At 39.3% G+C, this 115,343-nt stretch carries 100 protein-coding genes, 1 other RNA gene and 2 pseudogenes (2 of these 103 running past the window's edge); 58 read left to right on the top strand and 45 right to left on the bottom strand.

Annotated features, from left to right (window positions below):
- From D8991_RS05115 to D8991_RS05100, 4 genes are all read left to right on the top strand, one after another.
- A protein-coding gene (locus D8991_RS05115) for a DUF6056 family protein (RefSeq protein WP_120489089.1) crosses the window boundary here: on the top strand, positions 1 to 879 show its 3' portion. The gene continues 480 nt to the left of window position 1, outside the view; only the last 879 of its 1,359 coding nucleotides appear in the window; its start codon lies beyond the left edge, outside the window; its stop codon occupies positions 877 to 879.
- Positions 872 to 1,531 carry an acyltransferase gene (locus D8991_RS05110; protein WP_245957179.1) on the top strand — a complete coding sequence of 220 codons (660 nt, stop codon included), beginning with the start codon at positions 872 to 874 and terminating at the stop codon, positions 1,529 to 1,531. Before D8991_RS05115 ends, D8991_RS05110 begins: the two co-directional genes overlap by 8 nt.
- A 456-nt stretch (positions 1,532 to 1,987) precedes the next feature.
- Positions 1,988 to 2,557: an NfeD family protein gene (locus D8991_RS05105; protein WP_120489088.1), complete on the top strand. Its 570-nt coding sequence runs from the start codon at positions 1,988 to 1,990 to the stop codon at positions 2,555 to 2,557.
- 24 nt (positions 2,558 to 2,581) lie between these two features.
- Positions 2,582 to 4,111, top strand: a complete 1,530-nt coding sequence (locus D8991_RS05100) for a flotillin family protein (protein WP_120489087.1) — start codon at positions 2,582 to 2,584, stop codon at positions 4,109 to 4,111.
- 111 nt (positions 4,112 to 4,222) lie between these two features.
- Here D8991_RS05100 and D8991_RS05095 read toward each other — a convergent pair whose 3' ends face one another.
- From D8991_RS05095 to D8991_RS05085, 3 genes are all read right to left on the bottom strand, one after another.
- Positions 4,223 to 5,266, bottom strand: coding sequence for an SRPBCC family protein (locus tag D8991_RS05095; RefSeq protein WP_120489086.1), 1,044 nt, complete (start codon positions 5,264 to 5,266; stop codon positions 4,223 to 4,225).
- A 41-nt stretch (positions 5,267 to 5,307) separates the two neighbouring features.
- The gene (locus D8991_RS05090; protein WP_120489085.1) at positions 5,308 to 5,877 is read right to left on the bottom strand and encodes a DUF2892 domain-containing protein; all 570 of its coding nucleotides are present in this window, start codon (positions 5,875 to 5,877) and stop codon (positions 5,308 to 5,310) included.
- A gap of 302 nt (positions 5,878 to 6,179) precedes the next feature.
- Positions 6,180 to 6,692: a dihydrofolate reductase gene (locus D8991_RS05085; RefSeq protein ID WP_120489705.1), complete on the bottom strand. Its 513-nt coding sequence runs from the start codon at positions 6,690 to 6,692 to the stop codon at positions 6,180 to 6,182.
- 78 nt (positions 6,693 to 6,770) lie between these two features.
- Between D8991_RS05085 and queG the strand changes: the two genes are divergently transcribed.
- Positions 6,771 to 7,703 (top strand): tRNA epoxyqueuosine(34) reductase QueG, encoded by a 933-nt coding sequence (queG, locus tag D8991_RS05080; RefSeq protein WP_394364127.1) that lies wholly within the window; start codon positions 6,771 to 6,773, stop codon positions 7,701 to 7,703.
- Between the two features lie 30 nt (positions 7,704 to 7,733).
- On the opposite strand, the gene D8991_RS05075 is transcribed toward queG, so the two are convergent.
- The gene (locus D8991_RS05075; protein WP_120489083.1) at positions 7,734 to 8,936 is read right to left on the bottom strand and encodes a C1 family peptidase; all 1,203 of its coding nucleotides are present in this window, start codon (positions 8,934 to 8,936) and stop codon (positions 7,734 to 7,736) included.
- A 197-nt stretch (positions 8,937 to 9,133) separates the two neighbouring features.
- On the opposite strand from D8991_RS05075, the gene rplS reads away from it, so the two are divergent.
- Together rplS and guaA are read left to right on the top strand one after the other, a co-directional pair.
- Complete coding sequence (gene rplS / locus D8991_RS05070; RefSeq protein WP_120489082.1) at positions 9,134 to 9,487, top strand: 50S ribosomal protein L19; 354 nt, start codon at positions 9,134 to 9,136, stop codon at positions 9,485 to 9,487.
- 123 nt (positions 9,488 to 9,610) lie between these two features.
- Positions 9,611 to 11,140, top strand: coding sequence for a glutamine-hydrolyzing GMP synthase (gene guaA, locus D8991_RS05065; RefSeq protein WP_120489081.1), 1,530 nt, complete (start codon positions 9,611 to 9,613; stop codon positions 11,138 to 11,140).
- Between the two features lie 32 nt (positions 11,141 to 11,172).
- Here the strand turns inward: guaA and D8991_RS05060 are convergent, their stop codons facing one another.
- The 4 genes from D8991_RS05060 to D8991_RS05045 form a co-directional block, all read right to left on the bottom strand.
- Positions 11,173 to 12,309: a hypothetical protein gene (locus tag D8991_RS05060; RefSeq protein WP_120489080.1), complete on the bottom strand. Its 1,137-nt coding sequence runs from the start codon at positions 12,307 to 12,309 to the stop codon at positions 11,173 to 11,175.
- A 111-nt stretch (positions 12,310 to 12,420) separates the two neighbouring features.
- On the bottom strand, positions 12,421 to 13,386 hold the full coding sequence (locus tag D8991_RS05055) for a PhoH family protein (RefSeq protein ID WP_120489079.1): 966 nt from the start codon (positions 13,384 to 13,386) through the stop codon (positions 12,421 to 12,423).
- A 59-nt stretch (positions 13,387 to 13,445) separates the two neighbouring features.
- A complete protein-coding gene (locus D8991_RS05050) occupies positions 13,446 to 13,997 on the bottom strand; it encodes a helix-turn-helix domain-containing protein (RefSeq protein ID WP_120489078.1) in 552 nt (183 codons plus the stop codon).
- A gap of 154 nt (positions 13,998 to 14,151) precedes the next feature.
- The gene (locus D8991_RS05045; RefSeq protein ID WP_120489077.1) at positions 14,152 to 15,204 is read right to left on the bottom strand and encodes a TerC/Alx family metal homeostasis membrane protein; all 1,053 of its coding nucleotides are present in this window, start codon (positions 15,202 to 15,204) and stop codon (positions 14,152 to 14,154) included.
- A 357-nt stretch (positions 15,205 to 15,561) separates the two neighbouring features.
- Here D8991_RS05045 and D8991_RS05040 point away from each other — a divergent pair, with 357 nt between their 5' ends.
- The 12 genes from D8991_RS05040 (at position 15,562) to D8991_RS04985 (ending at position 27,824) form a co-directional block, all read left to right on the top strand.
- Positions 15,562 to 16,665 (top strand): M14 family zinc carboxypeptidase, encoded by a 1,104-nt coding sequence (locus D8991_RS05040; RefSeq protein WP_120489076.1) that lies wholly within the window; start codon positions 15,562 to 15,564, stop codon positions 16,663 to 16,665.
- 25 nt (positions 16,666 to 16,690) lie between these two features.
- A complete protein-coding gene (locus tag D8991_RS05035; protein ID WP_120489075.1) occupies positions 16,691 to 17,626 on the top strand; it encodes an ABC transporter ATP-binding protein in 936 nt (311 codons plus the stop codon).
- Between the two features lie 81 nt (positions 17,627 to 17,707).
- Positions 17,708 to 18,067: a DUF488 domain-containing protein gene (locus D8991_RS05030; protein ID WP_120489074.1), complete on the top strand. Its 360-nt coding sequence runs from the start codon at positions 17,708 to 17,710 to the stop codon at positions 18,065 to 18,067.
- Between the two features lie 318 nt (positions 18,068 to 18,385).
- Positions 18,386 to 21,346 carry a tetratricopeptide repeat protein gene (locus tag D8991_RS05025; protein ID WP_120489073.1) on the top strand — a complete coding sequence of 987 codons (2,961 nt, stop codon included), beginning with the start codon at positions 18,386 to 18,388 and terminating at the stop codon, positions 21,344 to 21,346.
- A gap of 75 nt (positions 21,347 to 21,421) precedes the next feature.
- Positions 21,422 to 21,682 (top strand): hypothetical protein, encoded by a 261-nt coding sequence (locus tag D8991_RS05020; RefSeq protein ID WP_120489072.1) that lies wholly within the window; start codon positions 21,422 to 21,424, stop codon positions 21,680 to 21,682.
- Positions 21,683 to 21,759: 77 nt separating this feature from the next.
- Positions 21,760 to 22,674 (top strand): glutaminase, encoded by a 915-nt coding sequence (locus D8991_RS05015; protein WP_120489071.1) that lies wholly within the window; start codon positions 21,760 to 21,762, stop codon positions 22,672 to 22,674.
- Positions 22,675 to 22,696: 22 nt separating this feature from the next.
- Positions 22,697 to 23,254, top strand: a complete 558-nt coding sequence (locus D8991_RS05010) for an RsmD family RNA methyltransferase (RefSeq protein ID WP_120489070.1) — start codon at positions 22,697 to 22,699, stop codon at positions 23,252 to 23,254.
- Positions 23,255 to 23,563: 309 nt separating this feature from the next.
- The gene (locus D8991_RS05005) at positions 23,564 to 23,944 is read left to right on the top strand and encodes an HU family DNA-binding protein (protein WP_374210807.1); all 381 of its coding nucleotides are present in this window, start codon (positions 23,564 to 23,566) and stop codon (positions 23,942 to 23,944) included.
- Between the two features lie 421 nt (positions 23,945 to 24,365).
- A complete protein-coding gene (locus tag D8991_RS05000; protein ID WP_120489069.1) occupies positions 24,366 to 25,241 on the top strand; it encodes a carbon-nitrogen hydrolase in 876 nt (291 codons plus the stop codon).
- 18 nt (positions 25,242 to 25,259) lie between these two features.
- Positions 25,260 to 26,318, top strand: coding sequence for an agmatine deiminase family protein (locus tag D8991_RS04995; RefSeq protein WP_120489068.1), 1,059 nt, complete (start codon positions 25,260 to 25,262; stop codon positions 26,316 to 26,318).
- A gap of 99 nt (positions 26,319 to 26,417) precedes the next feature.
- The gene (locus D8991_RS04990; protein ID WP_120489067.1) at positions 26,418 to 26,990 is read left to right on the top strand and encodes a 1-acyl-sn-glycerol-3-phosphate acyltransferase; all 573 of its coding nucleotides are present in this window, start codon (positions 26,418 to 26,420) and stop codon (positions 26,988 to 26,990) included.
- Positions 26,991 to 26,996: 6 nt separating this feature from the next.
- The gene (locus tag D8991_RS04985; RefSeq protein WP_120489066.1) at positions 26,997 to 27,824 is read left to right on the top strand and encodes an SAM hydrolase/SAM-dependent halogenase family protein; all 828 of its coding nucleotides are present in this window, start codon (positions 26,997 to 26,999) and stop codon (positions 27,822 to 27,824) included.
- 71 nt (positions 27,825 to 27,895) lie between these two features.
- Here the strand turns inward: D8991_RS04985 and D8991_RS04980 are convergent, their stop codons facing one another.
- Together D8991_RS04980 and D8991_RS04975 are read right to left on the bottom strand one after the other, a co-directional pair.
- Entirely contained in the window at positions 27,896 to 28,498 is a 603-nt protein-coding gene (locus D8991_RS04980) for a DUF417 family protein (RefSeq protein ID WP_120489065.1), read from the bottom strand.
- A gap of 85 nt (positions 28,499 to 28,583) precedes the next feature.
- Positions 28,584 to 29,408, bottom strand: coding sequence for a helix-turn-helix domain-containing protein (locus D8991_RS04975; protein WP_120489064.1), 825 nt, complete (start codon positions 29,406 to 29,408; stop codon positions 28,584 to 28,586).
- A 482-nt stretch (positions 29,409 to 29,890) separates the two neighbouring features.
- Between D8991_RS04975 and D8991_RS04970 the strand changes: the two genes are divergently transcribed.
- The 5 genes from D8991_RS04970 (at position 29,891) to D8991_RS04950 (ending at position 34,547) form a co-directional block, all read left to right on the top strand.
- Positions 29,891 to 31,015: an acyl-CoA dehydrogenase family protein gene (locus D8991_RS04970; protein ID WP_120489063.1), complete on the top strand. Its 1,125-nt coding sequence runs from the start codon at positions 29,891 to 29,893 to the stop codon at positions 31,013 to 31,015.
- 15 nt (positions 31,016 to 31,030) lie between these two features.
- The gene (locus D8991_RS04965; RefSeq protein WP_120489062.1) at positions 31,031 to 32,224 is read left to right on the top strand and encodes an alanine dehydrogenase; all 1,194 of its coding nucleotides are present in this window, start codon (positions 31,031 to 31,033) and stop codon (positions 32,222 to 32,224) included.
- Positions 32,225 to 32,235: 11 nt separating this feature from the next.
- Entirely contained in the window at positions 32,236 to 32,613 is a 378-nt protein-coding gene (locus D8991_RS04960; RefSeq protein ID WP_120489061.1) for a DUF4258 domain-containing protein, read from the top strand.
- 77 nt (positions 32,614 to 32,690) lie between these two features.
- Positions 32,691 to 33,806 (top strand): 5-(carboxyamino)imidazole ribonucleotide synthase, encoded by a 1,116-nt coding sequence (locus tag D8991_RS04955; protein ID WP_120489060.1) that lies wholly within the window; start codon positions 32,691 to 32,693, stop codon positions 33,804 to 33,806.
- Between the two features lie 27 nt (positions 33,807 to 33,833).
- A complete protein-coding gene (locus tag D8991_RS04950; protein WP_120489059.1) occupies positions 33,834 to 34,547 on the top strand; it encodes a 3-ketoacyl-ACP reductase in 714 nt (237 codons plus the stop codon).
- 58 nt (positions 34,548 to 34,605) lie between these two features.
- Here the strand turns inward: D8991_RS04950 and D8991_RS04945 are convergent, their stop codons facing one another.
- The 4 genes from D8991_RS04945 to D8991_RS04930 form a co-directional block, all read right to left on the bottom strand.
- On the bottom strand, positions 34,606 to 35,271 hold the full coding sequence (locus D8991_RS04945; protein WP_120489058.1) for a LolA-like protein: 666 nt from the start codon (positions 35,269 to 35,271) through the stop codon (positions 34,606 to 34,608).
- 29 nt (positions 35,272 to 35,300) lie between these two features.
- The gene (kdsB, locus tag D8991_RS04940; protein ID WP_120489057.1) at positions 35,301 to 36,035 is read right to left on the bottom strand and encodes a 3-deoxy-manno-octulosonate cytidylyltransferase; all 735 of its coding nucleotides are present in this window, start codon (positions 36,033 to 36,035) and stop codon (positions 35,301 to 35,303) included.
- 78 nt (positions 36,036 to 36,113) lie between these two features.
- Positions 36,114 to 37,559: a D-alanyl-D-alanine carboxypeptidase/D-alanyl-D-alanine endopeptidase gene (dacB, locus tag D8991_RS04935; protein WP_394364126.1), complete on the bottom strand. Its 1,446-nt coding sequence runs from the start codon at positions 37,557 to 37,559 to the stop codon at positions 36,114 to 36,116.
- 198 nt (positions 37,560 to 37,757) lie between these two features.
- Positions 37,758 to 38,921 carry a THUMP domain-containing class I SAM-dependent RNA methyltransferase gene (locus D8991_RS04930; RefSeq protein ID WP_120489055.1) on the bottom strand — a complete coding sequence of 388 codons (1,164 nt, stop codon included), beginning with the start codon at positions 38,919 to 38,921 and terminating at the stop codon, positions 37,758 to 37,760.
- 74 nt (positions 38,922 to 38,995) lie between these two features.
- Between D8991_RS04930 and D8991_RS04925 the strand changes: the two genes are divergently transcribed.
- The gene (locus D8991_RS04925) at positions 38,996 to 39,721 is read left to right on the top strand and encodes a class I SAM-dependent DNA methyltransferase (protein ID WP_120489054.1); all 726 of its coding nucleotides are present in this window, start codon (positions 38,996 to 38,998) and stop codon (positions 39,719 to 39,721) included.
- Positions 39,722 to 39,919: 198 nt separating this feature from the next.
- Here D8991_RS04925 and D8991_RS04920 read toward each other — a convergent pair whose 3' ends face one another.
- On the bottom strand, positions 39,920 to 40,213 hold the full coding sequence (locus tag D8991_RS04920; RefSeq protein ID WP_120489053.1) for a rhodanese-like domain-containing protein: 294 nt from the start codon (positions 40,211 to 40,213) through the stop codon (positions 39,920 to 39,922).
- Between the two features lie 153 nt (positions 40,214 to 40,366).
- Between D8991_RS04920 and queA the strand changes: the two genes are divergently transcribed.
- Positions 40,367 to 41,416, top strand: a complete 1,050-nt coding sequence (gene queA, locus D8991_RS04915; RefSeq protein WP_120489052.1) for a tRNA preQ1(34) S-adenosylmethionine ribosyltransferase-isomerase QueA — start codon at positions 40,367 to 40,369, stop codon at positions 41,414 to 41,416.
- Between the two features lie 151 nt (positions 41,417 to 41,567).
- Here queA and recG read toward each other — a convergent pair whose 3' ends face one another.
- Positions 41,568 to 43,655 carry an ATP-dependent DNA helicase RecG gene (gene recG, locus D8991_RS04910; protein ID WP_120489703.1) on the bottom strand — a complete coding sequence of 696 codons (2,088 nt, stop codon included), beginning with the start codon at positions 43,653 to 43,655 and terminating at the stop codon, positions 41,568 to 41,570.
- Between the two features lie 241 nt (positions 43,656 to 43,896).
- Here recG and D8991_RS04905 point away from each other — a divergent pair, with 241 nt between their 5' ends.
- From D8991_RS04905 to D8991_RS04895, 3 genes are read left to right on the top strand one after another with little or no spacing between them, the layout of a single operon-like run.
- Entirely contained in the window at positions 43,897 to 44,562 is a 666-nt protein-coding gene (locus tag D8991_RS04905) for an ABC transporter ATP-binding protein (protein ID WP_120489051.1), read from the top strand.
- A gap of 45 nt (positions 44,563 to 44,607) precedes the next feature.
- The gene (locus D8991_RS04900) at positions 44,608 to 45,711 is read left to right on the top strand and encodes an Mrp/NBP35 family ATP-binding protein (protein WP_120489050.1); all 1,104 of its coding nucleotides are present in this window, start codon (positions 44,608 to 44,610) and stop codon (positions 45,709 to 45,711) included.
- Between the two features lie 33 nt (positions 45,712 to 45,744).
- Positions 45,745 to 46,005, top strand: a complete 261-nt coding sequence (locus D8991_RS04895) for a NifU family protein (RefSeq protein ID WP_120489049.1) — start codon at positions 45,745 to 45,747, stop codon at positions 46,003 to 46,005.
- Between the two features lie 64 nt (positions 46,006 to 46,069).
- Here D8991_RS04895 and ffs read toward each other — a convergent pair.
- An RNA gene (ffs, locus tag D8991_RS04890) (signal recognition particle sRNA small type) lies at positions 46,070 to 46,167 on the bottom strand.
- Positions 46,168 to 46,242: 75 nt separating this feature from the next.
- Between ffs and D8991_RS04885 the strand changes: the two genes are divergently transcribed.
- The 5 genes from D8991_RS04885 (at position 46,243) to D8991_RS04865 (ending at position 51,941) form a co-directional block, all read left to right on the top strand.
- Positions 46,243 to 46,866, top strand: a complete 624-nt coding sequence (locus tag D8991_RS04885; RefSeq protein WP_120489048.1) for a DUF4199 domain-containing protein — start codon at positions 46,243 to 46,245, stop codon at positions 46,864 to 46,866.
- A 66-nt stretch (positions 46,867 to 46,932) separates the two neighbouring features.
- Positions 46,933 to 49,083: a S9 family peptidase gene (locus D8991_RS04880; protein ID WP_120489047.1), complete on the top strand. Its 2,151-nt coding sequence runs from the start codon at positions 46,933 to 46,935 to the stop codon at positions 49,081 to 49,083.
- A gap of 131 nt (positions 49,084 to 49,214) precedes the next feature.
- Positions 49,215 to 50,540 (top strand): tRNA (N(6)-L-threonylcarbamoyladenosine(37)-C(2))-methylthiotransferase MtaB, encoded by a 1,326-nt coding sequence (gene mtaB / locus D8991_RS04875; protein WP_120489702.1) that lies wholly within the window; start codon positions 49,215 to 49,217, stop codon positions 50,538 to 50,540.
- 124 nt (positions 50,541 to 50,664) lie between these two features.
- Complete coding sequence (locus tag D8991_RS04870) at positions 50,665 to 51,228, top strand: hypothetical protein (protein WP_120489046.1); 564 nt, start codon at positions 50,665 to 50,667, stop codon at positions 51,226 to 51,228.
- 35 nt (positions 51,229 to 51,263) lie between these two features.
- A complete protein-coding gene (locus D8991_RS04865; RefSeq protein WP_120489045.1) occupies positions 51,264 to 51,941 on the top strand; it encodes a TrmH family RNA methyltransferase in 678 nt (225 codons plus the stop codon).
- Positions 51,942 to 52,010: 69 nt separating this feature from the next.
- On the opposite strand, the gene porZ is transcribed toward D8991_RS04865, so the two are convergent.
- The 5 genes from porZ to D8991_RS04840 form a co-directional block, all read right to left on the bottom strand.
- On the bottom strand, positions 52,011 to 54,311 hold the full coding sequence (porZ, locus tag D8991_RS04860) for a type IX secretion system anionic LPS delivery protein PorZ (protein WP_120489044.1): 2,301 nt from the start codon (positions 54,309 to 54,311) through the stop codon (positions 52,011 to 52,013).
- Positions 54,312 to 54,397: 86 nt separating this feature from the next.
- Positions 54,398 to 55,348: a bifunctional metallophosphatase/5'-nucleotidase gene (locus D8991_RS04855; protein WP_120489043.1), complete on the bottom strand. Its 951-nt coding sequence runs from the start codon at positions 55,346 to 55,348 to the stop codon at positions 54,398 to 54,400.
- A 4-nt stretch (positions 55,349 to 55,352) separates the two neighbouring features.
- Entirely contained in the window at positions 55,353 to 56,099 is a 747-nt protein-coding gene (locus D8991_RS04850; RefSeq protein WP_120489042.1) for a 5'-nucleotidase C-terminal domain-containing protein, read from the bottom strand.
- Between the two features lie 664 nt (positions 56,100 to 56,763).
- The gene (rpe, locus tag D8991_RS04845) at positions 56,764 to 57,414 is read right to left on the bottom strand and encodes a ribulose-phosphate 3-epimerase (protein ID WP_120489041.1); all 651 of its coding nucleotides are present in this window, start codon (positions 57,412 to 57,414) and stop codon (positions 56,764 to 56,766) included.
- Positions 57,415 to 57,416: 2 nt separating this feature from the next.
- Positions 57,417 to 59,636: an NADP-dependent isocitrate dehydrogenase gene (locus D8991_RS04840; protein ID WP_120489040.1), complete on the bottom strand. Its 2,220-nt coding sequence runs from the start codon at positions 59,634 to 59,636 to the stop codon at positions 57,417 to 57,419.
- 239 nt (positions 59,637 to 59,875) lie between these two features.
- Here D8991_RS04840 and D8991_RS04835 point away from each other — a divergent pair, with 239 nt between their 5' ends.
- From D8991_RS04835 to rny, 8 genes are all read left to right on the top strand, one after another.
- Positions 59,876 to 60,973 carry a Nif3-like dinuclear metal center hexameric protein gene (locus D8991_RS04835; protein WP_120489039.1) on the top strand — a complete coding sequence of 366 codons (1,098 nt, stop codon included), beginning with the start codon at positions 59,876 to 59,878 and terminating at the stop codon, positions 60,971 to 60,973.
- Between the two features lie 3 nt (positions 60,974 to 60,976).
- The gene (locus D8991_RS04830; RefSeq protein ID WP_120489038.1) at positions 60,977 to 61,759 is read left to right on the top strand and encodes a zinc ribbon domain-containing protein; all 783 of its coding nucleotides are present in this window, start codon (positions 60,977 to 60,979) and stop codon (positions 61,757 to 61,759) included.
- Between the two features lie 123 nt (positions 61,760 to 61,882).
- Positions 61,883 to 62,455 (top strand): hypothetical protein, encoded by a 573-nt coding sequence (locus D8991_RS04825; protein WP_120489037.1) that lies wholly within the window; start codon positions 61,883 to 61,885, stop codon positions 62,453 to 62,455.
- Positions 62,456 to 62,458: 3 nt separating this feature from the next.
- Positions 62,459 to 63,178, top strand: coding sequence for a bifunctional demethylmenaquinone methyltransferase/2-methoxy-6-polyprenyl-1,4-benzoquinol methylase UbiE (ubiE, locus tag D8991_RS04820; RefSeq protein WP_120489036.1), 720 nt, complete (start codon positions 62,459 to 62,461; stop codon positions 63,176 to 63,178).
- Between the two features lie 11 nt (positions 63,179 to 63,189).
- On the top strand, positions 63,190 to 63,936 hold the full coding sequence (gene porT / locus D8991_RS04815; protein ID WP_120489035.1) for a type IX secretion/gliding motility protein PorT/SprT: 747 nt from the start codon (positions 63,190 to 63,192) through the stop codon (positions 63,934 to 63,936).
- Between the two features lie 156 nt (positions 63,937 to 64,092).
- Positions 64,093 to 64,395: a hypothetical protein gene (locus D8991_RS04810; protein ID WP_120489034.1), complete on the top strand. Its 303-nt coding sequence runs from the start codon at positions 64,093 to 64,095 to the stop codon at positions 64,393 to 64,395.
- A gap of 4 nt (positions 64,396 to 64,399) precedes the next feature.
- On the top strand, positions 64,400 to 64,681 hold the full coding sequence (locus D8991_RS04805) for a cell division protein ZapA (RefSeq protein WP_120489033.1): 282 nt from the start codon (positions 64,400 to 64,402) through the stop codon (positions 64,679 to 64,681).
- 226 nt (positions 64,682 to 64,907) lie between these two features.
- On the top strand, positions 64,908 to 66,473 hold the full coding sequence (gene rny, locus D8991_RS04800) for a ribonuclease Y (protein WP_185123857.1): 1,566 nt from the start codon (positions 64,908 to 64,910) through the stop codon (positions 66,471 to 66,473).
- 121 nt (positions 66,474 to 66,594) lie between these two features.
- Here rny and D8991_RS04795 read toward each other — a convergent pair whose 3' ends face one another.
- The gene (locus D8991_RS04795; protein ID WP_120489031.1) at positions 66,595 to 68,337 is read right to left on the bottom strand and encodes a T9SS type A sorting domain-containing protein; all 1,743 of its coding nucleotides are present in this window, start codon (positions 68,335 to 68,337) and stop codon (positions 66,595 to 66,597) included.
- 163 nt (positions 68,338 to 68,500) lie between these two features.
- Complete coding sequence (locus D8991_RS04790; protein ID WP_120489030.1) at positions 68,501 to 70,243, bottom strand: T9SS type A sorting domain-containing protein; 1,743 nt, start codon at positions 70,241 to 70,243, stop codon at positions 68,501 to 68,503.
- A 165-nt stretch (positions 70,244 to 70,408) separates the two neighbouring features.
- Here D8991_RS04790 and mtgA point away from each other — a divergent pair, with 165 nt between their 5' ends.
- The 5 genes from mtgA to D8991_RS04765 all read left to right on the top strand — a co-directional run bounded on the left by mtgA (position 70,409) and on the right by D8991_RS04765 (position 76,530).
- Positions 70,409 to 71,074 carry a monofunctional biosynthetic peptidoglycan transglycosylase gene (mtgA, locus tag D8991_RS04785; RefSeq protein WP_120489029.1) on the top strand — a complete coding sequence of 222 codons (666 nt, stop codon included), beginning with the start codon at positions 70,409 to 70,411 and terminating at the stop codon, positions 71,072 to 71,074.
- Between the two features lie 33 nt (positions 71,075 to 71,107).
- Positions 71,108 to 72,880: an aminopeptidase P family protein gene (locus D8991_RS04780; protein ID WP_120489028.1), complete on the top strand. Its 1,773-nt coding sequence runs from the start codon at positions 71,108 to 71,110 to the stop codon at positions 72,878 to 72,880.
- 172 nt (positions 72,881 to 73,052) lie between these two features.
- Positions 73,053 to 74,828: a 30S ribosomal protein S1 gene (rpsA, locus tag D8991_RS04775; RefSeq protein ID WP_120489027.1), complete on the top strand. Its 1,776-nt coding sequence runs from the start codon at positions 73,053 to 73,055 to the stop codon at positions 74,826 to 74,828.
- A 316-nt stretch (positions 74,829 to 75,144) separates the two neighbouring features.
- Positions 75,145 to 75,567 carry a PaaI family thioesterase gene (locus tag D8991_RS04770; RefSeq protein WP_120489701.1) on the top strand — a complete coding sequence of 141 codons (423 nt, stop codon included), beginning with the start codon at positions 75,145 to 75,147 and terminating at the stop codon, positions 75,565 to 75,567.
- Positions 75,568 to 75,576: 9 nt separating this feature from the next.
- Positions 75,577 to 76,530, top strand: coding sequence for a chorismate-binding protein (locus D8991_RS04765; RefSeq protein ID WP_120489026.1), 954 nt, complete (start codon positions 75,577 to 75,579; stop codon positions 76,528 to 76,530).
- A 59-nt stretch (positions 76,531 to 76,589) separates the two neighbouring features.
- Here D8991_RS04765 and dapA read toward each other — a convergent pair whose 3' ends face one another.
- Together dapA and D8991_RS09015 are read right to left on the bottom strand one after the other, a co-directional pair.
- Complete coding sequence (gene dapA / locus D8991_RS04760) at positions 76,590 to 77,462, bottom strand: 4-hydroxy-tetrahydrodipicolinate synthase (RefSeq protein ID WP_120489025.1); 873 nt, start codon at positions 77,460 to 77,462, stop codon at positions 76,590 to 76,592.
- A 166-nt stretch (positions 77,463 to 77,628) separates the two neighbouring features.
- Positions 77,629 to 78,294: pseudogene (locus D8991_RS09015) on the bottom strand (OmpA family protein); the annotation flags it as partial.
- 1,565 nt (positions 78,295 to 79,859) lie between these two features.
- On the opposite strand from D8991_RS09015, the gene D8991_RS04750 reads away from it, so the two are divergent.
- Both D8991_RS04750 and D8991_RS04745 read left to right on the top strand, forming a co-directional pair.
- Complete coding sequence (locus D8991_RS04750; RefSeq protein WP_120489024.1) at positions 79,860 to 80,840, top strand: hypothetical protein; 981 nt, start codon at positions 79,860 to 79,862, stop codon at positions 80,838 to 80,840.
- 103 nt (positions 80,841 to 80,943) lie between these two features.
- On the top strand, positions 80,944 to 83,082 hold the full coding sequence (locus D8991_RS04745) for a helix-turn-helix domain-containing protein (protein WP_120489023.1): 2,139 nt from the start codon (positions 80,944 to 80,946) through the stop codon (positions 83,080 to 83,082).
- Between the two features lie 28 nt (positions 83,083 to 83,110).
- Here the strand turns inward: D8991_RS04745 and D8991_RS04740 are convergent, their stop codons facing one another.
- The gene (locus D8991_RS04740; RefSeq protein ID WP_120489022.1) at positions 83,111 to 83,692 is read right to left on the bottom strand and encodes an acyl carrier protein phosphodiesterase; all 582 of its coding nucleotides are present in this window, start codon (positions 83,690 to 83,692) and stop codon (positions 83,111 to 83,113) included.
- 76 nt (positions 83,693 to 83,768) lie between these two features.
- The gene (gene radA, locus D8991_RS04735; protein ID WP_120489021.1) at positions 83,769 to 85,112 is read right to left on the bottom strand and encodes a DNA repair protein RadA; all 1,344 of its coding nucleotides are present in this window, start codon (positions 85,110 to 85,112) and stop codon (positions 83,769 to 83,771) included.
- Positions 85,113 to 85,196: 84 nt separating this feature from the next.
- Between radA and D8991_RS04730 the strand changes: the two genes are divergently transcribed.
- Entirely contained in the window at positions 85,197 to 87,011 is a 1,815-nt protein-coding gene (locus D8991_RS04730) for a TonB-dependent receptor plug domain-containing protein (protein ID WP_245957178.1), read from the top strand.
- 125 nt (positions 87,012 to 87,136) lie between these two features.
- Here D8991_RS04730 and purF read toward each other — a convergent pair whose 3' ends face one another.
- Both purF and purC read right to left on the bottom strand, forming a co-directional pair.
- The gene (purF, locus tag D8991_RS04725; RefSeq protein ID WP_120489020.1) at positions 87,137 to 88,609 is read right to left on the bottom strand and encodes an amidophosphoribosyltransferase; all 1,473 of its coding nucleotides are present in this window, start codon (positions 88,607 to 88,609) and stop codon (positions 87,137 to 87,139) included.
- Between the two features lie 15 nt (positions 88,610 to 88,624).
- Positions 88,625 to 89,344 carry a phosphoribosylaminoimidazolesuccinocarboxamide synthase gene (gene purC, locus D8991_RS04720; protein WP_120489019.1) on the bottom strand — a complete coding sequence of 240 codons (720 nt, stop codon included), beginning with the start codon at positions 89,342 to 89,344 and terminating at the stop codon, positions 88,625 to 88,627.
- Positions 89,345 to 89,896: 552 nt separating this feature from the next.
- On the opposite strand from purC, the gene ffh reads away from it, so the two are divergent.
- Both ffh and D8991_RS09010 read left to right on the top strand, forming a co-directional pair.
- Entirely contained in the window at positions 89,897 to 91,270 is a 1,374-nt protein-coding gene (gene ffh / locus D8991_RS04715; RefSeq protein ID WP_120489018.1) for a signal recognition particle protein, read from the top strand.
- A gap of 1,400 nt (positions 91,271 to 92,670) precedes the next feature.
- Positions 92,671 to 93,423: pseudogene (locus D8991_RS09010) on the top strand (OmpA family protein); the annotation flags it as partial.
- A gap of 242 nt (positions 93,424 to 93,665) precedes the next feature.
- Here D8991_RS09010 and D8991_RS04705 read toward each other — a convergent pair.
- The 6 genes from D8991_RS04705 to D8991_RS04680 form a co-directional block, all read right to left on the bottom strand.
- Positions 93,666 to 95,792 carry a M13 family metallopeptidase gene (locus D8991_RS04705; RefSeq protein ID WP_120489016.1) on the bottom strand — a complete coding sequence of 709 codons (2,127 nt, stop codon included), beginning with the start codon at positions 95,790 to 95,792 and terminating at the stop codon, positions 93,666 to 93,668.
- Positions 95,793 to 95,849: 57 nt separating this feature from the next.
- Positions 95,850 to 97,997: an endonuclease MutS2 gene (locus tag D8991_RS04700; RefSeq protein ID WP_120489015.1), complete on the bottom strand. Its 2,148-nt coding sequence runs from the start codon at positions 97,995 to 97,997 to the stop codon at positions 95,850 to 95,852.
- A 184-nt stretch (positions 97,998 to 98,181) separates the two neighbouring features.
- Entirely contained in the window at positions 98,182 to 98,775 is a 594-nt protein-coding gene (locus D8991_RS04695; RefSeq protein WP_120489014.1) for a hypothetical protein, read from the bottom strand.
- Positions 98,776 to 98,826: 51 nt separating this feature from the next.
- Positions 98,827 to 100,824, bottom strand: coding sequence for a S9 family peptidase (locus tag D8991_RS04690; protein WP_120489013.1), 1,998 nt, complete (start codon positions 100,822 to 100,824; stop codon positions 98,827 to 98,829).
- Positions 100,825 to 100,842: 18 nt separating this feature from the next.
- The gene (locus tag D8991_RS04685) at positions 100,843 to 101,187 is read right to left on the bottom strand and encodes a phage holin family protein (RefSeq protein ID WP_120489012.1); all 345 of its coding nucleotides are present in this window, start codon (positions 101,185 to 101,187) and stop codon (positions 100,843 to 100,845) included.
- A 5-nt stretch (positions 101,188 to 101,192) separates the two neighbouring features.
- Positions 101,193 to 101,672, bottom strand: coding sequence for an Lrp/AsnC family transcriptional regulator (locus D8991_RS04680; RefSeq protein ID WP_120489011.1), 480 nt, complete (start codon positions 101,670 to 101,672; stop codon positions 101,193 to 101,195).
- A 184-nt stretch (positions 101,673 to 101,856) separates the two neighbouring features.
- Here D8991_RS04680 and D8991_RS04675 point away from each other — a divergent pair, with 184 nt between their 5' ends.
- Together D8991_RS04675 and D8991_RS04670 are read left to right on the top strand one after the other, a co-directional pair.
- The gene (locus D8991_RS04675) at positions 101,857 to 102,309 is read left to right on the top strand and encodes a low molecular weight protein-tyrosine-phosphatase (RefSeq protein WP_120489010.1); all 453 of its coding nucleotides are present in this window, start codon (positions 101,857 to 101,859) and stop codon (positions 102,307 to 102,309) included.
- A 39-nt stretch (positions 102,310 to 102,348) separates the two neighbouring features.
- Complete coding sequence (locus D8991_RS04670; protein ID WP_120489009.1) at positions 102,349 to 102,915, top strand: YceI family protein; 567 nt, start codon at positions 102,349 to 102,351, stop codon at positions 102,913 to 102,915.
- A gap of 71 nt (positions 102,916 to 102,986) precedes the next feature.
- Here D8991_RS04670 and D8991_RS04665 read toward each other — a convergent pair whose 3' ends face one another.
- From D8991_RS04665 to D8991_RS04645, 5 genes are all read right to left on the bottom strand, one after another.
- Positions 102,987 to 103,631 carry an alpha/beta hydrolase gene (locus D8991_RS04665; protein ID WP_120489008.1) on the bottom strand — a complete coding sequence of 215 codons (645 nt, stop codon included), beginning with the start codon at positions 103,629 to 103,631 and terminating at the stop codon, positions 102,987 to 102,989.
- A gap of 67 nt (positions 103,632 to 103,698) precedes the next feature.
- Entirely contained in the window at positions 103,699 to 105,843 is a 2,145-nt protein-coding gene (locus tag D8991_RS04660) for a M3 family metallopeptidase (RefSeq protein ID WP_120489007.1), read from the bottom strand.
- Positions 105,844 to 106,032: 189 nt separating this feature from the next.
- The gene (locus tag D8991_RS04655) at positions 106,033 to 107,640 is read right to left on the bottom strand and encodes a CTP synthase (protein ID WP_120489006.1); all 1,608 of its coding nucleotides are present in this window, start codon (positions 107,638 to 107,640) and stop codon (positions 106,033 to 106,035) included.
- A gap of 120 nt (positions 107,641 to 107,760) precedes the next feature.
- Positions 107,761 to 109,206, bottom strand: coding sequence for an aminoacyl-histidine dipeptidase (locus tag D8991_RS04650; RefSeq protein ID WP_120489005.1), 1,446 nt, complete (start codon positions 109,204 to 109,206; stop codon positions 107,761 to 107,763).
- A gap of 19 nt (positions 109,207 to 109,225) precedes the next feature.
- Positions 109,226 to 109,882: a YceI family protein gene (locus D8991_RS04645; RefSeq protein WP_120489698.1), complete on the bottom strand. Its 657-nt coding sequence runs from the start codon at positions 109,880 to 109,882 to the stop codon at positions 109,226 to 109,228.
- 49 nt (positions 109,883 to 109,931) lie between these two features.
- Between D8991_RS04645 and D8991_RS04640 the strand changes: the two genes are divergently transcribed.
- Positions 109,932 to 110,435: a hypothetical protein gene (locus D8991_RS04640; protein WP_245957177.1), complete on the top strand. Its 504-nt coding sequence runs from the start codon at positions 109,932 to 109,934 to the stop codon at positions 110,433 to 110,435.
- A gap of 144 nt (positions 110,436 to 110,579) precedes the next feature.
- Here D8991_RS04640 and D8991_RS04635 read toward each other — a convergent pair whose 3' ends face one another.
- The gene (locus D8991_RS04635; RefSeq protein WP_120489004.1) at positions 110,580 to 111,317 is read right to left on the bottom strand and encodes a hypothetical protein; all 738 of its coding nucleotides are present in this window, start codon (positions 111,315 to 111,317) and stop codon (positions 110,580 to 110,582) included.
- 142 nt (positions 111,318 to 111,459) lie between these two features.
- On the opposite strand from D8991_RS04635, the gene recO reads away from it, so the two are divergent.
- The gene (recO, locus tag D8991_RS04630; protein ID WP_120489003.1) at positions 111,460 to 112,149 is read left to right on the top strand and encodes a DNA repair protein RecO; all 690 of its coding nucleotides are present in this window, start codon (positions 111,460 to 111,462) and stop codon (positions 112,147 to 112,149) included.
- A gap of 54 nt (positions 112,150 to 112,203) precedes the next feature.
- The gene (locus D8991_RS04625; protein ID WP_120489002.1) at positions 112,204 to 113,319 is read left to right on the top strand and encodes a DNA polymerase III subunit; all 1,116 of its coding nucleotides are present in this window, start codon (positions 112,204 to 112,206) and stop codon (positions 113,317 to 113,319) included.
- Positions 113,320 to 113,374: 55 nt separating this feature from the next.
- Here D8991_RS04625 and rplI read toward each other — a convergent pair whose 3' ends face one another.
- The 3 genes from rplI to rpsF all read right to left on the bottom strand — a co-directional run bounded on the left by rplI (position 113,375) and on the right by rpsF (position 114,664).
- Positions 113,375 to 113,869: a 50S ribosomal protein L9 gene (rplI, locus tag D8991_RS04620; RefSeq protein WP_120489001.1), complete on the bottom strand. Its 495-nt coding sequence runs from the start codon at positions 113,867 to 113,869 to the stop codon at positions 113,375 to 113,377.
- Positions 113,870 to 113,992: 123 nt separating this feature from the next.
- The gene (gene rpsR / locus D8991_RS04615; RefSeq protein ID WP_120489000.1) at positions 113,993 to 114,295 is read right to left on the bottom strand and encodes a 30S ribosomal protein S18; all 303 of its coding nucleotides are present in this window, start codon (positions 114,293 to 114,295) and stop codon (positions 113,993 to 113,995) included.
- Positions 114,296 to 114,322: 27 nt separating this feature from the next.
- Complete coding sequence (gene rpsF, locus D8991_RS04610) at positions 114,323 to 114,664, bottom strand: 30S ribosomal protein S6 (protein ID WP_120488999.1); 342 nt, start codon at positions 114,662 to 114,664, stop codon at positions 114,323 to 114,325.
- Positions 114,665 to 114,859: 195 nt separating this feature from the next.
- Between rpsF and D8991_RS04605 the strand changes: the two genes are divergently transcribed.
- On the top strand, positions 114,860 to 115,343 hold the 5' portion of the coding sequence (locus tag D8991_RS04605) for a YceI family protein (protein WP_120488998.1). The gene runs 209 nt beyond the window's last position; only the first 484 of its 693 coding nucleotides appear in the window; its start codon is at positions 114,860 to 114,862; its stop codon lies off the right edge, out of view.

The raw sequence follows: 115,343 nt of genomic DNA, 5'->3' as shown, positions 1-115,343 counted from the left end.
AAACATAAAAGTCTGCTGAAAAATTTCTTTTTTGGGGTATTTTGTATTTTTATAATAGGTGGTTGTAGTGAATTACTAATCGCATTTTCAGGGATTATTACTTTCTTTTTTATGCTAGCTTATTTTGTGGAGAATAAAAAGATTAGCAGGTACTATTTCTTGTTAACGAGTTGGATTGCCTGTATTGTTCTATTTATAGCTCTGAGTCCAGGTAATGCTGCAAGAGCTACGATAAAAGAGGCTGATTTATCTCTTTTAGATGTTTTTATAATGGCTTTAAGAAAGATTTTAGCTATTAATCTCAGATATCTCATTTTTGCTTTTATTCTTTTTCTCCTTCTTTTTAGGGTTACAGAACTTAAGATTAGGCTTCATAAGAATCTTAGAAATCCTTTATTTATATTTTTATTTTATAATGCTTTACTTTTTATAGGTTCATTCATTACGATTTATAAGCTAACCTACTACCCACCTCCTCGCGTAGAGAATCTGTTAATATTCTTTTCAATGATTTTTGTGTTTATACTATCCTACCTTTTTTATGAGACTTATAATCATAGAATTTCAAAGTTGCAGTATTTTATTATTGGGACAGGGGTATTAGCTGCTTATTTATTTATACCTAAAAATTCTTTCCAGATTGAGAGTAACCTCCAACTTATTTATTCTGATATTTTCTCTGGAAAAGTTAGAAGATATAAAGAGCAATTAGAAGCAAGAAAAGAACTAGTAAAAACTTGTGATGAATGTATTGTCCCTCCAATAAAAGAAGAGCCAAGAACTATTCTATTTAAAGATATTACAGATGATACAAAGCATTATATTAACATATCTGTATCTAAACATTATAAAATAAAGAGTATTAGAGCCAATGAATAATCAAAAAGATTATATTTCTTACCTAAGAGTAATAGCAACTATTGCTGTTATTGTTTTGCATACGGTGGGCTTTATATCTATGGATTATGGTAATGTAAATGATGAGACTTGGGCATTGGCTACATTTATTAATAGTAGTGTAAGGTTTTGTGTGCCTGTATTTATTATGATTTCTGGAGCATTACTCTTGGGAAAAGATGAGTCTGTTAAACTATTTATTACTAAAAGACTGAATAGAATTTTTATTCCCTTTATTTTTTGGAGTTTAATTTATACTTGTTGGTATTATAAAGATCGCTTATTAAGTTTTGATATAGAATTGCTTAAAGTATTTATCAATAATTTATTAAATGGTAGTGCATATCATCTTTGGTATTTGTATATGATTATTGGGCTGTATGCTTTTATTCCAATTTTGAGAAAATTTACTGTTACAGCATCTAAGAGGTCTTTGGAATATTTACTTGTAGTTAGTTTTATCGTTATGCTGGCAAGGCAATATGGAATTAGTCAAATAACTATTAGTTTTATAAATTTTGATGGTTATATTTTTTATTTAATATTAGGTTATTACTTGAGTAAGTTTGGTTTTACATACATACATACATACACGCAATTATCTATTTTCTGGTTGTCATATTTACTTTTTTAATGACTTATTATTTATCTCATTTAGAAAATAGATTTTATACCGGTTATACCCTTTATCAAACTTTTAATGTGGCAATAATGTCCACAAGCCTTTTCTTATTGATGAAATATTGGCAGCCAAAAATGTTAAAATTAGTAAAGTTAATAGAGCATTATTCTTTTGGGATTTATTTTATTCATGTAGTTGTCTTACATTATGTGTATAAGATACTATATTCATATGTTTATATAGAATCAGTTTCTATCAGCATTTTATTATTTATATTTTTGTGTTCATTATTTACACTTTTTATTTCCACAGTTATTATTATTTCTTTGAGTAAAATTCCTATACTAAAAAGATTAATAATGTAATTCTCTCTCCTCTAATAGAAAGAAAAATTTTATAAAGATCACCTTGCTATAAATTGCCCATATCCCCAAAAAACTCTATATTTAGGCATTTAAAAATAGGGATATGTTTCAGTTTTTAGATCATTTAGATGCGTTACATCAGGCTTTTTGGTATATCGCTTTGGGGAGTAGTTTGGTGTTTGTTGTTCAGATGGTGCTTACTTTCATTGGGAGCGATAGTTCAGACGGTATAGATACTGATTTTGATGGAGATTTCGATGGTACAGATGCGCCATTTCAGCTTTTTTCTCTTAGGAATTTGGTAAATTTCCTTTTAGGGTTTAGCTGGACAGGTATTGCCTTCTATCCAACCTTTGAGAATAAGATTCTCCTAAGCCTTCTCGCAGGAGCGGTAGGTATAGGTTTTGTGCTGTTGTTTTTCTTCATCCTAAAGCAGATTTTAAAACTCTCGGAAGACAATACTTTCAATATATCCGCTTTAAAAGGCAAAGTAGGAGAGGTTTATCTTAAAATCCCTGCCCACAATGCAGCTAAAGGAAAAGTTCTCATCTCATTAAAGGGCACTCATCACGAGCTCTATGCTATTACCCGTTCAGGAGAAGATATTTCCTCTGGTGAGTTTGTAAAAGTAGTAGAAATAGAAGATGAAATCTTAGTAGTAGAAAAAATATAAATCAATCATTAATTATTTCACAATATGCCAGTATTCATTCTAATTTTAGCACTTGTATTCGTGCTGTTTGTAACTTTTGTATCCTTGGTTTCAAGGTATAAAAGATGTCCATCGGATAAGATTTTAGTTATTTATGGGAAAACAGGTGGTAGTTCTGCCAAGTGTATCCACGGTGGGGGCGCATTCGTGTGGCCCGTTATTCAAGATTTTGCGTATTTGGATTTGAAACCCATCTCCATTGAGGCAAATCTCACCAATGCACTTTCTCGTCAGAATATCCGTGTAGATGTTCCGTGCCGCTTTACTATCGCAATTTCTACGGAGGCAGATACTATGGGCAATGCTGCTGAGAGGCTTTTGGGGCTTACTCCTGACCAAATTCAAGAGCTTTCCAAGGATATCCTTTTTGGGCAGCTTCGTTTGGTTATCGCTACGATGACGATTGAGGAAATTAATTCCGACCGAGATAAGTTCCTCGACAATATCTCGAAGAATGTAGATACAGAGCTCAAAAAAATTGGTTTAAAGCTCATTAATGTGAATGTAACCGATATTAAAGATGAGTCAGGCTATATCGAGGCACTTGGTAAAGAGGCAGCTGCTAAGGCTATCAACGAAGCTAAGATTTCCGTAGCCGAGCAGGAGAAAATAGGGGAGACAGGGAAAGCCGAAGCCGATAGAGAAAAAGATGTACAAATCGCAGAAACCAATAGGGATAGGGATGTAAAAATCGCCATCACTCAAAAGGATAGAGAGATTAGCATTGCTTCTGCGGCTAAGGACGAGTCCATCGGTAAGGCAGAGGCAGAGAAGGAATCAAGGATTGCGACTTCCCTTGCCAATTCCCTGGCTGTAAAAGGGGAGAACGAGGCAAAAATTACCATTGCCAATTCCGATGCTCAAAGGAGAGAGAAAGAAGCCGAAGCCCTTAAAATAGCCATTACCGCCGAGAAGGTACAAGCAGCAAGAGCTCTGGAAGAATCTTACCTCGCAGAGGAAAAAGCAGAAACCGCAAGAGCCGAAAGAGAGCGCTCTACACAGAATGCCAATATCGTGGTGCCTGCTGAAATCTCCAAGCAGAAAGCCATTATAGACGCTGAAGCCGAAGCCGAGAAGATCAGGCTCAAAGCCAAAGGTGAGGCGGATGCTATCTACCTCAAGATGGAAGCCGAAGCAAAAGGTCTCCTTGAAATCCTTACCAAACAGGCTGAGGGGTACGACCAAGTGGTAAAAGCTGCGGGTGGTGATACCAATTCCGCATTCCAGTTATTGCTCATCGAGAAATTGCCAGAGCTTGTTAAAACCCAAGTGGAAGCTGTTAAAAACATTAAGATTGATAAGGTTACGGTTTGGGATAGCGGAACCAATGCCGATGGAAATACTTCCACTGCGAACTTCGTCTCTGGAATGATGAAGACCGTACCTCCGCTCAATGATTTATTTAATATGGCAGGGCTTAGCCTCCCAGAATACCTGAAAGGAAAGGAGGAAAGTAAAGCAATTGAGGATTCATCAGTTAAGGCTAAGAAGCAAAACAACGAAGCCCAAGATTAAAAACAGGCTTATTTTATCATAAGAAACCTCCCTCTCGATGATGAGAAGGAGGTTCTTTATATAAGTGATGTCTCTTACGAGTTTAGCAACATTCCCAAGAAGGAAATCCACCTACCTGAAAACAGGAATTGAGAATTTTATCATCACATCTTTGTCTTCTTCGGGGTGGGAGATAAAGGTCTCCATTATATTGCCGTGTCTCAGGTTGTCCATTTTCGCTTTTTGGAGGAGTTTATCTATGCTTGGCTTTCGGTTTTCGTACTTTCCTTTGTAGAATATCGAGTAAAGCTTTTCATCCTTCATATTTCTAAAGCTGAAATTGTTATCATTCACCTCTACCTTTTGGGATACAGGGATTCCCAAGTAGTACGAAACCTCTTTCTGGTGGAAGTTGTCGGTAGAGGCTATGAGCACGGGAAATCCCACCTCGTCTTCTCGCTTTTCAAGGTCGGTGGTTACGAAATTATAGACCTTATTATAGTCTTTCACTATGGATGGGAAGAGCTCTTCCTTCTTATTTTTCGCACCAGAATTAATGCCGAGCAATACACCTTCCTTACCTTGTTCTACAATAATACTATCGTATTTTATTGTATTGATTTGTCTGTCTCTATCTACCTTATTTGCCAGTATATCTGTCAGATTCTTCAGGCTTTTATCGAGGTAGATGATGCTGGTTTTATCTTCCCAGAAGTCAGAATACTTTTCAATTAGGGTTCGTTTTGGGGTTCGTATCCTCCATACTATTTTTGTGTTCCCAGATGGTGTTTCTGTAAATCTTACTGTAATAAGGTAAGGTTTAGAGGTATTGGTATCAAAGAGTTCATACTTTAAAAGCTCATAAGGTTTCTCAGCACGGATGTACATTTCCCCGTTTCGTTTTCCTTTTTCTGTTTTAAAGTAGATAGAGCTCTCCACGCCTTCATAAGGTTGAAAATAGTCTATCCCAAGATTCTTTTCATCTGAGAAATAGCGGTTCCACCTCGTGAAATTTTGGAAGTTGCTAAACTGAGGATAAACCTTTTCTAATGGATAAGGGATTTCCTTTTGTACAACAAAAATATGAATCTCCCCAGCGGTATTATAATGTTTGAAAACTGCAAAACCACCGAAGACAAGGAGGATGACGAGCAGGAAATACTGAAACCGACGCATCTGTTAAAGGATTTAAAAAGAGCGTTAAAAAACAGGAGATTTTAGAAATACTTCCCTCTTTTTCTCATATTCGGGTTGTGGATATGCTTCTGCATAGACGGCATTTTCAGCTGGTCTTTCATCATTTTTATTTGCTCCGTCATTAGCCCTGCGCTGTCCAAGCTCTTAGCCTCCTCGAGGAGCTTTTGCCCCTCCTGTTTTCTCCCTTTGGAGATGGCAATGGCGGCTAAATTCAGCTTTGCCAAAGCCCTATCCTGCTTCATATTGAGCCCATACTCGAGAGCTTTTCTCATCAGAGGCTCTACTTTTGCAGGACTGTCCTGTGCCAGCGTAAGGGCTTGAAGATAATGATAGTAGCCGAACTGAGATCTATGGAGCTGCACCTTATAATCCGTTATTTTTATGAGCCATTCACCCGCTTTCTCCATATTTTGCTTTCTCAGCTGCCAGAATGCGAGCAAAACATATTCATTCTTAAAGTAAAACAGGATGGGGAAGCCCGAAAGCAGGAAGACCACAATGCCCCAGCCAATACTCCTCGTTCCCAGCATCAGCCATAGCCCAAGAGCCATCATCAGTACTGCAAAAATCAGTTTTATATTCTTATTCATCTTATAAAATTAAGTGGCGCAAAGATAAAAAAAATTGAGGCTTTCTACCTTTTATTTAAAGCAAATTGAGGGCATTGCTCCGTTTTCTTCCTATTACCATTTTCCATTTAAATGGGGGAGCTTCCCACCTTATATTTAAATACATCTATCAGGGATGATAGATAAGCTAGATGGACGAGAAGAATAGTCATATGGATTTATCTATAATCCAGATGGATTTTCTCTTCGGGTAGATGGATTTCCTCTCCATCCACATAGATGAGCACATTATCCAGATGGATTTTCTCTTCGGGTAGATGAGATTAATCCTTAGTTAAATGGATATCGCCCTCTTTCTTAATAAAAGTCTGAAAACTGAAGTCGTAAGCGTGTTTTTCATCTTTGTGGTGATGGGTTTCCTGAACTTTTATCCATTTCTCTGGGTTGATTTTTGGGAAAAAGGTATCGCCATCTATTTCGGCATCTACGAGGGTGATTTCCAGCTTATCGGCAAGATTGATAGTCTGCTCATATACCTTCCCTCCCCCGATGATGAAGATATTTTCATCTATCTTTTTGGCAAATTTCAGAGCCTCTTTTAGGCTTCCCACAATGAGGACGCCCTCCTGAAACCAGTCCTTCTTCCGAGACACCACAATATTGGTTCGGTTTGGCAGAGGTTTGCCAATACTCTCGTAGGTTTTCCTCCCCATAATGATGGGATGCCCGCTGGTAAGTTCCTTAAAATGTTTTAAATCCTTAGGGAGATGCCAGAGAAGCTGGTTCCCCTTCCCGATGGCATTATTCCTCCCCATAGCCACGATAATTGTTGTCATATCCATTTAAAATACAAGGCGCAAAGATAGGAAAACGAGGAGGGCTTTCATAAAAATAATGTAGTTTTGCAGGCAATAATGATGAGCAATGCCGAGAAATACACGAGACTGATAAAGGAGAAAGCCGAGAAATTTGGTTTTGATGGTTGTGGTATTTCCCAAGCAGCATTCCTCGAGGAGGAAGCTCCACGCCTTGAGAATTACCTCAAAAATAACTATAACGGCACGATGAGCTTTCTGGAAAATAATATAGACAAACGCCTCGATCCAAGGCTATTGGTAGAGGGCGCAAAATCTGTAATCTCCTTAAAATACAACTACTTCCCCCAAGAGAAAATCCCGATGGCTTATAATCTCGCCAAGTATGCTTACGGTGAGGACTATCACGATGTAGTGAAATCTGTGCTTCGGGAGATGGTTTCCGAGCTTTTGGAGGAGATTGGCGACTTTGGTTTTAGGATTTTCGTAGATTCTGCCCCCGTGATGGAGAAGGCTTGGGCAAGGAAATCAGGGCTCGGATGGATAGGGAAGAACTCTTTGCTCATCTCCAAGAAGAGAGGATCTTTTTTTGTGCTTTCGGAGATTATTTGCGACTTGGATCTCGAGCCCGACTACCCGACTACCGATCACTGTGGCTCGTGCCGAAAGTGCATCGATGCGTGCCCTACGGGAGCCATCGTGTCTGATAAGATTATCAATGGGAGTAAGTGCATTTCCTTCCTTACCATAGAGCTGAAAGATGAAATTCCCTCCGCATTTGAAGATAAACTTGAGGATTGGATGTTTGGTTGTGATATCTGCCAAGATGTATGCCCTTGGAACAGGTTTTCTCTGCCTCATAACCAGCCGAGATTTAGCCCGAATCATCATCTTCAAAATGCAGATAAGATAGAGTGGGAGGAGATTACTCAGGAACTCTTCTCGGAGATTTTTAGAAAGTCGGCAGTGAAGAGGGCTAAGCTCGCTGGACTTAAAAGAAATATAGACTTCATCAACCGAACGAAAAAATAAAAGCCCCCAGATACTGAGGGCGTTATTTCATTATTGCCAGTTGAGACTGGTGTTTGGTTTTAGCTTTTTGAGGATGTCCTTAGGAATACCATTTTTATGAACCAAGATAGCGGTGGATTTAAACTGTACATAAGGCTTGGTTACATACAGATAGCCATCGTAGTCATTCGTAGTGCCCCAAGAGTTTTTTACTACATAATACTCCTTACCCGTTTGGTCTTTTGCCAATCCTGTAATCTGCATACCGTGGTCGTCTGTAGTTGTGAGGTCATTAAGCCCCAACTGACGCATATCCTCAGTGATTTTTTTATCGGGCTTTGGACCTTTGAAAAGTTCAGCCTTGGTAGCGGCATTAATGTTATTTAAATCAATATCGGGTACATAAGCTACTCCATTTTTATAGGAGAAATAAGGCTCGGAGACATCGGTAGCCCAGCCTATGGTATAGCCATTCTTCACGGCATAGTCTATAATAGTAGTAAGCTCCTCCATAGGGATATTCCAAAGCCTGTCGTGGCTCCAATTATCAGGTACGGGCACCACAAACGGCTTGTAGTAAGGATAGTCCTTGTAAGAAGTGAGCTCTACATAATCATCTGGATTAATGCCTACTACCTCCTTAGCAAAGGACTGAGGGGTATATTTCTTTCCATTATAGGTAAAAGAGGAAGGGTATTGCCCCAAGTAGGAATCGAGAATCATATCTACATTGTCCATCCAGTTTGGAGAGAGCTTCTTGGCAGGATTTTTTACATAAGCATCGAGTACGGATTTCAATACGGCAGTCATTTCAGAGAAGTTGTTTCTGGTTTTGCCGTCTTTCAGACCTGTATAAGCCTCCTGAGGTACAGCACCGTATTTTCTGTACATATTGATAACATCGTGTAGAGCACCGCCTTCTCCCCAAGAGATTCCAGTACCATCATTGAGTACATAGAGTTTAGCTTTATCGTGGTAAGCATTTCTTGCTGTAAAGATTTCTGCTAAATCTACTGGTTTTTTTCCCATTCTAATCATCTCAGATTCTAAGAATGAATTGCCAGAATAGCTCCAACAAGTGCCAGATGAGCCTTGATCTTTTACGGAAGTTACACCATTCTCTTTGATAATCGTAAATTGAAAATCAGGATTTTCAGATTGATTGTTTTTCAAGCTATTTACCAAATTGTCTTGGGCAAATAGCATACTTCCCAATGAAAGTAATGCAACGAGTGTGAGTTTTGTTTTATTCATTATATAAGTTGTTTTATGTTTCAATACTTGTGAAAGCCCTAAAAGCTGGCTGTTTTTAAAGCCGCACAAATGTAATAAATATTAAATGAAATATTTTTTGCAGGTTTGGAAAAAGTTTTTATTTTTGCAACCTGTTAATCAACCTCTGACGAGAGCCGTGTATGTTGTTTAGCTTTAACAATTTTTTTTAACTAATAATGGATTTAGTAAAGTACGTACAGGACAAGTACATCGCAAAAAAAGATTTCCCTACATTCAAAGCGGGAGATACCATCACAGTGTATTATGAAATTAAGGAAGGTAACAAAACCAGAACTCAGTTCTTTAAAGGTGTTGTTATCCAGTTGAGAGGGACAGGTGCTACCAAGACATTTACCATCAGAAAAATGAGTGGTGATGTAGGTGTAGAAAGAGTATTCCCAATCAATATGCCTGCACTTCAAAAAATTGAGGTAGAAAGAAGAGGTAAAGTAAGAAGAGCAAGAATTTACTACTTCAGAAGCCTTAGAGGTAAGAAAGCAAGAATTAAAGATGTTGCTTTTAAAAAGTAATCCTTTAATGAAAACACAAGAGCACTCAGTATTGAGTGCTTTTTTTATAAAATAAGTGATTTTATCCTTCCATCTTAAAGCCTTACATTTGGGCAATTTTTAAAATTTAATAAAAAATATAAAATGAATAACGGAATTATTATTCTTGATTTTGGTTCTCAATACAATCAGCTAATTGCAAGGAGAGTGAGGGATTTAGGCGTGTATTCAGAAGTCTTGCCTTTTGATACTCCTCTCGATGAGATTTTAGAGCGCAAGCCTGTGGGGATTATCCTTTCTGGTGGGCCCAGCTCCGTAAATGTACCCGATGCCTGCCTTGTAGATAAAGCCCTTTTTGAAGCAGGAGTTCCAGTGCTTGGGATATGCTACGGAATGCAGCTCACTGCACATCTCCTCGGTGGAAAGGTGAAGAAAGGCGAGAAAGGCGAGTATGGAAAAGCTAATTTTGAAATACTGAAAACCAATTCCGTATTAGAAGGAATCTCCCTGACTTCTACAGTATGGATGAGCCATTTTGATGAAGTAGAAACTCCTCCAGCAGGCTTTGAGATTTCTGGAAAATCAGGTGTCATCGCTGCTATGGCGAATGAAGAGCAGAAGATTTATACCCTACAATTCCACCCTGAGGTCTCTCATACAGAAGAAGGAGAGAAGATGATAGAGAATTTTATCTTTAAGGTTTGTAAAGCAGAGAAAAACTGGCAACTTACAAACTATATAGACCGAAGCATAGAAGAAATCCGCAAAAAAGTAGGCCGTGAGAAGGTAATTTTAGGGCTTTCGGGTGGGGTAGATTCATCGGTGGCAGCGGTTCTTATCCATAAAGCAATTGGCAGCCAGCTCACCTGCATATTTGTAGATACAGGCTTGCTCAGAAAAGATGAAGGCAGAAAAGTAATGGAAAACTATGGCGAGCATTTCAATATGAATATTAAAATGATTGATGCTTCCCAAAGGTTTCTCAATAAACTCAAAGGCATCTCAGATCCAGAGCAAAAGAGAAAAATTATAGGCAATGAATTCATCGCTGTTTTTGATGAGGAATCCAATAAATTAGAGGGTGCAAAGTTCTTAGCGCAAGGTACAATCTACCCAGATGTGATAGAAAGCCAATCGGTGAAAGGCCCTTCTGCGGTCATCAAATCTCACCATAATGTAGGGGGGCTGCCAGAAGATATGAAGCTAGAACTCCTCGAGCCTCTTCGAGAGCTCTTTAAAGACGAGGTGAGAAAAGTAGGTGAGGAGCTCGGCATTCCGCATCACTTGGTGCATAGGCATCCGTTCCCAGGGCCGGGCTTAGGCATCAGAATTTTAGGTGAAGTAGATGCAGAAAAGGTGAAAATCTTGCAAGAAGCAGATGATATTTTCATCGAAGAGCTCTATAAAAGCGGTCTATACGATAGCGTTTCTCAGGCATTTGTGGTACTCCTCCCTGTGAAATCTGTCGGGGTAATGGGAGACGAGAGAACCTATGAATATACCGCTGCAGTGCGCTCGGCAAATACTATAGACTTTATGACGGCAACTTGGAGCCGACTGCCTTATGACCTCCTCGAGACGGTATCTAGTAGAATCATCAACGAAGTAAAAGGGATTAACAGAGTGGTTTATGATATTTCCAGCAAGCCACCAGCAACCATAGAATGGGAATAAGTTCTCAACAAAAAGCAGCTTTAGATATACTTCTAAGGCTGTTTTTTATTTCTTCTAATACTTAGGTTCAGGATGATGAGCGCAGTCATTATGATAAGAGAGGCGAGGAGCAGGCCTTTCGGAGCCAAAAGATAGGGAATGGGGTAGAGCCCCGCTATGCCGAGTATGATTTCATTGAGGATAATGCCAAAAATCATTAGATAAATCCCTGCTTTTACCCCTTTATTTAATTCAAAAATACGGATCTCAAGGATTTTCCAGATGAGGAAAAGACTGATTCCCATTAGTAAAACGAGATGCAGGAAGCCAATGACAAAATTGAGATTATCAAATATAAAAGCCCAAGCTGGAATCACGGAAATGCTTTGAAATAAGAATTTCAGGATGAGTGCAGTGCCAGAGACGAGGAATGCCAGCTTTTGCACCGCCGACCAATCTTCAGAGATTTTGGGCCAGTGTTTTTTTATGAGTTTTACTATTAATCCAAATCCGTAGAGCTGCGCAATAGCTACGAACCCAAGAAAAATACTTACAGAAGTAGGGATTCCTCTTAGCCATAGCACCGATAGGCCATAGCCCACGAGCGTGCCCGCTGTCAATAGATGAAAAGCAGTATCGTTTGCCTTTTCAGAGATTTGGATTCCTTTTTTTCTAAGGCTTATCAGCATAATTCCAATGCACGAGAGAAGGAAAAAACCATTGTACTGAAAGTGCATATAGAAATAAGTAGCAGCTCTGTAAAGCTCTGGTAATGATTTCTTACTCGCCATAATATACGCGAGAACGAAGATGCCGATTGCTGAGAATAAAGCAGAGAAACTCCCCATCCTGAGCCAAGGGAGCTCGGAGGAAATTCTCCCTTTAGTATCTTTCATTATGAAGGAAAAATAGGCAAAGCCTACGCATAGGGCAAGGGTAGCAAAGATAATCGAAAGCCAGAAATAGCCTCTGTACATAAACGAAAACATCATTCCGTAGGAGGCAATCTGGTTGATGACCATTAGTTTTTTATATTTTTTGATATGGATTCCAAGGCTATCCCTTAGATGCTCTGCCACGAGGAAGTAGAGCAAGGCAGTTACCCAGCCATAAAATGCAAAATGAGAATGAGAGAACCTGAAAAACTTATGCTCTACACCATTAATAGGATAGAGCAGATTATACCTCATTATCACTCCGAGTAGGGAAACTATTAGAAAATTAAAAATACAGAGCCTTATCCAAAAATATTTTTCTTTCATTCTAGCCTGAGAATATATATTTAGGGGTTTATTAAGCAGCTATTCTTCAGCTTCTCTTTGGCGTTTTTCTTCTTCGCTATAAGCATTGATAATCTTTTTCACAACGGGATGCCTTACTACATCCTCTGCTGTAAGATATACGAAACCAATCTCCTCTATACCATCTAAAATCCTAATGGCTTCTTTCAAACCTGATTTTTGTTTTAGTGGTAAATCTACTTGTGAAGGGTCTCCCGTGATGATGAATTTTGCATTCATTCCCATTCTTGTTAGGAACATTTTCATTTGTGCGTGGGTAGTGTTCTGAGCTTCATCTAAGATTACAAAAGCATCGTCTAAAGTACGCCCGCGCATAAAAGCAAGAGGGGCAACTTCTATTATTCTCTTTTCTATGAATGATTCCAGCTTTTCGTGAGGTATCATATCCCGAAGGGCATCGTAGAGCGGTTGCAGATAAGGATCGAGCTTTTCTTTAAGGTCACCAGGTAAGAAGCCGAGATTTTCACCTGCTTCTACAGCGGGACGGGTTAAAATAATCCTTTTTACCTCTTTATCTCTTAAAGCCTTAGCTGCAAGAGCAACGCTTGTATAGGTTTTCCCCGTGCCCGCAGGCCCAATAGCAAAAACCATATCTTTCTTTTCTACTTGCTGCACGAGGCGTTTCAGGTTTGTAGTCTTTGCTTTTATGCTCTTACCATTCGCCCCTTTTACTATAATATCCTGATCGAAAATCAATGCCTTTTCAGTTTCGTCTTTTAAAGCTAAGATATTTTCTATATCATTGATATTTATACTATTATTCCTTGACAGAAAAGCGACAATATCATCCATTTTTTCCTTAAAAATCGCTAAGGTTTCCTTATTTCCTAAAGCGAGAATATGAGCATCTCTCCCCGTGATTTTAAGTGTAGGGAAGAATGATTTTATTAGATTAAAATTTTGATTTCTAATACCGTAAAATGCTTTTATGTCTATATCTACGAGTTCGTAGGCAAGTTCAAACATATAATTTATCTTTTTTTGGGGCTTAAAGATAAAATAAAAAATTAAAATCGATTGATTATTTAAGGCTCAAAGCTCTCAAACTTACCATTCTCATAAAGTAAAATGATTTTTTTGATTTTACTTTCTTCCTTTTTGCTTTGCTCCATAGCCAAAGGGGATGGATTTTCCTCCTTTTTAGGAGAAATTTCTAATGGCTGAGAATCGCTTATATTTTTCTTTTCCACATCTTGTATGGGAATAGGAAATTCTTGCGAAATAGGTTTGGAAGGGCTAATGTTTTCAGATTTATCAGAAATTTCTGTGGGCATCGTAGGGATCTCTTCTTTGCCGAAATTCTCATCATCTATAATAGAAAATAAATCTGATGGCGAAATGTTTTTCTGAGAATCTTTTTCATTTATGAGCATTTCTCCCTCTCCATTAATCAGCCAGTCCCATTGTAGACTAGGGAAGCGTCCTTTTACCTTAGTTATAAAATCTAAGGAAGGCTTGTTTCTCCCAGAAGTGATATGAGAAATTGAAGAGCGAGGCACATCAATCTCATCCGCAAACTCGGAGGAGGAAAGTCTGAAATGCTCAATAATTTTAGCTATCCTATTATTGATATTCATAATTGTAAAATTTAATTATATTACAAATGTAACATAATTTACAAAATCACAAGAATACAAATGTGAAATAAACAGAGGAAGACCCTATTTAGTTATGTGAAATAATAAATTATATAACTAATATGTAGACTTTTATAGTGTATAATATTGTAAATTAATCAAGATTAGAATTTTTTACAGGGTTTAGTAGAGAAGCAATAATACTTGTACATAATATAAGGATAATGGCTATTAACGAATGTAAAGTTTTAAATCCTATATGCTCCAAATAGGTATGGAAAAGCATTTTTAGTCCTATAAAAGTAAGTAATACTGCTAAACCTAGTTTGAGATATCTCAGTTTATCAACAAAACCTGCAAGTAAAAAGAACATAGACCTAAGCCCTATTATTGCAAATATATTAGAGAAAAATACAATATAAGGGTCTTTTGTAACAGAGAAAATAGCTGGAATACTGTCTACAGCAAATATCAAGTCTGTAAATTCTACGATTATAAGTACTAAAAACAAGGGAGTGATTTTAAAAATCCCATCAATTTTAGCCCAGAATTTCTGCTCAATAAAAGTGTGGTGTATATTAAAATATTTACTTGTAAACTTTACAACAGGGTGATTATGAATATCTATTTCTTCATTCTTATCTTTATCAAAAAACATTTTAATTCCAGAATAAATTAAGAATCCTCCAAAAATATAGAGTATCCAGTCAAATTTACTAATTAAGGTTGCCCCTAAGAATATGAAGATAAAACGCATTACAATCGCTCCTAAAATCCCCCAGAAAAGCACTCTGTGATAATTCTCTTTGGCTACATTAAAGGAGGTAAATATGAGCAGCATAACAAAAATATTATCCACAGAAAGAGCATATTCTACTATATAGCCTGTAAAAAATTCCACAGCAAGATTTTGATTATATATACTGATACTTTTATCTAAATTATCTGGAATAATCTGGATAGGGTGGTGGTGCTTGTTTACGATATATTCTAATTTCTCAATGCTTGTAATATTATGAATGTAAAAGCCATAGTATCGTAAGAGAATATAAAATCCTGCTGCTAACGAAACTACAAAAACACTCATAAAAGCTGCCTGTTTTACAGATATAGATTTATTTTTTTTGCTTAGAACCCCTAAATCTAAAACCAATATAAAACCTACAAGAAGTAGGAAGCCTATTAAGAATATATTTTCGTGCGACATTTTTAAAATTTAAGCTACCAAAGATACAAAAACTAAATATTTCTCTGTGATTAACTTTTGTAAAACATAGATTAATTAGATTTTTTTGGAAAGTATGCCGTGTTTATCAAATTTATCACTATACAGTATATAGAGACTTGTATTTTATATAAAGCTAATATTATTTATAGCTTTATATAAAAATTGTAATTAACTGATTTAATTTATTGTAGTGTTTGTTATTGAATATAATTTAATTAACAAAAATATTAACAGACAAAATGTCACATATTGGCGTTTATGTTGTATTACAAATGTAAATAAGTTCTTTTTAAAGCTAAATAGATTATCTTTGAAAAGTTAATTAACATTGTTAAAATGATTTTTGAAGAAAATTATATACAATCGCCTAATTTTCCCTATCGTTATATTCGCCCAAATAAGTTGTTTCAATTTATACGGGAGAATCTCAGCAATTACGAAGAAATAGGGAGTTCACATTTAGAAAAACCTATTTATAAAGTGAGTTTTGGTACTGGAAAAATAAAAATAATTGCCTGGTCTCAGATGCACGGAAATGAGAGTAATGCTACCCTTGCTATGCTTGATTTATTGGAAACCTGGAAAAAACATCCTGTATTATTAGATGAAATCTTCCAAAAAGTACAGTTAGATTTTATTTTTATGCTCAATCCTGACGGCTCTGAGAGGTGGACAAGAAGAAATGCTATTGATATAGATGTGAATCGAGATTTTTTTAAAGAATCAAGTAAGGAGATCCGTGTTCTAAAAGAAACTGTATCAAGTTTGCATTATGATTATGCATTTAATCTCCACGAACAAAGGACAATATACAGTACGGATGGTATTCACCCTGCAACGATGTCTTTTTTATCGCCATCTGAGAATGAAGAGCGGGAGATTACCGAAACGAGGAAAAAAAGTATGGCTGTTATCAGCTATATTTCTAAGCAAATGGAGAGGATTATCCCCCACCATATCGCGAGGTATACAGATGAGTTTTACCCCACTTCCACAGGAGATAACTTTACTAAAATGGGAATCCCTACAATTTTATTTGAGGGTGGTCATTTTGAGCAAGATTATTTAAGACATCAAACCAGAAAGTATTATACCATAGCATTGTATTACGGCTTAAAAGCCATTTCAGAGCTCATAAATTCAACCAAAGACTGGGAGGATTATTTTAATTTGCCAGAAAATAAAGAAGACCATTTTGACATTATATATAGGAATGTAAAGCTCAATACGGATTATGATTGTGTACTGGATATTGCAGTACAGTACCAGGAGCAGATTTTGGAAGGAAATCAGGAGATTTCCTTTGTACCTATTGTAGTGGAAGTTGGTGATTGTAGCAGAAAGAAAGGTTGGGAAGAAATTGATTGTACTGATAAGTATTTTAAGAGTGAAAGCCTCTTCCCAAAGCTCGATTCTCCACAAAATTTTGATATAGTATAAGTTATCAGGATATTAAATTGATATTATGTTATTAGAAATAAAAAATCTTTCATTTTCCTATGAGGAAGATAAGCCCATCTTTAAAAATCTCAATCTCAGTTTTGATAAAGGGAGAATTATCGCACTGGCAGGTGAAAGTGGCTGTGGAAAATCCACACTTTTAAGTCTTATTTATGGGCTTTATGACTGGCAGGAGGGGGAGATTTTCCTTGAAGGGAAACCTCTTTGGGGACCTAAAGGAAACCTTGTTCCTGGTGAGCTGGAGATGAAATTTGTAGCGCAGGACTATGATTTAATGCCCTATGCAACCGTGGCAGATAATGTAGGTAAGTTCATTTCTAATATTGATTTAAACTACAAACGAGAGCGGGTAAATGAACTGTTAAGAGTAGTGGGTATGGAAGAGTTTACAAATGTGAAACCCAAATTTCTTAGTGGTGGGCAGCAGCAAAGAGTTGCTATTGCACGAGCGTTATCTGTTCCTCAAAAACTGATATTATTAGATGAACCATTTAGTAATCTCGATTATCCAAGAAAGGTAGAGCTTAGAGAAAATCTCTTTGAATATGCACAGAAAGAGGAAATTTCTATGCTTATCTCTACTCACGAAATTGAGGAAATAATGCCTTGGTTGGATGAAATCATTATACTGAAACAAGGCAAAATTGTACAGCACGATATTCCTGAAATTGTGTATCAACAGCCCGTAAATGAATATGTAGCTAAACTTTTTGGAGAGGTTAATATCTTTTCAGAGGAGGAGAGAAACAGGTTGGGTATTAGTAAAAATATGTATTATCCATCAGAATTGAGAGTGATAGAAAAGGGTGGTTGGGAAGCAGAGGTATTAGAGTCTCGTTTTTCTGGATCCTTTTATAGAAGTAAGTTATCACTAATTGGTAAAAAGCTCATTATTTATACCTCTCACGAGCTTGTGGGTAGTGTGAATATCTCTTTTTAATCTCCAAGAAATTCTTTATTATACGATAATTTTCAAATGTAAATAAATCTTAAAACTTATTATAAACACAAAATAGAAACTATGCAAAAATTTTTCATCAAAAGGATTTATGAGCAACCATCCGCAGAAGATGGATACAGAGTTTTAATCGATAGACTTTGGGCGCGTGGTATTACAAAAGAAGAAGCGCAGCTCGATGAATGGAATAAAGACTTGGCGCCTTCCAATGAACTTAGAAAGTGGTTTCACGAGGATAGTATCAATCGTTGGGAGGCTTTTGTACAAAAATATAATGCCGAGCTCAAAACCAATTCCTCTGCTGTAGAGGATTTCCTTACCCGAGTAAAAGACCAGCAAAAGGTTACCTTAGTCTTTGCAGCTAAAGATGAGCAGCACTCACAAGCCCCTATCTTACGAGATTATTTAAATCATATTTTATAGCTTAATCATAATAGCAGTAGCAAGGTGAGCGATTAGAGATTGTATCTTAGTGTATAGTGAATTTGTATAAAAACCTTACTTTATGCTATGAATAATCATCCCTCGAATAAGTAAATGCTCCTCAGATTATGGTGCGCCTCACTGGCTATGATGCGTGTGCACCATATACCACACCAAGTGTTCCCCATACGAGTGTCTAAGTGCATCACCTACAAGGTGTGCTAGAAGCTAAGAGCTAAAAGCCAAAAGCTAATTGTGGTTGGGTAATAAGTTTTTCTTATTTTCGTTGTCCTAAAAAATAAAAAGATACAAGAGGATATGAATACTCATAAAATTTTTCTTTCTGTGGCGGTGCTTTCTTTTGTTTTGGGCGGTGCACAGCAGTCAAAATACTTCAGCGATAAGGAAAATTATCGATGGGGTTTAGCAGAGAATCTTTATCAAACGAAAATCTATAGCGCTTCGCAGTACGAGTATGCGAGGCAATATTTTTTTAGTTCGCATCTTTCGCACTCGCGGCAGGAGGCTTCGCAGTTTTTTGATGCGATTGTGGGCGTCATTCTCCAAAAAAATTATGCGGAGAAAGGCTTAGAGGCATTTATGAGGGACTATCCTCAGTCCGCCTATTTCGCAAAAGCAAGCCTTCCGCTGGCAGATTATTACCTCACGCAAAAAGATTTTGCTAAGGCATTAGAAACTTTGGAGAAGGTAGATGGGCATCAGCTTTCAAAGGAAGAAAATACGGACTACATCCTTAAAAAAGGCTATGCAAAATTTATGATGGGCGATACGAAAGGAGCAATCCGAGACCTAAAGCAAGCGCATCATCAGATTGATGAAGAGCACAGGGCAGAGGTAGCCTATATGCTCGGGCATTTGCACTATGCCGAGGGGGATAATAAGGAGGCTTTCCAATATTTTGATAGCATAAAAGAGGATGAGAAATATGTACAGCTCGTGCGACCCTACTATGTGCAGCTCTACTTTAATGAGAAGAATTATGATAAGGCAATAGCCGAAGGAAATGAACTGCTGGGCTATGATATTTCAGATGAATACAAAGCCGAAGTACACAAGATAATAGGGGAGAGCTACTTTATGAAAGGCGATTATGAGCAGGCGTATCCTCATTTGAGACTCTATCTCAATACTCAGCAGAGCCCTACGGAGAATGATTTGTATGAGATGGGCTTCGTTTGCTCCCAGCTTCAGAAGTATGAAGAGGCGGTTTCGTATTATAATCAGCTCATCCATTCGAGTTCTGCTATGGCACAAAACGCCTACTATCAGCTGGGGAATGCTTACCTGCAAACGGGAAGAAAGCAAGAGGCGCTTTCGGCATTTCGCTCGGCTTTTCAGATGGATTATGACCTCAAAGTACAGCAACTCGCCAATGAGCAATATGCAAAGCTCAGCTATGATATAGGGAACCCTTTTGAGTCTGCTCCTGCGGTGATACAAGGTTATATTCAGAAGTATCCTAAAAGCCCAAAGGTGGTAGAAATGAAGTCCCTACTCGTGAAGTCTTACCTCTATTCGGGGAACTATCGAGAGACTTTGGAGGCTATTGATAAGCTCCCGAACTCTACATCAGAAACCGACAAAATAGACCAAGAAGTATCGTTTTTACTCGGTACGGAGGAGTTTAATAAAGGTAATTTTGATGAAGCAGAGAAATACTTTCTCCGTAGCTTGGAAACGCATCAGAATAAGGAAATAACCCCTCGAGCTACCTACTGGCTTGCGCAGACCTATTATAATAAGGCGAATTATCCTTCTGCGATTGAGCGATATGAACGAATTTTGAAGGAGGACTTCCCAGAGAGGCAGCAGTTGCCGTATGACCTTGCATATGCCTACTTCAAAGCGAAGAAATTTGATAAAGCGAAGCAATACTTTAAGGAATATCTCAAAAATCCTAAGCCTGAATTTAAATCCGATGCAGAGCTCAGGCTGGCAGATACATTCTATGCCGATAATGAACTGAATGAAGCCATAGCCATCTACGATAAAACCGAGGCTTCTGAAGATTATACCCTTTTCCAAAAAGCAATGGCGCTGGGCTTTAAAGGTGATACACAAGCGAAAATCAACAGCTTGAAAACCCTCATCACTAAGCATCCAAACTCTGAATATACAGATGATGCCCTCTACGAGCTTGGGACGGCTTATGCTTCGCAGGATGATTTCACTCATTCTAATGAGTATTTCTCCCGAGTGATTAAAAGCAGTTCTGATAAGGATTTAATTGCAAATGCACAGATTTATAAGGCTCAAAATCTCATCTCACAAGGTCAGGACGAGAAGGCTTTAAATGAATTGAGAACCTTAGGGAGCCAATATAAAAACTCAGCTTATGCCAGCAAAATAGTACAGGCTGCGCGTCCTGTGTTTATAAAGAAAGGAGATGTAGCAGGTTATGAAACTTTTGCAAGCAGTCTAGGTGTGGGTGTAGAATCTTCAGATATAGATGAAATCAATCTCAGTACAGCCAGGAGTCTTTATGCTAAGAAGGACTATAAAAATGCCATCATCCATTATGAGAAATACCTCTCTAAGAATCCTGCTGGTGAGGGACTTTATCAGGCGCAGTATGAGCTGGGAGAATCTCTGTATCAAACCAAGAATACTAATAAAGCCCTTGCTGTGCTTCATCAAGTGGCAGAGGTGCAAAACGATTATCAGGAAGATGCACAGACGAGGATAGCACAAATCTATCTCTCTCAAAACAAAACCAATGAAGCGAAACAATATCTGGAAGTGCTTAGCCAGTCCGCAAATACAAATATTAAAACCTTTGCCTCTGTGGAACTGATGAAGCTCTTTGCTACTCAGGGAGATTTTAAACAAGCTGAAAAATATGCTGATATTGTTATCTCTACCCCGAATAATTCTATCTCTACTCTGGAAATAGCAAAAGTCATTAAGGCTCGTTCTCTGATGAACAGCGGTAGAGATAAAGAGGCTCAAAAGGCTTATGCTTCATTAGAAAAGTCTTTAAATACTGAGGTGGCAGCAGAGGCGCTCTATGTAAAGGCTTTCTACCAAAATAAAGCAAAGGCATATAAGTCCTCAAACGAGACGGTCTTTAAACTGGCAAATAACTATTCCTCTGAAGAGTATTGGGGAGCGAAAGCACTACTTGTAATGGCAAGAAATTATATCGGTCTAAAAGATAAATATCAGGCGAGCTATATGGTAGATCAGCTGATAGAGAATTATACCGATTACCCAGATATTATATCCGAAGCAAAAGAGATAAAGAAATTGATTAAATAAGGTTTTTATAATATTTGTCATATTTTTTAAATCGGAAATTAATACATTTGCAGCATTAAAATAGTTTTATAAATTATGAAAAAGTTAATGTGTTTAGCTCTTTTAGGATTTGGATTAAGTTTCGGATTTGCACAAGAGCAAGAAAAAGGAACTCAGGAAACTGAGAAAAAAGAATGTTGTAAAGCTGATGCAAAGAAAGATAAAGATTGTTGCAAGGCAGACAACGAAGGTAAGCAAGCAGACTGCTGCAAGAAAGATGCAAAAGGTAAGACAGCAGCTTGTTGCAAGACCAAAAACAAAAAAGAGAAAAAGGCTTGTTGCTCTACTAAGAAATAACAAGTACTTCCTTAACTTAAAATGTGGTAATAATAGAGTTGCCACATTTTTTATTCCGTATTATAATTAGAGATTAGATGGATTATAAGCAAATTTCTACCGAGATATACAACGATGTTCTCGCAGGGGAAAACTTGGGCAGCCTACCTTCATACATCCCCGAGCTGGCTTCGGTGAGCAAAGATAAATTTGGTGTATTTTTCTTCGGGTTGAAAGAAGAATCTTTCGGGATAGGAGACTATCAAGAGAAGTTCTCCATACAGAGTATTGCCAAAGTACTATCAATGTCCCTCGCCTACAGAGAGCTGGGTGCAGATATTTGGAATAGGGTAAATGTAGAACCTTCGGGTACTTCTTTCAACTCATTGGTTCAGCTGGAAACAGATGCAGGAATCCCCAGAAATCCACTCATCAATGCAGGGGCTATTGTGGTATGCGATATCCTTCTTTCCCTGTTTAATGATGCTCCAGAGCGTTTTCTGAATTTCGTAAGGCATCTTGCTAATAACAGCAATATTGATTATTCTAAAAGAATTGCAGAGTCTGAAAAATCTGTAGGATACCGTAATTATGCCCTTTGCTACTATTTAAAATCGTTAGGAAATATCCATAATAGCCCTGAGGAGGTACTGGATTTTTACTTTAATCTCTGCTCCATAGAGATGACCTGCGAGGAGCTTGCCTACACTTTTTCCTTTTTGGCAAATGATGGAATTACCTTACACGATAATAAAACTGTGCTGAATAACAGCTTTGCCAAGCGGGTAAATGCTATAATGCAGACTTGTGGATTTTATGATGAGTCTGGAGAGTTTGCCTTTCGTGTAGGGCTACCTGGTAAGAGTGGTGTAGGCGGAGGGATTGCTGCCGTGATGCCTGACCATTACAGCATTGTGGTGTGGAGCCCCAGTCTTAATGCAAAAGGAAATTCCTATCGCGGGATGAAGTTTCTCGAAGACTTTACTACGAGAACCAAAATCTCTGTTTTTTAACTTTATAAAATGATGAATTAGAATGTTTAGAATTATATCTGGAAAATGGAAAGCTAAGAAAATCTCTGCTCCCAAGCATTTTGAAGTACGACCTACGACCGACTTTGCTAAAGAGGCTCTGTTTAGCATATTGGAGAATAAGTACGATTTTGAGTATTGTATGGTGTTGGATTTATTTGCGGGTATTGGTTCTATCTCATTAGAGTTCGCTTCTCGCGACTGTCAGGATATCACCTCTGTAGAGCTCAATCCTAAGCATACTGCCTTTATCAATGCTACAGCGGCAGATTTAGAAATGTCTCTTCAAATGAATATACAGCGTGCAGATGTCTATGACTGGCTGAAAAAAAACAAAGGCAGGAAGCGGTATGATATTATCTTTGCAGACCCACCTTTTGACTCTACAGATGAGAGTAAATATCAGGAGCTTATCTCCCAAGTGCTGAGCAATAAATATCTGAAAGAAAATGCAGTATTTGTATTGGAGCACAACAGTAGACTGAAACTGGAGCACCCCAATATCTCCTCCACCCGAAAGTATGGGAATATTAGTTTTAGTTTTATACATTCTGGTGAGTAGGTAGTAGCTCCGTACAAAAAAATAATGAAAAAAAATAGATAAAATATCATGTTTCAAAAATAATTTCTATATTTGTCTCACTTTTAAAGGGAAATATGCAGAAAAATATAAGAAGTTATGGCTGGAACTATACATATGGAGTTCTATTTTCAGAGGATGAAATCCCTCCGAGTAGCTTCTTTTATTCCTAAAAATATAGAGATAGATATAAGAGATTTAGTGAGTACTTAGGCTTTCTTGCATATGCAAGTGAGCCTAATTGCTTTTTGCAGGGTAAGTATTAAGTTAAACCATTTAAATTATATTATTATGAAGTTTAAAATCATTAAAAAGGGAAAACCCGGAGTAGTGGGTGGCGGAGAAAAAAAGTATTACGCTTCCCCAGTGTATTCAGGTGAGTTAGATTTGGATGAGCTCACAGCAAGAATAGAGAAAATCTCTACAGTAAGTGGTGCTGATGTACGCGCAGTGCTTTACTCGATGGTAGATGTAATTTCTCTTGAACTTTCAGAGGGTAAAATCGTAAGAATGGGAGATTTAGGTTCTCTGCGACTGAGTTTTAGCAGCGAAGGTAAGAAAGAGGAAAAGGAAGTAAACGCATCTTGTATTAAAGCATTGAATTTCATCTTTACTGCAGGAGCAAGACTCAAAAAGTTGATGAACGATACAAAGTTTGAGAAGAAAATCTAACATTTTTAAAACATTCTTTGACCACAAAATAAACGCCCTTTAGAGGTGTTTATTTAAAGAAAAAGGCGGAACAGTTCCGCCTTTTTTTATTGAAGAGCTTTCTCAATAGAAATCTATGAACTTTATTAAGAAAAATTTTTACTGTGTTAAGGCATTTTCTATATCTGGAAGTAGAAAAATCTATAATTGAATTCTTTTTATTTCGTACTGATGAAAAAGAAATTTCATAGTGATGAAAATATAATTTCGTAGTGATGAAAATATAATTTCGTAGTGATGAAATTCTCAGTATTTAGTATTGAGGGCTAATTTGCTTATTATGAGAGCCTCACCGGCTACGGTGTGTCTTACTGGTGATGGTGCTATAAGGGTGGTTGGCTTTGAATTAAAAATTCTATTTTTGCAGCTCAAAAAATAGATTATGTCAGCAGTAAAAATAGGAACAGTACAGATGTCCTGCGTAAAGGATAAGCAGGAAAACCTGAATAAAGCCATAGAAAAAGTGAGGGAAGCGGCAGCGAGAGGTGCTCAGATTGTTTGTCTTCAAGAGTTATTTACTTCTTTATACTTCTGTGATGTGGAAGATTATGACAATTTTGACCTTGCGGAATCTATACCTGGACCTTCCACAGATGCACTTTCTGCAGTAGCAAAGGAGCTGGGGGTGGTAATTATCGCTTCGCTTTTTGAGAAAAGGGCTGAGGGGCTTTACCATAATACTACGGCTATCCTCGATGCAGATGGTTCATACCTTGGGAAATATCGCAAAATGCATATACCTGATGACCCTGCTTATTACGAGAAATTTTACTTTACACCAGGTGATATGGGTTATAAAGTCTTTAAAACTCAATTCGGTAGGGTAGGAGTACTTATTTGCTGGGACCAGTGGTATCCTGAGGCATCAAGGATTACAGCATTGATGGGAGCAGATATTCTTTTCTATCCTACAGCTATCGGCTGGGCTACAGATCAGGATGAAGAGACCAATAGAGACCAGTATAATGCGTGGCAGATTATTCAGCGTTCGCATTCGGTAGCGAATGGTTTGCCTGTAGTTTCCGTAAACCGAGTGGGTTATGAGCAGGATGGAGCAATGAAATTCTGGGGAGGAAGTTTTGTAACCAATGCACAAGGCAAGCTCCTTTATCTTGCTTCCCACGATGAGGAAGAGGTAGCTGTAACCGAAGTAGAACTCGGGCAAACCGATTATATGAGAAGGCATTGGCCATTCCTTAGAGACAGAAGAATAGATAGCTATCAACCTATTCTTAAAAGATTTATAGACGAAGATTAATCCCTACTCGATAAAGAAATGAATACTCAGGTAGATACTACAAAAACCCCGAAATCTCAAGGTTATTTCTTCCCTGCTGAATGGGAAGAGCACGAGGCAACTTGGCTCAGCTGGCCACATAAAGAGGAATCTTGGCCAGGTAAAATTGATACCATTTACCCCGCTTATTGTGAGTTTATAAAGGTGCTTTCCGAAAACGAATTCGTAAGAATAAATGTAGCCGATGAGGAGATGCATAAATCCGCAATGGATGCTATAATGCAGGCAGGAGCAAATTTGGAAAATATTGAAATCTATATACATCCAACTAATGATGCTTGGTGTAGAGACCACGGCCCTGCTTTTCTCATCAACAAAGAAACAGAGACTAAGGTGATTGTAGATTGGGACTATAATGCATGGGGAGGAAAGTATCCACCTTTTGATTTGGATGATGATATTCCTACCAAAGTAGGAGAGGAGCTAAACCTGCCTGTCTTCTATCCTAAGATTATAATGGAGGGAGGTTCAGTAGATTTCAATGGTAAGGGTACAGTGCTCACTTCTAAATCCTGCCTTTTAAATCCTAATAGAAATCCATATCTTAATCAGGAGCAGATAGAGCAATATCTAAAAGATTATTACGGGGTAGAGCAGGTTCTATGGGTAGATGATGGTATTATAGGCGATGATACCGATGGGCATATAGATGATACCATACGATTTGTAAATGAGAATACAGTGCTTGCCGTAGTAGAGGATAATCCAGAGGATGAGAATTATGAAATACTTCAGCACAACCTCAGGCAGCTTAGAGAGATGCATTTATTAGATGGCACGCCGCTCAATATTATAGAACTTCCAATGCCAGACCCTGTTTATTGGGAAGAGCAGAGACTCCCAGCTTCTTATGCCAATTTCTATATTGCTAATAAAACCGTGATTGTGCCTACTTACAGATGCAATAAAGATGCTGTGGCATTAGAGATTATCCAGCAGTGCTTCCCAGATAGAAAGGTAGTGGGGATAGATTCCACCGAGATTATTTGGGGGCTTGGCAGTTTCCATTGCCTCAGCCAGCAGGAACCTTTGGTGTGATATTAAACCTTTAAATAGAGGAACCTTAATCATAAGAAGTCCCGATAGAGAAATGATTATTTAATTATCTTTGTCGGGCTTTTAATTTTTTATTAGAGAATGAAGAAAATTTTAGCGAAACTTATCCTTAAATTGATCGGCTGGAAAATTGTGCTGGATGGCGATGAAGATAGCCTTAATCGGTGTATATTAGTGGTAGCCCCTCATACCCACAACTCGGAATATATACTGGGAAACTTGGCGTATTGGGTACTCGGAAAGCCTCTTAAAATCATTATAAAAGATGCACATACTAAAGCGTGGTATGGCTTTGTGGTAAAAGCTCTTGGGGGGATAGGCATAGATAGAAGCCAGAGAAATGATCTGGTTAATTTTGTGGCTCGTGAATTTGAGAAGGAGGACTTTAGCCTCGTCATTACCCCAGAGGGTACGCGCAGCAGAGTAGAGAAATGGAGGAAAGGTTTCTACTATATGGCAATTACAGCAAAAGTGCCGATAGTTCTCGCTGTAGGCGATTTCAAAACCAAAACAATGCGATTGGGCTATAAAATCTCTTACGAAAGACTCATCCATATGAAATATGAAGAGGTGCTGAAGGAGATTTCTGATTATATAAAAAAGCACAATGTAGTAGCAAAAGTCCCTGAAAACTGGAACCCTGATATTCAATAATACAATATGGCGGTAATAACCCTTACTTCCGATTATGGTTTGGTAGATTACAGAGTGGCAGCTATAAAAGGTGCTATTACCTCTTTGAACGAAGGCGTGAAAGTAATAGACATTACCCACGACATACAGGCATACGATCTGAAGCAAGCTGCCTATATCGTGAGAGATGCTTATAAGCACTTTCCCAAAGGCTCTGTACATATTATTTCGGTGGATAGCTTTTACAGAAAGGAAGTCAAAAGCCTCGTCTATAAAGTAGATGGGCATTATTTCATATCGGCAGATAATGGCATTCTCAGCCTTGTATTTCCAGATATAAACCCAGAGGGCATTTATGAAATCACCTTTAATAACAGGTTTGATGATGTAGTGAATCTCCTCTCGGTAGATGTCTTTGCTCCCATTGCGGTACATCTGTGTAGTGGAGGGCTCCCAGAGGTTATCGGCAGGAGTTTCAGCAATCCGAAAGAGCTCAAACTTCCGATACCTACCTACAAAACTCAGGAGAAAATGATTATAGGTGAAGTTATTTATATAGATAATTTCGGGAATGTGGTTACCAATATATCCAAAGATTTGTTTATGCGAACCAAAGCAGGGTTTTCAGATTTCAAAATTAAATTCAGAACGCTTTCTCTATCTAAAATCTACAATTATTACACGGAGTTTATCACCAATTGGGAAGAGGAACAAGATGGTGTAGGTAAAGCTGTGGCGGTATTCAATAACAGAGAATTACTGGAAATCACCATTTATAAAGGGATGAAAACCAACGGTGCGCAGAGTCTTCTCGGGCTTAGCGTAGGCGAGCGGGTTTATATAGAATACTGCTGATGACAAAGCAAAACACCCTCATCTATGATAAGGGTGTTTGGTGTTAACTAAATAAATATATATGAAAAACTCTACTTTCCTAATATCCTTTTGGCACTATCAGATGCTGCAATCAGCCCTCCTGCCATCATAATAATATCTTTCAGTACGAGCCTGCCTGCCCCTGAAAGGTAAGGGAAGCCGTAGTTGGGTGTAGGCAGGTCTCCTCCAAGGTTGGGTACATAGACTTCTGGTGTAGTGATGAGGAAAGAAAGGGTAACGATTGCCATTCCGAAAGTGAGCAGTCCGCCCCAGAACCCTACCTTTGGAAACCATATCCCAAGCAATACCAGAATACCGATGCTACAAATCATTGTTCCCAATCCGTAAGAGAATACATAAGTACCGTTTTCTTTGTGCCATTCTATATTGGCTTTTACCATTTTCCCTTCTGGGTTTTTGTGCAGTGTATATTCAGGGACAGATTTTCCTTCGTCATTCACTGCCATTTTCCCTGTATTGTGATAGAAAAAGCTCATAAAAGGGCTATTCGTTACAAAGGGTACAATGCCATCTGCCTCGTATTGGAAGGCTTTAAGCCCACCGATCCAAGCCATTACTATAAATATTGCAACTCTGATAAAGTTGATAAAATTCCTCTGTCCTGAGGCTACAAATTCTAAAAGATTTTTCATTGTATTGATGATTTTAATAAATGATGATGCAAAAATAATCCACTCTTCAGTCTTAAAGAATGGATAAAAAATGATATTACATAGACTATTTTGCCACTATGGAGATGCCTACATCTTCTCGAAACTTCTTTGGGGAGACGCCTGTTTCTTTCTTAAAATACCTGCTGAAATAGAATTCATCTTCAAAGTGTAGCTCCATAGCGATTTCCTTAATCGGCTTATAGGTAAGGTGCAGGAGTTTCTTTGCTTCAAGAACGATGCGCTCTTGAATGAGTTTAGAAGGGGACTTCCCGAAGTGTTTTTTTATCTTTTTTGAAAAGGTGTTGATAGACAAACCGAATTTCTCTGCATAGAAGCCCACCTCTCGCGTTTGCAGGTAGTGCTCTTCTAATATATTCTGGAAGTTGGTAATATTTTCAAAACTAAAATGCTCATCCAATGTTTCCACCTGCTGGAGCTGTTGTTTTTCCTTGCTACTGAGTGCTAAAATCAATTGTAGATAGGTCTTTACAATTGAAATATCATAATGATTTTGGAGGTCTATAAGGTTTTTCATCTTCTCGCAAATGCTGTTGATTTCCTCAAAAACCTCTTTATTTACACTGATAAAAGGCTGCTGATAGATATTATTAAAGAGTATTCCGTTGCAGGCTACCTCCTTTTTGTGATATTCTATGCAGTAGAAATCTCCGTGAAATTGCAGTGCAGTAATCTCTTTTGCTGTTGTTTCCTTCCATTTTATCACTTGGTAGGGGGTGAGGAAAATTAAATTCCTGCCACTGCATTTGTATTCTGTAAAGTCTATACTGAAACTCGCCTCCCCCTGAAAGATGAAGATAAAATAATAGGGTGCATTCACTCCTTCGGAAAGCACTTCTATACTCGGTTTATTGATAATGATAGCGTTCATTTTTCAAGAATCTAAAATCTAAAATACGCTCTAATTCCCCCCCTCCAATGAAGCTACAAATATATAAAATCATTAGTGAGCGGTAGGTAGTAAGCTTTTAGGCAGTAGTACAACTAATAAGCTCTTCTTTATGATAAAAAACGAATAATCTACTTATCATTAGCTCATAGTATGATATCATTTATTTATATTAATTGGTTGACAATTTATATTTTCTTGCAATTCACCTTTTTATTTTATAATTTTTTTTATTCTAAAAGAAATAATTTCTGAGTTTCCTTATTCTCCATAGGCTATGGTATAAGTGCTCCCCACGCAAGTGGGCTTCTTTACGAAAAGAAAAACACGCTCCACCAAGCCAGTAGCGAACAGCCAAAAGCCAGTAGCTAATTAAGATTGAGTGTATATAGAAGGTTTATTCTCTAAAAGTAGAGGCGGTCTGAAAAAAATATTTATTTTTGGTCGTCTAAAAAACGATAAAGATGGATAATATTAGGATTATCGCCGAAACGGCAAGAGACTTCGCAGAGAAAAACATCAGACCGCATATAATGGAGTGGGATGAGGCTCAGACCTTTCCCGTAGAACTTTTTAAAGAGCTCGGGCAGATGGGCTTTATGGGCATTATAGTCCCAGAAGAGTACGGCGGTTCTGGCTTGGGATACAATGAATATGTGGCGATTGTAGATGAGATTTCTCAGGTAGACCCCTCTATTGGGCTGTCGGTCGCGGCACATAATTCCCTTTGTACAAACCATATTTTTGAATTTGGAAATGAGGAACAGAAAAGGAAGTGGCTCCCTCAGCTCGCGTCTGGTAAAAGCATAGGTGCGTGGGGGCTTACCGAGCATAATTCGGGTTCGGATTCTGGAAGTATGAATACCACAGCTGTAAGAGATGGGGAGGATTGGGTCATCAACGGGGCTAAAAACTTTATTACCCATGCCATCAGCGGTGATATAGCAGTTGTGATGACGCGAACGGGAGAAAAAGGCACGAGGAATAATGCCACTGCTTTCGTTTTGGAAAAAGGTATGCCCAGCTTTTCGTCTGGTAAAAAGGAAAACAAGCTCGGTATGCGTGCTTCCGAAACAGCTGAGCTTATATTTGATAATGTGCGAGTGCCAGATTCTCACAGGTTAGGAGCGGTAGGCGAAGGCTTTAAGCAGGCGATGAAAATCTTAGATGGTGGGCGTATTTCTATTGCTGCCCTCAGCTTAGGCATTGCGAAAGGAGCTTACAAAGCAGCCCTTAAATACTCCAAAGAGCGGGAGCAGTTTGGCCAGCCCATCAATAAATTTCAGGCGGTTAATTTTATGCTTGCGGATATGGCTACCGAAATCGATGCATCCGAATTGTTGATTTACCGCGCTGCCGAGATGAAAATGGCAAATAAAGTAATGACAAAAGAAGGAGCAATGGCTAAGTATTATGCTTCTGAAGCCTGTGTACGAATTGCCAATAATGCTGTACAAATCTTCGGTGGATACGGTTACAGCAAAGAGTTTCCAGTGGAGAAATTCTACAGAGATTCGAAGCTCTGTACCATTGGTGAAGGCACATCAGAAATCCAGAAATTAGTTATTGGAAGAGAAATTTCAAGGTAAATAAAAATACACGAGATGAGCGGACAATCCATTTTCACACCATTTAAGGAAGAAGAACTCCTCCCAAAAGAAGAAAAGCTCGAGGTACTGAAAAAAGAAAGGAGATTCAGCATTGGAATCCCAAAAGAAACCTGTCTTAATGAGAGGCGCACCTGCATAACTCCAGATGCGGTACAGGTGCTCACCGCAGCGGGGCATAGCATCATTATAGAAGAGGGGGCGGGCAAAGGCTCATTCTTCACAGACCTGCAATATGCCGAAGCAGGTGCCAAAATTGTAAAAACCGCGAGGGAAGCCTTTCAGCAGAATTTAATTTTGAAAGTAAACCCTCCCACATTGGAGGAAATGGACTACCTAAAGCCTTGTTCCTATCTTGTTTCTGCCCTCCAAATCAATTTGAGAGATAAGGAATATTTCCAAAAACTCAGCGAAAAGAAAATAAATGCTATCGCTTTTGAATTTATACAGGATGAATACAAGCAGCTTGCTCTCGTTCGCCTCATTGGTGAGATTGCAGGCACGGCATCTATCCTCTACGCATCGGAATTATTGTCTTTATCTAATGGACTAATGCTCGGTGGTATTACGGGCGTTCGCCCTACCGAAGTAGTGGTTATAGGTGCGGGTATCGTAGGTGAGTTTGCTACCAAAGCCGCTATTGGGCTTGGTGCAAGCGTACGCGTATTTGATAACTCCCTCTCCAAGCTCAGAAGGCTTCATACCCTTGTTGATAGCCGTGTGCCCACCTCCATTATAGACCCGAAAGAGCTCGGTAAAGCCCTAAGACGGGCAGATGTGGTTATAGGAGCGCTCCCCCGCATTAATGCCTCTCCCGTAGTAACCGAAGATATGGTGAAGATGATGAAGAAAGGAAGCGTAATTATAGATGTAGCCATAGATAATGGTAAGGTCTTCGAGACTTCCGAGCTTACGACTATGGCAGAGCAATATATCGTAAAACACGATGTAATCCACTGCGGACTGCCCAACTTAACATCCAGAATGCCGAGAACTACAACCAAAGCCATCTCGAATTTCTTCCTGAGCTATATACTCGCTTATGATGAAGAAGGCGGACTGGAAAATATGCTCGTAAAAAATAATGAAATGAAGCAATCGCTCTATATGTACAAAGGCAGGCATACAAAGAAAATCATCTGCGACCGCTTTGACCTTACTTATCACGATATCAACCTTCTTATTTTTTAATCTACAACTCAATGCGCAAACTTAAATTCTACATTGCGGGGTTTATCCCAGGTCTGTTGCTCGTATTTTTTATTCTCAATCAGAAAGGAGCAAGCTGTAGTGGTTATCTTCCCAACAGCCGTGTTATCGCAGAAACACTAAGCAAAAAAATGATTTACAGTCCCGAGTTTCAAACCAAAATGCAGCGTCTTGGGATAGATGAAGCTAAGGTAAAAGACAGCATTATCCCACTTGGAGAGATTGACTTTGATAAAAGCGATGCCCAGAAAGAGCCTTGTCCAGAGTACTTGATGCTCTCACCAAAGGAAAATCCTCAGTACATCATTAGATTTAAGAAGTGTAAAGATGAGGTCTTTTTCCAGACATTAGAAAAAGTAAATAAGAAATAGAAAGGTTGTATCGAGAGCCTTTCCTTTTTAAAGATATTGAATAATAATATTTTAATCACGATAAAAAGTAAAATAGAATGAAAATAGGAATCTTAGGAGGCGGACAGCTCGGAAGAATGCTGATACAAGAGGCATTGAAATACGATGATGAGTTCTTCGTTCTTGACCCAAGCGAGGACTGTCCCTGTGCGAACATCGCCCATCATACAATAGGCGACTTTAATGATTATAATGAGGTCTTCAACTTTGGAAAAGATAAAGATATAGTTACCATAGAGATAGAGCATATTAATGTATGCGCCCTCGAAGACCTTGAAAAGCAAGGCGTAAAGGTAATCCCCAGCCCAAGTATCATTAAAACCATACAGCAGAAAATTCTCCAGAAGGAATTTTATAAAAATAACGGTATCCCAAGCCCAGATTTCTCAGTCTTCTGGGAAGGCGAGAGAAATCTCTCTGCTCTGAAGCCTCCATTTGTACAAAAAATGAACACAGGAGGTTATGATGGCAAAGGGGTACAAGTAATTAAAAACACCGATGAGCTTCTGAACTTCTGGCAAGCACCTTCGGTAGTGGAAGATTTGGTGGATATAGACAAGGAACTCTCCATTATCCTCGCAAAAAACGAAAAAGGCGAGGTAAAAGCTTTCCCCATCACTGAAATGGTGGCAGACCCCGAGCTTAACCTGTTGGATTTTAACATTTGCCCTGCAGATATTAGCCAGGATACAGAAAAACAGATAGAAGAAATTGCAAAAACCTTTATCCAAAGCGTAGAAGGTGCAGGGCTTTTTGCTATAGAGCTCTTCCTTGATAAAAAAGGTAAGGTCTGGGTAAATGAAACCGCTCCTAGACTTCATAACTCTGGACATCAGAGCCAAGAAGGGAACTTTAATTCCCAATTTGAGCAGTTCTATCGTGTGATTAAGAACCTCCCACTCGCAGATACTGAGGCTAAAGGTTTTTCGGGGATGCTCAACCTCGTTGGTGAAGTGGGCTATTCTGGAAAAGTGAAATACAATGGGTTAGAAGAAATTCTGAAGCTCCCCAAAACCTATGTACACCTCTATGGAAAGACAGAAACCAAACCTGGAAGAAAAATGGGGCATATTAATGTACTTGCAGACTCCAGGGAAGAGCTTATGGAGCGTCTTATCCACATTAAATCTTTAGTAAAAGTAGTATCTGAATAAAAAATCATCAATTAAAAGCAATAAAAAATGAATTTAGCAGGAAAAAATGCATTAATAACAGGTGGAGGTAGAGGTCTCGGCAAAGCTGTAGCCCTTGCCCTTGCAAAAGAAGGAGTAAATATCGGTATCACTGGTAGAAATGAAGCTAATTTGAAACAAGTAGCTGAAGAAATCAGAGCCCTTGGTGTAAAATCAGAGTATATTAGTTTTGATGTAAGCAATAGTACTGAAGTGGAGAGAGGAATTTCTGCAATTGTAGATAAGCTGGGTGGGATTGATATACTTATTAACAATGCAGGCATAGGAGAGTTTGGAAGTTTTGAAGAAATGCCTTCTGATACTTGGAAACAAATTATAGAGACCAATCTCTTTGGTGTATATTATGTAACGAAAGCGGTTCTTCCTTTCTTAAAAGCAAAATCTGAAGGAGATATTGTAAATGTAGCTTCTACAGCAGGGCTAAAAGGAGGTGCTAATATGTCTGCCTACGGAGCATCCAAAGCTGCTGTTATCTCTCTTTCTCAATCGCTAATGGCAGAGCTTCGGAAGTTTAATATCAGGGTATTTACCCTTACGCCAAGTACTATAGCATCGGATATGAGTATTAATACAGGGCTTACGGATGGTAATCCAGAGAAAGTACTACAGCCAGAAGACTTCGCAGAATGGGTGAGAGATATCTTAAAAATGAACCGACGCGCAATGATTGCCAATGGTTCTATTTTCTCCACCAATCCATAAAATAAAAGAGGCTTTTGCCTCTTTTGTTTTTATTCTCTAAGTGCTTGCCTTGCAAAGGTTAGAATTTAAAAGTATTTTCAGGGAGAACTCTATTGATGTCTATTTTATTGAGGATAATCACATATTCGGTATTTTGTTTTGGGTTTGAGCCTTCGATTCTAAAGGCAAAACTCAGGGTACCGACTTTCTTATAATCGGAATAAGTGATGATCTCCTCCTTTTTTATTTCCCTTAGGAGCATATAGGTTTCAGCATCGAAAAAATAGAGGGTTTTATTTACATTTTTGATGAGCTCAACCTTGTGGCAGAGAGTATTCCCGAGTTTCTCCTTCCCGAGATATTTTGCTGTAAAGCCTTTATTTTCCCAGTCTATAAAGTCGTTATCAAAATTTTCTGGTGTATAGTTTGGGTAGTCTTGGAGTTTGTTGGTCGCATAGTTCATTGCGTAGCCTTTCTTGCCATCAAACCCTTCAATAGGAGTTTCTTTTCTGTTGATAATGATACTCGTTTTGGTGAGATTAGGTCTTTGCTGATAGATTTTTATAGGGTATTCATCTTTAATACCAAGACTTACTTTTCCAGATAATATCACGGAATTGAGGAGCTTCCACTGGGTAAGTCCACCCGAGAGTTCTATATTTTTATCAATAATTTCCTTTGCCGTTTGTGCGTATAATAGGACAGATGAAATAGCAAGCAGGAAAGTAACAATAATATTCTTCATTAATAGAATTTTGGAGGTCCAAAAATAGTTTATTTTGATGAATTGATCATCGTTCTTGCCTTTTGAAGGTCTTCAGGAGTATCTATCCCTACACCGATGAAGTCGGTTTCAATCATTTTTATTTTCATTCCGTGCTCGAGGTACCGTATGGCTTCTATTTTTTCCCATTTTTCAAGAGGAGACATTTCCAAACTGCTAAATTTCAATAAGGCTTCTTTTCGGAAAGCATAAACCCCAATGTGCTTATAGTAGCTTACGGGTAATGATTTCTCTCTGTGATAAGGAATGGCTGAGCGGCTGAAATACATTGCAAAACCATCTAAATCGGTAATAACTTTTACATTATTGGGGTTTTGTATTTCTTCATCTTCATTGATTTTTATCTTTAATGAAGCCAATGAAATCTCTTTTTTCAGGTCTTGGTAGAAGACTTCAATCAGTTTTTTTAGTGGTTCGGTTTTCAGGAAAGGCTCATCTCCCTGTACATTCACTACGATATCGCAATCTATATTCTGAATAGCCTCTGCTATGCGGTCGCTTCCTGTTTCGTGTTGCCCAGTCATCACCGCTTTACCACCGATATTTTTTATTTCATCAAATATCAATAGAGAATCTGTTGCTACGAATACATCATCAAAGAGTCCTGTATCTACCACATTCTGATAAGTAGTTGCGATGACGGTTTTCTCTCCCAGCATTTGCATTAGTTTCGCTGGGAAGCGGCTTGCTTCGTATCGGGCAGGGATTACGGCTATTATTTTCATTCTTTAATGGATATTTAGGAGATAAAAAAAGGATAATAGATTTTCATTATCCTTTTTTCTATGAGCAAAATTTTTGATTTATAAGTTCATCGCGGGAGCTAAAAGGCTTTCCATTCTGGATTTTACCTGTGCTACGCTACCATTGTAATTATTAATCATCAATGAGAAGGCAAGCGTTTTTCCAGAATTTGTTTTGAGGTAGCCTGCTAAGGTTTTCACTCGGTTGAGCGTTCCTGTTTTTGCAAAGACCTGACCATAACCAGCGCCTGAAAACGACCTTTTAAGCGTCCCTGATTGTCCTCCGATAGGTAACGACTCAAAGTAATCCTTAAAATAAGGTTCTTTCATCAGTTTCGTCAGGAATTTTACTTGAGAGATAGGCGTTACGGCATTGCTTCGTGAGAGTCCGCTGCCATCAAAGTAAGTTAAGCCTTCCATATCAAAACCATTATCTTGGAGGTGATTTCTTACAGCTTCTCTACCCGCTTCTAAAGTCTGATTTCCATATTTCTGGAAACCACAAGTACGGAGGAGCGCTTCTGCAAGGGCATTATCACTCCTTTGGTTGGTATCATAAACTATATCTTTTAGCAGTGGAGATTTATAAGCCGTAATCAAATTTCTCTTCTCTGGCTCTTTATCGATCATTTTTGGGCTTACTTTTCCCGTTACCCCAATCCCTGTTTTAACGAGTGTCGTCCTAAGATTATTTGCGAGATAAGCAGGGGCTTCTGCTATTTTTGAAGTTACGATATCACCATTAAACTCGCTACTAAAAGACATTTTCCCAGTAAAAGGAGATACATAGAAGTACCTTTTTTCACTGTTGTTAAACCAACTTTTACCTTTAGCTACGGATTGTTCTTTTTGCGGATCCACATCGGCAGTAGCACCAGCGGGAAGATAATAATTCCCGTGCTCTATCCAAACGATTCCTTCGGGTAAAATATCTCTTTTATTGTCTTTGAATACTGCAGTTTGGATGATAATATCTCCATTAATTTTTCTTATTCCTTTTTCGGAGATTGCCCGTTTAAATTCACTAACCAATGCACTATACCTCAATGCACCTGCTTTGCCCGTCCCAAGCGATGGGTCTCCACTTCCTACGATGTAAAGGTTACCGTTCAGCACTCCATTATCATCGATTTCACCAGAATATTCCAGCTGGGTAGTCCATTTAAATTTAGTTCCGAGGAGTGCTACTGCGGCTTCTGTGGTGAGCAGTTTTGTTGTAGATGCAGGGATGAGCGGCGTAGTTTCGTTGTACGAGTTAATGATATTCCCCGTCTTTGGGTCGTAGATTACAAATCCCCAGTTGGCATCTTTCAGCACGGGGTCGCACAGCATATTATTCACCCCAAAATCTACCAATTGCTTTGGAGATAGGCTGCTAATAAAAGCATCTTCTATCCTTTCTGAAAAGAAATTTCCAGCATTGGGGATGGTAAGAGACTGCGTTTGCCCGAAAGCCATCGTAGCTGTGATGATGGATAATCCCGCATATAAATTTTTAAATCTCATCATATCAATAAGTTTTTGAAGATTAAAACAAAATCCAACCACTTCCTTTTGTGGTATTATCGGATAAAGAACAAGCAAAAATAGCTAAATATTGTATAGAAGGTGGGTAGCAAGCTAATAAATTACACTTAAATATTGTTAAACACTGTTAATTTCAAGCCTCTTCACCCAACAAAACACCCATCTGAGCCCTCCTTTTTATTGTTCAGCGGAGCGGTGAGCTTTCTTCGTGCCTTCGTACATTTCGTATTGTAGGAATCGGGTTTCGAGCTTGCCGTTAAAGAGCTTAATCTTCCTTGAAGGTCGTAAGCCGATTTTTTTCACCGCTTCCAAGTCCGAACTAATAAGCCACGCGAGCGTATTGGGATACTTATTCTTAAATGTATCACCTATTTTCTTGTAGAAGTCGTCTTGTTTTATGCTGATTCGCTCATCATACGGAGGATTGAAGACGATAAGCAGTGGGAAAACTTCCTTTTGGCTCTCGAAGAAGTTTTGTTTTCGCACTTCTATTACATCTTCCATTTCTGCGTTTTCTATATTTTTTTTGGCGTGGGAGAGCATTTTCGGGTCTATATCATAACCGATGATTTTCCCGCTAAATTCTTTTATCCGAGCTATTCGGAATTCTTTTATTTTTTTAAAGAGCTCGGCATCGTAATTCCTCCAATTCTGGAAGGCAAATCCCTTCCTAAAAATCTGTGCTGGCAGTTCCATTGCCATCATTGCGGCTTCTATCAGGAGGGTTCCGCTCCCGCACATTGGGTCTAGGAAATTTCCTTTTCCGTCCCAGCCCGCTAGGTGGAGCATTCCTGCGGCGAGAATTTCATTCAGTGGCGCCTCGCCCTGCTCTCTTCTGTATCCCCGCTTATACAATGGCTCGCCGGAGGAGTCAAGCGAGATGGTAACCAAGTCCCTATCGATATGAAGGTTGAGTTTAATCTCTGGATTTTGAGTGCTAATATTCGGCCGTTTATGATATTTTTTCTCGAAGAAATCCACAATTGCGTCTTTCATTTTCAGCGTCATAAATCTCGAATGCCTAAACCGCTCCGAATGCACCGTAGCATCTATTGCAAATGTTTGGCTTAGCTTCAGATACTCATCCCAAGGGAATTTTAGTAATTTTTGGTAGAATTTATCTTCATTAAATGCCCGAAACTCAAAAATCGGTACCAGGATTTTCATCGCCAATCGCGAAGAGTAGTTGATTTTGTAAAGGAAACCTAAATCGCCCTCACAAGTAACCGCGCGGGTTTTTATTTCCACATTTTTCCCCCCGAGTTTTTTCACCTCCTCTGCAAGGGCTTCTTCCAATCCGAAAAGCGTTTTTATCTGGATTTGTAGGTCTTCTGTCTTCATTTCGGTTTATATTTTTCGCTGTTCCTTGTACGAACATTTGTTTTTCATTGGGCAAAAATAACTAATTTCGTGCTATGGAATGGTTTGAATCGTGGTTCGACACACCGTATTACCACATCCTCTACAGCAATAGAGACTATACAGAAGCAGAAATTTTCATCAAAAAACTAATGAATATTCTCCAACTTCCGAAGGGGGATAAAGTCATCGATTTGGCTTGTGGGAAAGGTAGGCACTCAATCTTCCTCAGCAAAATGGGATATCAAGTTCTAGGATTGGATCTTTCGCAGCAGAGCATCGCACATAATAAGCGCTTCGAGAGCCCTTCGCTGCACTTCCAAGTGCACGATATGAGGTGTGCCCTCCCTACCTCTGATGCCGATGCCGTCCTCAACCTCTTCACCAGCTTTGGGTATTTCCAAACAGAGGAGGAGGACTTGCGCGTCTTTACTTCTGTGCATCAAGGGCTAAAAACTGGCGGTGTTTTCATTTTAGATTACTTAAACAAAGGTTTCGTAGAGCAGGATTTTAAAGAAAATTCTACCGAAAAAAGGGGCGAAATCCTCTTCCACATCCATAAAAAAATCGAGGATCATTATGTAGTGAAGACGATTAATTTCTCCGATGCTGGGCAAGATTTTGAATTTACCGAGCGAGTAAAGCTCCACACGCCAGAGCAAATAAACCAATACGCCAAATCTACTGGTTTTGAAAGGATAAAAGTCTGGGGAGATTATCACCTTAATGAATTTAATCAGCATTCCTCCCCCCGATGTATCAATTACTTCGTAAAAAAATAAACAATCAGACTACTAAAATATAGTCTTTGTTTTAACAATTAAACAAAGGAAAGTCTGCTTGGAAATTTAAGTTTTTCATTTTGTGATTCTAGAATGTTCACTCTTGGGTTTAATTATGAACTATTCCAATAATATTTTTATCAAATAAAATCTCTGTATATAAGGTACAGAGATTTTATTTTCTAATTGAAATCGGGTTTACAAATTCTCAAGGGTTTCTCTAAAACTTGCAAAACCACCGCCGTTGTAGCCATTCTTTAGTCCTTGGCTTTGGAGGTATTCCAGCGCTTTGGTGCTCCTCCCGCCACTTTTGCAGATTATAATGGTATTGGTCTCGTTATCCTTGCTCAGGATTTCATCTTTACGGCTTTCTACCTCACCGAGAGGGATGTTTTCTGCCCCTTCTACGCTGCCGTCCATTTCCAATTCTAATGGCTCGCGAACATCGATTACACGGTAATTTCCCGATTTCAAAATTTCTACTAATGACATATTATTTTTATTTAAAATTTAATTCGGGTAAAGATACATATTATTTTTTACTTAAAAATGGAGATTCAAAATGCATATTCTACAAAAAAATTGACAAACGATATTTTAATATAGTATATTTGCAGGCTAAATTTTAAACCGTAATTTAAAAAGATGAAGACATCAGACTTTAATTTCCATCTGCCTGCTGAACTATTGGCAGAACACCCTTCCACCCACAGAGACGATGCACGATTAATGGTGCTCAACAGAAGAAACCAAACTATAGAGCATAAACTCTTTAAAGATGTTATAGACTATTTTGATGAAAATGACCTTTTCATCTTTAATAATACAAAAGTGTTCCCCGCAAGGCTCTATGGAAATAAGGAAAAAACAGGAGCTAAAATAGAAGTATTCCTCCTCAGGGAGCTCGACAAAGAAAATCGTATTTGGGATGTACTGGTAGACCCTGCAAGGAAAATCAGAATAGGGAATAAACTCTTCTTTACCGAAGATGAATCCTTAGTAGCCGAGGTAATAGATAATACCACATCAAGAGGGAGAACGCTCAGATTCTTATATGAAGGTTCGCACGAGGAGTTTCGCGCGAAGCTCACCGAACTCGGAGAAACGCCTCTCCCTAAATACATCAAAAGAGCCGTAGAACCAGAAGATGCTGAGAGATATCAAACCATCTATGCGAAATACGAAGGTGCAGTAGCAGCACCTACGGCAGGCCTGCACTTCTCTAAACACTTGATGAAACGAATGGAGATTAAGGGAATTAATTTCGCGGAGGTTACGCTTCATGTGGGCTTAGGAACTTTCAATCCGATAGAAGTGGAGGACCTTTCCAAACACAAAATGGAGAGCGAAGAAGCGATGATAGATGAAGAAAACGCTGCTATTATCAATAAAGCAGTGGATGAAAATAGAAAAATTTGTGCTGTAGGTACTACTACGATGAGGACTTTGGAATCTTCTGTATCATCTAACAGAAAGGTGAGTCCATACCATGGCTGGACGAATAAGTTTATCTATCCGCCGTATGATTTTGGTGTTGCTACTTCTATGATTACAAACTTCCACACCCCGAAATCTACCCTTATAATGATGATTGCGGCTTTTGCGGGTAAAGATTTCGTAATGGAAGCCTACGAGGAAGCCATTAGAGAGAAATATAAATTCTACTCCTACGGAGATGCAATGCTGATTATATAATATCGGAACTCAATGATAAGAAAAGATACAGACTTAGCGCTGTATCTTTTTTGTTTTAATAGGGCTTTAATAGTTCATTGTACTAATGTACCTCCTCTCGCATTATCACTAAGTGCTCCCCACGCCAGTGGGTGCCTCGCCGGCTACGGCGTTAGGAGATTTTTCCCCATTTCTGTTGTCTTCTGAAGTTTTTTGCGAGGAAGTCTTTCATTATTTTATGCTGAGGCAGGGAGAGGAGGGGGTCTGAGATTAGGATTTTATCTACGACGGTTTTAGAGGTTTTAATGATTTTAGCATCGGTTACGAGGTTGAGTTTCTTGAAATCTACCACACCACTTTGCTGAGTACCGAGAATATCGCCTGGACCACGAAGCTGCATATCTACTTCGGATATTTTGAAGCCGTCGTTGGTTTCGCACATTGTTTTGATTCGTTTTCGTCCATCGGGTGAGAGTTTATCGGAAGTCATCAGTATGCAGAAGCTCTGCTCGGCACCTCTACCGACTCTCCCTCTTAGCTGGTGGAGCTGAGAGAGCCCAAATCGTTCGGCATTTTCTATAATCATCACTGAGGCATTGGGTACATTTACACCGACTTCTATTACGGTAGTGGCAACCATTATTTGCGCATCTCCCGAAGCGAAATACTGCATATTTTCGTCTTTTTCGGTGGGCTTCATCTTTCCGTGAACCATCGTTACATTATAGTCCTTAAAGAATTCTGCTACCTGCTCGTAGCCTGCCATCAGGTTTTTATAGTCTAATGTTTCGGACTCCTCAATTAGTGGATATACGAAATATATTTGCCTGCCTTTTTGTATTTCTCCCTTTGCGAAGTTGAATACCGAAAGCCTGTCTGCCTCCCTTCTATGAGCGGTGATAATGGGCTTTCTACCCACTGGAAGCTCATCTATAACGGATACATCGAGGTCTGAATAGAAACTCATTGCGAGCGTTCTTGGGATGGGGGTTGCCGTCATTACCAAAATGTGTGGAGGCGGGTTGTTTTTTGCCCATAGCCTTGCCCGCTGTGCTACGCCAAATCTGTGCTGCTCATCTATAATTGCCAGCCCGAGGTTTTTAAACTGTACAGGGTCTTCCAGTACAGCGTGCGTACCGATGAGTATGGATAGCTCGCCAGATTGCAGTTCTTCGTGTATTTCTCTTCGCTCTGCAGTTTTTGTAGAGCCCGTGAGGAGTTTTACCTTTATTTCTGTATCTTTTAACAGGTCTGAAATCCCATTGAAATGCTGTTGTGCGAGGATTTCCGTAGGTGCCATTAGCACGGCTTGGAAGCCATTATCAATCGCTATAAGCATAGAGAGCAGGGAGACCATCGTCTTGCCAGAGCCTACATCGCCTTGCAGGAGCCTGTTCATTTGTATTGGTTTTTTCATATCACTGCGGATTTCCTTTAAGACTTTTTTCTGTGCATTGGTAAGCTCAAAAGGAAGGTGATTCTGGTAGAAATCATTGAAGTAATCTCCTACAATTGGAAAAGGATTCCCCACTGCTGATATATGATGTCTCTGCTTTTTTAGTGCATAGCTGAGCTGAAAGAAAAAGGCTTCTTCAAACTTCAATCGGTTCTCGGCATTGTTGAAATGCTCGATATCCTTAGGAAAATGAATATTGAGATAAGTGAGCTGGCGAGGCATCAGGTTGAGGGCTTTCATCAGCTCATTGGGTAGGTTCTCTTGTATGAGGTTGGGGATTTCTTGGCAAATGCTCCTGAGTACTGTCTGGAAAAACTTTTGGTTAAGCCCTCGTTTTGTGAGCTTCTCCGAGCTTGGATAAATCGGTCGTAGGCGATTTTCTCCCTCATCTTTCCCGATGGGTTCTATCTCTGGGTGAGGCATAGAAAAGTGCTGATTAAAGACATTTACCCGACCAAAAATGTACAACTCCCTGTGCTGAGGAATCTGCTCCTTTAACCAATTAGAATATTGGAACCATACTAAGTCCATAGCTCCTGTTTCGTCTATAAACTGTGCGGTTAGCCGTTTGGTTTTTCCTGTTTTCACCTCTTGGAGGTGGGTTATTTTCCCTTTCAGCCGTATTTCGAGGGTGTTGTTTTCAGTCAGCTCTCGGATTTTATAGATTTTACTTTTATCCACATAGCGAATGGGGTAGAAGTTAAGTAAATCCTCCACCGTTTCTATGCCCAGTACCGATTTTATGAGCTTTGCTCTCTCGCTACCGATACCTTTTAAAAATTCTATCCGAGTGTCTAATGCTATCATCCCAGCAAAATTGAGCGCCGAATTTCGGAAAAAATATCCAAATGGGTAGCACAGCTTCCAGCTGAGGGATCTATCCACTCGCGTGGGGATCCTTTATTTTTAAGTTCATCATCTGCGAGGTGCGTGAGGGGATTTGTGGCAAGAGTTTTAAAAGAAAAATCCTTCGCTTAAAACCTCAAGCCTACTGCTTATCACTTATAAGTTGCAAAGCGAATAAAAAAAACATACTTTTGGGGCTATGATTGTAGCAAAGAATATCCATAAATTCTACGGAGATTTAGAGGTACTGAAAGGCGTAGATATACATATAAAAGAAGGAGAAGTGGTCTCCATAGTAGGGGAGTCGGGAGCGGGGAAATCTACTCTTTTGCAGATTCTTGGGACATTAGACCTGCCGAGCAATCCTCAGCTGTATGGTACTGAGATTAGCATTGCCGAGCAATCTTTCCTCACGATGAAAGATAAGGAACTCTCCAAATTCAGAAATAAAAATATAGGCTTTGTTTTTCAGTTTCATCAGCTCTTGCCAGAATTTACGGCACTGGAAAATGTAGTCTTACCGATTAGAATCTCTGGCAACAAGTGGAATGATTATATCGATAAAGCCCTTACTCTGTTTGAAGATTTGAAAATTATAGACAGGCTCCACCATAAGCCAAATCAGCTCTCAGGAGGGGAAGCACAGAGGGTTGCCGTAGCCCGTGCACTTATTAATTCTCCAAAAATTATCTTTGCCGACGAGCCTACGGGAAACCTCGACTCTAAAAATGCAGATGACCTGCATCATCTGTTCTTTGATTTGAGGGATAAATACAATCAGACCTTCGTCATTGTAACCCATAATAAAGAACTTGCAGAGATTACCGACAGGAAGCTGGTGATGAAGGATGGGCTTATCATTTAAAGTGAAAGAAATACTGTATATTTGTAATTAAATTTTAAAAATAAGATGTTGACGAAAGCAAAAATTCAGGACTTCCTGAAAGAAATAGAAGTAGATGACCTCGTGCATAACATACAGATTATGGGTGATGATGTGTATATTGATATGACAGCACACTCCCCAGCAATGCACGAAAAGAAAAAGTTAGAAGTAGCAATGAAGCAGGCCTTCACTGCAGAATTTGGAGAGAATATCAACCTTAAACTGAAAATCAATTCCCCTGAGCCATCAGAAGTTCAGAAGAATCAGATTAAAGGAAAAGAAATTCCAGGTATTAAGAATATCATTGCCATAGCTTCAGGAAAAGGAGGCGTAGGTAAATCTACCGTAGCAGCAAACCTTGCTGTAACTTTGGCTAAGATGGGCTTCCAAGTAGGACTGTTGGATGCCGATATCTACGGTCCCTCTATCCCTACAATGTTTGATACCGTAGGAGAAAAACCTTTCTCGGTAAATGTAAATGGTAAAAACCTGATGCAACCATTGGAAAACTATGGTGTAAAAATACTCTCTATTGGATATTTTTCTGGTTCTAACCAAGCTGTAGTGTGGAGAGGACCAATGGCATCCAAAGCGCTTCAGCAACTTATCCGTGATGCTAATTGGGGTGAGCTGGATTTCCTCCTTGTAGACCTGCCACCAGGTACGGGAGATATTCACCTGTCCATCGTTCAGGAAGTGCCGGTTACAGGAGCGGTTATCGTGAGCACTCCACAGCATGTAGCTCTTGCAGATGTGAAGAAAGGTATCGCTATGTTTACAATGGAGAGCATCAATATCCCTGTATTGGGGCTTATAGAGAATATGTCTTACTTCACTCCTGAGGAGCTTCCGAATAATAAATACTATATTTTTGGTAAGGAAGGAGCTCAGAACCTAGCCAGAGATTTAAATATTCCAGTGCTTGGAGAGATTCCTCTTATTCAGAGTGTGAGAGAGTCGGGAGATGTGGGCAGACCTGCAGCATTACAAGAAGGAACATTGGTAGCAAATATCTATAAGGAAACTGCACAGAATATGGTGGAAAGCCTTGTAGAGAGAAATACTAATCTACCACCTACCGAAGCGGTAAAGATTACCACTATGGCAGGTTGCTCTACTAAAAAATAATTTTGTAAAATTGCAAATTCAAACAATAATTTTATGAGAAAAGAGAAAGACCTTGAGGAACACGAAGAAACGGTAACGAGAGTCCTCGAAGCATTGGAAAGTATCCGTCCATTCTTACATAAAGATGGTGGGGATATAGAACTGATAGATGTAGTAGACGATAAGGTCTATGTAAGGCTTCTCGGGAACTGCAACGGTTGCCCTGTGAGTTTCTCTACTATGAAGCTCGGTGTAGAGACCACCATTAAGCAAATGGCACCGGAGATAAATGAAGTTCTAAGTGTAGAAGGATAGACACAGAAAAAGCGAACTCTGAGAAGTTCGCTTTTTTGTATCAATCTGAACAAAGGGAAATAAAAAATGGCAAGCTACCTAAATCACACCGCTACGACCGATTACCTTTGCTGCGTTCCCACCCTGGAGGATTCTCAGGAGCTGGTTGTTTAGGACTTGCCGGTGCAAATATAAATCAAAAATTCAAAAAACAAAATCAAAAATTATAAACTCACTAATAAAGATCGTATTTAGACTATGACAAAGAATGTTTACACTATTGGTTTTTTGATATTTATTATCATCATAGCCGTATTCTTTATTACCAATATTTTTTTCAGAGATATTCATTATTATAATACAAGTGTTTTGCTCAATGCTTTCTTTGTGCCTTTCATTTGTGCAGTGGGGGCGTACCTCTCTGTAACGGCTTACAGCAGGTATAAGAAAGTTTTATCTTTCAAGGAGGCTTTCGGTAGGGCATTTATGCCGATGTTTGTAGCAGGTGTGCTCTCCTTATCCTTTATCTATACCTACATTAGCTATATAGATACAGACACGAAGGATTTGCTTAATCATCAATATATAGAGAGCTATAAGCAATCTCTCGAAGATGAATACCAAAAAGCCAAAGAAATCATTAAACCAGATACCGATGAAATGAAAGATTTGGAGGAAAAATATGCAGAAGGAAAGCTGAGAATAGAAGCGAAAGAGAATAAGAAAGAAGATATGTTTTCCTTTGAGTACTTTGTTTATATTTTTGGAGGCTTTAATCTGTTTTTCATTATTCTATCGGTATTTTTCGGGAGTTTTTTCAGGAGTAAAAAAGATGAAAAAATTTTACATCATTCTTTTGCTCTGCGCGATGGGGAGAAGTAATTTTACATCAGGTTAAAAACTGTGTAACGAAGTTTAATAAATAAAGAAAATCAATAAATCATCAAGATGAGAATACACAAAATTGCATTAACTCTATTATTTTCGGGGAGTTTATTATTTGCACAACAAAAATTAACGATGAATGAAGCCATACTTGGGCTTCGCTCAAATCTTAGGGTAGAGAATTACTGGTATCCTGCGTGGATAAAGAATTCTAACAGCCTTACTTATTTCAAAAATGGGGAGTATCTGCTCACCAATGCAGAGACTCAAAAGACCGAAACTCTACTTACATTAAATGATATTAATACTCATCTGCCCAAGCAGGAGCAGCTGAGCTACTTACCTTTGGTAGTATTTAATACCGCAGATTCTGGCTATTTCAAGAATGAGAATACTTATTATAAAATTAAGAGAAATAATGCTCAGTGGTCGGTGGAGAAATGGCTTGAAGTCCCTGCCGATGCACAGAATGAAGAGGTTGTTTTGGATAAATCTATGGTCGTTTACACCGTAAAGAATAATCTTTACTACAAAACAGAAAGGGGAGAGGTGGCTATTACCTCAGATAAGGAGGAGAATATCGTAAATGGTTCTGCCGTTCATAGAAATGAATTTGGCATAGATAAAGGGATTTTTATTTCGCCAGATAAAACCAAAATCGCCTTTTACAGAATGGATCAAACGATGGTGGAAGATTATCCTGTCATTGACTGGTCGGTAGTAGCGGCTAAGAATCAAAATATAAAATACCCTATGGCTGGGCGAACTTCTCATCAGGTAGTCTTGGGAGTGTATGATATCCCTACGGGAAAGACGACTTATATGAATACAGAAGGTGATAAGGAGCAATATCTAACCGTTATTTCGTGGCAACCAAACTCTAAGAATGTGTTTATCGGGGTGCTCAATAGAAAGCAAAACCACTTAAAGATGAACCTCTACAATGCAGGTAATGGTCAATTCATTAAAACCCTCTTTGAAGAGAAATCCGATAAGTATGTAGAGCCACAGCAGCCTCTTGTTTTTCTTCCGAATTCGGAGAAAGATTTCATCTGGCAAAGCCAGAGAACGGGCTATAATCACCTCTTCCATTATAATGTAGATAAAGGCCTCGTAAGGCAAGTTACCAAAGGCGACTGGTTGGTAACCGATCTCCTCGGTTTTAATGCTAAGAAAAAGGAAATCTACTTTATTTCTACTAAGGAAACTCCACTTGAAAGGCATTTGTATAAGGTAAACTGGTCTTCTGGTAAGGTAGAAAAGCTCAATAAAGAGGCGGGCACGCATTACGGTGTGCTTTCAGACAATGGAGATTATCTTTTTGACTCTTATTCTAATGAAGAAGTCCCAAGGAAAATAGATATTATAGAGACTCAAAAGAAATCAAATACCAATTTACTTACAGCGAGCAATCCTCTCACAGGCTACACTCAGGCGGAAGTGAAAAACATCACACTAAAAGCAGAAGATGGCACCCCTCTTTATGCCAAGCTAATGCTCCCTAAGGACTTTGATGCCACTAAAAAATACCCTGTTATTGTCTATCTCTACAATGGACCTCACGCACAGCTCATCACCAATTCATTCCCTAAGTCTGGAAACCTGTGGTATGACTATCTCACGCAGAAGGGTTATATTGTATTCTCTATGGATGGTAGAGGTTCCTCAAACAGAGGGCTTAAATTTGAGCAGGCAGTATATAAAAACTTGGGAGAAACCGAGATGAAAGACCAGCTAAAAGGAGTAGAGTATCTCAAAACGCTCCCTTATGTAGATGCCAGCAGAATGGGCGTACACGGCTGGAGCTTCGGTGGGTTTATGACCACCAGCCTGATGCTAAAACACCCCGATGTATTTAAAGTAGGAGTAGCAGGAGGCCCCGTAATGGACTGGAATATGTACGAAATAATGTATACCGAGAGGTATATGGCTTCTCCGCAGGATAATCCAGAGGGGTACAAACAATCCAACCTCCTTGATAAGGTAGAGAACCTGAAAGGAAAACTCCTCTTAATACACGGTGCACAGGATGATGTAGTCGTTTGGCAGCATTCCATCAACTTCCTGAAATCTGCAGTAGATAGAAATGTGCAGCTTGATTACTTCGTCTATCCAGGGCACGCACACAATGTAATGGGGAGAGACAGGGTACACCTGATGCAGAAAATCACCGATTATTTTGACTTGTATCTAAAGCCCGAAAAAGACAACTAATCCCTAAGGAAGATAGCCAGTGTGCTATCTTCTTTTTTTATAATGATAATAAATATTTGCCTCAGCCCATCCCCATACCTCCTTTTTTTGGTAGCAAAATCTATTTAATTAAATTTGCCCACTTAAATATTATGGAAACAGCAACATACAAAACAGCAGCATATCATACTCTCGGGTGCAAACTCAACTTTGCAGAGACCTCAACCATCGCTCGCCAGCTAAAAGGTGCGGGCTATAATAAGGTAGAATTTGATGAAAAGGCAGATGTCTATGTCATCAATACCTGCTCGGTAACTGATAATGCAGATAAAGAATGCAGATTCCACATCAAACGGGCAATGAAGGCAAATCCTCAAGGGCTCGTAGTGGTCATCGGGTGCTATGCACAGCTAAAACCAGATGAGATTGCCAGTATAGACGGCGTAGATTTAGTTCTCGGAGCTAAGGAAAAGTTCAATGTCCTCAGCTATTTGGAAGATTTAGAGAAAACCAGCAACAATGGAGTAGTGCATTCCTGCGAAGTAGGGGAGGCAAACTCATTTATCGGCAGTTTCTCGGTAGGCGAAAGAACCAGAGCCTTCCTAAAAGTGCAAGACGGCTGCGATTACAAATGTACCTACTGCACCATCCCTATGGCGAGGGGGATTTCCCGCTCGGATACGATAGAGAATATCATTAAAAATGCTACCCAAATCTCCCAACGAGGCATTAAGGAAATCGTACTCACAGGCGTGAATATCGGGGATTATGGCAAGGGTGAGTTTGGCAATAAAAGGCACGAGCATACCTTCCTAGACCTTATTAAAGAGCTCGACAAAGTAGAGGGCATAGAGAGGATTCGTATCTCTTCCATAGAGCCCAATCTCCTTAAAGATGATGCCATAGAGCTCGTATCCCACAGCAGGAGTTTCGTACCGCACTTCCACATCCCGCTTCAGAGTGGTAGCGATACCATCCTTAAAAAAATGAAGCGCCGATATCTTACAAAACTCTATACCGACCGCATCTCTAAAATCAAGGAAACCATCCCGGACTGCGCCATCGGTGTAGATGTCATCGTGGGATTCCCAGGGGAGACCGAAGAGCATTTCCTCGAGACCTACCGCTACCTTAACCAGCTCCCGATTTCCTACCTCCATGTCTTCACCTATTCCGAAAGGGATAATACCGAAGCTGTAGAAATGGAAGGCACCGTTCCCATAGCCGAAAGGAAAAGACGAAATAAAATGCTAAGAATACTCTCCGAAAAGAAAAAGCGGGAGTTCTACGAGTCTCAGCTCGGCAGTACGCTCCCTGTTCTTTGGGAGGATGAGAATAAAAATGGGCTGATGTTTGGCTTTACCGAAAACTATGTACGCGTACAAAAACCCTACGATGAAGCCTCCTGCAACACCATAGAATTCCTCACCTTAGACAAAATACAACCCGACGGTACGGTATCCGTTAAGTCAGCATAAAGTCAAAACTTTCTCTTGAATTTGGGAAAGTTTTTTTTTCCTAAAAAAGCTAATAAAGTACAGCAAGTATAAGCTGTTCAGGCAATTTTTATAATGATTTGTCGTTAGTTTTCAAAATAAAAAAATGACAACGATTAAAAGAGTAGCTTTGGCTATAGGTCTTGTGGCAATGAGTTTTGTTAGTGCACAGAGTGCTGATATGAGAAATATCTTAAAATTAGGTTTAAATTCAGGGGCATCATTACCTTCCAATAACTCTTCATTTGTTATGGGAATAGATGCTAGCTATCAGAATATTTCTGTCGCTGGAATTGGCTGGGGCTTTGCTACAGGCTATATTCACCACTTTGGTAAGGAGAATAACGGGATAGATAATAATGATTTTGGAGTGATTCCTGCTGCATTATTATTCAGATTGTATCCTAAGCAGTTGGGCTTTTATCTGGGTGGAGACCTTGGTTATGGCTTTATTACAGGAAATGATAAAGTTGCTAAAAATAATGAGATAGAGAGACCAAAGGGGGGGATTTATTTCAAACCAGAAATAGGTTTCCATAATAGGGACTGGAACTTAGGAATCCATTATCAGAAAGTTTTTATTGCAAATAAAGGCAAGATTGGAGAGCAAAAATACAGTGCGGCTAACTTTGGTGTAACGCTTTCTTATAACATCCCTTTGGGTAAATAAAACAAATAAATAAGACGAACTGCCATATATATATTATGACAATCCCAGATACTTTATTGGAGCAGACTTATGTATATCTCCAGCAGTTTCTCACGGAGGAAAGGCTAAGGAAAATCGAGCATTTTTCTGCTCAGAGCTCAGATTTTGTACTTCCTGTGATGGAGGATGTTTATCAGTTTAGAAATGCGGCAGCTATTGTGCGAAGCTCGGAGGCTTGTGGCTTTCATAAGATTGTGGCACTGCAAAAGCATAATGTCTTTAACCCTAATCTGGAAGTTACTAAAGGAGCAGATACTTGGGTAGAGGTGGAAAAACTCCCTGCACGGATAGAATCATTGAAAGAAATCAGGCAGAGGGGTTATAAAATTGTAGCCGTTTCTCCAGAGAAAAATGCGACCCTCCTCCCAAACTTTAGGATTGATGAGCCAATTGCTTTAACTTTCGGTACCGAGTGGGAGGGGATTTCGGAAGAGATATTGGACTTTGCCGATGAGACGCTGATGATTCCGATGTATGGCTTTACGCAGAGTTTTAATGTATCGGTGGCAGCAGCGATTTGCTTATATGAACTTAAACAAAAGCTAGTGAAAACGCAGACGCCTCATCTCTTAAACGATGAAAAACGGCTGAGGCTGAAGATACGATGGGCAGTAAACTCCATCCGCAGCGGGGGAGAGATATTAGAGAGGTATCTTTGTGCAGGAGGCTTATAGCGATTAGCTTTTGGTAATTAGCTAAGTGCCTGCCGTGCTACGGCTAAGTCCGTCAGCTGGAAGCTGTGGCTAGTTGATGATGGCGATTTTTGCAGTTGCGGTATCGGAGCCGTCTTCATTGGTCATTAGCACAAAATAAATCCCTGAAGCTACTCTCTTGCCACGATAATTTAAATCCCACTCGTAATAACCGCCTTTGGCAATACCTTGGTGGATTAAATTTCCTGCGGTATCGGTAATCCGGATATTGGTTTTCTCTGCTAATCCCTTAATTCTCACATTACCTTTGTATTGAGATGAAACCACAGGGTTAGGATATACGAGTACATTTCCAAACTTGTCAGATACCTGCTGCACATCTCCTTGATAAACCACAATTCCCTCCGAAGTAGCGAAATAGACTTTACCTGTCTTTTCATCTACTTTAATATCGGTTACCATATCATTAGGTAGGGGAGAGTTCTTACTGGTAAAGTGATGAATGGTCTTTTCACCGCTTGCATTGAGGTAAAAAACTCCTCCTCCATTGGTAGAAAACCATTTTTGATTGCCAGAGTCAGCTTCTATTTGGAGTATTTCTGCATCTCTGAACAGTTCTTCTCCTATACCTTTTTCCTCAATGATGATAGATTCTAATTTTGGGTTTCTGCTGATTGCCGAAGAGGCATTTCGTAGTACTCTGAGCCCTTTTGATGTTCCTATCCATAGGTCGCCAGATTTGTCCATAGCGGTACTTATCGTTTCTGCAGTGTTTGGCAGTCCGCTTTGTGTTCCTTCCAAAACAAAGATGTCATTTTCATTGATAGCTGTAGATTTCTGAGTGTTTAAAGCTAGAAAAGAGTTGGAACGAGGTGTGGGTATCCAGAGAAAACCTTCTTTATAATAAGGTTTCTGAGCAGATTTTGATTTTGAAGAAAGAATAGATGAAAAATTATCATTATTTCTGTTATAGAAGAAGATTTCTGTTCGTTCAGGAGGTACTGCTCCAGTAATATTATAGTATCTTCCCACAGCGTATAGATTTCCTTTGTCATCATAGGTAAGACCTGAGATGCTGGTGATTTTTTTTCCTGCTTCAAAAGTAGGGTAGAAGTTCTTAAGTACTATATCATCGCTATTTACTTCCATTTTGTACATACCATCGGTGAAGCGATAGTTCCAGTTTCCAAAACTCCCAAAGAAGATTTCTTTGGGGTTAGATGGGTTCATCACGACATCGAGGACATTAAAAACCTTTTTGGCATTGTTGTAATTATCGATGAAAAAGGAGGGATAAACCCACTTAGTTCCATTAAAGTAATAGAAGCCCAATAATCTATCGGAGAGGATAGGCTGTTGATAGAAATCGTATACCCCACCGCTTGACACTAAGATTTTATTTCCTACGAAAGACATTTTGTAGGCTTTATTGGCGTAAGGACCATCGGGTTTTATGGATTGCAGGCTTTCATTATAAACCCCAGAAAGGAAAGTTCCCGCGTAGATATGATTGTCTTTTATCCAGCCTGTGTTTAATTCTTCTGTATAATTGGTTTTGCTTTTTACAAGGTTTCCACTGGCATTAAAGACATAGATAGCAGAAGGCGCATTCCCTCCTTTTGTCTTGCTGTCGGTTACTACGATCTGCCCATTACTGATGTTCATATCCTTTACAGACGAAAAGGTCTGAGCGATTTCAGAGAACGAATTTCCATCGCCGTAATAGACTTTATCCAATGATGAAAAAGAGATGAGATTCCCATCGGAGACAATATTATTAAAGTCCCCAGCTCTTAAAGTCTCCCAGCTTGATGCTATGGCAAATGAAGAATCGATATTATGGCTAAGAATCCCTGTATTGGTAATGAGATATACTTTATTGTCTTTAATAATGGCTTCCTTTACAGGGTGGGGGAGAAAGGCAGTTTCGGAGAACTCCTTCCTATCGAGCTTAAAGATAGAGATACCATAGTCGGTAGATACAGCAGCAAGATTTCCATTAATAGAGATATGATTAATCTTTTTGGAGCCTGTATATCCATTATTCATTGGGATATCTATCACATAGGTTACACCACGCTCTGTAATTACATCTATACTCCCGTCTTTGTAGCCTACCAGACCTGTCTTAGTATTAGGGTTATAGTCAAATGCAGTAATATTCACATTATGGAGCCCATTGGCTTTTGAAAGGTATTTGGATACCTCACCAGAGGAGAGCGTATATCGGAAGATACCATTCTCGGATGCTGCCAGTAGGCTTTCACCATCTTCTCGAATTTGGAGGATGTTGTTATATGAAAAAAGATCTGACCAGCGAGGGGACGAAATCTCCTGCCCCTGCAGTGCAGAAACAGATAAACCAAATACTAAAGGGTATATAAATCTCATTACACAAATATTTTGTTTCGTTAATAAAAAATAAGATGTATAATCTGTACTTTTTATACATCTTATTGATTTCTCGTTTTAGATGATTATACTTTTATCTTGTCATCTATAATGTGGGTATTCCACGCGATGTGTTGTACATTCTTATCCTTGTCAAAGAAAAATTCTATTCTGCCGAGAAGGAGACCTGCCCAGCCTACTTGATTTACAAGAACGGATTTCCCTGCTCTGTTAGTATATTTCTGAGGCTCGGGGAGGAAGGTATGGGTATGCCCACCGAGAATTAAGTCTATATTATCGGTTTTAGTAGCGAGGAGGGTATCGCAGATTTTGTCTTTTCGCTCTGGGTATTGGTAGCCGATATGAGACAGGCAGATCACCATATCACATTTCTTATCCTTTTTTAGGAAGTCGGCATAGTGCTGAGCTACATCCACAGGGTCATTATACACTGTTTCTCCATATTGTTTTTTACCTACTAAGCCAGCGAGCTCTACTCCCAGTCCGAAGATTCCTACTTTTATCCCATCTTTATTAAAGATTTTGTAGTCTAATGTCTTCCCATCGAGGATGGTATTTTTGAAATCATAATTTGAGGTAACGAAAGGGAATTTCGCATTTGGAAGGGCTTTAAGGAAACCTTCAAGACCGTTATCAAAGTCGTGATTCCCCATAGTAGCGGCATCATATCCCATCATACTCATCAGTTTAAATTCCAGCTCTCCACCAAACATATTAAAATAAGGTGTGCCTTGGAAAATATCTCCGCAGTCGAGTAGTAATACATTTTTTTCCTGCTCTCGTATGTTCTTTATCAATGACGCTCTCCTCGCAAAGCCGCCCTGATTAGGGTTTTTGGTATAAGACGAGTCAAAGGGCTCTATACGGCTGTGCTGGTCGTTGGTGTGGAGTATTGTCAGCTTCTTTAGCCCGTTTTTTTTAAGGGCAACGCTGTCTTTTGCAAATATCAAATTCGGAGCGAGGGAAAGGCTTATCCCTCCTCCTATGGCTGTTTTTATAAATTGCTTACGGTTCATTTTTTTATTTATTAAATCTGAGTCTTACATCTGTGGGTACGCTTACTTCTGGGTTTTTTCTAAAGCTTTCTATAAAGACTTCTCGGAGTTTTAGCCCTGTGGGAATCATCTTGCCTTTGCCAAAGTACCACATACGGTCGCCCCCGAGAGCGAGGTAGTCAGTGGTTGCAATATAATAAGTCTTATCAGCTATAGGTACTTCGCCGTTGATTAATGCTTTAGTAATTTTCCCTTGCTTAGTCTCTATTGTAAGGCGAGATACTGGGTTGTTTACCTGAGTTTTGAGATAATAATCAAAGAGCCCTTGCAGGTCGGAGCCTTTCATTGCAATTACAACTATTTCGTTCTCAAAAGGCATTACTTCGTAGATATGCTTCAGTAGAATATCTCCTGGTGCGAAGGTCGTCCTTATCCCCCCGATATTGATAACCGCTGCATCTACTCTTGGCAGTCCATTGCTTTTTGCCCATTCTGCAGCGGCGTCATAAGTATAATCTACCAAGACTTTCCCCATATTGCTGTCGTCCCCGTCCTTAGTAAGGGCTACGCTGGTGTGAGAAATCTTCTCGCCCATCTGCTTTTCCATTGATTTTTTATACGGGATAATGGTTTTCAGCATTTCCTGATCTTCTGTCAGTTCTGCCGTAATCTTTGTGTTCTCGTAAGGCTTTATATTGCTGATGCCCAAGTGCGTTTTACACGAAGCGAACATCGCTAATGATAGTAGCCAAACATATTTTCTATTTTTCATTATTATTAATTATTTGCTTGCAAAGATAATAAATTCCTCTTCCTTATTATTAATGCTAAGGTTTATTTCCATCTGATATTCCTCATCTTTTTTATCCCTTTTTTTGATGTTTTTTTTAAAAAATTAAGGATAATTTGTAACATAGGAGGTAATTACTATTTAATAAAATTACTTTCTCTTCTCTACACTGTTAAAATAACTTATCTCATCTCTTTTCTTTCATTTTGTATATCTTGTATTTTTTTACTAATTAAAAGACTTTTAATTGGGTATTAAAAAAGTTTATATATCTTTGCAGCACAGAGGGACAGGGTAATGCCTCCCACTGTGCCCCCCTTGAAATAAAGGTTTAAGGTAGCTGAAAGGCTACCTTTGTAATTTTATAATCTTTTTATCTACTATTACTTCTATATATTTCACCTCTTTGATATTACTCTCTCAAATCAAAAACTAAACAAATTAAATGAGAATCAAAACCTTTTAAAATACTTTTTAATAATTTTGGATATTTTATTTTGGTGATTATATGTAAAAAAAATGCTCCTATAGTAGAATAGGAGAGGGGTAAAAAATACATCCGCTGGGCAATATTGCTCAGCGGATGATAGAGAATTTATTTTTTATCTCTATAATAGGATTTAAGACAGATTAAATTCCTATTCTATTAGGCTTTGAGGTGCTTGATGGTCTCTTCTGGACTTTCAGACGAGAAGACGGCATTGCCCGCCACCAAAACATCGGCTCCTGCATCGAAGAGCTTGCCTGCATTCTCCATATTTACCCCACCATCTACCTCTATCAGGGCTTGAGAATGAGTCTTGGCGATTAAATCTCGGAGCTGACCGATCTTTTTATAAGTATTCTCAATGAATTTCTGCCCTCCAAACCCAGGATTTACACTCATTAGAAGGATTAAATCGGCATCGGTAATAATATCCTCCAAAAAGCTAATGGGAGTAGAGGGGTTGAGAACCACACCCGCTTTTGCACCCTTGCTCTTGATGAGATGCACCGTTCTGTGCAGGTGGGTACAAGCCTCGTAATGCACAGAAACCAAATCGGCACCACTATTAATGAACTCTTCTACATATTTCTCGGGCTCTACAATCATTAAATGTACATCTATGAACTTCTGACTGTGCTCTTTCACGGTTTTCATCACAGGAAATCCGAAGGAGATATTCGGTACAAACCGCCCATCCATAACATCTATGTGTAGCCAGTCGGCAGCCGAGCGGTTGAGCATCTCTATATCTCTCTGTAAGTTTCCAAAGTCTGCGGAGAGGAGTGATGGTGCTATGAGTCTTGTTTTCATCTTTAAATCTTATCTATAATTGAGTTTAGAGTAGGGCTTGGTCTCATTGCTGAATAGGTTTTTTCCTCATCGGGCTTGTAGTACCCGCCGATGTCTTGGGCTTTGCCCTGTGAGCCGATAAGTTCTTCATTAATTTTAGCTTCATTTGATGATAATTCATCAGCGACAGGTTTAAAATGTGCTGCGAGTGCCGTGTCTTTGGTCTGATTTGCCAAAGCCTCTGCCCAATACATTGCCAAGTAGAAGTGCGAACCTCGATTATCTATCCCACCTAATTTTCTGGAAGGTGATTTATCATTAGCGAGGAATTTGGCATTGGCTTCATCTAAGGCATCAGCGAGGATTTGAGCCTTTTCATTGCCTTGCGTCTGTGCCAGATGCTCCAAAGAAGCCTGTAAAGCGAGGAACTCTCCTAAGGAATCCCAGCGGAGGTAGCCCTCTTCCAGAAACTGCTCTATATGTTTAGGAGCAGAGCCTCCTGCACCTGTTTCAAAGAGGCCGCCACCGTTCATTAGCGGCACAATGGAGAGCATCTTAGCCGAAGTTCCTAATTCCAAAATAGGGAAGAGGTCTGTAAGGTAGTCTCTCAGTACATTTCCAGAAACCGAGATGGTATCTTTACCTTCTCTTACTCTTTTGAGGGTTTCTGCCATTGCATCGGTTACATCTAATATTTTGATGTCTAAGCCTTCGGTGTTGTGGTCTTTGAGGTATTTTTCTACTTTTTTGATGATTTCTCTGTCGTGCGCTCTGTTGCTATCCAACCAGAAAATAGCAGGTGTGTTGGAGAGTCGGGAGCGGTTTACCGCGAGTTTTACCCAATCCTGGATAGGGGCATCTTTGGTTTGGCACATTCTGAAAATATCGCCTTTTTCTACAGTTTGGCTTAGGAGGACTGTTCCATTTTCGTCCTGCACTTCTATCTTTCCGTTTCCTTCTGCTTGGAAAGTCTTATCGTGGGAGCCATACTCTTCGGCTTTTTGAGCCATTAGCCCTACATTGGGCACTGACCCCATCGTAGTTGGGTCTAATGCACCGTTTGCCTTCATATCATCAATTGCAGCTTGGTAGAAGAGGGCATAGGAGCGGTCTGGGATAATAGCAACCGTGTCTTCCTCTTTTCCTTCTTTGTTCCACATTTTACCACCACCACGAATCAGTGCTGCCATAGATGCATCTACGATAACATCTGATGGAATATGAAAATTGGTAATGCCCTTATCGGAATTTACCATTGCCAGTCTTGCTGAGCTCTCGATGGCTTTCTCAATTGCTGATTTTATTTCTGCCTCTTTAGTATTTCCCTTTATTTTCTCAAATAAATCAGCAAGTCCGTTATTCGGATTAATATCTAATGCCTTAAAAGTCTCTGCAAATTCAGTAAAAATTTCTTTAAAATAGGTCTCTACTATCGCTCCGAAGATAATCGGGTCGGAGACTTTCATCATTGTAGCTTTCAGGTGGGCAGAGAGGAGTACATTTCGTTTTTTTGCTTCCTCAATGGCTGTTTGCACGAAAGATTTCAGTGCCCTAAGACTCATTACAGAGGAGTCAATCACTTCTCCTGCTTTTAGTGGAGCGAGGTTTTTCAAAATTTTTTCCTCACCATTTTCATTTTTAAATACAATACGGAATTCGCAAGCATTCTCAACGGTAGTGGAAGTTTCCGTGCCGTAGAAATCACCACTACTCATATAGGCTACATCGGTTTTGCTGTCTTTTGCCCAGCTACCCATTCTGTGTGGGTTGGTCTTCGCATAATTTTTCACTGCTTTTGGGGCTCTTCTATCGGAGTTGCCCTCTCTCAGCACAGGATTTACGGCAGAGCCCAATACTTTTGCATATCGTGTTTTAATTGCTTTTTCATCTTCATTTTTCGGTTCGGAAGGGTAGTTCGGTACAGCGAATCCTTTCTTTTGAAGCTCGGCAATAGCTTCATCGAGTTGCGGTACGGAAGCCGAGATATTTGGTAATTTAATAATGTTTGCTTCTGGTGTTTTTGCGAGTTCGCCGAGTTCGGCAAGGGCATCGGGAACTTTTTGTTCATCCTTCAAAAAGTCTGGGAAGTTTGCCAAAATTCTTCCTGAGAGGGAGATGTCTGGAACAGAAATTTCTACCTCTGCAAGTCGGGTAAATGCTTTTACCATAGGTAGAAATGAATGTGTTGCGAGCATAGGAGCTTCATCTGTAAGCGTGTAGTAAATTCTGGATTTATTAGCCATAGTTTATTGTTTTATTAATTATTTATTTTTCATTTTCGTTGAACGCTTACAAATGTAGTTATAATTTTCCGAATATTTTAGAGAATAGGCGTATTTCTTTTAAAAGTCTGATTATCTACTTGTCTCTAATATATAGTGTAGCTTATTTATAAATCTATTACCAAATTATATTTGGTGTTGCTAAGGTATTCCGTTTTCTTTTATACCTAAATATTTATATTTGCTGAAACCTTTTAAATATGATTTTAAGAGAAATTACCCACAGACTTGATGAGATTTTTAAGATTAGAACGGCAGAGCATTTTGATAATGTAGGACTGCTCTGCGGTAATCCAGAGAGGGAAATCAGTGGAATGCTCGTTTGCCACGATGCTTTGGAAACAGTGGTAGATGAAGCTATCGAGAGAAATCTGAACCTTATCATTGCCTTTCATCCGATTATTTTCTCGGGGATGAAATCCATCACAGCAAAAAATTATGTAGAAAAAGCCGTTTTGAAAGCGATTGAAAACAAAATTGCAATCTATGCGATTCATACGGCATTTGATAACGATTATTTTGGAGTGAATTATGCGATTTGCAATGCACTTGGGCTTCATCATCAGAAGATATTGATGCCAAAATTTTCATCATTAAAAAAACTGGAAGTCTATGTTCCCAAAACGCATTCAGAAGCGGTGAGAGATGCTATTTTACAAGCTGGAGCAGGGGAGATTGGCTTCTATGATGATTGTAGTTTCTCAGTGGAAGGGCAGGGGAGTTTCCGCCCAAAGGAAGGGGCAAATCCTTTCCTCGGCAAGCAAAACGAGAGGGAATATGTGGAGGAGAAACTTATCTCCTGCATCTTTGAGGAGTATAAAATGAGTAAAATCCTTAGAGCGATGTACAGTGCGCATCCTTATGAGGAAGTAGCGCATCAAATCATCTCAATAGATAATGAAAACCCGTACTCTGGCTTAGGAAAATATGGTGATTTAGTACAGGAAATGGAGGAAATCGACTTTCTGAAAATGGTAAAAGAGAAGTTGGGTTTAAAGGTGATTCGCCACTCGAACTTCACCAAAAAGAAAATAAAAAGAGTAGGAGTGCTCGGAGGGAGCGGAACTTCAGGAATAGTAGCTGCAAAAGCAAAAAACTGTGATGCCTACCTCACGGGCGACTATAAATATCACGATTTTTTTCAAGCTGAAGGGGAGGTTCTACTGTGTGATATTGGGCATTTCGAATCCGAACAGTTTGTAGTACAACAAATCTTTGAGATTTTATTGGAAAAATTTCCTACATTTGCCGTCTTAAAATCCAATTTGAATACAAACCCTGTAAATTATTTTCTATAAATTATGGCGAAAAAGAGCAACGAAATTTCAGTTGAAGAGAAACTAAGAGCATTGTATGACCTTCAAATCATCGATTCGAGATTAGATGAAATCCGAAATACAAGAGGAGAGCTACCGATAGAGGTAGAAGATTTAGAGAATGAAATCGAGGGGCTTGAAAAGAGAGCCGATAAATTCCGAAAAGATATAAAACACCTTAAAGATAGTGTGAAAGGGAAAAATGAGGAGATTAACCAATCAAAATCCCTTATTGAAAAATATAAATCTCAGCAGGATAATGTAAGGAATAATAAAGAATTTGAGTCTCTGGAAAAGGAAATAGAGTATCAGGACTTGGAAATTCAGCTTGCAGAGAAAAAAATAAAAGAATTTAACCTTAAAATCTCTCAACAAAATGAATCTCTTGCTCAAGTTGATGATAGAATCTCTGCTTCTAAAGAGCATTTGAAATTCAAGAAAGAGGAACTCGATGACCTAATTGCTGAAACCCAAAAAGAAGAGGAGTATTTAGTAGAAAAGTCCAAAGATTTCTCTAAGAAAATCGATGAGAGATTGCTCGCTTCCTATAATAGAATTCGTAATAATTCAAAAAATGGTCTCGCAGTAGTAGGTATAGAAAGAGGAGCGCCAAAAGGTTCGTTCTTTATGATACCTCCACAAAGGCAGATGGAAATCGCTCAAAGGAAAAAAATTATTATAGATGAGCATTCTGGAAAAATACTGGTAGATGACCAGCTTGTAGCAGAAGAAAATGAGAAGATGAAGGATATAATACAATTTTCATAAGATTAATTTTTAAACCACAGTAGCTGAATTTCTACTGTGGTTTTTTATTAAAAAAGTCTCTTGGTACAAGAGGATAAAGCAAATTGTAAATATAATTCTTACATTTGCCGAAAGATTTTCTTGATGCTTAAAAAGAATCCATCGGTTTCGGGTTTTATTATCTCAGTGCTTGCTCTAATGGTAGCGTTTGGGATATATTTTTTGTTCTTAGCCAAGAAAAATGAGTATGTGGTAGATAATCCTACGACCAATACCTATTATTTTAAGATTAATGGAGGTGAGGAGAGGATTATTGCAGGGGGGCAGTCCTTGAAAATAGACCTCAGAAGAGGGAAAAACAGAGTGGAGGTATTTGACCAAGATAAGAAACCCCTCTATGACTCCACCTTCCAAGTGGAAAAAGTTCGTGGGCTACTGAATATTTCCCAATCGGATTATTATATCAATCGGCAGTACTATGGCTATGGAGTGGATAGAGACTCCCTCCTTGCAGCACTCCCAAAAACCGAAATAGACGGTAAGAAATACTACGGAAACCCTATACATTTCCATAATCTCTATACTGAGGATTTCTATTATAATGTAGATGAAGACTATGATAAAGTCATTAAAAATATAGACAAATTAGAATCCCGAACCAAGATTTTTAGGAAAGGAGATTTCCTTAATTATTATAATGAATACTATAAATTTTAGACCTTGAAACAAGTAACACCATATAATACCGATAGCAGTAAGAAGCAGCAGGTAGAGGATATGTTTGATAACATAGCCGAGAAATATGATTTCCTGAACCGAACCCTCTCGATGAATATTGATGTATCTTGGAGGAAGAAATTAGTAAAATGGTTGAGTGCCGACCAGCCGAAAACCATCCTTGATGTAGCAACAGGCACGGGAGACCTTGCGATAGCGCTTCAAAGAGGTACGGGGGCAGATATCGTAGGGCTAGACCTCTCCCAACAAATGCTCAATGTAGGAATAGATAAAGTGAAAAGGCTACAGCTGGACGGAAAAATCAAAATGATGAAGGGCGATGCTGAAAATCTACCCTTTGAGGACAATAATTTTGATGCTGTAACCGTTGCTTTTGGAGCAAGAAATTTTGAGAACCTCGAAAAAGGGCTCAACGAGCTGAAAAGAGTAGTAAAACCAGGAGGAAGTGTCTATATACTGGAATTCTCCAAAGTAGAAGGATTTATGAGACCTTTCTATATGTTTTACTTTAAAAATATACTGCCAAGAATCGGTAAAATGGTTTCCAAAGATAGTAGAGCCTATACCTATTTGCCAGACTCCGTACAGGCATTCCCTTACGGAGAGGGAATGAGGAAAATCCTCCTCAACTGTGGCTTTACTACTGTAGTATATAAAAAACTTACGCTCGGTATTGCAACGATATATAAGGCAACGAAGTAATTTTACTCTAAATGAAAAGAAAATTCAGGGTGCTTGCCCTCATCATTACTGCTTTGTTTTCTAATTCAGTAGATGCACAGCTCTTCCGTACAAGGGATAGGATGGACAATCTGGTGGATTTTGATAATCAGAAATTCAGTTGGGGTTTCTTCCTCGCGGGTAATTATTTTGATTACAAAATAGACTTGAACCCTCAGAATGGACTCAATAATAAGAATCAAAACAGAGTACTTTCCAAAGGTTCTGCAAGTTTCGGGGCAGGGCTTATCGGTAAAATGAGGGTGAATGAATATATAGATCTCCGCCTTGAGCCCTCTTTGCAGTTTGTACAAAGGAAATTAACTTTTGATATTAAGGACTTATACCCAAGTGCAGTCACTACAGACCTCGAGAGAGATGTAAAATCTACTTATGTAGATGTGCCATTACTTGTAGAATTTCACGGGAACAGATGGTATAATTCCCGCCCTTATGTAGCTTTAGGGGTGAATTATTTGGGGAATTTGCAGAGTAATGAAAATTCTGAGAGTGATAATCAGCAACAGATTTTCCGTACAAAGACTCATAATTTTGGTTATACGGGAGAGATTGGGATACAGTTCTATTTCAGTAGATTTAAACTTACCCCAGCCGTTAGAGGTACTTTTTTCCTCAATAATGAATTGGTGCCAGACAACCCAGGTACGCCTCCTTATTGGGCGGGGGCAATGGACCACCTTAGCAGTAGAGCATTTATGTTTGTGCTTAAATTTGAGTAGTTTTATATTTTATTATAAATATCATTGGAAGAGAAAATTGACTGCATTTTCTCTTTTTATTTTGGACTAATACTGAATATTTGAATAAAAAAATAAGGTATAAAATGCATTTTTTTTTTACTTTTGCATACAGTTAGAATTATAACCTGATGATATATGCCCAGGGAATTAGGAAATAGTTTTTTGATGTTGGAAAGAAAAATTTTGAAAATGAAGCAGAATTTTCAAAATTTAGATTACGACTACACAGAACTTTCTAAGGAATTTGAGCAAATGAAAAAGAAATATGAAGATGAAAGAAAAAAGAATCAGGAATTGGAAGAAGAGAATAAAAAGATAAAACTTCAAGCGAGTATATCTGGCAATCCAGAGCACAATAGACTGATGAAGAATCATCTCAACCGATTGATTAAAGAAGTGGATTTCTGTATTGCGGAGCTTCAAAATAGCGGATTATAATGTTATGGAAAATAAATCAGTTAACATAAAGGTAGGAGGAAGGTTTTATCCGCTTAGTATACCTTCAGAAGAAGAGGAAATATTGAGAGACTTAGAGAAAAAAGTAGAGGGTATGATTAAAAAATTTGAAGCAAATTATGCTATAAAAGATAAACAAGATGCTTTGGCATTGTGTATCTTACAATTGGGTACCAATGTAGAAGTTAATAAACAGAAATATGACAATATCATCTCAGCCTCTAAAGAGAAAGTAGATCATTTACTTTCACTTTTTGAGGAAGATTAGTGTCATTTATAAAGGAATTGCCTACAATAGTTCTAACACATTAAAGGTAAACTCAACGCTAAACAATTACCGAGTAAAAGTCTATCCTATGGCGTGCTGGTAACCCAGATTACAGAAGATAGAAATAAGCTCAAATCGTGTTGATTAGGAGTTTACTCTCAATCATTGAACTATTGTAGGTTTTTTATGAAATAAGATTAAAAAAAGAGATATAAATAATTGAATTATGATAGAGATAATAGCGGGCATTATTGGCCTTATTGTAGGGGTTGCAGCAGGAATTCTATTTTCCAGAAGCTCCCTTAATTCTAAGGCGAAATTTATGATGGAAGATGCCAGGAAGAATGCAGAAAATTTAGTAGAAAAAGCGACAGTACAAGCAGAAGCAATCAAGAAAGAGAAACAACTACAAGCCAAAGAAAAGTTTTTAGAATTAAAATCTCAGCACGATGCAGATATTCAAGCTCGTGAAAAGAAAATCCAAGAGATAGAAAAGAGAGCAAAAGAAAAAGAACAGAAGCTGGTAGATGAGCTTTCTAAAACCAGCAAATTGGAAAAAGACCTTGAGAAGCAAATTTCTGATTATACTAAAAAGCATGAGATTGTAGAAAAGAAGCAAGCTGAGCTCAACGCTATTACGGCGCAGAAAGTGGAGATTTTAGAGAAAATTTCTAATTATTCAGCAGAGGAAGCTAGAGCCGAACTTGTAGAATCTCTCAAATCTGAAGCTAAAACAAGAGCCCAAGCTCATGTACAGAGTATAATGGAGGAAGCGCAGATGAATGCCAAGAACGAGGCAAGGAAAATTGTAATCCAAACCATTCAAAGAATAGGAGCCGAACAGGCTATTGAGAATTCAGTTTCTGTTTTTAATATAGAATCTGATGAAGTAAAAGGACGAATCATCGGTAGGGAAGGACGAAATATCCGTGCTCTTGAAGCAGCTACGGGGGTAGAAATCATCGTAGATGATACCCCAGAAGCCATCCTTTTATCCTGCTTTGACCCTGTCAGAAGAGAGATTGCAAGGCTTTCTATCCACAGGCTCGTAACCGATGGCAGGATACACCCCGCAAGGATTGAAGAAGTGGTGGAGAAAACCAGAAAACATATCGAAGAGGAAATTATAGAAGTCGGTAAAAGGACGATTATAGACCTCGGTATCCACGGGCTACACCCAGAGCTTGTGAAAATCGTCGGTAGGATGAAGTACCGTTCATCTTACGGTCAAAACCTCCTACAACACTCCCGAGAGGTCGCAAATATTGCTGCAACTATGGCTGCCGAGCTCGGTCTGAATGTAAAATTAGCCAAAAGAGCAGGTCTCCTTCACGATATTGGGAAAGTTCCAGAGCAGGAATCCGAACTTCCGCACGCCCTACTCGGTATGCAGTGGGCAGAGAAGTACGGCGAGCATCCAGAGGTTCTCAACGCTATCGGTGCGCACCACGATGAGATTGAAATGACTTCACTTTTATCGCCTATCGTCCAAGTTGCCGATGCTATTTCAGGGGCAAGACCAGGTGCCAGAAGACAGGTTCTCGAGTCTTATATCCAAAGGTTAAAAGACCTTGAGGCTGCTGCCCTCAGCTTCGATGGAGTATCCAGTGCCTACGCGATACAAGCAGGTAGGGAGCTCAGAGTAATCGTGGAAAGCGGTAAAGTAAATGATGAAGTAGCAGCACAACTCTCTTATGATATCTCTGAGAAAATCCAAAACGAGCTGACCTATCCTGGTCAGGTGAAAGTTACCGTTATCAGGGAAACAAGAGCGGTAAATATAGCGAGGTAATGTATTTTTAATGCTATAATAATAGAAAGAGTTCCAAAATTTTGGAACTCTTTCTATTATCACTAATAAAAAACAGACTGCCAATTTCAGCAGTCTGTTTAAGAATATATGTCCTATAAAATTAATTTTTAATAATCTTCTGATTGATATTCTCTCCATTTTGAAGTTGGATGTTGATGATATAAACACCGCTTTCTAATGCAGATAAATCTATCTCTTTACCAAGCAGACTACCTTCTTGTACCGTTTGTCCTAGCATATTGGTTAGTCTATAAGATTTTACCTTAGCATCTGTGCTGATGTTGAGAATATCTTTCACTGGGTTAGGATAGAGTGCATTGTGTTTTATATCCCTATCATCTACTGATAGATCAGAAACTACTTGTTCTTTGGAGCTATCGGATAGTACTTTTGAGGCATCGATAGATTTTATACTCCAATAAATAGTATTTGGAAGAGCATCTTTTTTTAAGTACCAGCTTGGAGTGGTTACTTGATACTTGGCAATGTCTGATTTACCCGACTCGCTGCCTACACTTATTTCATATCTGAGGGCTTTTTCTGGGGTTTTATCATCTGAAGCCTCACTCCATTCAAAAACAACTCTATCATCTTTTACAGTTGCGGAGAGATTTTTAGGAGGCTTAGGTTTTTGGTTAGGCTCAGTTTCCTTGTTTTTAAATAGCTTACTGAAAAGAGGATTATCATCGAGTTTCCAGTCAAAGCCAGTAGCGATAATGTCAAGGTGATTATCATTATTATAATCTACAAGCTCAATACCGCCATTACTTCCTAAGTGGTAGAGATCGGTGTCATCAAATTTGGAGAATTTATTTTCTTTGGGGTTGTATATAAATACATTAATGTTTGGAACATAGTGAGAGTTTGCATCTTTAGCATTACCGATAATAATAAAGTCGTAATAGCCATCATTATTAAGGTCTCCTACATCTATTGATGCCATTTCTATACCTTCGCCGAGTATTTCAGATTCTGTAAAGTTACCATTACCGTCATTCCAAAGCACTACGAGTTGTTCTGTATATTTATTGTTTCTACCTGAAATCACCATATCTAGAAATCCATCGGCATTGAAGTCTGCAAAAGCTACATCTCCTGATATTAAGCCTATGTGTTCGGAATGGAATTCCATCGTCTTCCCATTATTTTTATAGACATAGAAGCTAAATTTATTCTTAGCATCAACTCCCGTTACTACAGCATCGAGTTCATTATCATTATTGAAATCAAATGCCTTCATTTTTCCATTTTGGCTTCCTGATATCCAGTTCTCCTGTTTCGTGAAACCAGATTTAGTGTTTGTGTATAAATCTACATACTTAGTAAATCCTACTCCAGGTATATATCGTATTCCGTTTAAGGAATAATCCATTCTACCATCGTGGTTAAAGTCAAATACATCTATATTTCCGAAGATTTTTCCAGGCAGATTATCCACTAATTCGAATGAAGTCCCATTATTCTTGAAACGATAATGTCTATAATCAACTACATTTTTATAGCTAAGCCCAGTATCTATAATATCCAAGAGCCCATCATTATCAAAATCTATGAATTTTACCGAACTTAAATGCACAGGATAATCCTCAATAACCTGAGCAAGTTCAAAAACACCGTTATTGTTTTTGTAGAGTTCATTAATAGTAGTATCCACCTTGCCATTACCGTCCGTATCCAGTGCGCCGGCAAAGAATACATCTTTATATCCGTCATTATTATAATCCCCGACGGCTATTGAGGAGTAATAAGAGTTCTTAAATGGTGAAGGGGTTACTTCTTCAAACACCTGAGCTTTCATACCGATGAAAGCCAACAATCCAATTGAGCAATAGAATTTTTTCATTGTAATTTTTATTTAGAATTTATACAAAAATAAGGATATATATAGAGTCTCCAAAAAACCGAATATGATTTTTATCATATAATGGGCTGAATAAGATTTTATTAATAAAAAAAAAGACTGCTGATTTCAGCAGTCTTTTTAAGAATATTAGAGTTTTATGAAATTAATTTTTAATAATTTTCTGATTGATATTCTCTCCATTTTGAAGCTGGATATCAATGATGTAGATTCCGCTTTCTAATACAGATAAGTCAATCTCTTTACCAGATAGGCTGCCTTCTTTTACCGTTTGTCCTAACATATTGGTAAGTTTATAAGATTTCACCTTAGCATCTGTGCTGATGTTGAGAATATCTTTCACAGGGTTAGGATAGAGTGCCTTGTGCTTTATATCCCTGTCATCTACAGATAGGTCATAAGCCACTTGCTCTTTGGAACTTACAGATAATACTTTGGATGCGTCAATAGATTTTATACTCCAATAAATGGTATTTGGCAGGTTTTCTTTTTTCAAATACCAACTTGGGGTGGTTACTTCATATTTGGCGATGTCTGATTTTCCAGATTCGCTTCCTACGCTTATTTCATATCTGAGAGCTTTTTCCGGGGTTTTATCATCCGAAGCTCCGCTCCACTCAAATACAACTCTGTCATCTTTTACTGTTGCAGAGAGGTTTTTAGGCGGATTAGGCTTTTCGTTAGGTTTGGTTTCCTTGTTCTTAAATAACTTACTGAAAAGGGGTGTATCAGGGAGTTTCCAGTCAAAGCCAGTAGCAATGATATCGAGGTGGTTATCATTATTATAATCTACGAGTTCAATACTGCCATTACTGCCTAAGTGATAGATATCAGTATCATCAAATTTGGAGAAATTATTTCCTTTAGGGTCGTATATAAATACATTAATGTTTGGAACATAGCGGGAGTTTGCATCTTTAGCGTTACCAATGATAATAAAGTCGTAGTAGCCATCATTATTAAGGTCTCCTACATCTATTGAAGCCATTTCTAAACCTTCATTAGGAATTTCAGATTCTGTAAAGTTGCCATTACCGTCGTTCCAAAGGACTATTAGGTGGGAGTCATGATTGCTATCCTTACCAGATACTACGATGTCTAAGAATCCATCAGCATTAAAGTCTGCGAAGGTTACATCTCCCGATATTAAGCCTTTTTGCTCGGAATGGAGCTCCATTTTTTTTCCATTATTTTTGTAAATAAAGAAGCTGAAATTATTCTTATTATCTACTCCTGTTACTACGGCATCGAGTTCATTATCATTATTGAAATCAAACGCTTTCATTTTTCCGTTCTGGCTTCCCAATATCCAATTTTCCTCTTTTGTAAATCCAGATTTACTGTTTGTGTATAAATCTACATACTTAGTAAATCCCACACCTTGCACATATCTTACTCCATTTAAGGAATAGTCCATTTTACCATCGTGGTTAAAATCAAATACATCTATATTTCCATAAATTTTACCTGGGAGATTATCGACTAATTCAAAAGAACTTCCATTATTCTTGAAGCGATAATGCCTGTAATCAACTACATTTTTATAGCTAAGCCCAGTATCTATAATATCTAAAAGTCCATCGTTATCGAAGTCTATAAATTTAACCGAACTTAAATGCACAGGATAATCTTCAATAACTTGGGCAAGCTCGAAAACTCCATTATTGTTTTTGTAGAGTTCATTAATAGTGGTATCTACATCATTGTCATTATCAGTATCTAATGCACCTGCGAAGAATACATCTTTATATCCGTCATTATTATAATCCCCGACGGCTATTGAGGAGTAATAAGAGTTCTTAAATGGTGAAGGGGTTACTTCTTCAAACACCTGAGCTTTCATACCGATGAAAGCCAACAATCCAATTGAGCAATAGATTTTTTTCATTGTAATTTTTATTTAGAATTTGTACAAAAATAAGAATATCCATAAAGTTCTCAAAAAATCGAATATGATTTTTATCACATACTAAGCTAAATAAGATGTGAAATTCTTTTTTGAAAGACGAGATTTTTTCGTTTTTTTGCATTGCTTTAAATCCTTCATAATAATATGTGGAAAACCCTCAAAAGATTAATCCTCATCCTCATTCTGGCGAATATTCTCTTTATCGTTTGGGGTAGGTTTTTTAATCCGCCCATTACCATTACCCAAATCGGAGGGTATTTAGACTACGGAAAGCTCCAGCGCGAGTATATCCCCTACGATGAAATGGGCGAGAATATAAAAAAAGCTGTGATTGCCTCCGAAGACCAGAATTTTTTTGTACATCAAGGCTTTGATTTCAAAGCAATAGAGCGAGCGATGAAGTTTAATGAGAAATCTACCTCAGGAAAGATGCAGGGCGGGAGCACCATCTCCCAACAGACGGCAAAGAATGTCTTCCTCTGGCAAGGAAGAAGCTGGCTGAGAAAAGGTCTGGAAGCAATCTATACCTTTATTATAGAAAGAGTTTGGACGAAGGAAATCATCCTCGAAAGGTATCTGAACTCAATAGAAATGGGGCAAGGGGTCTTCGGCATCGAGGCAGCGGCAGATTATTATTTTCATAAGCCGGCGAAGAATTTATCCAAAAGCGAAGCCGCGTGGATAGCGGCAGTACTCCCCAATCCCAAAAAATACGACCCAAAGAACCCGACCAAAAAACTCAACAAAAAACATAAGTGGATAATGCAGCAGATGAACCACATCTCATTGTTCCCAAATAAAGGTAAATAACTTATTTCTAATGATACTAAAAAATCTATTATAATGAATACAACAGAAAAAATCTCAGTACTGCGTACAAAAATGCGAGACAATAATGTAGATGCGTTTATCGTATTCTCTGCCGACCCTCATATGAGCGAATACCTCCCACACGAGTGGCAAGAAAGAGCGTGGGTATCGGGCTTTACGGGCTCTGCGGGTTTTGTGGTCTTCACCCGAGATAAAGCTGGGCTTTGGACGGATGGAAGGTACTTCACCCAAGCGGGAGTAGAGCTGAAGGATACCGGAATCACCCTGATGAAAGATGGAGTAGAAGGCACCCCAAACTACATCGACTGGATTCTCGAGAATATTCCGCAGGGCGGTAAGGTAGCCGTAAACGCACTAGCGACATCCCACGCAAACTGGGAGCAAATCTCCTCCAAGCTACAGAATGGCGGTGCATCGCTCATCCACCTCCCCCTCATTGATGAAATATGGCACGATAGACCGGCTCCATCTAAAAACAAAGTCTTCACACAACCCGTAGAGAGGGCTGGGAAGTCCGTACAAGACAAGCTCTCCACCATTAGAGCAAAAGTACAGGAAGCCGGAGCTACGGCGCATATTATTTCCAGCCTCGATGATGTCGCTTGGACGCTCAACCTCCGAGGAAGCGATGTGAATGCAAATCCTGTATTCTTAGGATACATCTACCTCAGTTTGAATGATGCGGTGCTGTTCGTAGATTTAGAAAAACTGGAAACCGATGCTAAGGAACAGCTCGATAAATCGGGCGTAAAAGCGGTTTCTTATCACGATTTCTTCCATTTCCTCTCGGGAATTGATGGGGAGAAAATTCTCATCTCGCCTAATACCAATCAGCTCGTATTTGAAGCACTAAAAGCTAAAAATACCTTCATAAAAGCAGCAGTGCCAGGAAATCTGATGAAAGCCCAAAAGAATGAAACAGAATTGGAAGGCTTCCGTATCGCAATGGAGAAAGATGGCGTTGCGATGGTAAAATTCCTCCACTGGCTTACTCATAACGCAGGGAAAATCGAGATGAATGAATACAGCATAGGAGAAAAACTCACCTCCCTAAGAGCTGAGCAAGAGAATTTCGTAGGAGTGAGCTTTGATAGTATTATCGGTTATAAAGAAAATGGTGCAATTATCCATTATTCAGCAAAATCTGAGGGGAGTAAGGAAATAACCAACTCTGGGACAATATTAGTGGATTCTGGGGGACAATACTTAGAAGGCACGACAGATATCACGCGAACTTTTGCCTTAGGAAATGATGTATCCCAAGATTTTAAAATAAATTATACCCTTGTACTCAAAGGAATGATAAACCTCTCTATGGTGAAGTTCCCTAAAGGGACGAGAGGCGTACAGCTCGATGCCTTTGCAAGGCTCCCTCTTTGGCAGGCTGGGAAGGACTACAACCACGGTACAGGGCACGGTGTAGGTAGTTTTATGAATGTACACGAAGGTCCTCAAAATATTAGGAAAGACCTTAACCCCGTAGAGCTAATGCCAGGTATGGTGGTGTCTAACGAGCCTGGCTTCTATCTAGTAGGAGAATATGGTATTCGTTTGGAAAACCTCATCGCAGTAAGAGAAGTTGAAACTACAGATTTCGGTGTGTTCTACGGCTTTGAAACCCTTACCATTTGTCCATTCTTCAAAGATGTTATCATAAGAGAACTCCTCTCCGAAGAAGAAATTCAGTGGCTGAATAATTACCACAAACTCTGCGAAGAAAAACTCTCTAAACACCTCGATGGGGAAGTAAAAGACTGGTTCCTCCAACTTGTACAACCTTTGTAGGGAAATAATTTTGAATTAAAAGTATAATTATCAATTATTTTTAATACTTTTGCACCGCTTTTTTGCAGTAGAGGTTTGGAAAGCGAATGAATTATAATTAACATCTTCCTGAGTTTTTAAACTGTAAATCATCAAACCATTAGAAACTAAGGAATACAAAATTTATTTTTTTATGTCTGAATTGACAAACAAAGAAGAGGTTCTAATGAACCAAAATGTGGCACCTGAACAATTTGATTGGGATTCTTTTGAATCTGGTCTTGATGCAGAAGCAAGAAAAGAGAAATCTGATCTTGAAGAAATCTACAAAGGCTCTTTAAACGACCTTGAAGACAATGATGTTTTAGTAGGTAAAGTTGTAAGACTTACAGACAAAGAAGCGATTGTAGACATCAATTTCAAATCCGAAGGTGTTATCTCTCTTAACGAATTCCGTTACAATGCTGGCCTTAAAGTAGGCGATGAAGTAGAAGTAATGGTAGATAGAAGAGAAGACAAAACAGGGCAGCTTCAGCTTTCTCACAAAAAAGCAAGAACGCTTAGAGCGTGGGATAAAGTAAATGAACTGCACCAGTCTGGCGAGGTTGTAAATGGTTTTGTGAAATCAAGAACAAAAGGAGGTATGATTGTAGATGTACACGGTATTGAAGCCTTCTTGCCTGGTTCCCAAATCGATGTTAAGCCTATTAAAGACTATGATCAGTTTGTAGGAAAAACAATGGAATTCAAAGTGGTGAAGATTAACCCTGAGTTCAAAAATGTTGTAGTTTCCCACAAAGCTCTTATCGAAGCTGATATCGAAGATCAGAAAAAAGAAATCATCGCTCAGCTAGAAAAAGGTCAAGTTCTTGAAGGAACTGTTAAAAACATCACTTCTTACGGTGTGTTTATAGACCTTGGCGGAGTAGATGGTCTTATCCATATCACTGACCTTTCTTGGTCAAGAGTAAATCATCCGACAGAAATCTTGGAAGATGGTCAAACGGTAAAAGTGGTTATCCTCGATTTCGATGATGAGAAAACAAGAATCCAGTTGGGTATGAAGCAGCTTGAGCCACACCCTTGGGAAGCTCTTGATGCTAACTTGAAAGTAGGAGACAAAGTAAAAGGTAAAGTAGTAGTTCTTGCAGATTATGGTGCATTCGTAGAGATTGCTCCAGGTGTAGAAGGGCTTATCCATGTATCTGAAATGTCTTGGTCTACCCACCTTAGAAGCGCTGGAGATTTCGTAAAAGTAGGAGATGAAGTAGAAGCTGAAATCCTTACCCTCGACAGAGATGAAAGAAAAATCTCTCTTGGTATTAAGCAATTAACCAATGACCCTTGGGCAGATATTGAAGCTAAGTATCCAGTAGGTTCTAAGCACAATGGTGCTGTAAGAAACTTCACAAACTTTGGTGTATTTGTAGAGTTGGAAGAGGGTATCGATGGTCTTGTATATATCTCTGACCTTTCTTGGACTAAGAAAATCAAGCATCCATCAGAGTTCTGCTCCGTAGGAGATAAAATGGATGTAGTAGTTCTCGAGCTTGATAAAGAAGCAAGAAGAATCTCTCTTGGTCATAAGCAGCTTACAGAAAACCCTTGGGATGTATTCGAGACTAAATATGCAGAAGGTACTGTACACTCTGGTGTAGCTCTTGATGTATTTGATAAAGGTGCTCAAGTACAGTTTGAAGATGCCGAAGTAGAAGCATTCTGCCCTTCAAGATTGTTAGAAAAAGAAGATGGTTCTAAAATCAAAAAAGGAGAAACGGCAGACTTCAAAGTGATAGAATTCAATAAAGAATTCAAGAGAGTAGTGGTTTCTCACACAGGAATCTTCCGTGAAGAAGAAAGAAAGAATGTGAAAGACGCAGCAGCTAAATCTTCTTCCGAAGAGAAAACAACCCTCGGAGACATCGATGCTCTTGCAGAGCTTAAAAAGAAAATGGAAGAAGGGAAATAATCTCCCACCCATTTCTAAAATATAAATCACCCCAAGATTGGGGTGTTTTTTTTTATCTCCCTACTCGCGTGGCCCCTTGCAGGGAGCGCACTTAGCCGCAATTATCCCCCGAGCCACAGCGTGGCAGGCACTTATATCCTTACAAGGTGTCGGTACTCCCCCGACAGGTGTAGGAACTCCTCCTACACATTTTTTTAATATCCTACCTGTTGATGAGGGAAGGTTTCTGCATAAAAATCATTTCAAACAGATTACTGCTAAAAGCCAGAAGCCAATAGCCAGCAACAAAATCATTACTTTTGCAAAAAGAATAGTAATGGACGAAGAAAACAAAAAAGAGATTCTAGAAAGGCTCAACAATTGGGGCACCGAAACCCTTGCAAAAACACTCGGAATCGTATTTACAGATGTTAGTGAGGACTCGCTTTCGGCTACAATGCCCGTAAACCCCAAAATTCACCAGCCGTATGGTATCTTGCACGGCGGCGCAAGCGTGGCACTGGCAGAGACCTTAGGCTCCTGCCTCTCTTTCCTTAGCATAGACCCAGAGAAGTTTTATCCTGTGGGCACGAATATCAATAGCAACCACCTCAGACCCAAGAAAGAAGGCACCGTTACAGGTAGGGCAACCTTTATCCGAAAGGGGCGAACGATGCACATTTCCCAGATTGAAATTCGAGATGAGCAAGGCAAGCTCATCAACCATACGACGATGACCAATACCATCCTCTCACACTAAACCACCGCAATGCTCGTATTTAGAATGCCGTTTGAGGCTCGCTTTCTTAGCACAGACCTTTTCGGGGAGGAGTCTCTCGTGAGCTTTTCCTCTTTTGATTTATCCGAAACCCTCAGCTTCAAAGGAAATATTAAAGAAATTCCTCTTGATGAAGTGGGGCAGCTGCCTTTCATCCTTCCCGAAAATAATGATGAAGCAGGGGAGAGCAGGGAGGAATATTTTGATAAACTCAGCCAAACGATTCAGGTGATTAATGCTCATCAACTGCCCAAGCTCGTCATCGCAAGGCGAAAAATCATCAATATTAATGAGGTGGATATCCCGCAAACTCTTAAAAACTTAGCAGAATTTTATCCTTCGGCATTCGTCTATGCCTTTCAGCACAAAGGAGGTGTGTGGATGGGGGCATTCTCTGAAGTTTTAGGAAAGTACGATAAGAAATCCCACCTCTTTGAGACGATGAGCCTTGCGGGAACCCTCCCCGTAGAAGAAAGCTGGACGAAGAAGGAAATCGAAGAGCAAAAGCCCGTGAGCAGCTATATCCACAATATCTTGAGCCGCTATGCTCAGGAAGTGAGAACTTCAGAGACCTATGATTTCGTATCAGGGAATATCAAGCACCTGAGGACAGATTTCAGCATAAAGATAGAGGAGAGCTCCCTCGATGATGTAATTAATGACCTCCACCCTACGCCTGCCGTCTGCGGCATCCCGAAGGACTTCTGTAAAGAGAAAATCCGAGAGATAGAGGGCTTTGATAGGGAATTTTATGCGGGATACTCCAAAGTGGAGATAGATGAAAAGATTTACTATTTCGTGAATTTGCGCTGTGGGAAGTTTTATAAGAACTCGGCAGTGCTCTTCGTTGGTGGGGGGATTACCCGTATGAGCAGCCCAGAGAAAGAGTGGCGAGAAACCGAGCTGAAATCCCAAGCCTTAGGGCGAAACATTACAACCTTATAAATAAAAAAGTGAAAGCCTTTTATCTGCTTTCACTTTTTATTTCTTTAGATGGCGGAGGGTTAGAGGTTCTTCATTTCAGCTTTGATTCTTTCCTCTAAGTCTTTAGAGGCTTTTACAAGGGGGAGCCTCAGCACATTTTTTATAAGCCCCATCTCTGCGAGTACTGTTTTTATCCCCACTGGATTGCCTTCTGCAAAAATCAGTCGGGTGATTTCTACTAATGAATTGTGGATGGCATAGGCATCATCTACTCTCCTTTCAAAAGCGAGCTTCAGCATATCGGAGAACTGCTTAGGGTAGGCTTGCCCAATCACAGAAATCACTCCACTTCCCCCAGCTAAGGTTACAGGGAGGGTAAATTCATCATCCCCAGAGAGTAGGCTAAACCCAGCAGGCTTTTTCCTTAGGATATCAAAATACTGGGCGATGTTAGGCGCCGCTTCTTTTATAATGGAAAGGTTAGTGAAATCTTTTGCTAACCTTAGGGTGGTAGATGCCTCTACATTCTGCCCCGTTCTGCTAGGTACATTATAGATAATGATTTGCTTGCCTGTTTCTGCCAAAGCTCTATAATGCTGATAAATCCCCTCTTGGTTGGGTTTGTTATAATATGGCGATACCGAAAGCACTGCCTCAAAAGCACTGAGGTTGGTTTCCTCTATCTGTTTCTTTACCTCAGCGGTATTATTCCCACCAATACCCAGCACGAGTGGTAATCTACCATTATTAACCTTTATAATATGCTCGGTAACCTGCTTTTTCTCCTCTTTGGATAGGGTAGCAGCCTCTGCCGTAGTTCCTAAAACCACAAGGAAATCACAGCCATTTGCAATATTATACTCTACAAGACGAGTAAGCGAACTAAAATCTACTGATAAATCTTCATTGAAAGGTGTTACAAGAGCTACACCAAGACCTTTTAAACTTTTCATAACGGAAATAATTAGAATGCCAAATTTAAAGTTTTTTATTTTCTAACAGGGCAGTTTGATGATTTTTTTAGGCTTTATTTTTTTTATAATTGAGATGGAAAAATATACAAAACAAGGCTACTTAGAATTCTAAGTAGCCTTATCAATAATATAGTTATGAAAGAAATTATTTCTTCTTCTTAGGAGCAACTTTCCTTACCTGTGCTTTCTTAGCAGGAGCTTTTCCTTTTGCAGAAGTAGCTACTTTTTTCTTAGCTACGGGTACATCTGACTTGGATAGAGCTTCCCACTCACTTCCCGTGATGTGGAGAACTTCTACTCTTCTGTCTTTTTGTCGTTCCGCATCACTTGCTGTTGCTGGTACAGTAGCTTCTTTAGAGCCCATACCTTTAGATTTTAATTGATCTGCTGGTACTCCTCTCTCTTCAAGAGCTTGTACTACTGCTGCTGCTCGCTCTCTTGAAAGTTTCAAGTTGTAAGCTTCGTTACCTTTTTTATCGGTATGCCCCACAAGAAGATAAGTACCTCCTTTAGAATCTTTGATAATCTTAGCTGCAGTATCTAATTTCTTATTAGATTCTGGGTTGATGGTAGCTTTACCAAAGTTGAACAAGATATCTTTCAGAGCAAGAGTAACTTCTTTAGCTACAGTTTCGTGAGCTTTCGGACAACCTTGATTGCTCGCTAAACCAGGTACGGTAGGGCATTTATCATCTTTATCGAGTACGCCATCGCCGTCTGTATCTGGCCAAGGGCAGCCTTGGTTCTCTGCTGGACCAGCCTCATAAGGACATCTATCTTTATTGTCTACTATACCATCACCATCAGAATCTACTTCTCGTACAGGTTCTGCTGGTACAACTTCAGGTTCTGCTGTTTTTTTCCTACCAAGCGAGAAGTTCAATCCAGCATATACATTAGCACCTTTTGCATCAGTAAAGAGTACTTTTATATCATCAGAGCCTACAGATAGAGGACCAACTCTAAAGGCTAAACCTGGTTTAAAATCACTGTTATCTAATTGATATGTAAGTGGTACAGAAACATCAAACCACTTGCTTTCCCATCTTGGTGCCAAGCTCACAGAGCTATTATAATGTACAGAATTTGCTCCTTTTTCGGCCAAGTTTACCAATGCATTTGCACTAACAAAAAATTTCTTAGTAAATGCATAATCAGCATAAGCTGTTACATGAGTAGGTAGATCAGATTTAAATTCTTGATTTGCAGTTTTAGTAACTGTAAGCCCTTTAGATTGTAAGTAATTTACGGTAGAATTAACATCTGCAAGATTAAATTCAAGAGGATTAATACCTGAACCATTACCTTGAACGGTATATTTGGTTATATCTTTATAGGTAATAGAACCCAAATCATGGATGGCAGCTCCCAATTTAAAAGCATAAGGCTTTTCGGAGTTATTTCCTTTAAATACTGCCTCTGCACCAAAGTTTCCGCCTACAGCTGTAGAACCAGAGCTGAAATCATACATATCACCAATAGAAGTAGCTATGCTTCCCAGAGGGTTGCTTATACTACCTCCAGAAGGCACATTGGTATAGAATTCCCAATTGGCACTATTTACATCAAATGTAGAGGTATTTGTAGTACTGTTATAGTTATAATCAAGGTTGTAGTTGTTAGATTTGAAGTTGTTGAGTTTTAAACCTCTGTATAATTTTACGCCAGCACCTAATGTTAATCTGAATTTATCATTATTAATAACAGAATAAGCACCACTCACGCCTAAGTCTGAAAGAGAGCTTGCCGTAAAGCCACCTGCTGAGTTACTCAAAAGCCCTGTTGCAGAAGTAGTTCCCCTATTGCTATTTACGATATTAACGAAATCAGAAGTCAGGTTATCAGACTGACCAAAGGTTCTCAGCCTGCTACTCACTCCAAAGCCCAGCCTGTCATTCACGGTAAATTGTAATGATGGACCTAATACTTCACCTACATAAAGCGTAGAAACTAAATTTTGATTTTCCTTAGAAGCAATATTTCCAAAGTTATTCAGGTTCATATTCCTAAATGCTTCAATGCTGCTGAACTTGTAGAGATCATTATCCACAAGCCCATTTACACTAAGGAAATTCATAGAGAATACATACTTGTTTCCTGCCAGTTTAGCTGGGTTGTACTGGCTACCATACACGCCAGAATAATTACTATTGCTCAGTCCTAAATACTTCTGAGCGGATAGCTGATGAGCGGAAAGCATACCTAAAAGTAAACCCGCTACTGCGATTTTTTTTCTCATTTTAAAATATTTAATTAAAAAACACTTCTCCCTCCCTTCAATTTAAGTGCCAATGTCTAAAAATTAGTTAAAATATTTAATTAAAAAACCGATTTCTTTTATAAGGTTTATAGTTATCTTTGTACAAATTTATATTTATGAAAAAGATTATACTATTATTTATTCCCTTTTTGGGATTTACACAAAAGGTTGTTCCTATAAAGTTCAATTCAAACTTAGTAGACCCTACAGAGAAGGTATCCACTTTGTATTATAAAGATGTAAGGGAAAACAAAAAATTAGCGGTTATTAATTTTAAGAAAGAAGATTATCAAATGGTGCTTGACCAAAGTTTTGGAATAGCTATAGAAAAGCGATTTAAAGAAGATAATCCTGATGGAGAAGGAAGAGAATTATTATTACTTTTAGAAAAATTTGAGGTTTTTGAAGGAAAAGCAGGTGAAAAAACTGTGGCTGATGCTCGCATACAGGCTGCCACCTTTGAGAAGAAAGGAGATTTATACTATTACATAAAAAGTATTAATAAAGATATTGGTGAGCAACAGCAGCAAGCAGGAAAGACTCCTAAAACAATGTCTCTTTTTGTAGGACGGGATATTTCAGCTTTAATGAAAACTTCCTATAAAGCAAAAAACATAAGCAGTATTGGTATTTCAGAGATAGAACTTCCAAATTATAGGACTAAACTTACACAAAGTTTGCCTGCCTATACTCAATCTTTAAAAGATGGAATATATTTATCGGGTGAAGATTTTTTTAATCAATTACCAAAGGAAGGTTATGTATTAGAAAGAAATGATAAAGGTAAAATTACCCAGGCAAAATCTAATAAAGATAAGGTAAGTGTACGAAAAATATTTGCTTATGTAGAAGATAACAAAGCCTATCTAAATACTATATCTGGCTTTTTACCATTAGAAAAAGATGAAAAAGGATTTTACTTAGTTAGTAATCGTGGAGAATTGGAATATGTTCCCGTAGATAGTACTTATGGTATGTTTGGTTTGATAGGAGGTATTGTAGCTACAATAGATCAAAATGATAGACAAAAAAAAGCAAAGCAACAGGAAAAATATAATATATACATAGATGCATTAACCTATAAGTTTATTTATTAATGCTCTATTTGGTTTTTAAAATTTTTATACAGCTGTTTTTTGCAGCTGTTTTTTTTATAAATAATATAAAATTAATATTTAAAAAATAGCTACTTTTGAGGCTATGAATCAGCAGGAGTCCATTTTTCAGCTTATAGAGCATACGAATAGAAGCATCTTCCTGACGGGAAAGGCAGGCACAGGGAAGACAACTTTCCTCAATAATTTTGTGCAAAAGACACGGAAAAAACACATTATCGTAGCACCTACGGGGATTGCAGCGATTAATGCAGGTGGGGTAACCATTCACTCTATGTTTGGGCTCCCATTGCGAACCTTTGTGCCAACTTCCGAGCGGATAGATCAAAACCTGGCAAATAATATCGCAGACCTTACCCATCATTTCAAGTATAGAAAAGATAAGCTCAAGCTCTTCCGCGAGTTGGAAATTATTATTATAGATGAAGTCTCTATGCTTCGTGCCGATGTTCTAGATATGATGGACTTCTCACTACGCTTTACCCGAAGGAGTACCAAACCTTTCGGAGGAGTACAGATGCTTTTTATAGGCGACCTATACCAGCTACCCCCAGTGGTGAGAGACGAGAATATCCTGATGCAGTACTACGATTCGAGTTTCTTTTTCAGTAGCCTTGCCCTTCAGCAGCTCCCCCTCATCACCGTAGAGCTCACGAAAATCTATCGGCAGACGGATGAAGTATTCGTCAATCTCCTCAATACCATACGAGATGGAGAGCGGGAAAAAATAGATTTCAACCTGCTAAATGAGCGTTATGACCCCGATTTTGAACCTACAAAAGAATCCTTTGTCTATCTCACTTCCCACAATAGAATGGCGGACGAGGTCAATAGGAAAAAACTCTCCGAGCTCGGAGGTAAAAGTTATTTCTATGGAGCGAGAGTAGTGGGAGATTTTAAGGAAACTCAATACCCGAATGATGTTGAGATAGAGCTAAGAGTAGGTGCACAAGTAATGTTCATACGAAATGATACAAGTGGAGACAAAAGATACTATAACGGAAAGCTGGCACAGGTAACCCGCCTTGCAGAGGATGAGGTTTGGGTGAGGCTGGAAGACAGCGATGAGGAATTTAAACTCCGAACCGAAAGCTGGGAGCAGAAAGCCTATTCATTAGATGCCGAAAAAAACATTGTGGAAGATGTGCTGGGCAGCTTCGAGCAGTACCCGATACGCCTCGCTTGGGCGGTTACCATACACAAATCTCAGGGGCTCACTTTCGATAGGGTGATTGTAGATGCTGGCAAGTCCTTTACCTCTGGACAGGTCTATGTAGCTCTCTCCAGATGCCGTACTTTGGAGGGCATCGTCCTCAAATCCAAGATAACTCCCGAGATTATTTTTGCCAATTACCAAGTAGACAACTTCCAATACGCCACTAATGCTAATGAGCGGATAGAGGAAATCCTCGAATCTGAAAAGTACGATTATGCGATAAATAAAATGCTGATGAGCATAGACTCCCATTGGTTACAAGAGCAGTTGGAGCGCTGGTATTCAGTTGCCATTACCAGCAAGAATCTGGATAAAGACAAGGCAAAAACCCTTTATCATATCATTAACCAAGAGAATAAAAACCTCATCCAGATTTATACAAAGTTTGAGAAAATAGTTTTGCAGAAGCTCCAAAAGTTCATCTATGGAGAGATACTTTGGCAGGAGATAGAGAGCAAGGCAAAAGGAGCAGTTAATTTCTTTTTTACCACCATTTATTCCAAAATCTTTGAGGAGCTCAAGCAGTTCTATGCAGAAACCAAAGGCGTAAAAGGGCTAAAACTCTACAATGAGGAGATAAGAATTTTAATAGATGATTTAGAAGACTATTTGAATGATTTAAAACAGATACGCCTCCTTGAAACGAAGCTCTTTGAGGAAAAGAACGAGGTGAAAGTTTCCAAGAAAATTGCTAAAATCCCTACCCATATCATCACTTACCAACTCTTCGAGGCTGAGAAGAGTATTCCAGAAATAGTTAAGGAGAGAGGATTAGCAATCAGTACTATATACGGACATCTTGCAAAATTTGCCGAGCAAGGCGTTTTGGATATTGGGAGAATCGTGACTCAAGAGAAGCTCCTCCTTTTCGAGCAGGAATTTCATAAGCCCACTCATCCCACCACGCTCACCGATTGGAAAAAAATCCTCCCTCCCGAATTTGAGTTCCATGAAATCCGACTATTGATTAATCATTTCAGCTATAGCACAGCACACCTTAGTAAGTGAGGTGTTTATTAATTAAATATTCTGCCTACTACGGTTTAAAGTCTAAAACAACCACAGTTGCTCTTAATTCTGGGAAGAAGGCATCATAGCAGGATTGGAGGAAAGGTTTTTCTTTTAAGAAAGCATCAAAGATGGGGAGGGATTTATCGAGGTATTTCGCTTTGTTGAGCACATTTTGCAGGCTGTGCTTCATCCCCCAATCCGTACGGTAGTTGTAGAGCCAGTCGTCCTTCTCCATATAATGGAGCACAGTCTTAAAGTTCTCTGGAAAGAGGTAAAGGTAGTTTCGGAGGGTGGCGTAGGTGGCTTGTGAATGGGCTTTCCATTCGGTTGTGGAGAGGATTTTTGGGTCATTGGCGAGGAAGTAATCCATCGCTACATCTACAAAAGCCCCAGCATAGAGCCTCGTGAGTGGGGCAAATACTTTTTTAGCCTCTATAATAGCGGGGTGGGTGTCGGTAAAAGAATCAATAGCCCTGTGCCTGCGGATGCCGTCCTGTATGCCTTCGGGCAAGAGGTGGCGGTCTCGGTTTCGGATATAGTCGTTCAAGAACTGCCCTACGAGCTGCTCCTCCGTTTCATTGAGGTAAGAATGTGCTAAGTAATTCACTTTAATTTGCTTTAGGCGGTAGGCAATAAGCAGTAGGCTTTTGCAGGATAAATATTAATAAGAATAAGCCCATCGGTTAAAAAAGCAGTTCTACGAAATCCTCTATTTTGCCTACTTCTTCTATCTTGATGCCGTATTTCTTTTTGGAAATTTTATTGAGGGAGGAGACAAAAATTTTCTCATACCCTAACTTTTCGGCTTCGGAGATGCGCTGCTCTATCTGAGAAACAGGGCGAATTTCTCCACTAAGACCAATCTCTCCCGCAAAGCAATAGCGCTCGGAGATGGCAATATCCTCATTACTGGAAAGGATAGAGGCGATAACGGCAAGGTCAAGAGCGGGGTCATCGGTTTTAATGCCTCCCGTAATGTTGAGGAAAACATCTTTCGCTCCGAGCTGGAAGCCCGCGCGCTTTTCTAAAACGGCGAGGAGCATATTCAGCCTCTTGGCATCAAAACCCGTACTGCTCCGCTGTGGCGTGCCATAGACTGCTGTGCTCACCAATGCTTGAATCTCCAGAAGCATCGGCCGGTTCCCCTCCAAAGTTACAGCAATAGCATTGCCCGAAAGCTCTTCTAATTTCTTGGTAATAAGGATTTGCGATGGGTTTTTAATCTCTTTCAGCCCTTGAGAAATCATTTCATAGATACCAATCTCGGAGGTAGAACCGAAACGGTTTTTATTCGCCCTGAGGAGACGGAAAAGGTGGTTCCTATCACCATCAAAGTTGAGGACTACATCTACCATATGCTCTAAAACCTTTGGACCCGCAATCTGACCGTCCTTCGTGATATGCCCCACGAGGAAAACGGGGGTATTATTCTCCTTTGCGTACTTTATAATCTCATTAGAACATTCTCGGATTTGAGATACCGAACCTGCCGAACTCTCTATCTCCGCCGAATGAAGGGTCTGAATGGAGTCTATAATCATAAAGTCGGGCTGGAGTTTCTTTGCCTCGTAGATGATTTTCTCTATGGAAGTCTCGGTGAAGAGATAGCAGTTCGGGTTTTGAAGTTCCGTAAGCCTGTCTGCCCTCATTTTGATTTGCGAAGCGCTTTCTTCCCCCGATACATAGAGGATTCTCTTCTTCATTTTGAGTGCCAGCTGAAGCAGTAAAGTAGATTTACCAATGCCGGGCTCCCCACCGATAAGGGTAACCGAGCCGAGAACAATGCCTCCACCAAGCACCCTGTTGAGCTCCTCAGAAGGGGTTTTAATGCGAGGCTCTTCACTGGTTTCTACCTCAATAATATTGATGATGTGCTGCTTAGTTTTGGGAAGGATGGACTTTGATTTCTTCTCCACAACCTCTTCTACTATCGTATTCCACTCACCGCAGTTCTGGCACTGCCCAAGCCATTTGGAGTACTGCATACCACAGTTCTGACAGAAATAAGAAGTTTTAAGTTTCGCCATTGGGAAAGGGGTTAATGCCTGCAAAGATAAATCTTGGAAAAGAAATTTTATTACATTTGCCCCGTTTAATTGAAAAAATCAACCGTGAAAAAGACTTTTTTAAGCGTATTAATGCTCGCAGCAGCGGTATCTTTCGCTCAGGAAGATACCAAAGAAGTAGAAGAAGTATCCATACAGGGGAAATTCCTCAGCACTCCCTACCAGAAGATTGTAGAGAATATAGAAGTGATTTCTAAAAAGGAGATCGAGAACTCCCCTGCTCAAAGCATAGACGACCTGCTTCAGCAGTTCTCCGGATTAGATATCCGTAAGCGAGGAGCGAATGGCGTACAATCCGATATATCCCTTCGTGGGGGTACTTTTGATCAGGTATTAATCCTCGTTAATGGTATTCCGATGAATGATGCTCAAACGGGGCATAATGTAATGAATCTCCCGATAGACCTCTCGGCAATAGAAAAAATAGAGATTGTGAAAGGCCCAGCAGCAAGGAGATTCGGAAATAATGCCTATGCTGGGGCTATTAACATCATTACAAAACCGTCTGCGGAGGAAAAAGTAAAGATAAAAGCAGAGGGAGGAGACTTCCAGACCTATGCGTTGGGGGTGGTTTCCTCGTTTGGAGGGGATAAATTCCAGAACTTGCTCCAAGCTACCTCCACAGGTTCGCAAGGTTATAAGCACAATACCGACTATACCGTGAGGAATGTTTTCTACCAAGGGAAAATCCCTCTCAATAATGGGAACTTTGGCGTACAAGCAGGCTTCTCCGAGAAAAAATTCGGAGCAAATGGTTTCTATGCGAGCAGAAAGGCTACCGAGCAGTATGAAGAAGTCCAAACCTCGCTCGTGAGCTTTAATTATGCACAGAAGTTTCAGCACTTTGCTCTTAATTCATCGGTGTACTGGCGTAGGGGGCAGGATATGTACCTCTATAACCGACAAAAGCCCGAGATCTACCGAAATATGCACATCACCCATAATATCGGGGGTACGCTCAATGCCAGCTATCAGTGGCTGCTCGGTACTACGGGCTTGGGTACGGAGGTGAGAAACGAGGGAATTGTCTCCAACAACTTAGGCGAGAGAGACCGATTTATCACCCAAGTATTCTTTGAGCATAATTTCTCTTTCTTTAATGATAATTTAAAGATTACACCAGGGGTTACTTGGGCTAAATACTCCTCCGTAGGAGATTATTTCTATCCTGGGGTAGATATAGGTTTTAGGTTTAATCCTCACCATAAAATATACGGTAATATTGCGAAGGTGCACCGCGTACCTACCTTTACCGACCTCTATTATAAGAGCAAAACAGAGGAAGGAAATCCAGATTTAAAGTCAGAATCTGCCCTTTCTGCCGAGGTAGGCTATGCCTTTCAGATGAAGAATTTTAGTTTTAAGGTGAGCGGCTTCGGTAGAGATACCGATAATATGATTGATTGGAATTTTGAGACCCTCGATAATAAATGGCACAGCCAAAATTTGGTTGCCACCCGAGTTACAGGCTTTGAAGCCAGCTCCGAGCTGAGCCTTCCATTCATTAATACCACTTTTGGGCTTAGCTATACCTACCTTAACAATGAGCTGAAATCCGATAAGGTTTCCGATAAATCCAAATACATTTTAGAAAACCTGAGGCACCAGCTCGTAGCAAGGATGGAGAACCGAGTTTTGGGCAATTTCTACAGCCAAACTATTTACCGCTACCAAGACAGGCAGATGGGGGGCTACAGCATCAATACCCTTGATGAAAAGCTCAGCTATAGGAAAAACGGTTTTGAAACCTATATAGTAATCAACAACCTTACAAATAATAAATACACCGATGCCTTCGGTATAGAAATGCCAGGCCGATGGTTTCATATCGGGGTGAGTTATACAATAGGGATTAACTAATAGAGACAAAAAAACAGCGCCTTATAGGGCACTGTTTTTTTATTATCATTTCGGGTATTTTCTAATTATTAACCAAAGTTCTCACTATTATGATTTAAACAGGAGAAATACCTGCTACCTAAAATTTACGGTGATTTCACGGGATAAATCTCTGTAAAGCATCCGAAGCAGTGGTCGGAGCTGCCGAGTATATCTTTTAGATTTTCCAAACTGAGAAAGTCTAATGAATCTACTCCCAGATAGTCTCTTAGCTCTTCGACACTCATATTTGCGGAGATGAGGTCATCTTTGGAGGGGGTATCTATCCCGAGAAAGCAAGGCGCTATAATGGGTGGAGACACGCTTCGGAAGTGTATTTCTTTTACGCCTGCATCTTTGAGGATTTTCACCAATCGTTTAGAGGTTGTTCCCCGTACGATAGAGTCATCGATAATTACGATTCTTTTGCCTTTAATTTCGGATACAATGGGGTTTAGCTTTAGATTAACGATTCTCTCCCTCATCTCTTGGGTAGGGACGATGAAGCTCCTCCCGATGTATCTGTTCTTAACCAAAACAGGGCTGAAAGGTATCCCCGATGCCTTTGAAAAACCAATAGCTGCAGGCACCCCCGAGTCCGGCACACCGATAACGATATCTGCTTCCACGGGGGACTGCTCCCAGATTTTCATCCCCGATTTTTCCCTTACTTCATACACATTAATATTCTCCAAAGTGGTGTCTGGTCGTGCAAAGTAGATGTATTCAAAAGCACAAATTCTATTGACGCAGTCGTCCTTTACCAAGTAAGACTTCAGCCCTTTCTCATCCGATGAAGTATAGATGATTTCGCCAGGGAGAATATCACGAACATAAGCCGCACCTACCGCATCTAATGCTGCCGACTCCGATGCTACTACGAAAGTTTTCTCATCCAATGCCCCCAGAACGAGTGGGCGAATACCATTAAAATCCCTAAATGCAAAGAACTTATTGCGGGTCATTCCCACTACCGAGAAAGCTCCTTCTATTCGTTCCATCGTGTGTTTAATCGCTCCACGAAGCCCCAAATCGAGGTTCTTCTGAATCAGCCTTAGGATAATCTCCGAGTCGGAAGTCGCTTTAAAGACTACACCTTCGGCTTCAAGTTCGGTGCGGAGCTGTTTAGCATTGGTAAGATTCCCATTGTGAGCGATGGAGAGGATGATTTGATCCCATTCATTCTTCGCAAAAAAAGGCTGATAATTATACTTCTTCTTATCGCCTGCGGTGGTATATCGAGTATGCCCGATAACAGAGTTGCCCATAAAGGTTTCAGGCTCATTGATGCCTTTAAAAACATCGAGAACGAGCCCTTCATCTTTAATATTAACGATATGCCCATTCTTGCTCACAGAAATACCACACGCCTCCTGACCTCGGTGCTGAAGAGCAAAGAGCCCAAACTGAGAGAGTGAGAAGGTATCCACCTCATTCTCGGAGTAGAGCCCAAAAATCCCGCACTCTTCATTCGGAGCATCTAATCTCTCCTCGTCTTTGGTTCGGAAAGTATTCCTGCCGTAGCTCTGTTTTTTGATTCGCTGGAGGTATTCTTTTTTGAAAACTTCTAAGTCTTTCATCTCTTTTTTTCTTGCTTATCCTAAAAGCGCTTTCAATCGGTGGTAGATTTCTACATAGGCTTCTGTAACATCGCCAAGGTCTCTTCGGAAGCGGTCTTTATCTAATTTTTTCAGTGTGTCTTTATCCCAAAGCCTGCAAGTATCTGGGGAGATTTCATCGGCGAGGATGATTTTCCCATCTGCCGTCTTCCCGAGCTCAATCTTGAAATCAACGAGGATAATATTGATTTTATCAAACAGCTCTTTGAGTGCATCATTGATTTTCCCTGCCAGAGCATACATCTCACCGAGCTCCTCATACGAAGCAGCACCTAAGAATACCGCGTGATGGTCATTGATGAGCGGGTCTCCAAGGGCGTCATCTTTATAGCAAATATCAAAGATGGTAACGGGGGATTTTATGCCTTCCTCCACGCCCAGTCGCTGTGCCATACTCCCCGCAGCATAGTTCCTCACCACAAATTCCAATGGAATAATGGAAACTTTCTTCACCAGCTGCTCCTTTTCATTCAATTGTTTGATGAAATGCGTAGGGATACCCTTAGTTTGCAAATACTCAAAAATAAGGGTAGTAATCGCATTGTTCATCTCGCCCTTCAGCTTTACTTGCCCTTTCTTCTGAGCGTTAAAAGCGGTGGCATCATCTTTAAAATAAACGATGATCTCCTCTGGGTTTTCAGTGGCATAAATCTGTTTGGCTTTGCCTTCATAAAGCATTTCTAATTTCTGGTTCATTTTTACTTTTTTAATGATGATTATATAAATTAACTTTTTCTCAATAGGATGAATAGAAAGACCGCACTGCCTCCCAAATGCTCTGCGAAAAACTTTTTAGAAGGTAAAATAAAGCGCTGGGTACGGTCATTATGCTATTTTTTTAAGGATTGATATTGAAAAGACCTTACAAAAACAGCCATCTGTATCTCTCCATACAGATAGCCTAAGTCTTTTGAGTGAAAATGATTTCTAATAACTCCTGTTATCATTTGGCAAAAGTAATTATTTCTTATCATATAATAAAACACTGCAACAGGTAATTATCCTGTCGTTATATGATGAGTACTTATCCTATTAGGACACCCAGACTACATTCCCAAACTTATTTTTGCCCCATTCTGACAGGTGAAGAAAGCTGGGGTGATGGATATCTGTTAATAATTATAGACTACATTTTTTAAGTAAAAATTTCAGGAGATACTTTATAAAAAAAGCCTTAGATGCTAAACTATTCCAATAAGGATTTTATTATATTTGCATTTAATTATTAAAAATTGTTAAAAAAGAAATATGTTTAATAGCTTACAAGATAAATTAGACAAGGCATTGCACAGCCTCTCAGGGAGGGGGAAGATTACCGAGATTAATGTAGCGGAAACCGTAAAGGAAATACGACGAGCACTCGTAGATGCCGATGTAAATTATAAAGTAGCAAAAGACCTTACGAAGAGGGTGCAGGATAAGGCAATCGGTCAGAATGTGCTGACCTCCCTTACGCCAGGGCAGCTGATGACGAAGATTGTGCACGATGAACTTGTAGAGCTGATGGGAGGCTCGCAGGAGGGCATCAACCTCTCAGGGAAGCCGAGCATTATCCTTATCGCAGGGCTTCAAGGTTCGGGAAAAACGACCTTCTCTGGCAAGCTCTCCAATTTCTTAAAGACAAAAAAATCAAAGAAACCTCTGCTCGTAGCTTGCGATGTGTATAGACCCGCAGCGATAGACCAGCTGAAAGTACTCGGTACCCAGACAGGCGTAGAGGTATACACTGAGGAGGGGAATAAAAATCCTGCCCTTATTGCAGAGAATGCAATTCATTATGCAAAATCCAACGGCTTTGATGTCGTAATAATAGATACGGCTGGTCGCCTCGCGGTAGATGAGGAGATGATGAACGAGATAAAGACCGTTCACCAGACCATTAAACCTCAGGAAACCCTCTTTGTAGTAGATTCTATGACGGGTCAGGATGCCGTAAATACCGCAAAAGCCTTTAATGATGTCCTTAACTTTGATGGGGTAGTCCTCACAAAATTAGATGGCGATACGAGAGGGGGGGCAGCGCTTACCATCCGTTCCGTAGTAGAAAAGCCGATTAAGTTTATCTCCACAGGTGAGAAAATGGAAGCTCTTGACCTCTTCTATCCAGAGCGAATGGCGGATAGAATCCTCGGAATGGGAGATGTGGTTTCCCTTGTAGAGAGAGCTCAGGAGCAGTTTGATGAAGAGGAAGCAAAGAAACTCCAAAAGAAAATTGCAAAGAATGAATTCGGCTTTGATGACTTCCTTAAACAAATCAACCAGATCAAGAAGATGGGGAATATGAAAGACCTTGTAGGAATGATACCAGGAGTAGGGAAAGCGGTGAAAGATATAGATATTAATGACGATGCCTTTAAGCATATAGAAGCGATTATTTATTCTATGACCCCAGAGGAGAGAAGGAAGCCTTCCATCATCAATACCCAAAGGAAAAACCGTATTGCCAAAGGATCCGGAAGAAAGTTGGAGGAAGTAAATCAGCTGATGAAGCAGTTTGACCAAATGGGAAAAGTAATGAAAATGATGCAGGGCCCACAAGGAAAACAAATGATGCAGATGATGAGCAAAATGGGCGGTAATATGCCTGGCTTGGGTGGTCTTGGGAAAATGTTCGGTAGATAAAAACTATATATAAAATGAAAAGGAAAGTAATTGTAGCAGGGGTTCTTTTAGGAATTTTCTCTACCACTGAGCTCTCGGCTCAAAAGTATTTAGGATTGAGTAATAGCAATTACTCAGGAGTCTATGGCGGGCAGTATAGCCCTGCAAAGGTTGCAGATAAGAAAGTGAGGTTGTCTGTAAATCTTATTAGTGTTAATGCAATGCTTGATAATGATTATTACAAGTTTACAGGTGTTGATAATTTTAAAGACTTAGGTCTTAATACACTTGGTCAGGGATTATCTTATGATGCTGGTCAGAAGAGGCTAAGTTTTGGTGTAATAGGGGAGGCATTAGCTCCATCTTTCCAGTTTACAGCAGGTGATAGATTGGGATTTGGTTTCAGTTCAAGAGTAAGAACTTTTGCACAGGGGGACAATATAAATTCTGATTTCATCAATGTTCTCAATAAAAATTTCAAAAATAATATTGCAATAAAGGATAATCAAGAATTTAATCTTAATGCTAATGGTATTTTAGATTTAGGAGTAAAGGGAGCTTATATTGTTGTAGATAATGATAAACTCAGACTATCATTAGGAGCGGCTCTTAAATATTATAGAGGATTAGCATACAATAGTTTTATCAGCAAGAGGTATGATTTAAACTATAATTTCAGTATTACAAATTCAACTATCAATTTTAATAATATAGATTGGGAATTTTATACAAATTTAGATAATGAAAATCTTGAAGAAACCCTTAGGAAACCTTTCTCTTCTCCTAATGCCGGAACAGGTTTTGGCGGGGATTTCGGTGCTGAATTAGAACTTAAAGGGAATAACGCAGAGAAGCCCTATGCTTTCAAATTTGGTATTGCGGTTAATGATATAGGTTCTATCAAGTATAAGAATCTTAACTTTATGTCTATAAAGGGCTCTGGTGTAAATATAGATGCGAGTAGTATTGACCTTTTAGATCTTATTTCTACGGCAGATTATTTACAATCTAAAGGGCTTAGCGTAGTAAGAACTACAAATAGAGAGCTTACAACCAGCCTGCCTACAAACTTAAATGTTTATGGAGATTATGCTATTACTAAGAAATTTTTCATAAGTGCTAATGCATCAATCAATGTAGTAAAAACCAATTCTACAAATCCTTATTATTATAATTTCGTAGGTGTTGCTCCGAGATTCGAAAGCAAATGGTTTGATGTTTCCGTGCCTTTATCCTATAATCTGATGAGTAAAGATTTCAAACCAGGTTTAGCCTTTAGAGTAGGACCTCTGTCCCTTGGCTCTGATGACCTTAAATTATTGTTTACAGAATCAAAAGGTGCTAATGCGTATTTAGGATTGCATTTTGAATTATTTAAAAAGCAGGCCAAAGCTATTGTGCCACCTGTAGAATCACCGATAGATTCTGATGGTGATGGTGTGTTTGATAAGGATGATCAATGCCCATATATAGCAGGACCAGTGGAGAACAACGGTTGTCCTTGGCCAGATACGGATGGCGATGGCGTACTCGATAAAGACGATGCTTGCCCAGATGTAGCAGGAGCTATTGAAAACAACGGCTGCCCTTGGTCAGATACAGACGGCGATGGCGTACTCGATAAAGATGATAAATGCCCTACCGTACCTGGTTTAGTAGAAAACTTCGGTTGCCCTAAAGCTCACGAAACTGTAGCTAAAGAAGTTACTCTTGCTCTGAAAGATATCTTGTTCAACTTTGGTAAAGCTACCATCAACCCAGAATCTAATAAGAAATTAGATACTGCAGCTAAGATTATCAAAGATTCTAAAGGAGGCACTTATCTTCTTGTGGGTCATACCGATAAAAAAGGTAACGAGGCTTACAACTTGAAACTTTCAAGAGAGCGAGCAGCAGCAGTAGTACAAGCTCTTGAAGAGAGAGGTGTACCAGCAGATCAATTAAAATCTAAAGGTATGGGCTCTAAAGAAGCTACTGTACCAGCAACAGCAAGTGATGCGGAACGACAAAAAGACAGAAGAGTAGAAGTTCTCCACATCACGGGAAGTGAGTGGGAAGCTCTATCCAAGTCAGATGTACCCGTAGCTAAGAAAAAAGTAACTACTTCTGCAAAAGGAAAAGCTTCTGCTAAGAAAGCACCGGTAAGGAAAGTTGCTCCTAAGAAGAAGAAATAATTTCTTTCATAACTATATTATTGATAAGGCTACTTAGAATTCTAAGTAGCCTTGTTTTGATTAAAAAAAGGAAATAATAGAAAGATTTATTATGGAAGGCTCCATTAGTTTGTATAAACTTATTACTAAATATAATTTTACTATAATTCACATTATGTTAAATAGTGTTTCTAAAAAAAGAAATGGGATAAAAAAAGTCCGCCCCACTACGGAGCGGACGAATATTTTAAAGAAATCGAGGCTTACCAGATTTTAATCCTGTCAGCAGGTTTTTTGTAGAGCTTATCGCCTTCCTTTACATCGAAGGCTTTGTACCACTCATCTACATTTACTATCGGTCCGAAGCTCCTGAAATAGCCAGGGGTGTGCGGATCGGTCTTTACTTGGTTCATCATATATTTCTCAGTAGATTTTGTGCGCCATACGGTTGCCCAGCTCATAAAGAAGCGCTGGCTCTGAGTAAATCCATTGATTTTCCCTACCTCGCCATTATCTTTGAGGTACATTTTCAGTGCATCAATTCCGATAGCTACGCCACCGAGGTCAGCGATATTTTCTCCACTGGTGAATGTCCCGTTCACGAAGTGCCCTTTCACAGGTTCGTAGCTGCTGTACTGGTCGGCGAGCTGTTTTACTTTTGCATCGAAGTTCTTTCGGTCGGTATCCGTCCACCAGTTGTTGAGGTTTCCATTGCCGTCAAATCTTGCTCCTCCATCATCAAATCCGTGAGAGATTTCGTGCCCGATAACGGCTCCTATGCCTCCGAAATTAACCGCTGGGTCTGCCTTGAAATCGAAGAAAGGCGCTTGCAAAATAGCTGCTGGGAAGACGATTTCATTATTCGTAGCGCTGTAATAAGCGTTTACGGTCTGCGGTGTCATTCCCCATTTAGACCTATCCACTGGCTTGTTGAGGTCTTCTTTTAGCATTCGCTGGAATCTCCATTCTGAGACTTTTTTTAGCATCGTGTAGAGGGATTCCCCTTTTTGTATATGGAGGTCGGAATAATCCTTCCACTTATCTGGATAGGCTACTTTTACGGTGAATTTGCTGAGCTTGTCAAGTGCTTTTACTTTGGTTTCGCTGGACATCCAGTCGAGGTTAGAGATGTGCTGTTTATAAGATTTCAGCAAGTAGCTGATGAGCACTTCCATCTCTGCCTTAGCCTCCGCAGGGAAGTATTGGTCTACATAGAGCTTGCCGAATGCCTCACCGAGTACGCCATTGATAAGCGAGAGTGCTCTTTTATTCCTCGCCCTTTGCTCCTGCTGCCCCTGCATTGTTTTTCCATAGAAATCAAAGGAGATTTTGTCCATCTTCTCATCAAGCTCGGACGCTGCCCCTGAAATTAATCTAAGTTTTAAATAATCTTTAAGAAGAGGGAGGTTTTTTTGATTGATGAAAGCATCAAAGCTCTCATAGAATCTTTGCTCACCTACAATGGCGATATTGATATCTGCACCCGATGCTTTGAGGTATGCAGGCAAATTGATGTTTTTAGAAAGAGTAGCGAGCTCATCCATTGTTTTAGGATTGTAGCGTTTGTTGGCATCTCTCCCCTCTTCATTGGTGAGGAGTTTTTTAGCGACGGACTTCTCAAAGGCTACGATTTTCTTCGCCGTATCATCTGCATTCTTATAACCCAATACAGTGAGGAGCTGGCTTACGAAATGGGTATAGTTTGCGATCACCTCATCATTTGCTTTGCTCTCTTTTTGGTAATAATCTTTACCAATTCCGAGCCTTGGAGCACCGATATACACGGCATTCATCTTTGAGTTTTTGAGGTCAGAATATACCCCCCAGCCAAAGAGTGGATTATCACCAGACTGTACCGCTTTGGAGAGGTAGCTCTGCAAATCTTTTAGATTTTTAATAGCGTCTATCTTCGCTAAATCTGCCTTTACAGGATTTAATCCCTCTTGGTTCCTCTTGCTCATATCCATATATGCCTCGTAGAGGTTTTGGATTTTTTCTCCTTCGGAGCCTGCCTCATATTTTGTTTTAAGTAGATTGTTGAGGATTTTCATACAATCTTCATCGGTCTTCTCTCTGAGTTCATTAAAGCTACCCCAAGAGGCTTTATCAGCTGGGATAACGGCATTTTTCATCCAACCGCCATTAACGAAGCTATAGAAATCATCCTGCGGGCGAACGGAAGTGTCCATATACGCAGGGTTGATACCATCGTACTTCTCTGTATCTTTAGCAGAGCAGCATTGGTTGTCTTTGGATTTACAGGTTTTATTCTCCTTAGCACATTCTGTTTTGCAGTTGGCGTGGAGATTCTTTCCTTTTTTACTTGCAGCACAGCTGGTCATCGCAACGATGCCAGAGAGCGCCATTAAATGGATTAGAGTCTTTTTCATTATAAAGAATTTTTATTTTTTGAATGCGTAAATGTAGGAAAAAACTGAGATGTAGCCTTAGATCCTCTCCAATTCATCGGTGTTTATCGTGGTTTTGAAATTCCCATAATTGATAATCGCCTTGTTTTTGGAGATTTTCTCTATCGTACCTACACTTGTACCTCCGATAATTCTCACGCGCTGACCTTCCTTTAGCCAGAGCTTCCGCTCTTCTCGCTTTTTCTCTTCGAGTTTCTCGTTGGTTTCGGCTATTTTCTCTATTATATCTTGCCTTTTCAGCTGTTGGGTAATTTTTCTTTTGATGATTTGTAAGCGCTTCGTCTCGTCTTTATCCGCTCCGAGTTTCCGGTATTTCTCCTGCTCGAGGAGTTTGATGAAATCTTTAACCACTTCCTTCCGTGCTTTTCCCTTGATGTAAGAATCGATAAATGCCTCTACCCTATTCCCAAACTGAAGTTTTCTATGCTCCTCTTCGTAGAGTTTCTGGAAATTGTAGAGCTTCTGCTCGAGCTGCTGATTGAGTCGCTGCAAATTCTCCCGCTTATCGGCTACGGATTCTTTCTTTTCTGCTAAATCGGTTTTGAGCTTTTCTACTTCGTACTTCTCCTGCTGGAGTTTTACGATGGTTTTATCGAGATTTACCACATCTTTCTCCACTTTTTTCTGAGCAGATTTAATGATGAACCTCGGTATCCTGTTCTTCTCCGCTACTTCAAAAGTGAAGGAGCTACCCGCCTGCCCTATTTCCAATTTATAAAGCGGCTCGAGGCTGTCTTCATCAAAGAGCATAGCGGCATTTTGCGCTGCTGATAGCTGCTCTACTCTTAGTTTGATATTGGTGTAATGAGTGGTAATGATGGCAAAGCTCCTCTTCTCGTAGAAAAACTCGAGGAAACTCTCGGCAAGTGCTCCACCGAGCTCGGGGTCTGAGCCTGTACCAAATTCATCAATGAGGAGTAATGATTGTGCGCTTGCTCTGCGAATCATCCCAGACATTTTTTTCAATCGAGAGGAATAGGTGGAAAGGTGGTTTTCTATGGATTGATTATCTCCGATATCGGTCATTATATTATCAAAGAAAAACATCTCCGATTTGGGATGTACGGGCACCAAAATCCCCGATTGTATCATCAGCTGGAGGAGCCCAACTGTCTTTAAAGTAATGGACTTACCGCCTGCATTGGGTCCAGAGATGCAGATGATTCTGCTGTGCTCGGTAAGGGTGAGGCTCTGCGGATAGATCGGCTTGTTTTCCTCATTATTCCGAATCCAGAGCCGTGGGTGGAAGGCGTTTATCAGCCTGAGCGTAGGGTGCTTATTAATCTTCGGAAGTACGCCGTGTATCTTCTCGGCAAACTTCGCTTTGGCGCGGGTGAGGTCAAGGTCAAAAATATACTGCTGGTAGGCACTCAGCTCGGGCTGAAACTTGCTAAGCTCAGCGGTGAGCTTTCGTAGGATTCTGTCAATCTCTTTTTTTTCTTCCTCTTGGCTTTCCCTTAGTTTGAAATAAGGTTTTATTACGCTCTCGGGCTGTATGTAGGTGATGGAACCTGTTTTTGAGATACCCAACACACGCCCCGCAACCCTCTTCTTAAAAGTAGATTTCACGGCGAGCACCCTCTGGTCTTCAATTATACTCTCGCGGATATCGTCTAAAAAATCTTGCTGTGCATAAGTGCTAAGCGTCCTATTAAAGTGCTCATCTATGCTCTTCCTCGCCTGCCCTATTTCCATTCGGAGGGTTTTTAAGACTTCTGATGCTTCAGATTTTACCTCTCCAAATCGGTTGAAGACCTTATCTACCTTATCTATAATCTCCTTTCGGAAGATGAGTTGCTGGACTTCATTATTTAATGTGGGGAAAGTTTCAGCAAGCGTTGGAAAGAATTTTTGTAACCTACCCACCTGCTCGGAAATGCTCTTAATCCGTATGAAGGCTTTATTTTCAAGGCGAAAGTTTTCAATCATCATCAGCTTGAGATCTGCCTCTATATCCTCATACTCATTAAAAGGGATCGCATTTGAACTTTCAAAACTCGTAAGGAATTCTGAAGTTTTCTTCAGCGCTACCTCTGCTTTTTCTTGTGGCATTGGTGCTAAATTCATTATTTGCTCTGCCGTTTTTGGGGAATAGGCAAAAGGCGCTACCTCCGAAAGTAATTCGGGAAACTCCAGCTCTTGTAAATCTGTCTTATCTATTTTCACGGAAACAAAAGTAGTAATTCTTGATGGTAGGGTTTAGGTAGTAAAGTTTAGAAATACTATGAATTATTGTGTTTTAGCTATTGGATAGAGGCTAATTGGTCCTCTTTCGCATTACAATCCCACTTCTTTGCATTACAATCTCATTTATTTACATTGCAATAAATGTTTTCTTTGCTTTCACATATTAATCTTCGTATTCATAAATGGTTTCGGATGCTATAAAATCAATTTTATAAGCCTTTCCGTCAGGGACTAGGATGACTTCATTGGTGCTTTTATAACCTTCTACGAAATCTATATCTACTCGATACTTGGTAGGAGCTAAGCGCTTTATACTTACAGATTTTAATTTACTAATCCCCGTTTCCATTTCACTTGGGTTACCTAAGAAGTAATATTCCTCATTATCAAGATCATAGATCCCCCCCCAAGTGGATTTATATTTTTTTAAAGCCTGACGAAGCTCTCTATCGGTCATATTAGAAGGCCCGAAGATCTCCATCTTATCTTTCATAAAGCGGAGGAAGCGCTTGGTACAGACTTTTTCTTGATTTGGAAAGCAATATTTTGATGAATTTTTGCATTTGAAAATACTTTTTAGCCATTCTTCTCCGCTTATCTGTGGCGAGGTAGAAAGCCCAATGTTTTGAATATCAACAGATGCTTTCTCCGCAGGACAAGTAGCATAATCGGAGGTTTTAGAGATCAGGCCTGCTGATGTTTCAGCATTTTTTTCAATAGAATGAGCACCGAAAACCATTGCCGAAGCAAGGAACATTAAAATTGAAATCTTTTTTATAATTATTTATTTTAATCTAGTAGCTGATATTTACAAAGTCTCTTTTAGCCAAGAGAAAAATTCGCGTTGCCAAAGGATACCGTTCTGAGGTTTGAGTACCCAATGGTTCTCGTTGGGGAAGTAAAGGAATTTAGATTTTAATCCCTTCAGCCTTGCTGCTTGGAAGGCTCCCTGCCCCTGTTCATAAGGTACGCGATAGTCTATCCCGCCTTGGATAATCATTATCGGTTTATTCCATTTGGAGATAAAGTTGCTCGGATTGAAATCAGTAAACGACTTCGGAAGCGGCTGAGAGTAGAGGTTCCCTCCCAAATCCCAATCGGCAAACCAAAGTTCTTCAGTGGTGAGCGACCAAGATTTCATATCAAATAAACCGTTGTGAGAGATAAAGGTTTTAAATCTGTTTTCGTGAATCCCTGCGAGCATTAGCACAGAATAGCCTCCATAGCTCGCTCCCACAGCCCCTACTCTATCGCCATCTACATACGGGAGGGTTTTCGCATAATCTACAGCAGAGAGGTAGTCTCTCATTGGCTGGCCGCCCCAGTCTTTGGAGATATCCTCATTCCACTTTACTCCCCAGCCAGGCATTCCTCTTCGGTTAGGGGCGATGATGATGTATCCATTAGCTGCCATCAGAGCGAAATTCCATCTAATGCTGAAAAACTGGGTAACGGGAGACTGTGGGCCACCCTGACAATAAAGCAATGCAGGGTATTTCTTGTTCGGATCAAAGTTCGGTGGATAGTGGAACCATACCCCCATCTCCTTACCGTCAGTAGTTTTTACCATTTTAAGCTCAGATTTACCCTGAGAGAGCTTGGTATAAGTATCTTTATTCACAGCGGTAATCTGCTTCATAGCACCGTTTTTCAAATCTACGGAAAACAAGTCGGCATTATGATTAATATCTACCCTGCTGACCAAAAGCTGATTTTTATTGAGCGCATAGATTGCATTCACATCAAAATTTCCGTTGGTGATTTGCTTAATCTTTTTAGTCTGAATATCCAATGAGAAAAGCTGAACGCTTCCTTTCATTGCTGCGGTGAAGTAAATCATCTTTTCACTTGCAAAGAAGGCATTTCCACCTACAATTTCGTCCCAGTTTTCAGTAAGATTAATGACTTTGCCCGTAGCCCAGTTCATTATTTTGATGTCTTTTTTGTCGGATTCATAGCCATCATTCGCCATACTAAACCAGAGCAAATACTTCCCATCGGGAGAGAATTTAGGGTCTGTATCATAGCCTTTGTTAGTTTCGGTGAGGTTCTTTATTTCCCCCGAAGAAAGGCTATAGGAGAAAATATCTGTGTTGGTAGATTTGGCGTAATGAATGCCCTCCAGAGGTTTCATCACGAAGAGCAGATGTGAAGAATCTGGGCTCCAAAGGAAGTCTTCCTTTCCACCGAAAGGTCGCTGAGGAGAGTCCCAAGCCTTACCTTCGAGCAAGTCTTTAGCAGTATCTACCGATTGAGAAACTTCTACAACGAAGATATGGTTGTACTTGCCTTCATTAAAATAATCCCAATGCCTGTGATTGAGATCCGTATAAATATGACCCGAAGTTTTTTCAAGGTCAGAATGCTTGTCCTTACCCAAAAGTTTTTCTACCAAAACTTCTTTGCTGAAAGCAATTTTCTTTGCATCTGGGGAGATAATAATATGATCTACCTCTCCGATGGTGTAAAATTCTTCCCAAGAACTTCCCTTGTCTTTGGAGCGGTAAATCTTCCCGCCTTCCTGAGCATAAATTCCATTTTTATCCCATTGGATTAATGATTTTTTACCTAAATCTATCTTATGCGAAGCTCCTCCATTGAGAAGATTGAGAAAATAAATTTCCGACTTGGTTTTCTCGGTTTGGATATCGGTTTTGCTCAGTTTATAAATCAGTTCAGACTGAGATGGGGAAACGGTTTCTACACCTAATCTATTAAGACTCCAGAGGATTTCTGGTGTCATTACCTGCTGTGCATTCATCAGAAAAGGAGCTGCAAGAGCTACGATGCTATGTTTTAGTTTCATTTTTATTATTAAAGTTTTTTAATCATCTACAAAAATTCCATTGAGTATGGAGGTAAAAATCGATAGGAGAACGCTAAAAATAAACGCCGTTACGAAGCCATCAATCTTCATATTATCTATAAAATAATCTGCGATGAGGATGGTAACGGTATTGATGACAAGGGCAAATAGCCCAAGGCTAATAACAGTAAGCGGCATACTGATGATTTTGAGGATGGGCTTTATAAAGGTGTTGACAAGCCCTAAAACCACAGCGAAGATGATTGCGGTTTTAAATCCATCATTAAAGGCTACTCCTGACATAAAATAAGTAAGCCCATACGACACTCCCGCCGTGATGAGCAGGCGAATAATTAAGTTCATTTGTTCTATTCTTTTTCTTGGTTTGTTACTGGTATTCTGGTTTCGCTCTTTACTACAGAAAGTACAATTGAGCTGCTATAATTTCCGATATTCGGTAGCTCAGCAATGATTTTCATCATAAAATTATTGTAGTCATTAATATCTTTGGCAACTATTTTCATCATATAATCATACTGTCCAGAGAGGCGGATTACTTCCAATATCTGTTGTTTCTCGCTTGCTTTGGTTTCAAATTCACGGATTCTATCGATTGACTGCTCTTTAAGCGTTACATAGCAGTAAGACATAATGTTGTAGCCCAGAGCTTCTCTATCTACAACAGCTACATTTCTCAGGATAAGTCCACTTTTTTTAAGAGCTTTTATACGCTCATAAGTGGGTGTGAAAGACAGTCCTACCCTTTCTGATAATTCTTTTATAGGGGTAGAAAAATTTCTTTGTAAAATATCTAATATCTGTAAATCTATACTGTCTAATGTTTTCATAATTTACTAATATAGGGCACAAATATAGGTAAATATCACCTTTATAAGATAAGGCATTTTATTAAAGTTTATAATTGAAATCTTCATTTGCTAAATTGTAATTAAACTCACATTATCAGTATTAAGGGTGATTTTTTAGATAGAAATAAGTACTTTTGAGGGCAAAAATTAATACATCAGAAGAATGAAAATATTAATGGTATGCTTAGGAAATATCTGCCGAAGTCCGCTTGCAGAAGGGATATTAAAATCTAAACTCCCTGAAAATTTTATAGTAGATTCGGCTGGTACAAGTGCCTTTCACAAAGGGGAAATACCTGATGAAAGAGCAATATCTATAGCAAAAGAACAGGGAATCGATATATCTAATCAACGCTCAAGACCATTGCAAATATGGGATTTTGATGAGTTTGATAGAATCTACTGTATGGACAAGAGCAACCTTAGTAATGTTCTTTCAATGGCTGAGAATGATAGGCAGAAGGAGAAGGTCTCATTGATTTTAGATATACTGGAAGATAGTATTAGCGAAGTTCCAGACCCATATTATAGCGGTAAAGAAGGCTTTGAAAAGGTATATCAACTCCTCGATAGAGCTTGTACGGCAATAGCCAGCGATCTTTTATCAGAATCATAAAAAGGCTGTATATTTGCATCAGTTTAAAATTAAAAATCAATGAAAAAAATAGCATTAGGCTTAGTATTAGTAAGCACACTGGCATTTGGTCAGTCAAAAAAAGTAACATCATCTAATGTACATTGGTGGGGGTATAAGGTAATGAAATCCGAAGGCTCTTCTCACGATGGTACAGTAGATGTAAAATCAGGATTTGTAACCTTGAAAAAAAATCAAGTAGTGGGCGGTACTTTTGTATTGGATATGACGAGCATCAATGCTGTAGATGTAACGGGAAATATGCAAACAAAACTTAATGCACACCTAAAAGATGGAGACTTCTTCGAAGTAGATAAGTACCCAACTGCAACCTTTCAGATTACATCCGTAAAGAAAAATAAAAGCACGGACTTTACCCATACCATCAGTGGAAAACTGACTGTAAAAGGTAAAACCAATACCATCTCTTTCCCTGCAATGATTTCGGTAGATAATGGTGAAGTAAAGATAAAGTCTAATAAATTCAGCTTTGACAGACAGAAATTTGATATCACTTATAAATCATCAATGAAAGATTTAGTGATAAAAGATGAAGTGGATATGACGGTAGAGCTTACCGCAAAGTAATCTCTCCAAACTAAAAGAAAACAGCTGCTCTGATGAGCAGCTGTTCTTTTTATATTTAATAATAAAGTCTTTTAAGGGGACAAAACCTCCCTTAAAATCCTCGAAACTTCGGCAGAATGAGTTAGTGGGAAGAGATGAGTACCATTCCGTATAATATAGTCGGGGCTACAATTTTTGAGTGGAAACACGATGTCTTTATCGCCCATTATCTGCACTACGCCTTTGGTTTCTTCGCTTTGCCATTCGGTTATTTTCTCCATAGACCATTTCAGGTAGTAGGCATTTCGCACTCGGAAATATTCGAGGAGTTTTGGGTTTTTCGGCTCAATCATCTTTCGCAGGTAGGAATAAGTGAGAATCGCCTTTTCGCCGAAAGCCGACTCGGGCAAGAGCTTTGGTATTTTGGTTAGCATCCCTGCTTTTATGAGTTTTGATTTTTCCTTATCCGAGCGGATGCTCCCAAGGATAACGACCTTCTCGGCGGGCTTCAGTTTATTGATTTCCTGAGCCACGATACCCCCAAACGAGTAGCCCAAAAGGTAAAACGGCTCAGAGGTATCAATTTTCTCTGCCATTCGACCGATATAATGATAAAAATCCTCCTCCCTCTCGGGAATGAGCCAGTCTATATGTATGGGCTTTATGTTTTCATTAAATTTTATTCGGCTGAATACTTTGGCATCTGCCCCTAAACCGCTGATGATGTATAAATTCATAATTTAATAATTAATAAGCGAAGAAAAAGAGCAGAATGAGATTCCTGCTCTTTTATTTAGATGAGAGTTATTTTATAAATCCTCTGCTTCGTAAGAGGGGCTTTATATCTGGGTCTCTCTCTGCGAAGTTTCGGTAAGCTTTGTTTAAGTCCATAGAATTCCCTACGGAGAGAATGTATTTTCTGAATCTGTCACCATTTTCTCTTGTGAGGAGACCGTGCTGCTTTATCCATTCCCAAGCGTCCAAGTCCATTACTTCTGACCAAAGATAAGCATAGTATCCTGCAGAATAGCCTCCTCCCCATATATGGGCAAAGTAAGGTGTGTGGTATCTCGGCGGTACAGCTTGAAGTGTAAACCCATTGGAGAGAAGTGTAGATTTTTCAAATTCCAAAGTAGGTTTCAGCTCCTGTTCAGAGGTAATGGTATGCCATGCCATATCTGTCATTGCAGCAGAAACCAATTCCGTAGTAGCATATCCTTGGTTAAAGGTTCTCGCTTTTAAAATTTTATCTATGAGTGATTGCGGAATAGGCTGCTTGGTCTCGTAGTGAATAGCGTAGTTTTTCAGTACTTCGGGTACAAGAGCAAAGTGTTCATTGATTTGAGATGGAAATTCTACAAAATCCCTCGGCACATTAGTTCCCGAAAGCGATGGATACTTCTGAGTAGCGAATATCCCGTGTATTGCATGACCAAATTCGTGAAAAATGGTTTCTACTTCATCAAAACTGATGAGCGATGGCTTCCCATCAGTTGGTTTTGCATAATTGTAGCAATTGGTAATTACGGGTTTGGTTCCCAAGAGATAAGACTGCTCCACAAAGTTATTCATCCAAGCTCCTCCCCTTTTGCTCTCCCGAGTATAGAAATCGAGGTAATACAACGCAAGTGAGCTCCCATCAGTATCAAAAACCTCATACACCACTACATCTGGATGATAAACTGGCAGGTCTGTTCTTTTCTTGAATGAAATCCCATAGAATTTATTTGCTGCATAGAAAACACCTTTTTCCAATACAGTAAAAATTTCAAAATAGGGTTTTGTTTCGGATTCATCGAGGTCAAATTTTGCTTTTCTCACTTTCTCTGCATAGAAATTCCAGTCCCAAACCTCTATTTTAAAGCCTCCTTTTTCTGCATCTATGAGCTTTTGAATTTCAGCCTGCTCTTTTTTGGTTGCTTCTACGGCGGGTTTAGCTATTTGCTTCATTAGTTGAGTAGCGGCTGCTGGAGTTTTAGCCATCTGATCTTGAAGTTTCCATTCGGCAAAGGATTTTTTACCGAGTAGATTAGCTTTTTTCAGTCTAAGGGCTGCGAGTTTTTCCACTACTTCTCGGGTATCTGCACTGTCGCCCTTCTCTGCTCTAAGCCAAGAGGCTTTAAAGAGTTTTTCTCTTGTCTTCCGATTATTTAAGCTGGAAAGCAGTGGTTGTTGAGTAGTATTTTGCAAGCTAAGGAGATAACCTTGATGCCCTGCTTTTTTTGCGGCATTTGCTGCTGCAGAGATTTGATCTTGGCTCAATCCGTCCAGTTCTTTTACATCAGAAATGAGAAGTGCACCATTTTTCCTTGCTTCCAAAAGTTTAGAATCAAACTGCGTAGAGAGCGTAGCGAGTTCTTGATTAATATTCTTTAGCTCCTCTTTAGCTTCAGTTGAAAGCCCAGCACCTGCAATTTCAAAATTTTGAAGATAAACTTCCAAAAGCCTTTTGCTTTCAGCATCTAGACCTTGTGGGCTAATGGATTTTATCCTTTTATAGAGGTTTTCATTGAGATAAATCTTGTCGTTATGAGCCGCAAAAATACTCGCATACTCTTCCTCTAACGCTTGAAGTTCAGGGTTGGTATCTGCACTTGTAAGGTTGCCAAAAATAATCTGTGCCCTTTTCAGTACCTCACCACTTTTTTCCAATGCTTCCAGTGTATTGGCAAATGTAGCAGGCTGTGGATTATCAGCGATGGATTGTATTTCCAAATTGTGCTGTTTCAATCCAAAATCAAATGCAGGCCTGAAATGTTCAGTTTTGATTTTATCAAATTCAGGTGCTTCAAATTGAAGCGAACTCTTCCTCATCAGAGGGTTTTCACTTTGTTTCGATTCTTGTGTAGCAGTCATTTTATCCGTTTTAGTTTTAGCTGTTTTTGAGGTGGTAGCGCAGGAGTTAAAGAAAAGAGCGGCAACCAGTACAGCAGGAGTAATACCTTTCATAGCGATAAATATTTAATGTTGATTAGCAAATATATAAAACTACTTTTTTATAGCCAAAAGATAAAAATCCACATAGAAGTAACTGAAATTTTATATTTTTTATCAATATTTCATTTTTGCTTTGAAAGTAGTGGACAAATCTTCATCAATCAAGAAAATCACCTCTGAGGAGGCGATTTTCTTATGTTTCTAGTCTTTTATAGCGGCTTTTATCAATGCCTTGAAGAGGGGGTGAGGCTTTTCTACGGTGCTTTTGTACTCTGGGTGATACTGCACCCCGATGTAGAACGGATGCTCTTTCAGCTCGATGGTTTCGGCCAGTTCGGTGTCTGGATTGGTTCCTGAGAGCATCATTCCGTGCTTCTCGAAGGCGGACTGGTATTCGGAATTAAACTCATATCTATGTCTGTGCCTTTCGGAGATGTCTTTTGTGCCGTAGATTTCTGAAAGTCGGGAGCTGGGTTTTAGCTTGCACTTCCAAGCACCGAGCCGCATAGTTCCGCCTTTATCGATCACATTTTTCTGCTCTTCCATTATGGAGATTACGGGCTCTGGGGTGGAGACATCAAACTCCATAGAATTGGCGGCGCTTAGTCCGAGTACATTTCGGGCAAACTCTATCGTCATAATCTGCATACCGAGGCAGATGCCGAGCAGCGGGATATTGTGGGTTCTTGCAAACTGTGCGGCAACGACTTTTCCTTCTATTCCCCTGTCTCCAAAACCTGGTGCTATGAGCATTCCGTCGATTCCTTTAAAGATTTCTGAGGCATTTTCTTTTGTAATGTCTCCGCTGTAGATCCACCTGAGTTTCACTTCGGTTTCTAAGTCGGCTCCTGCATGAATAAAGGCTTCCGCGATAGATTTATAGGAGTCTTGGAGGCTTACATACTTGCCCACGAGAGCTATTTCTACGGCTTTTTTAGGGTTCTTATACTTTTTGAGGAAGGTATTCCAGTCTCTGAGGTCTGCCTTTTTATCGGATTTAAGCCCCAGTTCCTTTAAAACTACATCATCAAAATTCTGTTTTTGTAGATAGACAGGCACTTCGTATATGGTGCTCATATCTTTACATTCTATCACATTCTCGAGGCCTACATTGCAGAATTGTGCGAGCTTCGCACGGATATCTTTGGTAAGTTCGTGCTCGGTACGGCAAACGAGGACATCCGCCATAATCCCGCTCTCCATAAGGGCGCGAACCGAGTGCTGAGAGGGTTTGGTTTTGAGCTCGCCGCTTGAAGCGAGGAAAGGCAGGAGGGTGAGATGGATGACCATTGAATTATTCTCGCCGAGCTCCCATTTGAGTTGGCGAACGGACTCTATATACGGCAGGGATTCTATATCTCCCACCGTGCCGCCAATCTCGGTGATGATGATGTCATAATCCTCCTTTGCGAGGATAGTGATTCGCCTTTTGATTTCATTTGTAATGTGTGGGATGACCTGCACGGTTTTCCCGAGGAAGTCGCCTCTTCTTTCTTTTTCTATAACGGTTTGGTAGATTCTGCCCGTCGTTACATTATTATTCTGAGAAGTAGGCGAGTTTAAGAATCTCTCGTAGTGCCCAAGGTCTAGGTCGGTCTCGGCACCGTCTTCTGTTACATAACATTCTCCGTGTTCGTAGGGGTTTAGCGTACCTGGGTCTATGTTAATGTACGGATCGAGTTTTTGAATGGTAACTTTATAGCCTCTGGATTTTAGAAGTAAGCCGAGGGATGCAGAGACAATGCCCTTTCCCAAAGAAGAAGTAACACCTCCTGTTACAAAGATGTACTTTGTATTTTTTTTACTCATTAGATTAGGTTTGTGCAAAATTAAACGAAAATGCGCTACGGAGCAATTGTTTTTAATTGAATGTTAATAAAAAGAAATCTCCCGAAGGAAAGATTCCAAAGGAGATTTAATGCTCATTTCTTAGGCTTTTTTAGGGATATTCGCCAAGATATCTTTCAGGAAGCTCCAAAACTTCTGGGTAGAAGAGATGCTCGCTCTTTCGTCTGGCGAGTGGGCTCCTTTTATTGTAGGTCCGAAGCTCACCATTTCCATTTTAGGATAATTTGCCCCGATAATGCCACATTCTAAACCTGCGTGGCACGCCACTACTTGAGGCAAACTTCCGAACTTCTCCTCATAGATGGATTTCATTAGTTTGATAATCTCTGCGTCTGGCTTTGGTTTCCATCCAGGATAGGAGCCTGTAAATTCTACTTCCAAGCCTCCCAATTCAAATGTGGCTTTGAGCTGATTGGCGGTGTCATATTTAGAAGAATCTACCGAAGAGCGCGTAAGGTTTAAGATTTTTAATTTACCCTCATTGAGCTCTACTCTTGCAATATTATTAGATGCTTCTACAAGATCTGGAACATCGGGAGACATTCGGTAAACTCCATTATGTGCGGATTTTAATACTCGGATAATCTTTTGAGAATCCTCAGCCGAAAGGGCTTGCAATGCCGATTGAGTTTTCTCAATTTCTATGCTTAAGTCCTTTTCCAGAGATGAAAATTCTTCTAAGATTTCAAGTTTTAATTCATTGATTTTTTGGATAAACTCTGCTGCATTAGAAACTGAAAGAACAGCTACGGCTTCTCTTGGGATCGCATTTCGGAGACCTCCCCCATCAATGGAAATAAGCTGTATAGCTCCTGCTTCTAAGCCTTTGAAAAGCAATCTGCCGAGAATGACATTGGCATTTCCTAACCCTTTGTGGATATCCATCCCAGAATGGCCGCCTTGTAAGCCCTTGATGCTGATTGTTACTATTTCACCTATTGAGGCAAATGTTTTATAGGTCTGGAAAGCGGTAACATCTACTCCACCTGCACAACCGATGTCTATTTCATCGTCTTCTTCTGTGTCGAGATTTAAGAGGATTTCTCCTTTGAGCACATTCGGTTTAAGGTTAATTGCACCTGTCATTCCTGTTTCTTCATCTATGGTAAAAAGGGCTTCCAGCTCTGGGTGAGCGATGTCTTTAGCCTCGAGGATAGCCATCATTGCAGCTACACCAAGCCCGTTATCTGCTCCGAGGGTCGTCCCCTTTGCACGAACCCAATCTCCATCTATGAACATTTGTATCCCTTGAGTTTCAAAGTCAAAATCTACATCGGCATTCTTCTGGCAGACCATATCGATATGAGATTGGAGGACGATTGGAGTTCTGTCTTCCATCCCTTGAGTTGCTGGCTTTCTGATGATAATATTTCCGACTTCATCTACGGTAGTTGGCAATCCTAAACGCTCACCGAAATTCTTGATAAACGCTATTACTTTCTCTTCTTTCTTGGAAGGGCGAGGTACTTCATTAAGCGCAGAAAAATTATTCCAGATTTCTTTTGGTTCAATTCCTATTAAACTCATAATTATCTATTTTTTTTGTTTATTTCTTAGGTGCTTTTATGGCGATTTGTATTTCCATTACATCTTTTATTATCTGATCTTTTGCGGGCGACTGAAAACTTACTCCAAAGTCTTTCCTATTAATTTCGGTAGGCTCAGAGTAAATGGATACCGAGCTTTCATCAATGATGATATTTGCCTTTAAACTGACAGGTTTTGTAATTCCTTTTATAGTCATCTTCCCTTCGAGTATGGTATTATAGTCTCCACCTTCAGTTGGCGTTAGTTTAGTGATTTCATAAGTCGCTGTGCTGAATTTTTCCACCGCAAAGAAATCATCGGATTTCAAATGAGCCTCCAGCTGTGCTTTACCCTCTTCATCTGTAATGAGATCTGTGTTTTTCAGCGTCTTCATATTTGCACTGAATACACCTCCCTTTACTTTATTATCCTTAAATTTTATCTCTCCTTCTAAGAATTTAAGCGTACCAAAATGGCTCATATTATCGGTTTTGAAAACCTTAAATCCCTTCCACTCTATTGCAGAGGTAGCTGTATCTATCGCAAGGTGCTCAACAGAGGCAGTATCGGTAAGATTATCTTCTGATTTCTCGGTGAGAATTTGTTCCTTTTTGCAGGAAATTAAGCTCATAAAAAATATACCCAAAGCGGTAGGAATAAATATTTTTCTCTTCATTGATAACTCGTTTCTATGGTGATTGATTTTAGTATAAAAATTTTGTGTAATGATACAAAAAATATTTATCATTGCAAAAAATAATAGAATGAGAAAACCTCTTGCTTTTCTGTTTATTTTACTTGCAAGCCTCTCTGCTCAGGCACAATCTTCCAGACTTGATGAGTTGCTCTCCATACTTGAAGCTAAAAAAGGTCTCCGTATAGCTAAAACTGATGTAAACATTAGCGATAAAAAATTCGTCCTCATAAAAGACTTTGATGAGTATACAGAACGAAATTTTATCATCTTAAAAGGTAATTTGGTAACAATGGTAGAGGTTTTTGATGATAAAAAAACTGGAGAAACTACCTCTAAAATCTTTACTGGTGATATGGTAAGGACAAATAAAAATCTAATCTCTATAAGGCTGGATAAGCAAGAATCCAAACCACTATCTGTCCCCCTCACCAAAGCTCTCCTACTGGCTGAGCAAAAGCAAATCCTCTACCTTCTCGATCTCAATACAAAAGAGCGATGGATAGACGAATCCTCACTTACTAAAAAGAATTAATTTTTTTAAATATTAAAATATACTGATAAGTCTTTCATTTATATTTGATGTCTAAAAAATTCACTAAAAAAATAGCATATATCATCTGGATATATGCTATAAATATTTGTTATACAGAGAGTAATCATCTCACCTGTTAAGATATTATTCCTCCGCCGAAGTTCGCGCCTTAGATTTATAGACTTGGAAGTTGAATACAAAACTTCGGTTTCGGTAGATATTATTCGGATAGTGGAGGTCTCTGGCGTAGGCCGCACGAGAAGGGACGATAATCACCCCTTGAAGATTGTAGGGCGCAGAATCTTCCTGGTCAAATGCTTGGAAATGCTTTAGCGCCTCTTTAAAGCCCTCGATTTCGTAATAGCTTCGTTGCTTTTGGATATCGCTGCTCGCCTTATCGAGCACAGATTTTTTCACATAATAATAGTAGGGGTCTTTATCGGGCGTGCCAAAATTATCTATGGTATTGATGAATGTACCCTCGGAGCCGTAGGACATCGTTCCATCGTCTTTTCTGCGAGAGAGGAAGGTCGTGGTTTTTGTCATTAAGTGGATTACATCCGTCTCGCCAATGGGAGTTCCGCTCGCTGGCTGTGCGCCTTGCCTTACGATATAAACTACGCCACTTGGAAGGGTTTGTGGGTTGAGGGCAGAGAGCTTGGTTTCATTATCATCTGAAGTATCTGTGGCGCTGAAAGCCTTGATGAGCCCTTGGGCATCGAGATAATGCTCGTCGAGATACTTAGCAATGGCTTGGTCATCATTTGCATTTTGCTCTGCAAGGGTTTCTACTTCTTTTGTGGTCTCTCTATCGTCATCATCTCTATTGCAAGACGCTAGACTGAGGGAAATTGCAAGGGTGCAAGCGAATATTCTTTTCATATTGGAGTTTTACGGATGCAAATATAAACAATCGGCTATCACTAGCAAAACCCTGATGAATATAGTACAAATGCAAGGATTTTTGCTGAGAAATGATAAAAAAAACTATTTTTGGAACCCTTAATTCAATTACCCCCCTCCGATGGAAATATGCACTGGATTTATGCTTTCGGCAATAAAGTATGGCGAGCAAGATGCTGTACTCAACTGCTTTACCAAAGAACAGGGCTTTATGAGCCTCTTTGTGAAGAATATCTATGCAAAGAAAAATAAGAAAAAGCCGTATCTAAGCCCATTAAATGAGCTGTATTTTAAGATAAATCATCAGCAGAAATCCAATGTTTTAAAGACGATTTCTTCGGTAGAGCCTTGCTGGATTTTAGATTGTAATGAAGATTTCAGCGCTATGTCCATCGTGCTTTTTGTTGCCGATTTTTTGAATATTATTCTAAAAAATGAAACGCCCTCCGACTATCTTTATGAGCAAATAAGCGAGCTGAGAACGAAAATAGAAGCCAAAGACCATCAGTGCCACCTTATTTTTATGATAAATTTTCTAAAAAACTTAGGTGCGAGCCCTTATATAAGCGAAGGCGATTTTCTCAACCCCGAAGAAGGGCGGTTTACAAATGCGATGTATAATAAATACTTCGGTGCAGAGATTTCTAGAATCTGGAAAGGGGTGTTGCAATCAGATATGCCGTATGATTTTTCTATCCCCTCTTCTGAGCGACGAAATTTACTCGAAAGTATTATCATTTATTATCAGCATCATATCCCGAACTTCCGAGAACCTGAATCATTAGATGTGGTAAAGCAGATTTTTGATTAAGAAATAAGCCCCACAGAGCCCATCAATTCTAAAATAATCCTTACTTTTGGGACTATGAATTGGGATAGTATTATCGGGCAAAATGACCTGAAAACTCAGCTTCAGCAAAGTATAAAAGACAACCGAGTGGGGCACGCACTCCTCTTCACAGGTAATGAAGGCTACGGAGTTCTGCCTTTGGTTTTAGCATTTTGTAAAGAGATTTTCATTAATGAAAATCCAGATTCTGGCTCAAAAATAGACCACCTTTCTCATCTCGATTTGCATTTCAGCTTTCCTACTTATTCCGTTTCTGGTAAAAGCCTAAGCAAAAACTTTATTCCTCAGTTTAGGGAATTAGCACAGAGGAATCCTTATTTTGATTATGAAGACTGGTCAAACGAACTCGACTCTGAAAATAAACAACTCTTTATTTCCGTAGACGAAATCGAGGAGCTTACCTCTAAACTAATGCTTAAAAGCTACGAAGGAGGGTATAAAATACTCGTCATCTGGCGAGCCGATAAAATGAATGTGCAGGCTTCTAATAAATTCTTAAAACTTTTAGAAGAACCTCCTAAAAAAACGATTATTATCCTCACCTCTGAATCTCAGGACAGCTTTCTACAAACGATTCTCTCCCGAACTCAAATCTACGATGTACCCCGTATAAAAGATGAGGATATAAAAGAAGCACTGCTGCATAGCGCCAGCTTAGATGAGCGGCAAGTAGAAGCCATTATCTACCAAGCGCAAGGGAATTGGAATACTGCCGTTAAACTTTTAGAGCATACCCATTCTGATGAGGAGTTTGAACATTATTTTGTGAAATGGGTGAGAGATGCTTTTCAAGTAAAGAAAAAGCCTCAATACCTTAGGGAGATTATCCACTGGGCATCTGAGATAAGCCTTTGGAATAAGGAGAAACAAAAGCAGTTTTTAGAATATTGCACTGAGATTTTCCGCCTTGCAATGCTTCAGAATTATAGTAGTGAAGGGCTTGTTTATAAGCGGATAGATGAAAAATTTAACTGGGAGAAATTTTCAGAATTTATTCACGGAGCAAATATAGAAGCTATACTCGAAGAAATAAGCGAAGCCAATCTGCACCTTACCCGAAACGGAAATGCTAAAATCGTTTGGACGGATTTGGGGATTAAACTCTCGCGATACATCCATAAGAAAGCATAAAAAAAGAAAGACACTCCATTTGATGAAGTGTCTTTTTATTTATCTCTTACTTAGATTAGTTTTCTTCAGATTTAGCTTCTTCTTTTTTAGGAGCTTCAACTGGAGCATCGGAAACGATGTCAAACTCATAAGTATACTCTACATCTCTGTGAAGTCTGATAAGAGCAGAGAATTTACCTGTTCTCTTAATTGTATTTCCAGGGATTTTAATGTATTTTCTATCGATTTCTACTCCTGCTTTTGCTAATTCTTCAGCAAGGTTTGCATTATTGATAGAACCGAAGAGCTTGTCTCCTGAACCTACTTTCGCAGCGATGGTAACAGAAACTTTTTTCAGTTGCTCTACTTTTGCATTAGCAGCGGCAACTAATTTTGCTTCCTCTTCTTTTCTTGCTTCTAATGTTTCTGCAAGAACTGCTTTGTTTTTAGGTGTAGCGAGAACTGCATATCCTTGCGGGATAAGGAAGTTTCTTGCATAGCCTGGTTTTACGCTTACAGTATCAAACTCAAGTCCTAAGTTTTCTACATCTTTTTTTAGAATAATTTCCATTTTGTTGTTGTCTTGTTTTTTAATTTTTAGATAGGTCTAAAAACAGTTAGAATTTAATTTTATTTAATTCAGCAACAAAAGAAACAGGCCTCGAGCAGCTTGTTTCTTTTATTTGATTTTGTATTACTTTAAAAGGTCTGCTACATACGGTAGAAGTGCAAGGTGTCTTGCTCTTTTTATAGCAGCAGCTACTTTTCTTTGGTATTTAAGAGAGGTACCTGTGTATCTTCTTGGGAGTATTTTCCCTTGCTCATTTACGAACTGAAGAAGAAAGTCAGCATCTTTATAATCTATATGCTTAATACCGTATTTTTTAAATCGGCAGTATTTCTTTTCAGTTTTAGTATTGATATCAAGCGGAGTAAGGAATTTTACTTCAGATTCTCCTCCTGCTGCGGCTTGTTGTGCCATTTCGTCTATTGCCATTTCTTTAATTTTTTTAAGGGTTAATGATTACGCTTTTGCAGATTTTAGTTTTGCTCTTCTCGTTACAGCATACTCTACTGCGTGTTTGTCCAGTTTAGTAGTGAGGTAACGGATGACTCTCTCATCTCGTTTGAAAGCAGTTTCTAAATCTGCAACGATGCTTCCTTCTCCTTTAAATTCAATTAAGGTATAAAAACCATTTTTCTTTAATTGAATAGGATACGCTAATTTTTTAAGCCCCCAGTTTTCTTTAGCTACGATTTCGCAGTTTCTTTCGGTTAAGAAGTTTTCAAATTTCTTTACTGCTTCCTCCACCTGTGCGTCAGATAGAACGGGAGTTAAAATGAAAACAGTTTCATAATGATTCATAATGTTGTTTTTTAATAATTCGGGGGCAAAAATATACCTTTTTCCTATACTGAGCAAATAAATATCAAAAACTGATAAAATAAAGCCCCTTTTAATGAATGATTAATGAAAGTTATTCCCTGCATTCTATACAGAAAATTTGGATGTTTCAGAAAAACTTATATCTTTGGCAACTAAATTTTAAATTTAACTATTATGAAAAAAAGCATTTTAATGGTATTTGCCCTTACGGCTCTTGTGCTTACATCTTGTAAAAAGGAAGCTTCCGCTACAGAAGATACGGTAGATTCCACGGCAGTATCTAATTCTGATGCTCCAGCAGTAGAAGGCGCTGAGGCGTTTGCAGTTCAGCCAGCAGATTCAAAACTCGACTGGGAAGGAGGTAAAATCTCTGGTGATAAACACTCTGGATTCATCAACTTTAAAGAAGGGGAAGTTCTTGTAAAAGACGGAAAAGTAGTGGGTGGTAAATTCGTTTTGGATATGAATACCATCGAGAGTACAGACATTAAAGACGACCCTGAAATGAAAACAATGCTCGACGGACACCTCAAAGGCACCGCTGAGGACAAAGAAAAAGCAGATCATTTCTTTAATGTAACCCAATACCCAACCGCGACTTTTGAAATTACAAGCGTGGCAGAAGAGAACGGTAAGCAAGTGGTAGAAGGTAATCTCA

Origin of the sequence: Bergeyella cardium, from assembly GCF_003614945.1 — a bacterium.
In the GTDB taxonomy this organism is placed as follows: Bacteria; Bacteroidota; Bacteroidia; order Flavobacteriales; family Weeksellaceae; genus Bergeyella_A; species Bergeyella_A cardium.
This window is presented reverse-complemented; position numbering and strand designations above follow the sequence as displayed.

Bases quoted from the DNA above. Each gene is read 5' to 3' on its own strand.
- D8991_RS05100 (WP_120489087.1), top strand. From the start codon at position 2,582: ATGCCAGTATTCATTCTAATTTTAGCACTTGTATTCGTGCTGTTTGTA.
- D8991_RS04625 (WP_120489002.1), top strand. From the start codon at position 112,204: ATGAATTGGGATAGTATTATCGGGCAAAATGACCTGAAAACTCAGCTT.
- radA (WP_120489021.1), bottom strand. From the start codon at position 85,112: ATGGCGAAACTTAAAACTTCTTATTTCTGTCAGAACTGTGGTATGCAG.
- dacB (WP_394364126.1), bottom strand. From the start codon at position 37,559: ATGAGATTTAAAAATTTATATGCGGGATTATCCATCATCACAGCTACG.
- D8991_RS04655 (WP_120489006.1), bottom strand. From the start codon at position 107,640: ATGAGTAAAAAAAATACAAAGTACATCTTTGTAACAGGAGGTGTTACT.
- D8991_RS04695 (WP_120489014.1), bottom strand. From the start codon at position 98,775: ATGTTCCTTGCTTCGGCAATGGTTTTCGGTGCTCATTCTATTGAAAAA.
- D8991_RS04990 (WP_120489067.1), top strand. From the start codon at position 26,418: ATGAAGAAAATTTTAGCGAAACTTATCCTTAAATTGATCGGCTGGAAA.
- D8991_RS04640 (WP_245957177.1), top strand. From the start codon at position 109,932: ATGATACAAAAAATATTTATCATTGCAAAAAATAATAGAATGAGAAAA.
- D8991_RS04690 (WP_120489013.1), bottom strand. From the start codon at position 100,824: ATGAAACTAAAACATAGCATCGTAGCTCTTGCAGCTCCTTTTCTGATG.
- D8991_RS05060 (WP_120489080.1), bottom strand. From the start codon at position 12,309: ATGAGGTATAATCTGCTCTATCCTATTAATGGTGTAGAGCATAAGTTT.
- D8991_RS04770 (WP_120489701.1), top strand. From the start codon at position 75,145: ATGGACGAAGAAAACAAAAAAGAGATTCTAGAAAGGCTCAACAATTGG.
- recO (WP_120489003.1), top strand. From the start codon at position 111,460: ATGGAAATATGCACTGGATTTATGCTTTCGGCAATAAAGTATGGCGAG.
- D8991_RS04870 (WP_120489046.1), top strand. From the start codon at position 50,665: ATGACAACGATTAAAAGAGTAGCTTTGGCTATAGGTCTTGTGGCAATG.
- D8991_RS04765 (WP_120489026.1), top strand. From the start codon at position 75,577: ATGCTCGTATTTAGAATGCCGTTTGAGGCTCGCTTTCTTAGCACAGAC.
- D8991_RS04750 (WP_120489024.1), top strand. From the start codon at position 79,860: ATGAAAAAGATTATACTATTATTTATTCCCTTTTTGGGATTTACACAA.
- queG (WP_394364127.1), top strand. From the start codon at position 6,771: ATGATGAGCAATGCCGAGAAATACACGAGACTGATAAAGGAGAAAGCC.
- D8991_RS04965 (WP_120489062.1), top strand. From the start codon at position 31,031: ATGAGCGGACAATCCATTTTCACACCATTTAAGGAAGAAGAACTCCTC.
- D8991_RS04930 (WP_120489055.1), bottom strand. From the start codon at position 38,921: ATGAAGACAGAAGACCTACAAATCCAGATAAAAACGCTTTTCGGATTG.
- D8991_RS05105 (WP_120489088.1), top strand. From the start codon at position 1,988: ATGTTTCAGTTTTTAGATCATTTAGATGCGTTACATCAGGCTTTTTGG.
- D8991_RS04855 (WP_120489043.1), bottom strand. From the start codon at position 55,348: ATGAACCGTAAGCAATTTATAAAAACAGCCATAGGAGGAGGGATAAGC.
- D8991_RS04985 (WP_120489066.1), top strand. From the start codon at position 26,997: ATGGCGGTAATAACCCTTACTTCCGATTATGGTTTGGTAGATTACAGA.
- D8991_RS05050 (WP_120489078.1), bottom strand. From the start codon at position 13,997: ATGAATATCAATAATAGGATAGCTAAAATTATTGAGCATTTCAGACTT.
- rpe (WP_120489041.1), bottom strand. From the start codon at position 57,414: ATGAAAACAAGACTCATAGCACCATCACTCCTCTCCGCAGACTTTGGA.
- D8991_RS04670 (WP_120489009.1), top strand. From the start codon at position 102,349: ATGAAAAAAATAGCATTAGGCTTAGTATTAGTAAGCACACTGGCATTT.
- D8991_RS04970 (WP_120489063.1), top strand. From the start codon at position 29,891: ATGGATAATATTAGGATTATCGCCGAAACGGCAAGAGACTTCGCAGAG.
- D8991_RS04925 (WP_120489054.1), top strand. From the start codon at position 38,996: ATGGAATGGTTTGAATCGTGGTTCGACACACCGTATTACCACATCCTC.
- D8991_RS04795 (WP_120489031.1), bottom strand. From the start codon at position 68,337: ATGAAAAAATTCTATTGCTCAATTGGATTGTTGGCTTTCATCGGTATG.
- D8991_RS05035 (WP_120489075.1), top strand. From the start codon at position 16,691: ATGTTATTAGAAATAAAAAATCTTTCATTTTCCTATGAGGAAGATAAG.
- porT (WP_120489035.1), top strand. From the start codon at position 63,190: ATGAAAAGAAAATTCAGGGTGCTTGCCCTCATCATTACTGCTTTGTTT.
- D8991_RS04880 (WP_120489047.1), top strand. From the start codon at position 46,933: ATGAGAATACACAAAATTGCATTAACTCTATTATTTTCGGGGAGTTTA.
- D8991_RS05110 (WP_245957179.1), top strand. From the start codon at position 872: ATGAATAATCAAAAAGATTATATTTCTTACCTAAGAGTAATAGCAACT.
- D8991_RS05000 (WP_120489069.1), top strand. From the start codon at position 24,366: ATGTCAGCAGTAAAAATAGGAACAGTACAGATGTCCTGCGTAAAGGAT.
- guaA (WP_120489081.1), top strand. From the start codon at position 9,611: ATGAATAACGGAATTATTATTCTTGATTTTGGTTCTCAATACAATCAG.
- D8991_RS04945 (WP_120489058.1), bottom strand. From the start codon at position 35,271: ATGAAGAATATTATTGTTACTTTCCTGCTTGCTATTTCATCTGTCCTA.
- D8991_RS04840 (WP_120489040.1), bottom strand. From the start codon at position 59,636: ATGGCTAATAAATCCAGAATTTACTACACGCTTACAGATGAAGCTCCT.
- D8991_RS04680 (WP_120489011.1), bottom strand. From the start codon at position 101,672: ATGAAAACATTAGACAGTATAGATTTACAGATATTAGATATTTTACAA.
- rpsR (WP_120489000.1), bottom strand. From the start codon at position 114,295: ATGGCAATAGACGAAATGGCACAACAAGCCGCAGCAGGAGGAGAATCT.
- D8991_RS04650 (WP_120489005.1), bottom strand. From the start codon at position 109,206: ATGAGTTTAATAGGAATTGAACCAAAAGAAATCTGGAATAATTTTTCT.
- D8991_RS04685 (WP_120489012.1), bottom strand. From the start codon at position 101,187: ATGAACTTAATTATTCGCCTGCTCATCACGGCGGGAGTGTCGTATGGG.
- D8991_RS04920 (WP_120489053.1), bottom strand. From the start codon at position 40,213: ATGTCATTAGTAGAAATTTTGAAATCGGGAAATTACCGTGTAATCGAT.
- D8991_RS05025 (WP_120489073.1), top strand. From the start codon at position 18,386: ATGAATACTCATAAAATTTTTCTTTCTGTGGCGGTGCTTTCTTTTGTT.
- D8991_RS04955 (WP_120489060.1), top strand. From the start codon at position 32,691: ATGAAAATAGGAATCTTAGGAGGCGGACAGCTCGGAAGAATGCTGATA.
- D8991_RS05090 (WP_120489085.1), bottom strand. From the start codon at position 5,877: ATGAATAAGAATATAAAACTGATTTTTGCAGTACTGATGATGGCTCTT.
- D8991_RS05055 (WP_120489079.1), bottom strand. From the start codon at position 13,386: ATGTTTGAACTTGCCTACGAACTCGTAGATATAGACATAAAAGCATTT.
- D8991_RS05040 (WP_120489076.1), top strand. From the start codon at position 15,562: ATGATTTTTGAAGAAAATTATATACAATCGCCTAATTTTCCCTATCGT.
- D8991_RS04745 (WP_120489023.1), top strand. From the start codon at position 80,944: ATGAATCAGCAGGAGTCCATTTTTCAGCTTATAGAGCATACGAATAGA.
- D8991_RS05085 (WP_120489705.1), bottom strand. From the start codon at position 6,692: ATGACAACAATTATCGTGGCTATGGGGAGGAATAATGCCATCGGGAAG.
- D8991_RS04885 (WP_120489048.1), top strand. From the start codon at position 46,243: ATGACAAAGAATGTTTACACTATTGGTTTTTTGATATTTATTATCATC.
- queA (WP_120489052.1), top strand. From the start codon at position 40,367: ATGAAGACATCAGACTTTAATTTCCATCTGCCTGCTGAACTATTGGCA.
- D8991_RS04675 (WP_120489010.1), top strand. From the start codon at position 101,857: ATGAAAATATTAATGGTATGCTTAGGAAATATCTGCCGAAGTCCGCTT.
- D8991_RS05075 (WP_120489083.1), bottom strand. From the start codon at position 8,936: ATGAATAAAACAAAACTCACACTCGTTGCATTACTTTCATTGGGAAGT.
- porZ (WP_120489044.1), bottom strand. From the start codon at position 54,311: ATGAGATTTATATACCCTTTAGTATTTGGTTTATCTGTTTCTGCACTG.
- D8991_RS04660 (WP_120489007.1), bottom strand. From the start codon at position 105,843: ATGAAAGGTATTACTCCTGCTGTACTGGTTGCCGCTCTTTTCTTTAAC.
- rpsA (WP_120489027.1), top strand. From the start codon at position 73,053: ATGTCTGAATTGACAAACAAAGAAGAGGTTCTAATGAACCAAAATGTG.
- D8991_RS04790 (WP_120489030.1), bottom strand. From the start codon at position 70,243: ATGAAAAAAATCTATTGCTCAATTGGATTGTTGGCTTTCATCGGTATG.
- D8991_RS04865 (WP_120489045.1), top strand. From the start codon at position 51,264: ATGACAATCCCAGATACTTTATTGGAGCAGACTTATGTATATCTCCAG.
- purC (WP_120489019.1), bottom strand. From the start codon at position 89,344: ATGAACCAGAAATTAGAAATGCTTTATGAAGGCAAAGCCAAACAGATT.
- D8991_RS04995 (WP_120489068.1), top strand. From the start codon at position 25,260: ATGAATACTCAGGTAGATACTACAAAAACCCCGAAATCTCAAGGTTAT.
- D8991_RS04980 (WP_120489065.1), bottom strand. From the start codon at position 28,498: ATGAAAAATCTTTTAGAATTTGTAGCCTCAGGACAGAGGAATTTTATC.
- D8991_RS04665 (WP_120489008.1), bottom strand. From the start codon at position 103,631: ATGAATTTATACATCATCAGCGGTTTAGGGGCAGATGCCAAAGTATTC.
- D8991_RS04645 (WP_120489698.1), bottom strand. From the start codon at position 109,882: ATGAAGAGAAAAATATTTATTCCTACCGCTTTGGGTATATTTTTTATG.
- purF (WP_120489020.1), bottom strand. From the start codon at position 88,609: ATGAAAGACTTAGAAGTTTTCAAAAAAGAATACCTCCAGCGAATCAAA.
- D8991_RS04895 (WP_120489049.1), top strand. From the start codon at position 45,745: ATGAGAAAAGAGAAAGACCTTGAGGAACACGAAGAAACGGTAACGAGA.
- D8991_RS05030 (WP_120489074.1), top strand. From the start codon at position 17,708: ATGCAAAAATTTTTCATCAAAAGGATTTATGAGCAACCATCCGCAGAA.
- D8991_RS05010 (WP_120489070.1), top strand. From the start codon at position 22,697: ATGTTTAGAATTATATCTGGAAAATGGAAAGCTAAGAAAATCTCTGCT.
- D8991_RS05015 (WP_120489071.1), top strand. From the start codon at position 21,760: ATGGATTATAAGCAAATTTCTACCGAGATATACAACGATGTTCTCGCA.
- D8991_RS05045 (WP_120489077.1), bottom strand. From the start codon at position 15,204: ATGTCGCACGAAAATATATTCTTAATAGGCTTCCTACTTCTTGTAGGT.
- mtgA (WP_120489029.1), top strand. From the start codon at position 70,409: ATGTGGAAAACCCTCAAAAGATTAATCCTCATCCTCATTCTGGCGAAT.
- D8991_RS04905 (WP_120489051.1), top strand. From the start codon at position 43,897: ATGATTGTAGCAAAGAATATCCATAAATTCTACGGAGATTTAGAGGTA.
- rpsF (WP_120488999.1), bottom strand. From the start codon at position 114,664: ATGAATCATTATGAAACTGTTTTCATTTTAACTCCCGTTCTATCTGAC.
- D8991_RS04850 (WP_120489042.1), bottom strand. From the start codon at position 56,099: ATGAAAAATAGAAAATATGTTTGGCTACTATCATTAGCGATGTTCGCT.
- D8991_RS04825 (WP_120489037.1), top strand. From the start codon at position 61,883: ATGCTTAAAAAGAATCCATCGGTTTCGGGTTTTATTATCTCAGTGCTT.
- D8991_RS04805 (WP_120489033.1), top strand. From the start codon at position 64,400: ATGGAAAATAAATCAGTTAACATAAAGGTAGGAGGAAGGTTTTATCCG.
- D8991_RS04705 (WP_120489016.1), bottom strand. From the start codon at position 95,792: ATGAAAAAGACTCTAATCCATTTAATGGCGCTCTCTGGCATCGTTGCG.
- D8991_RS04950 (WP_120489059.1), top strand. From the start codon at position 33,834: ATGAATTTAGCAGGAAAAAATGCATTAATAACAGGTGGAGGTAGAGGT.
- D8991_RS04830 (WP_120489038.1), top strand. From the start codon at position 60,977: ATGGCGAAAAAGAGCAACGAAATTTCAGTTGAAGAGAAACTAAGAGCA.
- D8991_RS05020 (WP_120489072.1), top strand. From the start codon at position 21,422: ATGAAAAAGTTAATGTGTTTAGCTCTTTTAGGATTTGGATTAAGTTTC.
- rplS (WP_120489082.1), top strand. From the start codon at position 9,134: ATGGATTTAGTAAAGTACGTACAGGACAAGTACATCGCAAAAAAAGAT.
- D8991_RS04635 (WP_120489004.1), bottom strand. From the start codon at position 111,317: ATGAAAAGAATATTCGCTTGCACCCTTGCAATTTCCCTCAGTCTAGCG.
- D8991_RS04975 (WP_120489064.1), bottom strand. From the start codon at position 29,408: ATGAACGCTATCATTATCAATAAACCGAGTATAGAAGTGCTTTCCGAA.
- D8991_RS04780 (WP_120489028.1), top strand. From the start codon at position 71,108: ATGAATACAACAGAAAAAATCTCAGTACTGCGTACAAAAATGCGAGAC.
- rny (WP_185123857.1), top strand. From the start codon at position 64,908: ATGATAGAGATAATAGCGGGCATTATTGGCCTTATTGTAGGGGTTGCA.
- D8991_RS05095 (WP_120489086.1), bottom strand. From the start codon at position 5,266: ATGCGTCGGTTTCAGTATTTCCTGCTCGTCATCCTCCTTGTCTTCGGT.
- mtaB (WP_120489702.1), top strand. From the start codon at position 49,215: ATGGAAACAGCAACATACAAAACAGCAGCATATCATACTCTCGGGTGC.
- D8991_RS04900 (WP_120489050.1), top strand. From the start codon at position 44,608: ATGTTGACGAAAGCAAAAATTCAGGACTTCCTGAAAGAAATAGAAGTA.
- kdsB (WP_120489057.1), bottom strand. From the start codon at position 36,035: ATGAAAATAATAGCCGTAATCCCTGCCCGATACGAAGCAAGCCGCTTC.
- D8991_RS04960 (WP_120489061.1), top strand. From the start codon at position 32,236: ATGCGCAAACTTAAATTCTACATTGCGGGGTTTATCCCAGGTCTGTTG.
- D8991_RS04810 (WP_120489034.1), top strand. From the start codon at position 64,093: ATGCCCAGGGAATTAGGAAATAGTTTTTTGATGTTGGAAAGAAAAATT.
- dapA (WP_120489025.1), bottom strand. From the start codon at position 77,462: ATGAAAAGTTTAAAAGGTCTTGGTGTAGCTCTTGTAACACCTTTCAAT.
- rplI (WP_120489001.1), bottom strand. From the start codon at position 113,869: ATGGAAATTATTCTAAAAAAAGATGTAGAAAACTTAGGACTTGAGTTT.
- D8991_RS05005 (WP_374210807.1), top strand. From the start codon at position 23,564: ATGAAGTTTAAAATCATTAAAAAGGGAAAACCCGGAGTAGTGGGTGGC.
- ffh (WP_120489018.1), top strand. From the start codon at position 89,897: ATGTTTAATAGCTTACAAGATAAATTAGACAAGGCATTGCACAGCCTC.
- D8991_RS04835 (WP_120489039.1), top strand. From the start codon at position 59,876: ATGATTTTAAGAGAAATTACCCACAGACTTGATGAGATTTTTAAGATT.